Origin of the sequence: Hymenobacter segetis, assembly GCF_038448715.1 — a bacterium.
GTDB classification, from domain to species: domain Bacteria; phylum Bacteroidota; class Bacteroidia; order Cytophagales; family Hymenobacteraceae; genus Hymenobacter; species Hymenobacter segetis.
This window is the reverse complement of record NZ_JBCEVZ010000006.1, coordinates 1-111,759: the sequence shown is the minus strand read 5'-3', so window position 1 is coordinate 111,759 and position 111,759 is coordinate 1. Positions and strand designations below refer to the sequence as shown.

104 protein-coding genes are annotated in these 111,759 nt (G+C 61.6%); 56 read left to right on the top strand and 48 right to left on the bottom strand.

What is annotated here, in order from left to right; genetic code table 11:
* Positions 1 to 85 precede the first annotated feature (85 nt).
* Entirely contained in the window at positions 86 to 1,231 is a 1,146-nt protein-coding gene (locus AAFH49_RS04500) for a sensor histidine kinase (protein ID WP_342296307.1), read from the top strand.
* Positions 1,232 to 1,343: 112 nt separating this feature from the next.
* Positions 1,344 to 2,129, top strand: coding sequence for a LytR/AlgR family response regulator transcription factor (locus AAFH49_RS04495; protein WP_342296306.1), 786 nt, complete (start codon positions 1,344 to 1,346; stop codon positions 2,127 to 2,129).
* Between the two features lie 170 nt (positions 2,130 to 2,299).
* On the opposite strand, the gene AAFH49_RS04490 is transcribed toward AAFH49_RS04495, so the two are convergent.
* From AAFH49_RS04490 to AAFH49_RS04475, 4 genes are all read right to left on the bottom strand, one after another.
* Entirely contained in the window at positions 2,300 to 3,103 is an 804-nt protein-coding gene (locus AAFH49_RS04490; RefSeq protein WP_342296305.1) for a LytR/AlgR family response regulator transcription factor, read from the bottom strand.
* A gap of 9 nt (positions 3,104 to 3,112) precedes the next feature.
* Complete coding sequence (locus tag AAFH49_RS04485; protein WP_342296304.1) at positions 3,113 to 4,153, bottom strand: sensor histidine kinase; 1,041 nt, start codon at positions 4,151 to 4,153, stop codon at positions 3,113 to 3,115.
* Between the two features lie 41 nt (positions 4,154 to 4,194).
* The gene (locus AAFH49_RS04480; protein WP_342296303.1) at positions 4,195 to 5,055 is read right to left on the bottom strand and encodes a hypothetical protein; all 861 of its coding nucleotides are present in this window, start codon (positions 5,053 to 5,055) and stop codon (positions 4,195 to 4,197) included.
* 145 nt (positions 5,056 to 5,200) lie between these two features.
* Positions 5,201 to 5,644 carry an ABA4-like family protein gene (locus AAFH49_RS04475; protein ID WP_342296302.1) on the bottom strand — a complete coding sequence of 148 codons (444 nt, stop codon included), beginning with the start codon at positions 5,642 to 5,644 and terminating at the stop codon, positions 5,201 to 5,203.
* A 154-nt stretch (positions 5,645 to 5,798) separates the two neighbouring features.
* Between AAFH49_RS04475 and AAFH49_RS04470 the strand changes: the two genes are divergently transcribed.
* Positions 5,799 to 6,494 (top strand): hypothetical protein, encoded by a 696-nt coding sequence (locus AAFH49_RS04470; protein ID WP_342296301.1) that lies wholly within the window; start codon positions 5,799 to 5,801, stop codon positions 6,492 to 6,494.
* 91 nt (positions 6,495 to 6,585) lie between these two features.
* Here AAFH49_RS04470 and AAFH49_RS04465 read toward each other — a convergent pair whose 3' ends face one another.
* The gene (locus AAFH49_RS04465) at positions 6,586 to 7,431 is read right to left on the bottom strand and encodes a DUF481 domain-containing protein (protein WP_342296300.1); all 846 of its coding nucleotides are present in this window, start codon (positions 7,429 to 7,431) and stop codon (positions 6,586 to 6,588) included.
* A 3-nt stretch (positions 7,432 to 7,434) separates the two neighbouring features.
* The gene (locus AAFH49_RS04460; RefSeq protein ID WP_342296299.1) at positions 7,435 to 8,538 is read right to left on the bottom strand and encodes an AMP-binding protein; all 1,104 of its coding nucleotides are present in this window, start codon (positions 8,536 to 8,538) and stop codon (positions 7,435 to 7,437) included.
* An 81-nt stretch (positions 8,539 to 8,619) separates the two neighbouring features.
* Here AAFH49_RS04460 and AAFH49_RS04455 point away from each other — a divergent pair, with 81 nt between their 5' ends.
* Entirely contained in the window at positions 8,620 to 8,811 is a 192-nt protein-coding gene (locus tag AAFH49_RS04455) for a hypothetical protein (RefSeq protein ID WP_342296298.1), read from the top strand.
* A gap of 30 nt (positions 8,812 to 8,841) precedes the next feature.
* Here the strand turns inward: AAFH49_RS04455 and AAFH49_RS04450 are convergent, their stop codons facing one another.
* From AAFH49_RS04450 to AAFH49_RS04430, 5 genes are all read right to left on the bottom strand, one after another.
* Positions 8,842 to 9,342: a DUF305 domain-containing protein gene (locus AAFH49_RS04450; protein WP_342296297.1), complete on the bottom strand. Its 501-nt coding sequence runs from the start codon at positions 9,340 to 9,342 to the stop codon at positions 8,842 to 8,844.
* Between the two features lie 192 nt (positions 9,343 to 9,534).
* Positions 9,535 to 10,359 carry a 1,4-dihydroxy-2-naphthoyl-CoA synthase gene (gene menB, locus AAFH49_RS04445; RefSeq protein WP_342296296.1) on the bottom strand — a complete coding sequence of 275 codons (825 nt, stop codon included), beginning with the start codon at positions 10,357 to 10,359 and terminating at the stop codon, positions 9,535 to 9,537.
* Between the two features lie 22 nt (positions 10,360 to 10,381).
* Entirely contained in the window at positions 10,382 to 12,088 is a 1,707-nt protein-coding gene (gene menD / locus AAFH49_RS04440) for a 2-succinyl-5-enolpyruvyl-6-hydroxy-3-cyclohexene-1-carboxylic-acid synthase (RefSeq protein ID WP_342296295.1), read from the bottom strand.
* A 17-nt stretch (positions 12,089 to 12,105) separates the two neighbouring features.
* Positions 12,106 to 13,341 carry a chorismate-binding protein gene (locus AAFH49_RS04435; RefSeq protein ID WP_342296294.1) on the bottom strand — a complete coding sequence of 412 codons (1,236 nt, stop codon included), beginning with the start codon at positions 13,339 to 13,341 and terminating at the stop codon, positions 12,106 to 12,108.
* Positions 13,342 to 13,776, bottom strand: a complete 435-nt coding sequence (locus tag AAFH49_RS04430) for a hotdog fold thioesterase (protein WP_342296293.1) — start codon at positions 13,774 to 13,776, stop codon at positions 13,342 to 13,344.
* A gap of 164 nt (positions 13,777 to 13,940) precedes the next feature.
* On the opposite strand from AAFH49_RS04430, the gene AAFH49_RS04425 reads away from it, so the two are divergent.
* The 5 genes from AAFH49_RS04425 to AAFH49_RS04405 all read left to right on the top strand — a co-directional run bounded on the left by AAFH49_RS04425 (position 13,941) and on the right by AAFH49_RS04405 (position 21,110).
* Complete coding sequence (locus AAFH49_RS04425; RefSeq protein ID WP_342296292.1) at positions 13,941 to 14,564, top strand: histidine phosphatase family protein; 624 nt, start codon at positions 13,941 to 13,943, stop codon at positions 14,562 to 14,564.
* 231 nt (positions 14,565 to 14,795) lie between these two features.
* Complete coding sequence (locus AAFH49_RS04420; RefSeq protein WP_342296291.1) at positions 14,796 to 16,514, top strand: pyruvate dehydrogenase complex dihydrolipoamide acetyltransferase; 1,719 nt, start codon at positions 14,796 to 14,798, stop codon at positions 16,512 to 16,514.
* 141 nt (positions 16,515 to 16,655) lie between these two features.
* Positions 16,656 to 19,253 carry a TonB-dependent receptor gene (locus AAFH49_RS04415; RefSeq protein WP_342296290.1) on the top strand — a complete coding sequence of 866 codons (2,598 nt, stop codon included), beginning with the start codon at positions 16,656 to 16,658 and terminating at the stop codon, positions 19,251 to 19,253.
* Between the two features lie 184 nt (positions 19,254 to 19,437).
* Positions 19,438 to 19,980 carry an ATP-dependent protease subunit HslV gene (gene hslV / locus AAFH49_RS04410; protein ID WP_342296289.1) on the top strand — a complete coding sequence of 181 codons (543 nt, stop codon included), beginning with the start codon at positions 19,438 to 19,440 and terminating at the stop codon, positions 19,978 to 19,980.
* A gap of 158 nt (positions 19,981 to 20,138) precedes the next feature.
* On the top strand, positions 20,139 to 21,110 hold the full coding sequence (locus AAFH49_RS04405; protein WP_342296288.1) for a deoxyhypusine synthase family protein: 972 nt from the start codon (positions 20,139 to 20,141) through the stop codon (positions 21,108 to 21,110).
* Between the two features lie 75 nt (positions 21,111 to 21,185).
* Here AAFH49_RS04405 and AAFH49_RS04400 read toward each other — a convergent pair whose 3' ends face one another.
* From AAFH49_RS04400 to AAFH49_RS04380, 5 genes are all read right to left on the bottom strand, one after another.
* Positions 21,186 to 22,550 carry a DUF937 domain-containing protein gene (locus AAFH49_RS04400; RefSeq protein ID WP_342296287.1) on the bottom strand — a complete coding sequence of 455 codons (1,365 nt, stop codon included), beginning with the start codon at positions 22,548 to 22,550 and terminating at the stop codon, positions 21,186 to 21,188.
* A 228-nt stretch (positions 22,551 to 22,778) separates the two neighbouring features.
* Positions 22,779 to 23,252: a hypothetical protein gene (locus AAFH49_RS04395; RefSeq protein WP_342296286.1), complete on the bottom strand. Its 474-nt coding sequence runs from the start codon at positions 23,250 to 23,252 to the stop codon at positions 22,779 to 22,781.
* A gap of 38 nt (positions 23,253 to 23,290) precedes the next feature.
* Entirely contained in the window at positions 23,291 to 24,598 is a 1,308-nt protein-coding gene (locus AAFH49_RS04390) for a cystathionine gamma-synthase family protein (RefSeq protein ID WP_342296285.1), read from the bottom strand.
* A gap of 272 nt (positions 24,599 to 24,870) precedes the next feature.
* The gene (locus tag AAFH49_RS04385; RefSeq protein WP_342296284.1) at positions 24,871 to 25,425 is read right to left on the bottom strand and encodes a hypothetical protein; all 555 of its coding nucleotides are present in this window, start codon (positions 25,423 to 25,425) and stop codon (positions 24,871 to 24,873) included.
* 465 nt (positions 25,426 to 25,890) lie between these two features.
* Entirely contained in the window at positions 25,891 to 26,454 is a 564-nt protein-coding gene (locus tag AAFH49_RS04380; RefSeq protein WP_342296283.1) for a hypothetical protein, read from the bottom strand.
* A 79-nt stretch (positions 26,455 to 26,533) separates the two neighbouring features.
* Here AAFH49_RS04380 and AAFH49_RS04375 point away from each other — a divergent pair, with 79 nt between their 5' ends.
* Both AAFH49_RS04375 and AAFH49_RS04370 read left to right on the top strand, forming a co-directional pair.
* Positions 26,534 to 26,947: a helix-turn-helix transcriptional regulator gene (locus AAFH49_RS04375; protein ID WP_342296282.1), complete on the top strand. Its 414-nt coding sequence runs from the start codon at positions 26,534 to 26,536 to the stop codon at positions 26,945 to 26,947.
* Positions 26,948 to 27,024: 77 nt separating this feature from the next.
* The gene (locus AAFH49_RS04370; RefSeq protein WP_342296281.1) at positions 27,025 to 27,786 is read left to right on the top strand and encodes an SDR family oxidoreductase; all 762 of its coding nucleotides are present in this window, start codon (positions 27,025 to 27,027) and stop codon (positions 27,784 to 27,786) included.
* Positions 27,787 to 27,982: 196 nt separating this feature from the next.
* Here the strand turns inward: AAFH49_RS04370 and AAFH49_RS04365 are convergent, their stop codons facing one another.
* From AAFH49_RS04365 to AAFH49_RS04345, 5 genes are all read right to left on the bottom strand, one after another.
* Positions 27,983 to 28,156, bottom strand: a complete 174-nt coding sequence (locus tag AAFH49_RS04365; RefSeq protein ID WP_342296279.1) for a hypothetical protein — start codon at positions 28,154 to 28,156, stop codon at positions 27,983 to 27,985.
* A gap of 75 nt (positions 28,157 to 28,231) precedes the next feature.
* The gene (locus tag AAFH49_RS04360) at positions 28,232 to 28,690 is read right to left on the bottom strand and encodes a hypothetical protein (RefSeq protein ID WP_342296278.1); all 459 of its coding nucleotides are present in this window, start codon (positions 28,688 to 28,690) and stop codon (positions 28,232 to 28,234) included.
* Positions 28,691 to 28,735: 45 nt separating this feature from the next.
* Positions 28,736 to 28,930: a hypothetical protein gene (locus AAFH49_RS04355; protein ID WP_342296276.1), complete on the bottom strand. Its 195-nt coding sequence runs from the start codon at positions 28,928 to 28,930 to the stop codon at positions 28,736 to 28,738.
* A 79-nt stretch (positions 28,931 to 29,009) separates the two neighbouring features.
* Positions 29,010 to 29,246: a hypothetical protein gene (locus AAFH49_RS04350; protein WP_342296275.1), complete on the bottom strand. Its 237-nt coding sequence runs from the start codon at positions 29,244 to 29,246 to the stop codon at positions 29,010 to 29,012.
* A gap of 195 nt (positions 29,247 to 29,441) precedes the next feature.
* Positions 29,442 to 30,359, bottom strand: coding sequence for a DUF58 domain-containing protein (locus AAFH49_RS04345; RefSeq protein ID WP_342296274.1), 918 nt, complete (start codon positions 30,357 to 30,359; stop codon positions 29,442 to 29,444).
* Between the two features lie 289 nt (positions 30,360 to 30,648).
* On the opposite strand from AAFH49_RS04345, the gene AAFH49_RS04340 reads away from it, so the two are divergent.
* The 3 genes from AAFH49_RS04340 to AAFH49_RS04330 all read left to right on the top strand — a co-directional run bounded on the left by AAFH49_RS04340 (position 30,649) and on the right by AAFH49_RS04330 (position 32,990).
* Positions 30,649 to 31,017 carry a DUF3276 family protein gene (locus AAFH49_RS04340; protein WP_342296273.1) on the top strand — a complete coding sequence of 123 codons (369 nt, stop codon included), beginning with the start codon at positions 30,649 to 30,651 and terminating at the stop codon, positions 31,015 to 31,017.
* A 182-nt stretch (positions 31,018 to 31,199) separates the two neighbouring features.
* On the top strand, positions 31,200 to 32,300 hold the full coding sequence (ychF, locus tag AAFH49_RS04335; protein ID WP_342296272.1) for a redox-regulated ATPase YchF: 1,101 nt from the start codon (positions 31,200 to 31,202) through the stop codon (positions 32,298 to 32,300).
* Positions 32,301 to 32,369: 69 nt separating this feature from the next.
* The gene (locus tag AAFH49_RS04330) at positions 32,370 to 32,990 is read left to right on the top strand and encodes an HNH endonuclease (RefSeq protein ID WP_342296271.1); all 621 of its coding nucleotides are present in this window, start codon (positions 32,370 to 32,372) and stop codon (positions 32,988 to 32,990) included.
* A 58-nt stretch (positions 32,991 to 33,048) separates the two neighbouring features.
* Here AAFH49_RS04330 and AAFH49_RS04325 read toward each other — a convergent pair whose 3' ends face one another.
* A complete protein-coding gene (locus AAFH49_RS04325) occupies positions 33,049 to 34,518 on the bottom strand; it encodes a M48 family metalloprotease (RefSeq protein ID WP_342296270.1) in 1,470 nt (489 codons plus the stop codon).
* A gap of 262 nt (positions 34,519 to 34,780) precedes the next feature.
* Between AAFH49_RS04325 and AAFH49_RS04320 the strand changes: the two genes are divergently transcribed.
* Entirely contained in the window at positions 34,781 to 35,638 is an 858-nt protein-coding gene (locus tag AAFH49_RS04320) for a hypothetical protein (RefSeq protein ID WP_342296268.1), read from the top strand.
* Between the two features lie 21 nt (positions 35,639 to 35,659).
* On the opposite strand, the gene AAFH49_RS04315 is transcribed toward AAFH49_RS04320, so the two are convergent.
* Positions 35,660 to 36,988, bottom strand: coding sequence for a type IX secretion system plug protein (locus AAFH49_RS04315; RefSeq protein ID WP_342296267.1), 1,329 nt, complete (start codon positions 36,986 to 36,988; stop codon positions 35,660 to 35,662).
* A gap of 279 nt (positions 36,989 to 37,267) precedes the next feature.
* On the opposite strand from AAFH49_RS04315, the gene AAFH49_RS04310 reads away from it, so the two are divergent.
* A complete protein-coding gene (locus tag AAFH49_RS04310) occupies positions 37,268 to 37,942 on the top strand; it encodes a carbonic anhydrase family protein (protein WP_342296324.1) in 675 nt (224 codons plus the stop codon).
* Between the two features lie 78 nt (positions 37,943 to 38,020).
* Here the strand turns inward: AAFH49_RS04310 and AAFH49_RS04305 are convergent, their stop codons facing one another.
* On the bottom strand, positions 38,021 to 39,931 hold the full coding sequence (locus tag AAFH49_RS04305) for an ABC-F family ATP-binding cassette domain-containing protein (RefSeq protein ID WP_342296266.1): 1,911 nt from the start codon (positions 39,929 to 39,931) through the stop codon (positions 38,021 to 38,023).
* 184 nt (positions 39,932 to 40,115) lie between these two features.
* Positions 40,116 to 42,818: an AsmA family protein gene (locus AAFH49_RS04300; RefSeq protein WP_342296265.1), complete on the bottom strand. Its 2,703-nt coding sequence runs from the start codon at positions 42,816 to 42,818 to the stop codon at positions 40,116 to 40,118.
* A 156-nt stretch (positions 42,819 to 42,974) separates the two neighbouring features.
* On the opposite strand from AAFH49_RS04300, the gene AAFH49_RS04295 reads away from it, so the two are divergent.
* Both AAFH49_RS04295 and AAFH49_RS04290 read left to right on the top strand, forming a co-directional pair.
* Positions 42,975 to 43,532 carry a DUF1572 family protein gene (locus tag AAFH49_RS04295; RefSeq protein ID WP_342296264.1) on the top strand — a complete coding sequence of 186 codons (558 nt, stop codon included), beginning with the start codon at positions 42,975 to 42,977 and terminating at the stop codon, positions 43,530 to 43,532.
* 47 nt (positions 43,533 to 43,579) lie between these two features.
* On the top strand, positions 43,580 to 44,203 hold the full coding sequence (locus AAFH49_RS04290) for a 2'-5' RNA ligase family protein (protein ID WP_342296263.1): 624 nt from the start codon (positions 43,580 to 43,582) through the stop codon (positions 44,201 to 44,203).
* A 147-nt stretch (positions 44,204 to 44,350) separates the two neighbouring features.
* On the opposite strand, the gene AAFH49_RS04285 is transcribed toward AAFH49_RS04290, so the two are convergent.
* The 4 genes from AAFH49_RS04285 to AAFH49_RS04270 form a co-directional block, all read right to left on the bottom strand.
* Positions 44,351 to 44,983, bottom strand: coding sequence for a DNA-3-methyladenine glycosylase family protein (locus AAFH49_RS04285; protein WP_342296262.1), 633 nt, complete (start codon positions 44,981 to 44,983; stop codon positions 44,351 to 44,353).
* Positions 44,984 to 45,676 carry a metallophosphoesterase family protein gene (locus AAFH49_RS04280; RefSeq protein ID WP_342296261.1) on the bottom strand — a complete coding sequence of 231 codons (693 nt, stop codon included), beginning with the start codon at positions 45,674 to 45,676 and terminating at the stop codon, positions 44,984 to 44,986.
* Between the two features lie 49 nt (positions 45,677 to 45,725).
* The gene (locus AAFH49_RS04275; protein ID WP_342296260.1) at positions 45,726 to 47,006 is read right to left on the bottom strand and encodes a cation:proton antiporter; all 1,281 of its coding nucleotides are present in this window, start codon (positions 47,004 to 47,006) and stop codon (positions 45,726 to 45,728) included.
* Positions 47,007 to 47,156: 150 nt separating this feature from the next.
* On the bottom strand, positions 47,157 to 48,200 hold the full coding sequence (locus AAFH49_RS04270) for a threonine aldolase family protein (RefSeq protein WP_342296259.1): 1,044 nt from the start codon (positions 48,198 to 48,200) through the stop codon (positions 47,157 to 47,159).
* 262 nt (positions 48,201 to 48,462) lie between these two features.
* On the opposite strand from AAFH49_RS04270, the gene AAFH49_RS04265 reads away from it, so the two are divergent.
* On the top strand, positions 48,463 to 48,768 hold the full coding sequence (locus tag AAFH49_RS04265) for a hypothetical protein (protein ID WP_342296258.1): 306 nt from the start codon (positions 48,463 to 48,465) through the stop codon (positions 48,766 to 48,768).
* Between the two features lie 344 nt (positions 48,769 to 49,112).
* Here the strand turns inward: AAFH49_RS04265 and AAFH49_RS04260 are convergent, their stop codons facing one another.
* The gene (locus tag AAFH49_RS04260; RefSeq protein WP_342296257.1) at positions 49,113 to 49,616 is read right to left on the bottom strand and encodes a metallophosphoesterase family protein; all 504 of its coding nucleotides are present in this window, start codon (positions 49,614 to 49,616) and stop codon (positions 49,113 to 49,115) included.
* Positions 49,617 to 49,755: 139 nt separating this feature from the next.
* Between AAFH49_RS04260 and AAFH49_RS04255 the strand changes: the two genes are divergently transcribed.
* Together AAFH49_RS04255 and AAFH49_RS04250 are read left to right on the top strand one after the other, a co-directional pair.
* Positions 49,756 to 50,463 carry an NUDIX hydrolase gene (locus tag AAFH49_RS04255; RefSeq protein ID WP_342296256.1) on the top strand — a complete coding sequence of 236 codons (708 nt, stop codon included), beginning with the start codon at positions 49,756 to 49,758 and terminating at the stop codon, positions 50,461 to 50,463.
* Positions 50,464 to 50,510: 47 nt separating this feature from the next.
* The gene (locus AAFH49_RS04250) at positions 50,511 to 50,969 is read left to right on the top strand and encodes a hypothetical protein (RefSeq protein WP_342296255.1); all 459 of its coding nucleotides are present in this window, start codon (positions 50,511 to 50,513) and stop codon (positions 50,967 to 50,969) included.
* 8 nt (positions 50,970 to 50,977) lie between these two features.
* On the opposite strand, the gene coaD is transcribed toward AAFH49_RS04250, so the two are convergent.
* From coaD to AAFH49_RS04230, 4 genes are all read right to left on the bottom strand, one after another.
* On the bottom strand, positions 50,978 to 51,445 hold the full coding sequence (gene coaD / locus AAFH49_RS04245) for a pantetheine-phosphate adenylyltransferase (protein ID WP_342296254.1): 468 nt from the start codon (positions 51,443 to 51,445) through the stop codon (positions 50,978 to 50,980).
* Between the two features lie 7 nt (positions 51,446 to 51,452).
* On the bottom strand, positions 51,453 to 52,328 hold the full coding sequence (locus AAFH49_RS04240; RefSeq protein WP_342296252.1) for a DUF3822 family protein: 876 nt from the start codon (positions 52,326 to 52,328) through the stop codon (positions 51,453 to 51,455).
* A 128-nt stretch (positions 52,329 to 52,456) separates the two neighbouring features.
* Positions 52,457 to 52,960, bottom strand: a complete 504-nt coding sequence (locus AAFH49_RS04235; protein WP_342296251.1) for an NUDIX domain-containing protein — start codon at positions 52,958 to 52,960, stop codon at positions 52,457 to 52,459.
* 126 nt (positions 52,961 to 53,086) lie between these two features.
* Positions 53,087 to 53,713, bottom strand: a complete 627-nt coding sequence (locus AAFH49_RS04230) for a DUF4126 domain-containing protein (RefSeq protein WP_342296249.1) — start codon at positions 53,711 to 53,713, stop codon at positions 53,087 to 53,089.
* A 70-nt stretch (positions 53,714 to 53,783) separates the two neighbouring features.
* Between AAFH49_RS04230 and AAFH49_RS04225 the strand changes: the two genes are divergently transcribed.
* The 5 genes from AAFH49_RS04225 (at position 53,784) to AAFH49_RS04205 (ending at position 57,511) form a co-directional block, all read left to right on the top strand.
* Positions 53,784 to 54,227: a PaaI family thioesterase gene (locus tag AAFH49_RS04225; protein WP_342296247.1), complete on the top strand. Its 444-nt coding sequence runs from the start codon at positions 53,784 to 53,786 to the stop codon at positions 54,225 to 54,227.
* 23 nt (positions 54,228 to 54,250) lie between these two features.
* Positions 54,251 to 54,634 (top strand): hypothetical protein, encoded by a 384-nt coding sequence (locus AAFH49_RS04220; protein ID WP_342296246.1) that lies wholly within the window; start codon positions 54,251 to 54,253, stop codon positions 54,632 to 54,634.
* On the top strand, positions 54,634 to 56,064 hold the full coding sequence (locus AAFH49_RS04215) for an ATP-dependent DNA helicase (protein ID WP_342296245.1): 1,431 nt from the start codon (positions 54,634 to 54,636) through the stop codon (positions 56,062 to 56,064). The genes AAFH49_RS04220 and AAFH49_RS04215 overlap by 1 nt, the downstream gene beginning before the upstream one ends.
* Positions 56,065 to 56,175: 111 nt before the next feature.
* Positions 56,176 to 56,838 (top strand): DUF4136 domain-containing protein, encoded by a 663-nt coding sequence (locus AAFH49_RS04210; protein WP_342296244.1) that lies wholly within the window; start codon positions 56,176 to 56,178, stop codon positions 56,836 to 56,838.
* 133 nt (positions 56,839 to 56,971) lie between these two features.
* Complete coding sequence (locus tag AAFH49_RS04205) at positions 56,972 to 57,511, top strand: DUF1573 domain-containing protein (RefSeq protein WP_342296242.1); 540 nt, start codon at positions 56,972 to 56,974, stop codon at positions 57,509 to 57,511.
* An 80-nt stretch (positions 57,512 to 57,591) separates the two neighbouring features.
* On the opposite strand, the gene AAFH49_RS04200 is transcribed toward AAFH49_RS04205, so the two are convergent.
* From AAFH49_RS04200 to AAFH49_RS04185, 4 genes are all read right to left on the bottom strand, one after another.
* Complete coding sequence (locus AAFH49_RS04200) at positions 57,592 to 57,969, bottom strand: DUF423 domain-containing protein (protein ID WP_342296240.1); 378 nt, start codon at positions 57,967 to 57,969, stop codon at positions 57,592 to 57,594.
* 59 nt (positions 57,970 to 58,028) lie between these two features.
* Positions 58,029 to 59,294, bottom strand: coding sequence for an aspartyl protease family protein (locus AAFH49_RS04195; RefSeq protein WP_342296238.1), 1,266 nt, complete (start codon positions 59,292 to 59,294; stop codon positions 58,029 to 58,031).
* 107 nt (positions 59,295 to 59,401) lie between these two features.
* Positions 59,402 to 60,472 carry an o-succinylbenzoate synthase gene (locus tag AAFH49_RS04190; protein ID WP_342296237.1) on the bottom strand — a complete coding sequence of 357 codons (1,071 nt, stop codon included), beginning with the start codon at positions 60,470 to 60,472 and terminating at the stop codon, positions 59,402 to 59,404.
* Between the two features lie 50 nt (positions 60,473 to 60,522).
* A complete protein-coding gene (locus AAFH49_RS04185; RefSeq protein ID WP_342296236.1) occupies positions 60,523 to 60,786 on the bottom strand; it encodes a KGG domain-containing protein in 264 nt (87 codons plus the stop codon).
* Between the two features lie 276 nt (positions 60,787 to 61,062).
* Between AAFH49_RS04185 and egtB the strand changes: the two genes are divergently transcribed.
* From egtB to AAFH49_RS04155, 6 genes are all read left to right on the top strand, one after another.
* On the top strand, positions 61,063 to 62,427 hold the full coding sequence (gene egtB / locus AAFH49_RS04180; RefSeq protein ID WP_342296234.1) for an ergothioneine biosynthesis protein EgtB: 1,365 nt from the start codon (positions 61,063 to 61,065) through the stop codon (positions 62,425 to 62,427).
* A 38-nt stretch (positions 62,428 to 62,465) separates the two neighbouring features.
* Positions 62,466 to 63,440, top strand: a complete 975-nt coding sequence (gene egtD / locus AAFH49_RS04175) for an L-histidine N(alpha)-methyltransferase (protein WP_342296232.1) — start codon at positions 62,466 to 62,468, stop codon at positions 63,438 to 63,440.
* Positions 63,441 to 63,604: 164 nt separating this feature from the next.
* Positions 63,605 to 64,708, top strand: coding sequence for a pyridoxal phosphate-dependent aminotransferase (locus AAFH49_RS04170; protein ID WP_342296231.1), 1,104 nt, complete (start codon positions 63,605 to 63,607; stop codon positions 64,706 to 64,708).
* A 152-nt stretch (positions 64,709 to 64,860) separates the two neighbouring features.
* On the top strand, positions 64,861 to 66,219 hold the full coding sequence (locus tag AAFH49_RS04165) for an MATE family efflux transporter (protein WP_342296230.1): 1,359 nt from the start codon (positions 64,861 to 64,863) through the stop codon (positions 66,217 to 66,219).
* Positions 66,220 to 66,304: 85 nt separating this feature from the next.
* Positions 66,305 to 66,889 (top strand): DUF922 domain-containing protein, encoded by a 585-nt coding sequence (locus AAFH49_RS04160; RefSeq protein ID WP_342296229.1) that lies wholly within the window; start codon positions 66,305 to 66,307, stop codon positions 66,887 to 66,889.
* Between the two features lie 156 nt (positions 66,890 to 67,045).
* Positions 67,046 to 67,396 carry a tRNA-binding protein gene (locus AAFH49_RS04155; RefSeq protein WP_342296227.1) on the top strand — a complete coding sequence of 117 codons (351 nt, stop codon included), beginning with the start codon at positions 67,046 to 67,048 and terminating at the stop codon, positions 67,394 to 67,396.
* Here AAFH49_RS04155 and AAFH49_RS04150 read toward each other — a convergent pair.
* Positions 67,393 to 67,812, bottom strand: coding sequence for a DUF4296 domain-containing protein (locus AAFH49_RS04150; protein WP_342296225.1), 420 nt, complete (start codon positions 67,810 to 67,812; stop codon positions 67,393 to 67,395). The two genes, AAFH49_RS04155 and AAFH49_RS04150, sit on opposite strands and share 4 nt — an antisense overlap.
* A 36-nt stretch (positions 67,813 to 67,848) precedes the next feature.
* Between AAFH49_RS04150 and AAFH49_RS04145 the strand changes: the two genes are divergently transcribed.
* The 11 genes from AAFH49_RS04145 to AAFH49_RS04095 all read left to right on the top strand — a co-directional run bounded on the left by AAFH49_RS04145 (position 67,849) and on the right by AAFH49_RS04095 (position 82,331).
* Complete coding sequence (locus AAFH49_RS04145; protein WP_342296224.1) at positions 67,849 to 68,751, top strand: DUF58 domain-containing protein; 903 nt, start codon at positions 67,849 to 67,851, stop codon at positions 68,749 to 68,751.
* Positions 68,744 to 69,676, top strand: a complete 933-nt coding sequence (locus AAFH49_RS04140; protein ID WP_342296223.1) for a hypothetical protein — start codon at positions 68,744 to 68,746, stop codon at positions 69,674 to 69,676. Before AAFH49_RS04145 ends, AAFH49_RS04140 begins: the two co-directional genes overlap by 8 nt.
* 79 nt (positions 69,677 to 69,755) lie before the next feature.
* Positions 69,756 to 70,778, top strand: coding sequence for a VWA domain-containing protein (locus tag AAFH49_RS04135; RefSeq protein WP_342296222.1), 1,023 nt, complete (start codon positions 69,756 to 69,758; stop codon positions 70,776 to 70,778).
* A gap of 160 nt (positions 70,779 to 70,938) precedes the next feature.
* On the top strand, positions 70,939 to 71,607 hold the full coding sequence (locus tag AAFH49_RS04130) for a YggS family pyridoxal phosphate-dependent enzyme (protein ID WP_342296221.1): 669 nt from the start codon (positions 70,939 to 70,941) through the stop codon (positions 71,605 to 71,607).
* A 132-nt stretch (positions 71,608 to 71,739) separates the two neighbouring features.
* Positions 71,740 to 72,927 (top strand): lysophospholipid acyltransferase family protein, encoded by a 1,188-nt coding sequence (locus AAFH49_RS04125; protein WP_342296220.1) that lies wholly within the window; start codon positions 71,740 to 71,742, stop codon positions 72,925 to 72,927.
* 62 nt (positions 72,928 to 72,989) lie between these two features.
* On the top strand, positions 72,990 to 73,964 hold the full coding sequence (locus AAFH49_RS04120) for an alpha/beta hydrolase (protein ID WP_342296219.1): 975 nt from the start codon (positions 72,990 to 72,992) through the stop codon (positions 73,962 to 73,964).
* 249 nt (positions 73,965 to 74,213) lie between these two features.
* Positions 74,214 to 74,840: a phasin family protein gene (locus AAFH49_RS04115; RefSeq protein WP_342296217.1), complete on the top strand. Its 627-nt coding sequence runs from the start codon at positions 74,214 to 74,216 to the stop codon at positions 74,838 to 74,840.
* A 148-nt stretch (positions 74,841 to 74,988) separates the two neighbouring features.
* On the top strand, positions 74,989 to 76,671 hold the full coding sequence (locus tag AAFH49_RS04110) for an ABC1 kinase family protein (RefSeq protein WP_342296216.1): 1,683 nt from the start codon (positions 74,989 to 74,991) through the stop codon (positions 76,669 to 76,671).
* A gap of 155 nt (positions 76,672 to 76,826) precedes the next feature.
* A complete protein-coding gene (locus AAFH49_RS04105) occupies positions 76,827 to 78,920 on the top strand; it encodes a hypothetical protein (protein ID WP_342296214.1) in 2,094 nt (697 codons plus the stop codon).
* Between the two features lie 90 nt (positions 78,921 to 79,010).
* Positions 79,011 to 81,401, top strand: a complete 2,391-nt coding sequence (locus AAFH49_RS04100; RefSeq protein WP_342296212.1) for a TonB-dependent receptor — start codon at positions 79,011 to 79,013, stop codon at positions 81,399 to 81,401.
* A 99-nt stretch (positions 81,402 to 81,500) separates the two neighbouring features.
* Entirely contained in the window at positions 81,501 to 82,331 is an 831-nt protein-coding gene (locus AAFH49_RS04095) for a DUF4249 domain-containing protein (protein ID WP_342296211.1), read from the top strand.
* Positions 82,332 to 82,478: 147 nt separating this feature from the next.
* Here AAFH49_RS04095 and AAFH49_RS04090 read toward each other — a convergent pair whose 3' ends face one another.
* Together AAFH49_RS04090 and hppD are read right to left on the bottom strand one after the other, a co-directional pair.
* Entirely contained in the window at positions 82,479 to 84,215 is a 1,737-nt protein-coding gene (locus AAFH49_RS04090; RefSeq protein ID WP_342296209.1) for a phospho-sugar mutase, read from the bottom strand.
* A 123-nt stretch (positions 84,216 to 84,338) separates the two neighbouring features.
* Positions 84,339 to 85,472: a 4-hydroxyphenylpyruvate dioxygenase gene (gene hppD / locus AAFH49_RS04085; protein ID WP_342296207.1), complete on the bottom strand. Its 1,134-nt coding sequence runs from the start codon at positions 85,470 to 85,472 to the stop codon at positions 84,339 to 84,341.
* A gap of 164 nt (positions 85,473 to 85,636) precedes the next feature.
* Here hppD and AAFH49_RS04080 point away from each other — a divergent pair, with 164 nt between their 5' ends.
* The 3 genes from AAFH49_RS04080 to AAFH49_RS04070 all read left to right on the top strand — a co-directional run bounded on the left by AAFH49_RS04080 (position 85,637) and on the right by AAFH49_RS04070 (position 87,451).
* Positions 85,637 to 86,023 (top strand): hypothetical protein, encoded by a 387-nt coding sequence (locus AAFH49_RS04080; protein ID WP_342296206.1) that lies wholly within the window; start codon positions 85,637 to 85,639, stop codon positions 86,021 to 86,023.
* Between the two features lie 150 nt (positions 86,024 to 86,173).
* A complete protein-coding gene (locus AAFH49_RS04075; protein ID WP_342296205.1) occupies positions 86,174 to 86,533 on the top strand; it encodes a DUF952 domain-containing protein in 360 nt (119 codons plus the stop codon).
* Between the two features lie 75 nt (positions 86,534 to 86,608).
* Positions 86,609 to 87,451 carry a hypothetical protein gene (locus AAFH49_RS04070; protein WP_342296204.1) on the top strand — a complete coding sequence of 281 codons (843 nt, stop codon included), beginning with the start codon at positions 86,609 to 86,611 and terminating at the stop codon, positions 87,449 to 87,451.
* Between the two features lie 280 nt (positions 87,452 to 87,731).
* Here AAFH49_RS04070 and AAFH49_RS04065 read toward each other — a convergent pair whose 3' ends face one another.
* Positions 87,732 to 89,651, bottom strand: a complete 1,920-nt coding sequence (locus AAFH49_RS04065; RefSeq protein WP_342296203.1) for an ABC-F family ATP-binding cassette domain-containing protein — start codon at positions 89,649 to 89,651, stop codon at positions 87,732 to 87,734.
* Positions 89,652 to 89,793: 142 nt separating this feature from the next.
* Here AAFH49_RS04065 and AAFH49_RS04060 point away from each other — a divergent pair, with 142 nt between their 5' ends.
* A complete protein-coding gene (locus AAFH49_RS04060) occupies positions 89,794 to 90,327 on the top strand; it encodes a hypothetical protein (protein ID WP_342296202.1) in 534 nt (177 codons plus the stop codon).
* A 149-nt stretch (positions 90,328 to 90,476) separates the two neighbouring features.
* Here the strand turns inward: AAFH49_RS04060 and AAFH49_RS04055 are convergent, their stop codons facing one another.
* Complete coding sequence (locus tag AAFH49_RS04055) at positions 90,477 to 91,025, bottom strand: cupin domain-containing protein (protein ID WP_342296201.1); 549 nt, start codon at positions 91,023 to 91,025, stop codon at positions 90,477 to 90,479.
* Positions 91,026 to 91,254: 229 nt separating this feature from the next.
* On the opposite strand from AAFH49_RS04055, the gene AAFH49_RS04050 reads away from it, so the two are divergent.
* Positions 91,255 to 91,569, top strand: coding sequence for a hypothetical protein (locus AAFH49_RS04050; protein ID WP_342296200.1), 315 nt, complete (start codon positions 91,255 to 91,257; stop codon positions 91,567 to 91,569).
* Between the two features lie 164 nt (positions 91,570 to 91,733).
* On the opposite strand, the gene AAFH49_RS04045 is transcribed toward AAFH49_RS04050, so the two are convergent.
* Positions 91,734 to 92,261 carry a hypothetical protein gene (locus AAFH49_RS04045; RefSeq protein WP_342296198.1) on the bottom strand — a complete coding sequence of 176 codons (528 nt, stop codon included), beginning with the start codon at positions 92,259 to 92,261 and terminating at the stop codon, positions 91,734 to 91,736.
* 467 nt (positions 92,262 to 92,728) lie between these two features.
* On the opposite strand from AAFH49_RS04045, the gene AAFH49_RS04040 reads away from it, so the two are divergent.
* On the top strand, positions 92,729 to 93,031 hold the full coding sequence (locus tag AAFH49_RS04040) for a hypothetical protein (protein ID WP_342296197.1): 303 nt from the start codon (positions 92,729 to 92,731) through the stop codon (positions 93,029 to 93,031).
* Positions 93,032 to 93,141: 110 nt separating this feature from the next.
* On the opposite strand, the gene AAFH49_RS04035 is transcribed toward AAFH49_RS04040, so the two are convergent.
* Positions 93,142 to 95,673 carry an ABC transporter permease gene (locus AAFH49_RS04035; RefSeq protein ID WP_342296196.1) on the bottom strand — a complete coding sequence of 844 codons (2,532 nt, stop codon included), beginning with the start codon at positions 95,671 to 95,673 and terminating at the stop codon, positions 93,142 to 93,144.
* A gap of 200 nt (positions 95,674 to 95,873) precedes the next feature.
* Entirely contained in the window at positions 95,874 to 96,551 is a 678-nt protein-coding gene (locus AAFH49_RS04030) for an ABC transporter ATP-binding protein (RefSeq protein WP_342296194.1), read from the bottom strand.
* A 291-nt stretch (positions 96,552 to 96,842) separates the two neighbouring features.
* Between AAFH49_RS04030 and AAFH49_RS04025 the strand changes: the two genes are divergently transcribed.
* The gene (locus tag AAFH49_RS04025; protein ID WP_342296193.1) at positions 96,843 to 97,538 is read left to right on the top strand and encodes an arylesterase; all 696 of its coding nucleotides are present in this window, start codon (positions 96,843 to 96,845) and stop codon (positions 97,536 to 97,538) included.
* On the opposite strand, the gene AAFH49_RS04020 is transcribed toward AAFH49_RS04025, so the two are convergent.
* Positions 97,535 to 97,762 (bottom strand): hypothetical protein, encoded by a 228-nt coding sequence (locus AAFH49_RS04020; RefSeq protein WP_342296192.1) that lies wholly within the window; start codon positions 97,760 to 97,762, stop codon positions 97,535 to 97,537. The genes AAFH49_RS04025 and AAFH49_RS04020 overlap by 4 nt on opposite strands.
* Before the next feature lie 126 nt (positions 97,763 to 97,888).
* Between AAFH49_RS04020 and murI the strand changes: the two genes are divergently transcribed.
* From murI to pelA, 6 genes are all read left to right on the top strand, one after another.
* The gene (murI, locus tag AAFH49_RS04015; RefSeq protein ID WP_342296191.1) at positions 97,889 to 98,737 is read left to right on the top strand and encodes a glutamate racemase; all 849 of its coding nucleotides are present in this window, start codon (positions 97,889 to 97,891) and stop codon (positions 98,735 to 98,737) included.
* Between the two features lie 204 nt (positions 98,738 to 98,941).
* A complete protein-coding gene (locus AAFH49_RS04010; protein ID WP_342296190.1) occupies positions 98,942 to 101,719 on the top strand; it encodes a beta strand repeat-containing protein in 2,778 nt (925 codons plus the stop codon).
* Between the two features lie 328 nt (positions 101,720 to 102,047).
* Complete coding sequence (locus tag AAFH49_RS04005; protein ID WP_342296188.1) at positions 102,048 to 105,335, top strand: SusC/RagA family TonB-linked outer membrane protein; 3,288 nt, start codon at positions 102,048 to 102,050, stop codon at positions 105,333 to 105,335.
* Positions 105,336 to 105,365: 30 nt separating this feature from the next.
* Positions 105,366 to 107,159: a RagB/SusD family nutrient uptake outer membrane protein gene (locus tag AAFH49_RS04000; protein ID WP_342296186.1), complete on the top strand. Its 1,794-nt coding sequence runs from the start codon at positions 105,366 to 105,368 to the stop codon at positions 107,157 to 107,159.
* A gap of 147 nt (positions 107,160 to 107,306) precedes the next feature.
* Positions 107,307 to 107,657 (top strand): cupin domain-containing protein, encoded by a 351-nt coding sequence (locus AAFH49_RS03995; protein ID WP_342296185.1) that lies wholly within the window; start codon positions 107,307 to 107,309, stop codon positions 107,655 to 107,657.
* Positions 107,658 to 107,687: 30 nt separating this feature from the next.
* The gene (gene pelA, locus AAFH49_RS03990; RefSeq protein WP_342296184.1) at positions 107,688 to 109,742 is read left to right on the top strand and encodes a pectate lyase; all 2,055 of its coding nucleotides are present in this window, start codon (positions 107,688 to 107,690) and stop codon (positions 109,740 to 109,742) included.
* Between the two features lie 87 nt (positions 109,743 to 109,829).
* Here the strand turns inward: pelA and AAFH49_RS03985 are convergent, their stop codons facing one another.
* On the bottom strand, positions 109,830 to 111,644 hold the full coding sequence (locus tag AAFH49_RS03985; RefSeq protein WP_342296183.1) for a hypothetical protein: 1,815 nt from the start codon (positions 111,642 to 111,644) through the stop codon (positions 109,830 to 109,832).
* Positions 111,645 to 111,759: the final 115 nt, after the last annotated feature.

The following is a 111,759-nucleotide window of genomic DNA, read 5'->3' as shown; positions in this document are numbered from 1 at the left end:
TGAATGGTGCGGACGACGGGCGGGGGCGAGCCCCGCCCCTACGTTGTTCAACTGGCTCCAATTATACCCCCAGCCCCTTACTTTGATGCAAACTCAACTGCCCTCTGCCGTGGCCCTGCCCCATTCCGCTTCCTGCGCTCCTGCTGCTGATTCCAACGCCCCGGCAGCCCAGCCCTGGGTCACCACCACCGAGCCCTCGCAGCTGCGGTCCATCTGGGAGCGGCGCTGGTGGATACTGCTGGGCACGGCCGGCTTCGCGTTTTCCAATGAACACCAGCCCTGGCTGCACCCCGTCAACTACGGCATCAGCTTCGCGATTTCGCTGCTGTATTTCGTGGGGCTGTGGCTGGCCAACGGCTACACCTCCGACTGGCTGAACCACGGCCTGGGCTGGACCGAGCGGCCCGTGCGCCGGCTGCTGCTCACGGTGGGCGCGTCGCTGCTGGCCTCGCTGTTCGTGATTCTGCTGATTGGCGAGGGCATTACTGTGCTGCTGTGGCACCAGTCGCCGCTGGCCATCTTCCAGCGCAACGTGGCCGGCCAGATGGTGGCCCCGCTGGTGATGACGGTGATTGTGTCGCTGTTCATGCACTCGCGCTCCTTCCTATTGGGCTGGCGTGAGGCCACGGTGCGCGTTGAGCGCCTCGAAAAGGAAACCGCCGTGGCCCGCCTGGATTCTCTGCGCCGGCAGGTGGACCCGCACTTCCTGTTCAATTCGCTGAACGCGCTGACCAGCCTGGTGGAAGAAAACGACCCCGCCCGGGCCGTGCGCTTCATCCGGCAGCTCTCGCAGGTGTACCGCTACGTACTCGACAGCGAAAGCCAGGAACTGGTGCCGCTGGCCGATGAAATTGCCTTCGCCGAAAGCTATTTGTACCTCCAGAAAACCCGCCTCGGCGACGCCCTGGCGGTGGAAATGGACCTGCCACCCGCTGCCGTGGCCCCGTACTACGTGCCGCCCCTGGCCCTGCAACTATTGCTCGAAAACGTGCTCAAGCACAACGCCGCCTACCAGGCCGACCCGTTGCGCCTGCGCGTGACCCTGGACCCCGTCGCCCACACCCTGACGGTGCGCAACACCCGCCGCCCACGCCGGCTGGCCCCGGGCGAGTCGTCGGGCCGGGGCCTGGCCAACCTGGCCGCCCGCTACGCTTTTCTCACCGATAAGCCTGTGGTGAGCGGCGAGGAGAATGGCGAGTTTGTGGTGACGCTGCCGTTGCTGGTAATTTGAATTATGAATTAAAAATTATGAATTATGAATGCGGCGAAATCGCATCCTAGTTTTGCGAGGGCATATTTGAGCTAATTCATAACTCATAATTTATAATTCATAATTCAAAAAAATGCCCCTCCGTGCCCTCATCGTCGAAGACGAACCCCTGGCTGCCCGCCGCCTGACCGATATGCTGGCCCGCCAGCCCGAGCCGCTCGAAATCCTCGGCACGGTCGAATCGGTGGCCCAGGCGGTGAGCCTGTTGCGGGAAGTGTCGCCTGATGTGCTGTTTCTCGACATCAACCTGGCCGATGGGCTGAGCTTCGAGATTTTTGAGCAGGTGGCGGTGCGCTGCCCGGTCATCTTCACCACCGCCTACGACCAGTATGCGCTGCAAGCCTTCAAGGTGAACAGCGTGGATTATCTGCTCAAGCCCATCGATGCCGATGAGCTGGCCGCCGCCCTCGCCAAGCTGCGCCAGCGCCTGCCCGCCGCGCCCGCGCCGGCCTTCGACCCCGCGCTGCTGGCCCAGCTCATGCAGCAAATGCAACAGACCGCCCCGCCCGCCACCAGCTACAAAACCCAGTTTGTGGTGCGCGTGGGCGAGCACCTGAAAGTGGTGCCGCTCGACCAGATTGCCTACTTCTTCAGCCTCGAAAAAGCCACCTTCCTGCAAACCACCGAAGGCCGCAAATTCGTGGTCGACTACACGATGGACCAGCTCGAAACGCTGCTCGACCCGCGCCGCTTCTTCCGCCTCAACCGCGCCTACCTGGCCCAGCAGTCGGCCATTCACGACATCATTTCCTACACCAACTCCCGCCTGCAAACCGTGCTCAAACCCACCGCGCCCGATGCCCAGGTGCTGGTGAGTAGGGAAAAGGTGAACGTGTTCAAGAGCTGGCTGGACAGGTAGGTTTCGCCTGTCATTGCGAGCGCAGCGAAGCAATCCGTCCTGTACAATGTGATAGGCCTTGAGATGTGAAAAGCCCCGGTACTGTACAGTATCGGGACTTTCTGGTAGAAGAAAAGAGCTGGGTTTGAGAGGACGGATTACTTCGCTGCGCTCGCAATGACAGACGAAACCTACCCTTCCAGCCAGGCTTTCAGGGCGGGGGCTTTCTCGCGGCTCACCAAGATTTCCTCGGTCGGGGCGGGGTGTAATTCGACCAAAAGCTTGCCGCCGAAATGCGGGTGCAGGCGGCGCACGGCCAGCAATTGGGCAATAATCTGGCGGTTGAGGCGGAAGAACCGGGCGGGGTCGAGCAGGCCTTCGAGCTGCTCCAAGGTGTAGTCGAGCACGAAGCGGCGGCCGTCGGTGGCCACCAGCGTCACGGTTTCGTTGCGGCTCAGAAACCAGGCCGCGTCGGCCACCGGCAGAGGCAGCAGCTGCTCGCCCTGCCGCACCAGAAACCGCGTTTTGTAGGGCCGTAGGGCATCGAGCATTCGCTCGATGGAGTTAAGCGTTAGGAGTGAAGAATTAAGCATTGGTGAATCTGAGTCAACTCTTAACTCTTCACTCCTAACTCTTAACTCAGACCATTGCCGCCGCTTGGCCAGGGCGGCTTGCAGCTCGGCCAGCTTCACGGGTTTCAGCAAATATGCCACGCTGTGGGCCTGGAATGCGCGGATGGCGTACGCATCAAAGGCGGTGGTGAAGATGACCGGGCTGGGCACCACGGCCTGCTCCCAGATTTCGAGGCTCAGGCCATCGGCCAGCTGAATGTCGCTCAAGATGAGGTCGGGGGCGGGGTGGACGGCCAGCCAGGCCAGGGCCCCGGCCACGGTGTCGAGCACGGCCAGCACCTGCGCGTCGGGGGCGGCTTGCAGCAGCAGGCGCTGCAGGCGCTCGGCGGCGGGGTACTCGTCTTCGAGGAGGAGAACGGTCATGGGTGCGAATTAGCGCTGGGCCAGCAGCAGCGGCAGCTTTACTACAAATTTGCCATCGGTGGCACTGGTTTCCACGGTTTGCGCCGCGCCCAGCAGCGCGTAGCGGCGGCGCACGTTGGTCAGGCCGGTGCCCGTGCCGGGCGCGAAACCGGCCGTGCGAGGCCGCAGGGTATTTTCGACCACCAGGGCATCCGGCGCATCGGCGGTCACGGCTAGGCGAAGGTGCAGCGGGTGCTCGCGGGAGGCCACGTTGTGCTTCAGCGCATTCTCCACCAGTAGCTGCACGCTGAGCGGGGCCACGTGCCGGGCCAGCGCGGCGGGCACAATGCTGATTTCGACCCGCAGATTATCCCGAAAGCGGGCTTTGTGCAGCGCCAGATAGGTTTCGATGAAGGCCAGCTCCTCGGCCAGGGGCACGGTGGCGCGGCCCTGGGCCAGCAGCACGTAGCGATAAACGTCGGCCAGCTGCTCCACAAAGTCCTGGGCCGGGGCGTTGCCGGGCTCGATGAGGGCCGAGAGCGTGTTGAGGTTATTGAACAGAAAATGCGGGTCGAGCTGGCTTTGCAGGGCTTCGAGCTGGGCCTGGTTCTGGGCGCGGCCCAGCTCCTCGGCGCGGCTCAGGCTGGTTTTCCACTGCTCAAAGAAATACATGGTTTCGTAGAGCGTGAGCACGGCCACGGTGGGCACCAGGCTGAACCGGACCTGCACCAGCAACGCCGGGAGCGTGAAGGGGAAGTCGGCGGGTAGCAGCGCGCGCAGCGGCAGCGCCAGCAGCACTGAAGTGGCGGCCGTCACCAACACCGCCAAGCCGGCCAGCAGCCAGAGGCGGCGCGGCGTCTGCTCGGGGCGGGGGAAGCGGGCCAGCAGCGCCCGCCACAGCTGCCGGTTGGCCAGCCAGTAGCCCGTGGTGAAATACAGCGAAATCACCCAATGCGTCAGCACCAGCGGCCAGCGCCCATCCGCCCCGATGGGCAGGCCGACGACGGCGATAACGAAGCTCAGCAGCGGAATGCCTCCCAGCAGAAACCGACGGTCATTGAGGGCAGTCATGGGGCGGCGGGCTTGATGAGCAGTCAAAAGTAGTGCGCCGCCTACTGCCCGGCCCAGAGCGGCCGGCCCGCCATGGCCAGCGCAAACAGCCCGGCCACCGCGCCGGCATACAGCGCCGCCCCGGCCCATGTGAGGCCCGTGGCCTGTTGCGGAGCCCAGCGGCTCAGGGCCCAGCCCAGCAGGGGCAGGGCTTGCAGGGCGTGCATGCCCAGGAAGTGCGCAATGCGCAGGTCGCCGGCGCGGGTGCTCCAGCCCAGGCCGGGCAGGCCGGGGCCGCCGTCGGGCGCGCCCACGGTGTGCTGCTGGTTATGAATCATGAAGCCGCCCAGCACGCTGCCCACCACAAACACCATCAGTCCCAGGCGCACGCCCCACACGTAGCCGTCCGGCCCGAATGGCTGGTAGCGCCAGGCTAGGTACAGGGCCCACACCGTCATCAGGGTATTAACCAGAATAAACAAGCCCATTAGCCCGAACAGGATGCCATTGAGCGCCGAGGACGTGTTGTAGTGCGAGGTGGTGCCGCGCGCCGCCTGCGTGAAAATCACGGCCTGCTCCACGGCCATGCTCACGGCCACGCCCCAGCTCAGCAGCTGCACGCTGCGCTGGGCGGCGGCCGGTAAGTCGGCCAGCAGCCAGCCCAGCGTCCAGGCAAAGGCGGCGATGGAGAGGGCGAATTTCAGCGGCTTCAGCCACACCAGCGCCCCGGTCACATGGCGCTGGTCGAAGGGCAGCAGCGCCAGGGCCAGCACGGCCAGCGCCACGTTCAGCCAGCCGGTGTAGGAGAGCACGGGGTTCACGCGGTGCAGCAGGCGCAGGGCCTCGCCCACGGTGCCGGCAGCCGGCGCAAGGGCGCTGAGCGGCGAAAAGTCAGCGGATGAAAGCAGGGTGGTGGTTTTCATGGGCGTAGAGGTTTTAAGGAATCTAATGCGTCTGTCATCCTGAGTGCAGCGAAGGACCTTCTCCCCGCTGAACGGTTTGCAGTAATCCAGCTGTTGCGGGCGTGATAAGGTCCTTCGCGCTGCTCAGGATGACAGACGCGCGGTACTAAATGGCAACTCCAGCCGGCTCCGGATACCGGCTGCGCACCCCGAAATACAGCAGCAGCCCCACCGGCCCGAACATAAACGTGAGCCCCAGGCAGGGCACCAGCAGCCCGTGCGGCACGCCGCGCCGCTGGGCATCGCGCAGCTCCCAGGCCCCGGTCCACATATCGAAGCAGAGGTAATGCACCCAGCCGGCCAGCAGCGCCCACCGGTCGCGGAACAGCGCCGCAACCTCATCGAGCGAGCCAAAACCGCCCTCGCCGCCGTGCGGCCCCAGGTAGTGCGTGGCAATGAGCACGGCGTAGGTGGCGGCCAGCAGCAGCGGCAGCGCCCCGCTCAGCACCACGGCGCGGGTGCCGCGCCAGCGCGGAGCCAGCACCAGCAAGGCCCAGCCCAGCAGGGCCACGGGGTTGGCGAGAGAAAACAGGGAATCGGGGGTGAGCATGGGAGCCGGGCGAAGAAGTTGGTCAAAACTAAGGTCCAACCCTAGGCCCGCGCCAGCCGTTTCGGGGCGAAGCGGCCAAACAACCGGGCGAAGTGGCGGTTGTGGCCGGGTGAAATCCCCGACCTTTGCCGCTGGTCGGTTCTTTGGGTTTGATATGCGTTGGTTGTTACTTCTTGTGTGGTTGAGTGTGGGCCTGCTGCCGGTGGGCGCGTGGGCGCAGGCCGTGGGGCCGGCCCGGCCCGACTCGGTGGTACGCCGGCCCAACATCGTGCGCCTGCCGCACAACCGCTTCGTGGTGCAGTACGACTCGCGCTACTCCATCCTCAACCACCACCTCACCACCATCAACGGCCTCAAGCTGGGCATCGAATTCAAAAGCCGCTTCCGCACCGGCGCGGCCATCTACTTCCTGAGCACCGGCGTGCCCTCGCGCCAGGCCAAGCCCGAAAATGCTGCCGAAGACGCCGACGCCGAAATCCGCTTCCGCTACCTGGCCGCCTACGCCGGCTACGTGCTGCTCGAAAACCGCCGCTGGGAGCTCAGCGCCAACATGCAGCTGGGCCTGGGCTCAGCCTACGTGCTCTACAAAACCGACGACAACGTTTCCGATAAAACCCCGCGCGAGTTCATGGGCATCGTGGAGCCCACGCTGGCTGCTCAGTACCGCGTGTTTCGCTGGGGTGGCGCGGGCACGGGCCTGGGCTGGCGGCAGCCGGTGTTCGTGCCCGGGGCCATCCAGAAAGAGCTGAACGGCCCGGTATTTTACCTGCGCGCCAACCTGTTTCTGGGCGAGCTATTCAAGGTGATGAAGGACAAGGAGCCGCTCTTCACCCAAACCAACATGCGCTAGGCGAGTCGTTGTCATTCCGACGCAGGAGGAATCGGAGGGAAGTTTCCTGGCTGATTTTACCCAGATTCCTCCTGCGTCGGAATGACAAAATTTACTTGCCCGTGCTATACGCGAAGCCCACCGAGAGCGTGCCATTCGCCCGGCTGCGCGCCTGCACCACCACGCTTTCGTAGGAAAACGAGTAGGCCAGATTCAGCGCCAGGTGCTGGTAGAGTTTGAAGGCCAGCACGGTGGCACTGTTCAGGCGGTAGTCGCCGCCCGGGTCGCGCAGGCTGGGCTGATAAAAGAACAGCTCCGACGCACTGAATACGCCCCAGTTCAGGCGCAGCTTGAGGCGGGTGGAATTGCGCACCACGTGCCGCGAAAAATCGGGCTCGGCGTTGTAGTCGGTGCGCTCGTTGAGCAGGAAGGTGCTCAGCGCCACCTCGCTGTTGGTGCTGTCGGTGTAGAGCTGGTAGCCCACGCCGCCGCCCGCCACCACGCGCCGCGTGATGGCGCGCAGGTTGCTGCTTTCGAACTCACCCAGCGCGTAAAATTTCCACTTCCGAATGCGATAGTCCGGCGTGCTGAGCAGCAGCAACTCCCGCTCCCGTAGCGCCCCATCCTGCCGGCCGTAGCTGTAGCTAAAAGCCGCCGGAAACTGCCAGTGCCCCGTGGTGAAGCCGCCCGTATGGCTGGTGCTGAAATACACCCGCTCCACCGTGCCCGTAGTGTAAAGTCCGGTGAGGGCCGCCGTGTAGCGCACGCCCGTTCCGTCCACATTATAGGTCTCGAACTCCGCCGAAGGCAGCCCGGCTGGCGGCGGCGTAAGGCTGCCCGCGCCGTTCACCACCGCCGAATCGGGCGCGGCCGTGCCGGTCGAGTCCGGCTCCTGAGCCCGCGCGGCCAGGCTGGCCAGTAGTCCAATTAGCAGGCTGAGTAAAAAGCAGAATTTCATGCGTTACAGCGTGCGCAACGTGGCCGCTCGGTTGAGCTTGCCCGTGGCCGTCATCTGGAATTCGGGCAGGTAGGTGAATTGCCGGGGCTGCTCATAGCGTCCTAGGCGGGCCGCCAGCAGGGTTTTGAGGTCATTTTCCTGCGTTTCCGTCAGCGGTTTTCCTTCAATAAAGGCCGTCACCACCTGGCCCAGCCGCTCATCGGGCTGCCCCGCCACAAAGCAGCGGCGCGACTGCCCGATTTCGGCCAAAGCCACATCCAGCACCAGTTCCACTTTTTCGGCCGGCACCTTCACGCCGCCCGAGTTTATCACAAAATCAGCCCGGCCCAGCCACTCAAACGTGTGCGCGTCGGCGCTCAATTGCACCACGTCGTTGGTGACGATGAGCTGGTCATCGGTCACGTCGCCGCGCAGCGTGAGGCAGCCGCGCTCATCCTGTCCCGCCGCAATGCCCGGCAGCACCCGGAACGTAGGCCCGGCCTGCGGGCCATTAAGCCGCCGCAAGGCCACGTGCGAGCAGGTTTCGGTCATGCCATACGTCAGCCACGCGGCGGCTTTCAGCGGCTGGAGTTCCTGCGTAAGCGCCGCATCGGCCGGCGCGCCACCTATCAGAAACGACTTCATTTTATCGAGCCGCGCAGCATGGCCAGCCGCCAGCACGGCTTTCAATTGCAAGGGCACGAAGGCCGAAAAATCAAATTTCGCATCCCCGGCCACGTAGGCAAACGGGTCGGCATGCGGCTCCACGATGGTGAGGTGCATGTTCCGTTCCAGTCCGCGCACCAGCATCATCATCCCGCCGATGTACTCGCAGTTGAGGCAAACCAAGGCGCGGTCGCCCGGCCCAAGGTCGAAGAAATCGGCCGTGCGGCGGGCCGAGGCTTCCAGCTGCCGCCGCCGCAGCACGATGGGCGACGGCGGCCCCGTGCTGCCCGAAGTGGTGAGGGTAAATTCCTGCGTCCCGTTCAGCCACTGCCGTACAAAGTCCAGCACCTTAGCCTCGTAGCCGTTCACGGGCGCATCAAGCTGAGCGGGATATTCACGGATGGCGGCGTAAGCGTATTCGCGGCCGTTGAGCAGGAGGGAAGTGGGCAGGTTGGCAGTCATGGCGCGAAAGTACGCCCGCCCGCCGGGTTGACTTTCCAGCGAAAATTCCGTATTATTACTGTATACTACTTCCTCAGCGCCATGCAATCCCACCCGCAACCCGCCGCTGCTGTGGCTCCCGTCGTCGGCAGCCCGCCCACCAAAATCCGCCGCTTCGAGCTGTCCGAAGTCAAGGCCCGCGCCAAAGCCATTAAAAAGGCCCGCAAACAGGAAGACCGGCGGTTCTTTTTCAGCTGGTGCGCCTGCCTGCACGCGATTGGGTTTAGCTATTAGCCCCGCCTATTGAGTGAGCTGCGCCGGGCGCTAGGGCTGCGCTTCCAGTCGTTTTATCATCGCCTTCATCTCGCCGATTTCGCGCTTTTGGGCAGTAATAATGCCATCGGCGAGCTTCCGTACTTCGGGGTCTTTAATGGTGGCCCGCTCGCTGGTGAGAATGGCAATGGAGTGGTGCGGAATCATGGCCTTCATCCAGGTAGTATCGTCCACGAAGGTTTGGGCACGCACCATCACCAGCGCGCCCACAAATAGTGTGAGGCTGGCCCCCATGATGATGCCGTTGGTAGTTTTGTTGGGGTACATCATGGGCATCATCAGCAGCATCACCACGGCCATGGCCGTCACCATCAGCACGGTCATGTAGAAGCGGGTGAGGCTGAAATAAACGTGGTCGAGCTCATATGTGTTGAGGTACATTACCACATACATCACCACAAACGACACAGCCAGCGTGAGCAGAAATTTGGGGTAGTGGCCGCCCTGCATCGGGGCATTGGGCATGGCCTGATTCGGCGAATCTGAATTCATAAATAGGGGGCGTTTATTCGAAAAAATCCGGGCTGCCAGCGTGGCCGCCTACTCCGAATAAACGCAAGCCCAAACGCGAGGTTGAGGCCCGAAGCAAGAATGCCCCGCGCCTCCGGAAGTGGAAGCGCGGGGCATTATCAAAATTCAAGGCTTAGAATCCTGCTACAAAAGCCGGATGCTAAGCCGCCAGCCTTACGGAAATTTTGGGAATTTCGAGAAGTCCGGCTGGCGCTTCTCCATGTAGGCGTTGCGGCCTTCCTTGGCCTCGTCGCTCAGGTAATAGAGCAGCGTAGCGTTGCCGGCCAACTCCTGAATGCCGGCCTGCCCATCCAGTTCGGCGTTGAAGCTCGACTTAAGCATCCGCAGCGAGAGCGGGCTTTTCTGGAGAATCTTGTGGCACCAGGCCACGGTAGTTTCTTCCAGCTTATCGAGCGGTACTACTTTGTTCACCAGGCCCATATCGAGAGCTTCCTGGGCGTCGTACTGGTCGCAGAGAAACCAGATTTCGCGGGCCTTCTTCTGGCCCACCACGCGGGCGAGGTAGGACGCGCCAAAGCCGCCATCGAACGAACCCACATTCGGGCCGGTCTGGCCGAAACGGGCGTTGTCGGCCGCAATGCTCAAATCACAAACGACGTGCAGCACGTGGCCGCCGCCGATGGCCCAGCCTGCCACCATGGCAATAACCGGCTTGGGGATGGAGCGAATGATTTTCTGCAGTTCCAGCACGTTGAGGCGGGGCACGGTGTCCTCGCCCACGTAGCCGCCGTGGCCGCGCACGCTCTGGTCGCCGCCCGAGCAGAAGGCCCGGCCGCCCTCACCGGTGAGGATGATAACGCCGATATCGGTGCGGTCCTGGCAGATGCGCATGGCCTCAATCATCTCCTGCACCGTGAGCGGCGTGAAGGCGTTGTGCACCTGCGGCCGGTTGATGCTGATTTTGGCGATGCCGCCAAACTGCGTGAAGAGAATTTCTTTGAACTCCTTAATCGGGGTCCAGACAATGGGTTCGGTCATAGGGAAGATGGGAAAAAGAACGTTAGGCGAATGCGGCTTTCACCGCACTACGGTATTCCTCAAAAAACGCCGCGTTGGTCTTCGAGTCCGTGAAGACTTCCAGAATGGCCGCGCCGGTTTCGGCTGCAAAGAAAACCGGTAGCGCGGCTTCAAGTTCTGCAAATGACGAAACCGGGAAGTAGCGCAGGTTAAAATCCTTGGCCGTGTTCTCGGCCGTGAGCAGTTGGCGCGTCTCAAAAAACTCGTCCAGTTCCGGCTGCTGGCGCGGCCCGTCAATGATGCGGAAGATGCCGCCACCGTGGTTGTTGAACAGCACCACCCGCAGGTTGGACAGCGGGTAATTGTGCCAGAAGGCGTTACGGTCATAGAAAAACGCCACGTCGCCAGTCATCAAAACCACCGGCCGCTCCGGCTGGGCCAGCGCCGCGCCCACGGCGGTGCTGGTGCAACCGTCGATGCCGCTGGTGCCGCGGTTGGCGAAAACTTCAATTTGCCGGCCTTGCGGGGCACCGAGAATATTGGCGTAGCGCACGGCCATGCTGTTGGCTAAGTGCAGCGCGGTAGTTTCTGGAATCGCGGCTATGGACTGCCGGAAGGCTGAAAACTCATTGAATGCAGGTGCTTCAGTTGCAAAAAAATGCGACAGAAAATTAGCCGCAGCGTCATCGACCTCCTGCCAGAGGGCAGTTTCGATGGGCTGGTTCTTGGCCGCTCCTTCCGATAGTTGCTGAAAGAAAACTGCTGGCGACACCCGCACCACCCGCGTGAGTGAGCGGAAAGTATCGGCCGCTTCGCCAGCATCTTGTATGTGCCAGTGCTGCGCCGGGGCTGCATCGCGCAAAAACAGTTTCAGGCTTTTCGAAATCAGCGACTGACCGAAGGTGATAAGTAAATCCGGTTTCAGCGCCGCCTTGTGGTCCTTGCTCAGGCCCGCCAGAAAAATATCCTGCCGCTGCACGTCTGCAACTTCGCCCACATTGGCAATGATATCGCCTACCACCGGCACCTGTCGTGCCGTCACAAATTCGTAAAGTGCCGAGAGTAACCCGGGGTTACCGGGCTGCTGACCGGTTACCACCACTACGTGGCCCGCCTCCCGCAGCAACTGGCGCAACTCCAGAATTTCAGCCGGCGAAAGCGTCGCGTTGGAAGCGTGCTCCCGGATAATTTTCACATCCTTATCATACCCAATTTCCTCGCCGGGCTTCGGATAAAACGGCTCCCGCAACGGCACGTTCACCTGCACCGGCCCGGCGGGCGCGGCTTGGGCCAGATTGATGGCCTCGTTCACGATGCGCGCCGAATGCCACTTGGCATCAGCGTGCGAAGTATCAACCGGAAACTCAAACTCGCCCTTGGCGTGCGCACCGTACAAATTGCGCTGCCGGATGGTCTGCCCATCGAGCTGGTCAATCCATTCCGGCGGGCGGTCGGCGGTGAAAATCACCAGCGGAATGTGCTGAAAAAAGGCCTCCGCCACGGCAGGAGCATAGTTGAGCCCTGCGGTTCCTGACGTGCACACCAGCGCCACTGCCCTACGTTGCGCCTGCGCAATGCCCAGGCCAATGAAGGCAGCGGCCCGCTCATCGGGCACCACGCGCACGTTCAAATCGGGGTGGCGCGCAAACGCCAGCGTAAGTGGGGCCGAGCGCGAGCCCGGCGACAAAACGACATCGGTAATGCCGTGTTGGGCGCAGATTTCGGCGATGTTATAAACAGCTTGCATCATTCTTAATCAATCAAATATCACTGAAGCGCCGCGCCCACGGTTTGCAATTTCATTTCGGTTTCCTGCCACTCGCGGGCCGGGTCTGAGTCGACGGTGAGGCCGGTACCGGCATAGAGAATGGCTTCGGTGGGGCGCAGTTGGAGGCAGCGCAGATTCACAAACAAGCGGGCGATGCCGGGCGCAGCCACGTTCACCGGCCCAAGGAAGCCGCTATAGTAGGCACGGTCGTAGCCCTCGTGGCGGCGCAGGAAATCGAGCGCTGCCGTTTTAGGCATGCCGCCCACGGCGGAGGTGGGGTGCAGCAACCGCAGCATATCGGTGCCCAGTGAGGCGGCGTTGGGCACGTTTTGCAGGTCCACTTCAAAGTCGGTACGCAGGTGCAGCAGCTGCCCGGCGGCCACGGTGCGCGGGCCGGTTTCGTGGTATTCACGCAGGCGCAGCTGCTTGAAACAGCTCACGATATAGCGGGCCACCAGCGCCTGCTCTTCAATCTCCTTCTGTCGCCAGATGGCATCCTGCGGGCGCGTGTCCGGCAGCAGCGGCTGCGTGCCGGCCAGCGCCATGGTATGAAAATGCCCGTCGGCCGTAACCTCGGCCAGCACCTCGGGCGAGGCTCCCAGCCAAGTGCCCAGGCCTGGCACACTCACCAGCGACACAAAGGCGCGCGGGTATTTTTCACTCAGTTCCGCGAATGCTGCCAGCGGGTCGAACCCCGGCGGCAGTGGGCGGCGGGCGGCACGGGAACTCACCACCTTCACCACTTCTTTGGCCTCGATGGCGGCCACGCCGCGCCGCACCAGGGCGGTGTATTCGGCCTCGGTGGCGGCGGGCGGGGCGGGCTGGATGCCATAGTGCCAGGCCAACTCGGGCGGCGTGGGCAGGCCCAGCCATGCGGTGAGGCCCGGCACCAGCTCGCGGGCGGCCGGGGCCACGGTCACGGCTTCGGGCTCGGCCAGGTCGTAGCCCACGTCGGCGGGTAAGAATAATGCCGGATTGTGGTCCGAATCGCGGAACGGGAAGAATGCGAAACCGGCCGGGGCCTGGGCATCCAGCGCGGGCGGCAGGCCAGTGAAGGCGGCTTCGAGGGAGCGGGCTACCAGCAGGCGCGGGTGCGCGGCCGCAGGCTCACGCCAGAGGGCCAGCGGACGGTTGGTGCGCAGCGCGCCGGCCACAAGGTGGCGAAGCCGGGTTGGGGCATCCATGCCCGCCGCCACCGCCGGCCAGGGTAGGTATCGAAGTTGACCAGCCTGCATTTAAACCGCCTTCGGGTTAGCCGCCGGCAAATCAATCACCGCCATGGTAATGCGGCTAATGCAGACCAGTACTCCGGTTTCTTCGTGCGAAATACGGATTTCCCACACCTGCGTGCTGCGGCCGATGTGTACCGGCGTGGCGCGGCCCAGCACCCAGCCATCGCGCACGCCTTTGAGGTGGTTGGCGTTGATTTCGAGGCCCACGCAGGCCTGCTTGGTGCGGTCCACGCGCATGGCGGCCGCTATGCTGCCCAGGGTTTCGGCAAACGCCACTGATGCCCCGCCGTGCAACAGGCCCATAGGCTGGTGGGTGCGGCCATCCACGGGCATCCGCCCTTCGATGTAATCATCAGTCACGGCGGTGATTTCCATGCCGAGGGCATCGGCCAGGGTGGGGCGGGAGGCCGTCCAGCGCTTTACTTCTTCCAGATTCATGCAGTGGTGATAAACGGTTAGCGGTTAGGGGTGAATGGGATGGTTTTACTCAAGTGTATCCTTCGTAAATAACTAATCATTCATCGCTAACCGTTAACCACTAAAAGTCAAACTCCGTACTTTGATTAATTGTTGACCGATTATAACGCAAAACTACCGCGAAAGTGAGGCCCCGGACCATCTTCCTTCTGCGCCACGGCCAGACCGATTTCAACGTGCGCGGCATCGTGCAGGGCAGCGGCGTGGATTCCAGCCTGAACGATACCGGCCGCCGCCAGGCGGCCCAGTTCTTCGCGGCCTACGGTCACGTGCCCTTCGATAAAGTATATACCTCAGCCCTGCGCCGCACCCAGGAGTCGGTGCAACAGTTCCTCGACCTTGGTCTGCCCCACGAAGCCCACGCTGGCCTCAACGAAATAAGCTGGGGCGTGCGCGAGGGCACCCGCATCACCATGGAAGAGGATGCCGAATACCGCCAAGTGCTGGCCGGCTGGGTAGCCGGCGACACCCACGCCCGCCTCACGGGCGGCGAAAGCCCAGAGGAAGTGGCCGCCCGCCAGCGCCCGTTCATCGAGCTGCTAAAGGCGCGGGAGGACGAAGAAACTGTCCTCGTCTGCATGCACGGCCGGGCCATGCGCGTCATGCTCTGTCAGCTGCTCAACTACCCGCTCAGCTGCATGGAAGGCTTCGAACACAGCAATTTATGCCTGTACAAGCTGGAGTACACCGGCTCGGTGTTCACTATTAAGAATTTCCTGGACGTGACGCACTTGCAGGCAGTAGGCTGATTTGGCTGCATATGCATAGACTGTCATGCAGAGCGTGGCGAAGCACCTTTACCGCAATAAGTAATTCTATTACAATAGGTTATTTGTGCTGTAAAGATGCTTCGCTACGCTCTGCATGACGTTCTTTATTCGTTCGATGAGCAAGTCCTTACATTCTCCCTATAATAACATTGCCCCCGCCAACTTTTCCGGCTAATTTTGGCTTTCTCAACTCTAGCGCTTCTATATCCGATGGCCGAAATCATAAAAATGCCCAAAATGAGCGACACGATGACCGAAGGGACCATCGCGGCTTGGCTCAAAAAAGTGGGTGATAAAGTTAAATCCGGGGACATCCTGGCCGAAGTCGAAACCGACAAAGCCACCATGGAGCTCGAAAACTACGAAGACGGCACTCTGCTCTACATCGGGCCGAAAGAGAAGGATTCTGTGCCGGTTGATGGCATTCTTGCCATTGTGGGCAAGGAAGGCGAAGACATTTCGGGCCTGCTGAACGGCCAGAGCGGCGGTGCCGCTCCGGCGGTTGCCCCCGCCCCGGCTCCCGCCGCCGAAGCTCCCAAAGCACCTGAAGCTGCTCCGGCTGCTGCGCCCGCTCCGGCTCCCGCGCCAGTTGCTGCTGCCCCCGCTGCTCCGGCCGCACCCGCCAATGGCAAGAAGGCCACGGTGGTTCGCATGCCCAAAATGAGCGACACGATGACCGAAGGCACCATTGCCGCCTGGTTGAAAAACGTGGGCGACAAAGTGAAATCGGGTGATGTGCTGGCCGAAGTCGAAACCGACAAAGCCACCATGGAGCTCGAAAACTACGAAGACGGCACCCTGCTCTACACCGGCCCCAAAGCCGGCGAAGCCGTTGCGGTTGATGGTATTCTGGCCATCATCGGTGAAGAAGGTGCTGACATTCAGGCGCTGCTCGGCGGTGGCTCGGCTCCGGCCGCTGCTCCCGCTGCCGCCCCGGCAGCTCCCGCCGCAGAAGCTGCTCCGGCCGCTGCTGCACCGGCTCAACCTGCCGCTGCTCCCGCCAACAACGGCCGCATCTTGGCCTCGCCGCTGGCCAAGAGCATTGCCAAGGAAAAAGGCATCAACCTCTCGCAGGTAGTAGGTAGCGGCGACAACGGCCGCATCGTGCAGCGCGACGTGGAGAATTTCCAGCCCTCCGGTGCTGCTGCCGCTCCCGCGCCGCAAGCTGCTCCGGCTGCTGCGCCCGCCCCGGCCGCCGCGCCACAGGCAGCTGCTCCGGCTCCCGCTGCCAGCGCTCCGGCCTCGACCGATACCTACACCGATACGCCCGTGTCGCAGATGCGCAAGGTGATTGCCAAGCGCCTCTCCGAGAGCCTGTTCACGGCCCCGCATTTCTATCTCACGATGGAAATCAACATGGACAAGGCCATGGAAGCCCGCGTGAAGCTCAACGAGCTGTCGCCGGTGAAACTGAGCTTCAATGACCTGGTGCTGAAGTCGGCGGCCATTGCCCTGCGCTCGCATCCGGCCGTGAATTCCTCGTGGCTCGGCGACCGCATCCGTCAGAACAAGGTCATCAACATCGGCGTGGCCGTGGCCGTGGACGAAGGCCTGCTGGTGCCGGTTATCCGCAACGCTGACCAGAAAGGCTTGGCTACCATCGCCAACGAGGTGAAAGAGTTGGCCGGCAAAGCCAAATCCAAGAAGCTGCAGCCCGCCGAGTGGGAGGGCAGCACCTTCACCATCTCGAACCTGGGCATGTTCGGCATCGATGAGTTCACCGCCATCATCAACCCGCCAGATGCCTGCATCCTGGCCGTGGGCGGCATCAAGCAAACCGCCATCGTGAAAGATGGCGCGCTCGCCATCGGCAACATCATGAAAGTGACGCTGAGCTGCGACCACCGCGTGGTGGACGGCGCTACCGGCGCGGCCTTCCTGCAAACGCTGAAAAGCCTGCTGGAAGACCCCATGCGTTTGATGATTTGATTGCCATTATAACGGCTTCGTAACGCATTATAAAAAAACCAGCCTGACCAGCTGGTTTTTTTATGCCAGTTGGAGTTAGCTTGCAAAAATTAAAATACATTGATGTAACGATTTAGCTTAACCATTTCACCAGCTTGCCCTATGAGAAACAGTCTACTAGTAACATCTATTTGCTTGGTGAGTGGCGTGGCCTGGGGCCAGAGCACTACCCTCACCGGCCAGGTGCAGGATGCGGCGGGGCAACCCGTAATCGGGGCCACGGTGGTGGAGAAGGGCACCAACAATGGCACATCTACCGGGCCGGATGGCCGGTTTTCGTTGCGTGCCCGCACAGCGCAGCCCCGCCTCGTCATTAGCTCGCTGGGCTACAGCACGCAGGAAGTAGGCACCGAAGGCGGGGCCGTGACCGTGAAGCTGGCCGAAAGCAGCACCAGCCTCGATGCGGTGCAGGTGGTGGGCTCGCGCAGCCAGAACCGCTCGGTGACTGATTCGCCTTCGCCGGTCGACATCATTGATGTGCGGGAGGTGACGGCCAAAACCGGGCAGCTCGACGTGAACCAGCTGCTGCAATTCGTGGCACCCTCATTCAACTCGAACCGCCAGACCGGGGCCGATGGAGCCGACCATGTGGACCCCGCCTCGCTGCGCGGCCTGGGCCCCGACCAAACCCTGGTGCTCGTGAACGGCAAGCGCTGGCATCAGTCGGCCCTCGTGAACCTGTTTGGCAGCCGGGGCCGGGGCAATACCGGTACCGATTTGAATACGATTCCGGCCGCCAGCATCGAGCGGATTGAGATTCTGCGCGACGGGGCCTCGGCCCAGTACGGCTCCGATGCCATTGCGGGCGTCATCAACATCGTGCTCAAAACCAGTGTGAATGAGCTGACGGCCAACGTGAACTACGGCGCTTACGATGCCAAGTACCGCTTCGACGACAAGAAATTCGACGGCGGCAACTTCAACGCCAACCTCAACTACGGGGTGGGCGTGGGCAAGGGCGGCTTCGTGAATGCGACCGTCGATTTCAACCAGCGCCAGCACACCCAGCGCGCCAACGTGCCCGCCCCGGACGGCATCCAGCGCCGCGAATACGGCGACCCCAAGGCCAGTAATGCTTCGGCCTACCTCAATAGCAAGCTGCCCATCAACGAGAATATTTACGCCTATGTGTTTGGCGGTGTGAACATTCGGAAGGGCGATGCCTACGCTTACACGCGCTTCCCGACCGTGACGGACGACAACGGGAACCCGATTCCCAACCCGCGCAGCAACCCCACGCTCTACCCCAACGGCTTCGACCCCATCATTACCAGCGACCTCACCGACGCGCACGGCGCGGTGGGCGTGCGCGGCACTTTTGGCGGGTTCGATGTAGACTTGAGCAACGGTTTCGGCTCGAACCGCTTCCACTACGGCGTGGATAACACGCTGAACGCCACGCTGGGCGCGGCCTCGCCCACGTCGTTCGACGCGGGCGGGTTTCAGCTGCAGCAAAACGTGGTGAACCTCAACCTGAGCCGCAACTACAAAACCGTGCTCCAGGGCCTGAACGTGGCCATCGGCAGCGAGTACCGCCGCGAGTGGTACCAGATTTTTGCCGGCGAGGAAGGCTCGTACCGCAAGTATCCCGGCCCATTGAGCGACCGGGCGGCCGGCTCACAGGGTTTCCCGGGTTTCCAACCGCGTAATGAGGTGAAGGCCAGCCGCGACAACATCGGGGTGTATGCCGATGCCGAGCTGGACGTGACCAAAGCCTTTTTGCTGGCGGGCGCGGTGCGTTTTGAGAACTACTCGGACTTCGGCAGCAGCGTGACCGGCAAGCTGGCCACCCGCCTGAAGCTGAGCGAAACATTCTCGCTGCGCGGGACCGTGAGCACCGGTTTCCGGGCCCCGTCGCTGGCCCAAATTAACTTCAATACCGTGTTTACCAACGTGGTGGGCGGGAAGCCGGTCGATATTCTGCTGGACCGCAATAACGGGCCGGTATCTAAAGCACTGGGCATTCCGGCGCTCACGCAGGAGCGGTCGCAGTCGGCCAGCGTGGGTTTCACGGGCCGCGCCGGCTCGGTGCTTAGCTTCACCGTCGATGGCTACTACATCCACATCAAGGACCGGATTGTGCTCACCGGCACGTTTGCCGACGATGACCCCGAAATCGGGACCATTTTGCAGGGGCTGAACGTGGGCCAGGCCCAGTTTTTCGCCAATGCGGTTTCGACCGATACCTGGGGACTCGATGCCGTGCTTGCTAATACCCTGGGGGTGGGAGCGGGCCGCCTCACCACCACGCTGGCCGCCAACCTCAACCGCCTGCTCATTGTGGGCAAGGCCAAGACCACGCCGCTGCTCACGGGCAAGGAAGAAATCTTCTTTGGCGAGCGGGAGCGGGCCTTTGTGAAAGCCTCCGCGCCGCCCTACAAGGTCAACCTGACGTTCGATTACAGCCTCGGCCGTTTTGGGGCGCTGGTGCGGCTGGTGCAGTTCGGCCACGTCTTGCTCTATGATTACAACGGCGACCCCAACAAGTACCGCGACCGCCTGACCACCGACGTGGCCCTGTCATATGCCCTCACCAACCAGCTGCGCCTGTCGGTGGGCTCGTCCAACATCTTCAACGTGTACCCCAGCTTCTTCAATCCCCAGGCCACCGAAAACGGCGGGGCCTGGGACGCCGTGCAAATGGGCAGCAACGGCCGGTTTTATTTCGCCAAGCTGCAGTTTCGGGTGAGCAAGCAGTAGGGACCCGGTAGGAAATAAGTGAAAAGTAACGTCATGCTGAACGCAGTCGAAGCATTTCTACCGCAGCAGTAATCCAACCGAAAGGATTTACTTGCGCGGTAGAGATGCTTCGACTTGGCTCCGCATGACGTTCTTTTTGTTTCAGCGGTGCGGCTGGGAATAGCCGTTGTATTTTTGCGGCCTTATGCAAGCAAAAATCCGCTCTACTACCGTCCTCGGCATTCGCCACAACGGCGAAATCGCCGTGGGGGCCGACGGCCAGGCCACCATGGACAAGCACGTAGCCAAAAACAACGTGCGTAAAATCCGCAAGCTCCAGGATGGCAAAGTTGTGACCGGTTTCGCCGGCTCCACGGCCGATGCCTTCATGCTGCTCGACCGTTTCGATGAGAAGCTGACCAGCTACGGCGGCAACCTCAAGCGCGCCGCCATTGAACTGGCCAAGGACTGGCGCAAAGACCAGTACCTGCGCAAGCTGGAAGCCATGATGGTGGTGGCCGATAAAGACGAGTTGCTAATCCTTAGCGGCACCGGCGACGTATTGGAGCCCGACTCCGACGTGGCCGCCATTGGCTCCGGCGCGATGTATGCGCAGGCTGCCGCGCTGGCCCTCAAGAAGCACGCGCCGCATTTAACGGCCCGCCAGATGGTGGAAGAAGGCCTGCACATCGCAGCCGATATCTGCATTTACACCAATCATAACTTGATGATTGAGTCGCCTTCGTAGCGCCTGTCATCGTTTGTAAAAGAACGGTCATGCTGAGCGCAGCCGAAGCATCTCTACCGCTTCGTTGCAACTACTTTGATAGTTACACGGTAGAGATGCTTCGGCTACGCTCAGCATGACCGTTCGAATAGCACAGCAATAAACATTCCCCCAACCCAATGCAAATCACCAACTTCCTCAAGCATCATTATCGCCACTTCAACGCTGCTGCGCTTATCGACGCGGCCGATGGCTACAACAAGCACCTCGCCGAGGGCGGCAAAATGATGATTACCCTGGCCGGGGCCATGAGCACCGCCGAAATGGGCATCCAGCTGGCCGAGCTGATTCGGCAGGACAAGGTGCAGATTATCAGCTGCACCGGCGCTAACCTGGAGGAGGATATCTTCAACCTGGTGGCTCACGATTTCTACGAGCGCGTGCCCAACTACCGCGACCTCACGCCCGCCGATGAGCAGGCCCTGCTGGAGCGCCACATGAACCGCGTGACCGATACCTGCATCCCCGAGGAAGAGGCCATGCGCCGCCTGGAGCACGTGGTATTGAAGTTCTGGGAGAAGGCCGACAGCGAAGGCAAAGCCTATTTCCCCCACGAGTTTTTCTACCAGATTCTGCTGAGCGGCGAGCTGGAGCAGTACTACCAGATTGACCCCAAAGACTCCTGGATGCTGGCGGCGGCCGAGAAAAACCTACCCATCATCTGCCCCGGTTGGGAAGATTCTACGCTCGGCAACATCTTCGCCGGCCACGTGATTTCGGGCGATATCAAGAACGTGCACACCATGCGCACGGGCATTCAGTACATGATTTACCTGGCCGAGTGGTACACCGCGCAGGCTACGGAAGAGAGCAAAGTGGGCTTCTTCCAGATTGGCGGCGGCATTGCCGGCGACTTCCCCATCTGCGTGGTGCCCATGCTGCACCAGGATTTGGGCCGCACCAGCGTGCCGCTGTGGGGCTATTTCTGCCAGATTTCGGACTCCACCACCAGCTACGGTAGCTATTCGGGCGCGGTGCCGAACGAGAAAATTACCTGGGGCAAGCTGGGCGAGAAAACGCCGAAGTTCATCATCGAAAGCGACGCTACCATCGTGGCTCCGCTGATTTTTGCCATCGTGCTGGGGCAATAATCGTTGCCTTGAATTGAAGCAAAAAAGCCCGCCGCTGAATTCAGCGGCGGGCTTTTTATTGTGTCCTGACCAACGCTATTTCTTCGTCACGCGCACGTCGACGCGGCGGTTTTGGGCGCGGCCTTCGGGGGTGTCGTTGCTGGCGATGGGGTGGGCGTCGCCGTAGCCTTCGGCGGTGATGCGGGCCCCGTCGATGCCATTGCTGACGACGGCTTGCCGCGCAATTTTGGCGCGGTCGTCGCTGAGGGCCATATTCATAACAGCTTTTCCTTTGTTATCGGTGTAGCCGCCGAATTTCAGGGTGGCCGTCGGGAAGGCTTTGAGGATGGCGGCCACGTTCTTCAGCTGGGCCTGCGACTCGGCGGTGAGGGTCGACTTGCCGGTGTTGAAGTACACGCGGTCGAGGCTCATCCAACCCTGGGTTTTGTCGGCGCTCACGGTCTGGGTTTTGTCGTTGAGGAAGTTGAACAGCCGCGACTCGAACGAGTTGCTGCCCACGTTCAGCACCGTGCCGTCGGGCAGCTTCACTTCGGTGTTGGCCCCGGTATCGTAGATGTAATTGCCGCTGGCGGCATCGTAGCGGCCGGTTGGGGCGGCAGCGGGGGCGGGAGCCGGCGGGACGGTCGTTATCGTGGTATCCGTGATGGTGGTGGTAGTGGCGGTGGGCTCGGTGGTTTCCGGGGTTTTGTTGCAGCTGCGCATGAAGTAGAACAATCCAGCCAGCACGGCCAGGGCGAGCAGCAGCAGCGGTAACCGACTGGGCGAGGTGGCGCGCGGTTCCACGTTGCGGAAGGCGGTGCGGCCGGCCTCGCCGGTGCGGTTGGCCGCCGCCGAAACCGTGTTGCCGATGCCGGCCGCCGCCCCGCCCAGGCCCAGGCCGGAAAGCATGGTGCCCAGGCCGCCCGGCAGGCCACTCAGCGCCCCCATGATGCTGCTGCGCTGGCTGCTGAGGTAGCTGCCGAAGCCGTTGGCATCCAGCTTATTTTCGGCGGCGTGCTTGCCCAGCAGGCCCAGCGCCACGGGCACGGCCATGCCCAGCAGGCTGCCGGTGGTGGACTCGCGCACGCCGGCTTGCTGGCTCACGCCTTCCACGGCCGCCGTGTAGTGCGTACCGAGCACGGAGCGCAGCAGCTCGGCCCCTTTGTTCAGCAGGCCGCCATCGGTGGCCGGCGCGGTGGTGTGCACGTTGCTGGTGCCGCCCAGCAGGCTGCCCAGGTTATTCAGAATGCCGTTGGTGTGCGCCTGACTGGCCAGGCCAAACAGCTCGGCGGTGCCACCGGGCTGCTGCGAGCGCGCAAAAAGCCCCCCCAACGCCAGCGGCACAATGCTGCGCAGGGCCGTGCCAATGCTGTTTTCGCTCTCCCCCAATGCCGTACTCGCCTGGCGTACGGTAGCGCCCCCGAAGTAATTCTGAACTAGTTCAAGCAGGTTCTGGCTCATGTCGATGGGTTGAAAAGTGAAAAGATGGGTCTGGGGGCGGTTGTGCTTTCCCCGCTTTCTTGAATTAAATATAGTTGTTTTTGTATAAATATAGGCAATGTGCTATGTTGGCATTTGATGGCTGCCGGGAAAATCGGTATTCGTCTATGAAGACTTGGCTACGCGAGCACCAAAAAGCAAAAGAGCCTGCCGCTGATGAAGCGACAGGCTCTTTTGTTACTGTGAATTTTATTTCCTTTCTAGTTCTGCAATTCTTTTCAGAACAGCAGTTCTATTCTTCGATGACAGCATCCATTTAGGAAGTCTGCTTTGTAAACTGGCGTTGTTCCACCCGTGTACTGTTTGGGTCCTTTCCCGCAGTTTTGCTTCTACATATTGCTTCAGCCAATTAAGGTGGTTCATGTTGTAGGCATAAAGTGTTTCATCCTTGCACGGAACCTGATACCACAGAGGGTAGCGAAAAAAGCAATCTACAGGCGGACCAAACAGAATCCCGTCATACTGTTCATAATTAAAATGAGCAGTTACAAAGGCATTAGGGTTGCCATCCCAGATTTTATAAAATGAGCAATTGGGGCATGAAAATTTAGCTTCCCAAACTTCCTTATAATGTGTCTTGACTACCCCTTTCGAGCCACATTTAGGGCACACAACTAGGATTTCATCCATGAAGTCACCTAAAGAACGATACTCGAAATACATAGTCAGAATTTAGGATGGTGAATTCAGCTGTGAAAAAGCTACGCCAGCTCCAATTCCCGCGTCTTCACCATGCCCACGGCCTCAAACGCCTGGCTCAAATCCAGCATCAAGTCCTGCGGGTCTTCGACGCCGATGCTCAGGCGAATCATTTGGGCAGTGATGCCCATTTCGGCCTGCTCGGGCACCGAGATATCGGAGTGGGTCATGGTGGCGGGGTGCTCGGCGAGGCTTTCGGTGCCGCCGAGGCTCACGGCCAGTTTGATTAGGCGCAGGGCATTCAGGAAGCGGAAGGCTTCGGGCTCGCCGCCTTTGATGTCGAAGGAAATCATGGAGCCGGGCGAGAGGCAGTGGCGGCGGTAGATATCCTGCTGAACGGGGTTGTGCTCCAGGTGCGTGAGGTAGTAGGTGTTCGCCACCAGCGGGTGGGCGCGGAGCCAGTCGGCGATGATTTGGGCGGAGTGGGCGGCGCGCTCCATGCGCAGCTTGAGGGTTTCGAGGGAGCGCATGAGCATCCAGCCGGTGTTGGGGTCGCACATGGTGCCCATGAAGGTGCGCATGGCTTTTATCTCCTTCATGAGGGGCTTGCTGGCCAGGGCCGCGCCCGCGATGAGGTCGGAATGCCCGCCCAGGAACTTGGTGGCGGAGTAGAGCACCACATCGGCTCCGTGCTTGAGGGGGTGCTGGAAAACGGGCCCGAGGAAGGTATTATCGACCACGAGGCGCACGGGCTTGTCGGCCGTGGAATACTTGCGGGCCAGGGCCCCGCAGGCTTCCAGGTCGATGAGGTGGTTGGTGGGGTTGGCGGGGGTTTCCACGAAAATCATGGCCAGGCTGCCGGGCGCAAGGGCGGCGGCCAGGGCTTCCATTTCGGCCGGCGTGGCGTGGGGGCGGAAGCCCACGGCCGTGATGCCGAACTTGCGCAGCACGTTTTTCAGGAAGAAATCGGAGCCGCCATATACCGGCTCGGAGTGCAGCACCACGTCGCCGGGCTGGAGCAGGGCCAGCAGCGTGGTGCTGATGGCGGCCATGCCGCTGGCGAAGCTGGCGGCGTCCTCGGCCCCGTCCCAAAGGCAAAGGCGGTGCTCCAGAATCTCCAGGCTGGGGTTGTTGAGGCGGGAGTAGATGAGGCCCATTTCCTCGTCGGGGCCTTGCTGGCGCAGGCCGTAGGCCAGCTCGAAGAAGGCCTTGCCCTCCTCGGCGCTGTTGAAGACGAAGGTGGAGGTTTGGAAAATGGGCGGCTTGATGGCGCCCTCGCTCCAGGCGGGGGTGTAGCCGTAGCTCATCATGAGGCTTTCGGGGCGCAGCTTTTGGCCGCCGATGCGGGCTTGGTCGTGCAGGGTGGGCATGAAGTGGGGGTTGGGTGGGAGTGAGGAAATAAAGTGGGGCGAAGGTAGGATTTTGTTTTGAGGAAGGGCACAAAAAAGCCCCGCCGCTGGGGAGCGGCGGGGCGTAGGATGTATTGATGGTGCGGGCCTGCGGCCCGTGCCCACTAGTAGCGGGCCTCCGGCCCGCGACGTGAGGACGACACCGTGGTGAATCGTTTAACGATTGCAGGCCAGAGGCCTGCTACTAGTCGGCACGCGCCGCAGGCCCGCGCCATCCGACGCTACTATTCGCGCTATTTTTTCAGCGCCGTCGGCGTGAAAATCTTCGGGTCATACAGCGCCTTCACGTCGTCGGGGGTGTCGATGTGCAGCGTGATTTGGTCGAGCAAATTCAGCTTGAGCTGGCGGGCGGCGGCTTTGCGCAGCTTTTTTTCCTCCTTGCTGTCGCCCTGCACTTCGCCTTTGCTCTCGCCCTGGGTGCCGCGGGCAACGGCGTAGTTTTTCTTGAATTTGAAGGCGCGGTCGGCCAGCTCGGCCCCGAGGTCATCCTTATAGGTGGCGGTGAGGGTAGCCACGCGGTCGAGCAGGGTAGGCAGGTCTTTGAGCGTGACGCTGCTGTACTCCGAGCGACCGTGGGGCAGGAATTCGGCCAGGGCCTGGGGGTTGGATTTCTGGCGGCCGAAGACGTATTGCACGTCCACGAGCAGCTCTGTTTTGGCAAACTCCTTGAAGTCGGCCCGCAGCTTTTCCACGGCGTCGGTATTACCGCCGCGCGTGCCCACGGTCACGTCCTGGTCGCCCAAGAGGGCGGCGTAGGCATCGTAGTGGGGTTTGAGGGCGGCAATCATGGCCGTGTAGCGGCCGTCTTGGTTCTGGCCGGGCCATCCGGGTGAGGGTGCCGTCCATGAGGTCGCGGAAGTCCTCGCGGGCCAGGTTTTTGGTAGCGAACGGGTTTTTGAGAAAAGGAAGGAACATGAGCAGGAATTGGATAAATGGTTGACCGGCAAGGTAGGGAAATAAGCCGGTCGGCCAATTATTCTGTTTAAAATCCTGCTTCCAAACGTTTGGAAGTTGAGTTTTGGGGCCAATGTTCCTTCCAAACGTTTGGGATGGAGGAATTGGGGCCAATGTTCCTTCCAAACGTTTGGGATGGAGGAATTGGAGCCAAATGTCCTTTCCAAACGTTTGGAAGTCGGGTTTTGAGGCAAAATGTGCCTTTCAAATGTTTGGGAGGGAGGAATTGGGGCTAATTGTGCCTTGCCAAACGTTTGGAAAGGGATAAATTCATAATTCAACCGCCATAAGTTTATTGCCTATAGGAGCATCGGATTCGTTGAACTGACACCAAACAGGGCATTGATTCGGGGTTGGACAGCCCAGATGCCAATTGGGAAAAACCAGATTATAAAAATCTCGCCGAGGTAATCCGCGAATACTACCGGACGTTGCAACTCGGTCGCTTTTAAAGATTTCGCGTTAAAATAAATGCAGTAAAAAATGCCGGCCATCGACAACAGGTGGAGCGGAATGATAACTGCGAGGGCCGATGCCGTCAGCCCATTCGTAGCCCCAAGCGGTGCGCCGAACATGTCTGCAATGATTAATGTAATGTAGGCAGAGGGGATGAACAAGGCTATTTTAAAGCGGGTTATGTTCATCGACACGGTAGGGGGAAGCTTTTGTTGTAAGCCAGTTGCTAACGCATAAAGCCAACTGAAGAAAACGCCTACAAATAATAAAAGCATCGCTGCGAATACCCGAAAGGAGAAATAGTCGCCCGATGCATGTGTACTAATCGTAACAAAGTCAGCAGTAAGAACAGGAATGAATAATAGCGTGAAAAGCTGCCAGTGTTTAATCTTTAATAAAAATTTCATTATTGAATGTGTGGTCAGAATAAGAATTCAGATGCTACCTCAGTCTCACGAATAGCCGCATAGCAAGTTTTTCAAAGATATGCCCCCTATCCCCAAAAAAATCCTGGCCCGCCAGCACGAAATCACCGCCGATTTCCGGCGCGAAGTCGACCAGCACATCGCTGACATCGTGGCCGGCCGGGCCACCGAAATGTGGGAAGTGCGCGACCTGGCCGCCCGGCTCTGCATCCACCCCACGCACCTGAGCAATACCCTCAAGCTCACCACCGGGCATTCGCCGTGCTTCTATTTCGAGGCCCGCATCATGGACGCGGCGCGCGCGCTGCTGCTCGACCCGCACCACCCCGTAGCCGCCGTGGCCGCCACCCTCACCTTCGACCCCTCCAATTTCACCAAGTTTTTCAAGCGCTTCCAGGGCTGCACCCCCAAGCAGTACCGCGAGCAGGCCTGGGCCGCCCAACGCGCCGAAATTGCGGAAGCTGTCACCATTTAAACGGAACTACTCACCATAAATCCGGGGGCCAGGGGCCGGACCTTTGCCTCATCATTCACCCCAACGAAATTGATTCGATGAGCACCTCCAAAATCGCCCTCGTCACCGGCGGCAGCCGTGGCTTGGGCAAAAACATGGCCCTGAGTCTCGCCAAAAAAGGCATCAGCGTCATCCTCACCTACCACAGCCAGCAGGCTGAAGCCGCCAGTGTAGTGGCCGAAATCCAGGCCCTGGGCCAGCAGGCCATGGCTTTGCAGCTCGATGCGTCCAATGTGGCCGGCTTCGATGCCTTCTTCGCCCAGGTCAAAACCGCGCTGCACGACACCTTCCAGGCCGAGCAGTTCGACTTCCTGATAAACAACGCCGGCACCGGCCTGCACGCCAGCTTCGCCGACACCACCGAGGCGCAGTTCGACGCCGTGATGAACATCCACCTCAAAGGCCCCTACTTCCTCACCCAAAAGGCCCTGCCACTGCTGGCCGACGGCGGGCGCATCATCAACATTTCCTCGGGGCTGGCCCGGTTTGCGCTGCCCGGCTCGTCGGCCTACGCCGCCATGAAAGGGGCCATCGAAGTCCTGACCCGCTACCAGGCCAAGGAGCTGGGCGCGCGCGGCATCGCGGCCAATGTAGTAGCCCCCGGTGCCATCGAAACCGATTTTGGCGGCGGCGTGGTGCGCGACAATGCCCAACTCAACGCCTTCGTGGCCTCCCAAACGGCCCTCGGCCGCACCGGCCAGCCGGAGGATATCGGCGGCGTGGTGGCCTTCCTCTGCACCGAAGAAGGCCGCTGGCTGAACGCCCAGCGGCTGGAGGCGTCGGGCGGGATGTTCGTGTAGGGGGCGAACCGGAACTGACTGAACGTCATGCAGAGCGCAGCGAAGCATCTTTACTGCTCAAGTAATCAGATTTACTACTGCGGTAAAGATGCTTCGCTGCGCTCTGCATGACGTTCAGTTAATCGTACAGCCACAAAAAAAGCCTTCCCGCTACGCAGCGGGAAGGCTTTTGACTTTCTGAATGACTTAAACCAGGCTATTTGCCGCCCGCCCGCCGCGTCCGGTACGAATCGACCTGCTGGCGCAGCACGGCCAATAAGGAGCCGTAGCGCTGGCGGGCTTCCTGGGTGCTTTCCAGTCGTTGGAGTCGGGAGTTAATCAACTCCGAGAAGTCTTCGACGGAATAAGGACGTTTCGGCGCGGAGGACACGAGCGGAACAACAAAAGGGTTTGGGCAATATAGCAGAGGCGCTACGTCATATACGTAGCGCCTCAAACATAAGACTTAAAACCGAAACAGCGGCCGGGCCGGGTTCCAGATGCCCCACGGAATCATGAGCAAAACCAGTACCAAGGCCACGCCGAAATAGAGCAGGGCCTTGCGGTGCTTTTGGGTGCTATCGCTGGTTTTCTTGACGGCGATGCGGCCCACCTGCGCCACCACGGCGGCCAGAATCATCACCACCGCGTGCTCCATGCCGAAGAAGCGAATGATGGGGTCCTTCATGGCCCCGGCCTGTTTCATGGCGTGCAGGCCCACGGCGCTAAGGTCGAAATACAGGCCCAGGCCGATGATAACCTGCAACCACATGAAGCCCGAAAAGGCGGCGCTCATGCCGTTGTCGGCGCTCAGGAAGGGGCGGCGGCCGGTGTAGCCCACGTAGGCGCGGTACACGGCAATGAGGCCGAAGATGAGCACGAACCAGCGGGACCAGGAGTGCAGAACGAGAAGGGTTTGGTACATAAAAAGGGGAAGAGGTGAGCAGAGAAAATCAGTTGCAAAAGTGGCCTAAGCAGGAGTCAGAGCCAACTTTTTCTTGTCGCGGTGCACCACGAACATAACCACGAACAGCGACACATACGGCAGCGCACACCCAATGCCAAACCACCGCCAGAACGAGCGGCCGTGGCTGTACGCCATAAACGCCGTCATAATCGGCATGAAAAACAATGGCGTCAGAATAACAATAAGGGCCTCAATCATCGAAAAAATAGCGCTAAACAGTGCCGTAAAGGTAGGGCTGCCAGCCGTGCGGTCAACCCGGGCGCGGGCAGCGGTGCGGCTAGAGCTGCGTTGGCCACTGGTGTGGCGGCCGCTGTTGCCGGGCGGCTTTTTCCTCCCGCCACTTATCACGCATGGCCATGAACAGCGCGATAAATACCGACACAAACGGCAGCAGCAGCCCCAAACCAAACCACCGCCAGAACGAGCGGCCGTAGTTATAAGCAATGTAGCCGGTGATGGGCGCGAAGACGAGCAGCGAAACCCCGAAAATGAGCAGCAGGCGAAGAAAGAACACGGAAATTGAGGGATGGAATGGAAATAATTATGCTATTGGAACGTCATGCTGAGCGAAGTCGAAGCATCTCGCGTGTGGTAGTAACTCAATCGTTGGCTACGTCGACCTTCGATTGAAAAGGGGTTAGTGATGGCACGCGAGATGCTTCGACTTCGCTCAGCATGACCGTGCTTTTTTCGTTCTAGTTGAGTAGTTCTACCGCACCTTGCCGCGCTTCACCAAGTAGGCATACAGCACTTTCTCGAACGGTTCGCGCACGTCCACAGGCACGAAATCGATGCGCAACTGGCCGCAGCGTTGGGCCAGCTCCTGCTCGTAGGCCGTCATGGCGGCCTGGTATTGCTCCTTCACCTGCGAGGGCTGGAGCTTGATTTCCAGGCCGGTTTCCACGTCTTCAAAGATGTAGGGCCGCTCGGCGAAGTCAAAATTGGCCTCCGTGGCGCGGTCGAGGACGTGGAACAGCAGCACTTCGTGGTGCTGGTGCTTGAGGTGCTGGAGGGCGGCCAGGGCGGCTTCCTGCTCCTCGGCCCCGCGCCCCAGCATATCGCTGAACAGGATGACGAGCGAGCGTTTCGGAATCTGCTGCGCGATGGCGTGGATGGTGCCGGCCACGTCGGTGCCCCGAACGGTTTTGGGCGCGGGTGGGCGCTCCAGTAATTTTTGTAGGGCCAGCAGCAGCGTGTGCCGGTGGGTGCTGGTGGAGCGCACCGGCGTTTGCAGCTCAATGGTATCGGCGAAGGTGACGAGGCCCACGGCATCGCGCTGGCGGGTGAGCAGCGTGGTGAGCGCAGCGGCGGCCAGAATGCTGAATTTCAGCTTGTCGAACCCCGGCGCGGGGTAGTACATGCTGGGGCTTACATCGAGCAGAATGTGGGCGCGCAGGTTGGTTTCCTCCTCGTAGCGCTTCACGAACAGCTTATCGGTGCGGGCAAAAACCTTCCAGTCGATGTGCCGCGTGCTCTCGCCGGGATTATACAGGCGGTGCTCCGAAAACTCGACCGAAAAGCCGTGGTAGGGCGACTGGTGCAGGCCGGTGATGAACCCATCCACCAGCTGGCGGGCCAGAAACTCAAGGTTCTCAAAGGAGCGGATGGCGGCGAGGTCGAGGGGCATGCAAGGGGCGGGAGAGGAGCTTTGGGGCAAAGGTTTGGGGCAGTTGAGAGCATAAAGAACGTCATGCAGAGCGCAGCGAAGCATCTTGCCCGCCACCAGCAATCCAATCGAATGAGTTACTTACTGCGGGCAAGATGCTTCGCTGCGCTCTGCATGACGTGCTGCTTGGTCGTTCCTGCCTTCAACATCAACGCTACCCCCGCCGTTTATCTTTACCGCAACTTTCGTAAGTTAGTCCTTTCAACCAACCGACCAATTCTATTTCCCACTCATACCCCACCCAATTCCAGTGGACGACCGTCACGACCAGGAAGAAATTTATTCCCAACGCATTAAAGCCGGCAAGCGCACGTACTTCTTCGACGTGAAAGCCACCCGCGGCCAGGATTACTACCTGACCATCACCGAGAGTAAGCGCCGCCAGAACGGCGACGACTCCGTCTCGTACGAAAAGCACAAAATCTTCCTCTACAAGGAAGATTTCCTCAAGTTCGTGGATGCCCTGCAGGATGCCGTGGACTACGTGCGCGAGGAGCTGCTGAGCCCCGAGGAAGTGGCCGAGCTCGACCGCCCCCGCGACTACGACGACCGCGACCAGCCCCGCCGCGAGGTGGAGCGCCCCGCCTTCGACCCCAACCGCAGCGACGACAGCTTCTAGGGCAGCGGCAAGCCACAAGCGGCAGCAAACAGCTAGGACTTGTGGCTTACCGCCGGCATGTTTTTCAACGGCGCGACTGGACTTTGGTCTGGTCGCGCCGTTTTGCGTGGCGACAGGCCGTACCTTTGCGGCCGAATTGCCCGCAATTCAACACTTAACATTCAACACTCAACCCTACTTAAATGGGCCTCCGCTGCGGTATCGTCGGCTTGCCGAACGTCGGTAAATCCACCCTTTTCAACGCGCTTTCGAACGCCAAGGCCGAATCGGCCAACTACCCGTTCTGCACCATCGAGCCCAACGTGGGCGTCATCACCGTGCCCGATGAGCGCCTCCAGATTCTGGAAGCCCTCGTGAACCCCAAGCGCGTGCTGCCCACCATTATCGAGTTTGTCGACATCGCCGGCCTCGTGAAAGGTGCCAGCAAGGGCGAAGGCCTGGGCAATAAATTCCTGGCCAACATCCGCGAGGTGGACGCCATCATCCACGTGGTGCGCTGCTTCGACGACCCCAATATCGTGCACGTAGCCGGCGGGGTTGACCCGGTTTTCGACAAAGACGTTATCGACACCGAACTGCAAATCAAAGATTTGGAGAGCATCGATAAGAAGCTGTTGAAATCGGAGCGCAGCGCCAAGGCCGGCGATGCCGTGGCCAAGAAGGAAGTGGTGTCGCTACAGAAATTCAAAGCTGCCCTTGAAGGCGGGGCCAATGCCCGTGCCGTTGATGCTTCGGCCGACGACCTCGAAGCCGTGGCCGATTTGCAGCTGCTCACCATCAAGCCCGTGATTTACGTGGCCAACGTGGACGAGGCCAGCATTGCCAGCAACGGCAACAACCACGTAACCGCCCTGCGCGAGCACGTGAAAGCCGAAGGAGCTCAGGTGGTGCTGGTGTCAGCCGCTATCGAAGCCCAGATTGCAGACATGGAAGACCCCGAGGAAAAAGAAATGTTCCTGGGCGAATACGGCCTCACCGAGTCGGGCCTGAACAAGCTAATCCGCGCCAGCTACGAGCTGCTGAACCTGATTACCTACTTCACCGCCGGCGTGCAGGAAGTACGCGCCTGGACCATCCATCGCGGCGACAAAGCCCCGGCTGCGGCCGGTGTTATTCACTCCGATTTCGAGAAAGGCTTCATCCGCGCCGAGGTTATCAAGCTGCCGGATTATCAGGAATACAAGACCGAAGTAAAAATCAAGGAAGCTGGCAAAATGGCCGTGGAAGGCAAGGAATACGTGGTACAGGATGGCGACATCATGCACTTCCGGTTTAATGTTTAACTGATATCCCCTTTATTTAGGGCTTTAATCACCCCAACCGATTTCGGTTGGGGTTATTTTTTTTCGAAAATGGCAAAAATTACTATAAACAGGAATGTTGCTGGCTTGAGGTATCCTACTCTTGCAAGCATAAAAGGGCGGTCGAGTACAATCCGAGCCGAATTTATTAAATCGGTTATCCCCGAAATAATACCCAATCCAATGGAGATTGAAGAAGCATTAGCAGTGCTTCAGCAAAATAAGGGAAGTTTATGTTGTTCTTATTGTGGAGACACTCCCACTGAATGGGACCACTTCTTTTCGGCTGTTTCTAATAAAATGGCCACAGGCTATATTACGGAAGTATACAACTTGGTTCCCGCCTGTGGAAAGTGTAACCAATCAAAAGGAGCAGCTTATTGGAAAAACTGGATTCGCGGCAAAGCAACACTCTCGCCCACATCTAGATTGAGTAATGGTAAATTAAACATTACAAAAGAGCAGCTTGAAGTCAAAATTGGCATTCTCAAAGACTTCGAAGAATGGGGTAAAGCCAGAATTACTAAACTTAATTTTGATAGTGTTTCTGGGCATGAATTTGCCGAATACTTTAAATCTTGTGAGGATTTAATTGACAAGCTCGCCGCCTATGAAGAAACGGCAATCGCGCTGAAAATTAAAGTAGAAGGAACATTACAAAAACGGACTTAAGGAAAAGGCCAACTCATAATTATGAGTTGGCCTTTTCCTTAAGTCCGTTTTTGTAATTCTAGCGACCTACCACCTTATAAAGCATGCCCTTGGGCAACTTATCGGTAGTTTTCATGCCATTCACGATGGCCAGCTCCTCGTAGCGCTTCGACGGAACCCCGGCGGCAGCCAGGGCCGAAGCCAGCGTTTGATTGCCGGTGGCGGTGCGGATGTGAATGTGCTCGGGCTGGCGGTTCAGCTTGTTGGCATCGGTGAGGCGGGCGTAGCCTTGGGCGGCCTGCTGAAACTGCGGCGCGTAGGTGCTGAACGAAGCCGGGGCGGCCAGGCCCACGAAGGCGTAGATGCTTTTGCCGTCCTGAATGAGCTGGGCCAGCACGTGGGCGGGCGTGCTGCTTTGGTCGCTGGCCTGCTGGTCGCCTTCAAACACGAGGGCCGGGAAGCCGTTGATGGTGGTTTTGCTGGCATTGGCCGAGGCCAAGCCGATGGATTTGGCGAGGCTCTGGCCGGCTTCATCCAGCGAGCTGCCGCTGGCTCCGAGGAAAACTAAGAGGGCTTTGCCATTGGGCTCGGCCATCTGGAATTTGTCGGGGGCGTTCTGCGATTTCCAGCCCGAGGGGATGGGGAAGCGGAATTTCAGGTCGGGGTGGTAGAACACGCCGCTTTCCACGAAGCCCTGGCGCGGGTCTTCGCCGAAGGTCAGGCCCTCGATGGAGCGTAGGTAGGCGTCGCGGTTCACGGCCAGGGTGCGGTTGCCCACGCTTTGCTTGGCCTGGGCGGCCAGCTGCTTCACGCGGGTGTAGCGGTCGGCCGAGTTGGGGTGGGTGCTCAGGAAGGTGGGAATGCTGCTGCCGCTCTGGGCCTCGGTGCGCTCCAGGGTCTGGAAGAAATCGGCCATGTGGCTGGCATCGTAGCCGATTTTGGTGGAGTATTTCACGCCCAGGCCGTCGGCCTCGTTCTCGTCGTCGCGGCCGTATTTCAGCATGCCCAGGCCTACCACCTGCTGCGCCACGCCGCCCACCGACTGCATCACGCGCGGGGCCAGCACCGAGCCCAGTATCATGCCGATGCCGGCGATGGTGCTGCGCGTCTGCTGCTTCTTGCCGTGCTGGGCGGTGATGTGGCCGAGCTCGTGCCCGAGCACGCCGGAAAACTGGGCCTCGTCATTGAAATACGCCATGATACCGCGCGTGAAGTACACGTGGCCGTCGGGCGTGGCGAAGGCGTTGATAATAGGCGAGTCGACGATGGTGAAGCCGTAGTCGCCGGGACGGTCGGAGATGGCCGTCATGGCCTTGCCCCGCGCCGAGATGAGGCTTTGCAGCTTGGCATTATCATAGAGGCCAAACTGGGCGATAACGGCCGGGTCGGGCTTGGCACCTTGCAGCGGGCGGGCAGCGGGAATGGTTCTGACGGGGGAAGTCGCCGGGCGGCGGGCCGCCCAATCAGTCATGCTGGAAGAGCTGGCCAGCGGCATCAGCAGCGCAAGTAGCGCGCCGGTGCGCAGGGAGGGAAGAAGCGAAAGATTCATGGGAATAAATAAAGCGGAATTACCGGTGAAGGTCAGCGAATGGGCTTGCAACGTCGGCAGGGCAAATGCGGTTACGCCGCGCTACGGTTAGGCCTGATACTGACGGCGGCTGGCCTTGCGTTGGAGCCGTCCGGGGCAAGCCCCGCTAGGGTTATGCCATTTTCCTGCCAGTTTGCGGCCAAACCAGTCACATTCACCCAAAACACACGCAATGCTCAAGAACATTGCGCCTGCTTTTGCCCGCTTGTTTTCAATTTTTTCGATGACCATCTCCCGTTTGTGGCCCGTGTGGCTGCCCGCAGCTTTTTTATTTCTGGCGTGCAGCCGCCAGCCCACGGCCAGCAGCGCCAGCCGGTTTGTGCCCGCGCCGCCGGTGGTGGATGGGCTGGCCACGGAGTGGACCGACTCGCTGCACTACGACCCCACCAGCAAGCTGCAATATCAGGTGCTGAATGACGGCCGCGCGGTGTATCTGCGCATCAAAGCCGCCGACCCTACTACCCAGGCTAAAATCGTGCGGCTGGGCCTCACGGTCTGGCTCGATACCACGGGGCGCAACCAGCACCAGTTCGGGGTGCATTTCCCGCTGGGCCAGATGGGCGGACGCGGCCCGGCTGAAGGCCGCGACCAGCAACCCGATAATGGGGCCGATGCCTCCACCGACCGCCAGATGGCCCGGCGCGAGCGCATGACTCGCATGATTGCCAACATGCGCGAGATGGAGCTGATTAATTACAAAGGCAGCAAGGAGCCCACCCTCACCGACAACCAGTCGCAGCTCGGCGTGAAGGCCGCCTTGGCCGTGGATGCGCAGGAAGACCTGATTTACGAGCTGGCCGTGCCGCTACGCTTGCTCTACCACAAGCTGCCCGCATTGGCTACCGGCCAAAAAGCCGTAGTAGGCGTCACGCTGGCCGGCGGCAAGCTCACCATGCCCGGCCAGGGTGGCGGGGGCGGAGGTATGCAGGGCGGCATGGGTGGCGGCATGCGCGGCGGCGGTGGAATGCGCGGTGGTGGCGGCTATGGCGGGGGCGGCATGCGTGGTGGCGGCGGCTACGGTGGCGGGGCACAAATGACCCCGCTGACGCTGAAAACCAGCGTGCAGCTCAGCGCGAAGTAGCCGAAGCCGGGCACGCCTGGGCTACTGCCGGCTGTTCATATCCACGGCTTTGTAGCCGATGAGCAGGTCGGCGCGGGTGCCGGGCGGGCGGTAGTACACCAGCAGGTCATACTGGTTTTCGGTTTCGTAGTGCGTGCCTTCGAAGTAGGCTTCGTTTGGGGCCTTGCCGGTAGCGCCGGCCACGGCAAAATCGTAGTTGTAGTAGCCTTGCTTGAGCAGGGCGTGGCCGGTGTAGAGCTGCTGCGCCTCGTCGTATTTCAGCTTGAACTCGTCCTTCAACTGCCAGTCGGTGAGCGCGCCGAACACGTAGACCGGGCCGGGCGCGGGCTGCGGGGCCTTTAGTTGGAACTGAACGTCGGCGTAGTCGGCATTGGTGGCGCCGCTGCCGTATTCGCGGCTCTCGAACACGCGCTGGCCGTTGGAATCCACGTATTGGTTGTAGGCCGTCTGACTGCGCGATACTTCGGGCTGGAGCTGCACCGTGGTCACGGGCGTGGCACGCGGGTCCACATGCAGCACGCCAATACCCACCGACTGGATGGAGCGGGTATCGAAATACCGGTACTCGCTGAGGCCGGGGAAGGCGTTTTCGAAGTTGAAATACTGGTACTCGAGCCGGCGCTCGGCATCGCGCACGAAGGTGGGGTGTAGGTTGTACTTAGCGTTGTCCCAGCGGAAGTTCTGGCGCAGCACCACCTTCACCTCCACGGCGGGGTTCACCAAATCTACGGTGCCGTAGCCCACGCTGAAATCGAGCTGCTGCATGGTGAACCGCTCCTGCCCGCCAATGACGATGCCCGGGGCCAGGCCCACATTCACCTGGTTCTCATACACCAGCAGCCGGCGCGATACCACCGGCACGCCGCCCTGGCTCTGCACCACCAGCAGGTAGTTGCCGCTCAGTTTCACCTGCGGAGCCCGCAGCCGGTAGTGATAATACGGCACCTTAGTGCCCGTGCCCACCCGGTAATCGGTGATGAGAAACTCGTTGATTTCGCTCAGAAACTGCATGTCCGTCAGCACCGAGGGCTGCCAGTCGGCATCACAATGGATGAGCTTGGCGGTGTAGCGCTGGCTTTGCTCGCCCAGCACGTCGAACTCCAATAGGATGCTCGGGCTCTGGCCCAGCGGCACCACCGGCGGCTGAAATACCTCGTTGGGCTGGCCGGTGTTCACGTAGCATTGCACGCTGCGCACATCGGGCGCGTAGGTGTAGTCCTGGTAGCGCAGGGTGCGGTCGGCGTAGTATTCGGGGGGCTTCTGGGTGCCGGGGGCGGTGCTGGTGATGGGGGTGCCCAGTGGCACGCAGGCGGTGGCGAGGAGGAGGGAAGCGAGGGGAAGGATGCGCATGGGCCGAAAGGTACGGCTCAGCTGATTTGCTCCGCAAGGCTCTGCGCCATTCACGGCGGCAGAGGACTATGAGTGAGCTTATGACCCTGATGGCCCGACGCAGAATCTGTTCGACCAACCATTATCTCGACCGGTAAACCTGATTTGGGCAACTTTTGTAACGGCTTCGCTGCTTTATTTTACATTGCCAACGAAGCGGCCGCAATGCCTGGAGCAGCTCAGTCGGTCGTTCTGACGAGCTGCTTTATCGTTCTTCCATCCAAAAAAATAACTACCAAAATGAGGGTGCACACGCAAGAAACCCAAGCCAGCTTAACGCCAACGACTGCGCTTCAGATTTTAAGAGAAGGCAATAGCCGATTCGTCAATAACCTCAAGGCCAACCGCGACTTGCTGGAGCAGGCCGGATACACGGCCGATGGGCAATTTCCGTTTGCCGTTATCTTAAGCTGCATCGATAGCCGGACTTCGGCCGAACTGATTTTTGACCAGGGACTGGGAGATATTTTCAGCGTGCGAATAGCCGGAAACATCATCAACGAAGATATTTTGGGCAGCATGGAGTTCGCCTGCAAGGTGGCTGGCTCAAAAATAATTGTGGTGCTGGGCCACACGAAATGCGGCGCGGTAAAAGGTGCCTGCGACCACGTGGAAATGGGCAACCTAACGGCCTTGCTCAATAAAATTCAGCCGGCAGTATTTGATGAGAAAACCGAGTTGGAAAACAGAACATCCAACAATGCAGCTTTTGTAGAAAAAGTAGCTTTGATAAACGTGAAAAGAACAGTGCGGGGAATTATGGAGCGCAGCCCGATACTAAAAGAAATGATTGAGAAGGGAGAGGTCGGAATCGTTGGCGGTATGCACGACATTGCCACGGGCCGAGTGGCCTTCCTGCAGGACGAAGCAGGGACGCAACCCGATATTCACATCAGCCAGAGTTTGCCTGGTTAAAGCAATTGCCTGAAATAAAAAAGCCTCTCCGAAGCATGGTGCTTCAGGAGAGGCTTTTCGTTTAATTGCCCCTTAAAATTATACTTCCGCCAGCATTTCCCAACGGTCATTCAATTGCGCCAATTCCTTTTTCACCTGCTCAAATTTCATCGTCGCATCTTTCAATTGCGATGAATTCTCGTAAATTTTCGGGTCGGCGAGCTGCTTTTCGTAGCCGGCCAATTCTTTTTCCAGCGTGTCGATTTTAGCTTCTACTTCGGCCAGTTCTTTCAGCGCTTTTTTCTGGTCGGGCGAGGAAGTTTTGGCCGGGGAGGCGTCGGCTTTTTTCTCTTCCTTAGGCTGGGGCTTGGGGGCTGAGGGGCTGGGCAGGCCGGCTTTCTTGGCGGCCTTTTCGCGGTCCTCCATCCAGGTTTCGTACTCGTTGTAGGTGCCGGGGTATTCCTTCAGTTGGAAATCCTCGATGTACCAGATTTTGGTGGCCACGTTTTCCACGAAGAAACGGTCGTGGCTAATCACGATGAACGTGCCCTGGTACTGCTCCAGCGCCTGAATCAGGATGTTTACCGACACCATGTCCAGGTGGTTGGTCGGTTCGTCAAGCAGCAGGAAGTTGGCTTCCGAAATCAAGGTTTTGGCCAGGGCCACGCGGCTTTTCTCGCCCCCGCTTAGCACCTTGATTTTCTTGAAAACTTCCTCGCCCGTGAACAGGAACGAGCCCAGCACCGAGCGCAATTCCATGTCGTTGCGCTTAGAGCCGGCCTCGCTCATCTCCTGCAAAATCTCGTTTTCCAGCGTCAGCGACTCCAACTGGTGCTGGGCGTAGAACGACATAATTACGTTGTGGCCCAGCTGGTGCTTGCCGTTGGTGGGGGCTTCGGTGCCGGCCACGAGGCGCATGAGGGTCGATTTGCCCTTGCCGTTGGCCCCGATTAGCGCAATCTTGTCGCCCCGCTCGATGTGCACGTTCGTGTCGCGGAAAATCAGCTTCTGGTCGTACTTCTTGGTCACGTGCTCCATGCGGAGGATGTGGCGGCCGGGCTCCACCTTGAAGGTAAACTTCATGTTAATTTTGGCCGCATCTTGGGCCACGTCGTCGATGCGCTCCAGCTTGTCCAGCGCTTTCACACGGCTTTGGGCCTGCTTGGCCTTGCTGGCCTTGGCCTTGAAGCGCTCAATGAACCGCTCGGCCTGTCGAATCTGGGCCTGCTGATTCTCAAAAGCGCCTTTCTGGATAAGGTTGCGCTCTACTTTCTCTTCGAGGTAGTAGCTGTAGTTGCCGGCGTAGGGTACCAGCTTGCCGCCGATAACCTCCACCGTGGTATTGGTAGTCCGGTCGAGGAAAGCCCGGTCGTGACTCACGATGATAACCGCGCCTTCGTAGTCGGCCAGGTAGTTCTCAATCCACTTGATGGAGGGCAAGTCCAGGTGGTTGGTAGGTTCGTCAAGCAGCAGGAGGGAGGGCTGCTGAAGCAGGATTTTGGCCAGCATCACGCGCATGCGCCAGCCGCCCGAGAAGCTTTTCAGCGGCTTGGTCAGCTCTTCGGTTGTGAAGCCCAGGCCTTCGAGGATTTCCTCGGCGCGGGCCTGCATGGTGTAGCCGCCCAGCGCTTCAAACCGCTCCTGCATGGTGGCCAGCTTGTCAATCAAATCATCCGAATAATCGGTTTCGAACAACACCAGAATGTCGTCGATTTTCTTCTGCAATTCCAGCGCTTCCTCGAAGGCCTGCATGGCTACGTGCAGGATGCTCTCGTGCGTGTCGTAGCTCAGCAAATCCTGGTTGAGGAAGCCCAGGCTCACTTCCTTGCTCATCGAAATCGAGCCGCCGTCGGCCTTGTACTCGCCCACCAGCAGGCGCAACAGAGTCGATTTGCCGGTGCCGTTTAGGCCAATGAGGCCGATTTTATCCTTGGGCTTGATGTGCAGGCTGGCGTTGTCGTACAGCGCACGGGAACCGAAGTGGAAGTCGAGGTCGGAGATTGAAATCATGGGGTCGCGGGGTATTCAAGCGCAAAGGTACGGCCGATGGATGGCCTGCCGGCTAAAAAACCGTGCTGCCGGATGATGTAACCGTCGCAGGGGGGCGGAAAGTGCGATACCCATAGTGGTTTCGGGGTCATTGGATGTAGGGACGGGGGCAGGCCCTACTGGGTACGACCCCGTACCTACATCCCTACTTCGGCAGCGGGGCCTGGTCTTGGGCTTCGCTCAACTTCTGGGCGATTTTCTGGGGCACGCCCGCGTTATTGAACAACCCGCTAATCACGCCCTGCCGCCAGAGCGCGAACACCGAAAAGCGCGGCTCGCGGGTGCTTTTCATTTCGCCGGTCACTAGCTCGCCGCGCTTGCGCGGGTTCTGGTCGCGAATCACGATGACGTTGACGGCTTTCGAAATGACGCGCTTGATGAGGGTTTTCTTGACTTCCTCGTGCTTGTAGCCCAGCAGCTCCATCTGTAAGCCGGTGTATTCGGCCCACATGGTACCGGTGGAACCCTGGCGGTCCACCCGCATATCGAAGCGAATGCGCTGAGCCTGGCCGCTCTTGAATTCGACCAGCTTGGTGGGCACGGTCATGGAATTGAGCATGTTAAACGGGCCGGGTCCGAACGTGCCCCAGATGCGGTGGCGGCCCTTGGGGTCGAGCAAATAAATAGATACCTGCGCATCAAGCCGGCACTGGTTCTGGAGGTAGGTGGTGGCCTTGCCGGTGAGGGGCGTGGCGGCGGTTTGGTGCCGGCGGTCGTTGCTCAGATTGAGGAACGTGCCGTTGAAGCGGGTGATGCGCATGGTGCCAGTGAGGGGCGTGAGCGGGCTGCGATAGGTGGTATATAGGTTGCCGTTCACGAGGTCGAGGCGGGGCACGTCGACGATTACCTTGAGGTTGAGCATTTCCTCGGGAGAAATCTTGGACTTGTTCGGGTTGATGGGGCCGCGGCCATCGGAGGCGATGGTGGCGACGGGGCTTTGCACGGTGGCCCGCTTCATCCGAAAGTCGCCGTGGTTCACCAGCCCCACGAAATCGAGCCCGGCCAGCGCCAGCCGCTTCACCTTGATGGTGACGGCCGGGGCCTGGTAGCCCTTGTGCAGGTTCATGCCGATGGGAGAGAACCGGGGGCGCAGCAGCATATCGCTGAAATCCAACTGATGGGCGTCGGTGTCAAGGTGTACGTGCTGGCTGCTGGCCCGGTAAAAGGGCGGGTCGAAAGGCGCGGAGAGCCGGCCGGTGTTCAGCAGCCAGGCGCGGGCATAGGCAATGCGGCGCGGGTCAACATTAGCCGCCGAGTCGATGCGGATAGACTTACCCGTTGCGTTCAGGTCGCGCACGTGGGGCGCGTGCTTCCAGCGGCCAAAGTGCACGTTGGCGTGGTTCACGCGCACCACGGCCAGCTCGGAGCGGTGCAACTGCTTCGAGAGCAGCTTCCAGAAAGGCGGGGGCGGCTGCACGGGCGGCGTGAAGCGCAGGTTAGGCCGGTCCAGCACCAGGCTTTGGGCCTTGAAGTGTTTTTGTTGCAGCGCCTTGGCATCGAGCCCGGCCAGGGCCAGGCTGGGCAGCGTGAGGTCGACACGCACACCGCCGGGCTTGCCCTGCCCGGCCGCGGGCGGCCGAATCCGTACCGAACGCAGCGCGAATGTGCCTTTCGAGGTTGATAGATGCAGACTGCCCAGCGCCAGCGCATGCGCCGCCACGGTGGTTTGGCTGCGGCCCAGGGCCACTTCCCAGGCTTTGGCGAAGAAAATGCGCTGGGCATTGGGCGCATTCAGCGAATCGAAGTGAATGGCCGTGCCCGCCACTGCCAGGTCGTGAATGAGGGGGTTGGCCGCCGCGCCCTGCACCCGCACGTAGCCGCCCCGCACTGCCAAATGCGCCAAATCCAAGCTTTTGAGATAATCCGTGACCGATTTTGAATTCCCCGCCGAACCCGTAGTTGGCAAATTGGCCGTGAGCTGCGGCTGCTGAATCAGTAGCGAATCGGCCTGAAAGCGGTGCTGACGCTGCAAGGCCGCCGCCCGCAGTCCCGTGAGGCGCAGGCGCGGCAGCGTCAAATCGAGATGGGTTTGCCCGGCGCTCGCATTGCCCAGCGGTTGCACGCGTCCGGAATCAAGTTGAATTAGCTGGTCGGCGGTTGAAATAGTCAGCCCGGCTATGGCCAACTGGTGGCCAGCGGCCAACCCCTGTGCGTGTTGCAGCCGCAAATTCCAGCCACTGGCGTAGCCCAGGCGCTGCGAATCGGTCGCGCCGGCCGGGCTGATGAGCAGGTTTTGGGCGCTCAAATCGGCTCGGCGGAACTGGGCCGTGGGCTGGGTTTGCGCACCGCCGGGCTGGTAGCTGGCTTGAGTGTGTTGCAGGACGAAGTAGCCAATGTCCAAGCCTTTGAGCTTGAGAGGTAACTGTTCGTGTAGTGGTTTGCCAGCGTTTTTGGTGGGCTTTTGGGCTAAGGCCAGCACCTCAATCCGGGCCGAATCCAGCACCACGCTATCGATAGGTACCACACCCTTGCGCAGCAGAGCCAGCAGGCCGATGCCGGTAATATCAAGCTGGGCCACATCGAGCCGGATGCGGGGTAGCGTGTCGGCCACGGTGGGGGCGGGGCGCAGGCGCAGGCCGCTGAGCCGGATGGCGCGCTGCCACAGGCTGGTGTGCAGCGCGCCCACTTGCAGGCGGTACTGGCCGTGGGTTTGGGTGGTCACCTGTTGTTCCAGCTTGCGGCGCAGCCACGGGTCGAGCATGCGCTGAGCTATCAGGGTAAGCACTAGTAGAAGCACCGCCACGCCCAGCAGCCACCACAGCCAGCGACGGGGCCGGGGCGAAGGAACCTCCGGCGCACGGGGAGCGGCGGGCGGCGGGAGGGCGGCAGGTACTACTATTTCGGACACGGTATGGGGCGGAAAGTTGGTAACGCAAACGGCCCCGGTCAGGGTTGTGCTTTAGCGTGCTAAGTCGATGAAAAGGCGCAGTTTCCCGACCAGCGGGCTGGTTAAAAATGCCGGTCGGGTTGCCGTAGCTTCGGCCGGATTCACTACTTTTAGCCCATGCCTACCCCCTCCGCCGCCGACGCCCCGGGCGCGGCCCTGCTGGCGTCCTTCCGCCAGACGTTTCACCAGTATAAAACCCTGGCCGACCGTGCCCTGGCCCAGCTCAATAATGCCGAGTGGCTCAATCAACCCGCGCCGGGCAGCAACAGCGCCGCCGTCATCGTGCAGCACATGGCGGGCAACCTGCGCTCGCGCTTCACCGATTTCCTGACCACCGACGGCGAAAAGCCCACCCGCCAGCGCGACCAGGAATTCGAGGAGCCTCGCGACGCGGCCGGCATCCCGGCGCTGCGGCAGGAGTGGGAGGCCGCGTGGCAAGTCCTGTTCGATTTATTAGAGACGTTGCAACCCGCCGATTTGCTGCGCACCGTCACCATTCGGGGCGAGGCGCACACGGTGCTGGAGGCCGTGCAGCGCCAGGTGGCCCACTACGCCTACCATGTGGGGCAGGTGGTGCAGCTGGCCAAAATCATTCGGGGCGATGATTTTCAGTCGCTAAGCATCCCGCGCGGCCAGAGCCAGCAGTTCAATCAAGCCATGCAGGACCGCAAATAAGCCCGCCCGTGTATCTACTTGGCCGTACTCCCGTAAGCAGCATACCGATGACTCAGCCCGATTTTCTGGCCGGCTGCCCCGCCGAAAACCTTGATTGGCCCCCGCCCCATATGCTTGCCATCACCACCCTGCTCACGGCACCGCACGCCGCGCTCATCAACCGCATCATCAAGAAGCTGGAGAAAAAATTCGGCCTCGACGACGTGCAGGCCACCCCCGACCCGCACCTCACCTACCAGCTGGCCGGCGTGCACAAGCTCTCGGCCTTGAAGGAGGTGCTGGCCGACGTGGCCGCCACCACCGAGCCCTTTTCGGCCTTCACCACCGGCCTGGGCGTGTTTCCGGGCGAGCGGCCGGTCATCTACATCCCCGTGCTGCGCTCCGATGCCCTCAATGCCCTGCACCACCGCATCATCGAGGCCACCGCGCCGCTGTGCCTGCGCACCGACAAGTTCAGCGGCCCCGATTGCTGGCTGCCGCACATCTCCCTGGCCCTGCACGACACCACCGCCGACCTGCTCGGTCCGGTCCTGAGCTTCCTCAATGAAGAAACCTACAACCTGAAAATCGAGATAAACAACATCGCCATCCTGCGTCAGCAGGGCGAATTATTCCTGCAGGAAGAAACCTTCCAGCTGGGCGTCGAGCAAGCGGTGGTAAAGGAGCGGTAGGTTAATGAAGGATAATTAAGAACGGTCATGCCGAGCGCAGCGAAGCATCTTTACCGCCCAACGCAATCCAATTGATGGGATTCGTGGTGGCGGGCAAGATGCTTCGCTGCGCTCGGCATGACCGTTCTTTTTAATTATCGAATTTCCTTACGCCGTGGGCGGAATCTGGGTGCCGTTGTCGAGGCTCTGCCACAGGTATTTGCAGGCCAGGGAGCGGTAGGGCCGCCAAGGCTCGGCAATGAGAATCATGCGTTTTTGCAGGGCGCGGCCGGTTTCTTCCAGGCCGTAGTGCTTGCGCATGGCGTTCTGCACGCCCAGGTCGCCTTCGGCAAACACGTCGGGCTGGTCGAGGGCGAACATCTGGAGCATCTGGGCGGTCCAGCGGCCCACGCCTTTGATGGCGGTGAGGTGCTGGGTGAAGGCTTCTTCCGAGAGGCTGGTAAGGTGCTCGTAGTCGAGCAGGCCGCGTTCGTTGTACTCGGCAATGGCTTTGAGGTAGCCGGCTTTCTGGCGCGAGAGGCCGGCGGCTCGCAGCTCGTCCTCGCTCAGGGCCAGCACTTCGCGCGGCTCCGGGTAGCCCTCGGGCGGAAACAATGACTGAAAGCGCTTCCAGATTGCGGCGGCCGCTTTGGTCGAAATCTGCTGGCCCACGATGGCGCGCAGCAGGGCCAAGTACAGGTCTTCGTGGGGGCGCGGGGGAATGTCGCGGCCATTGGCGATGACCGTGCCCAGAATCGGGTCGGCGGCCGAAAGGTGTTCGATGGCGGCTTGGTTGAGCATTTAGCGGGGCGAAATATGGGTGAAGCGGGCCTTGTCCAACAAATCGTCGGGATTAACGGGCAGCGTAATAATGTCGAGCACGTCGCCGACGGGGGAGAGGCGCAGGCCCGTGAGGTTGCGCCCGAACACCGCGCCCGTGTCGATGTACATGGTGTGGGAATCGGGGTCGTGAATGGGTTCACCGTCCTCCATGGGGGTATGGCCCACCACTTGCAGCTGCGGAAGCCGCTGCAGCGGCCCGCGCCGCCACAGAATGCCGTCGGAGCTGTCGCGGTCCATGGCCACGGCCAGCGGAATGTCGGCCAGGCCGGCGTGGCTCACCAGCACGTGGTCGTTTTGCCACAGCAGGGGTCGTTGTTCCAGCCAGGGCAGGTGCTGGGCCAGCAGCTTGGGCTGCAGTTTATATTGCTCGGTGGTGCTGCGGCCGCCCCAGTTCAGCCAGCCTGGGTAGGGGCCCTGGGGGCTGAAATGGTGCAGCAGCGCGTCCTCGTGGTTGCCCATCAGGAAGGTGGTAGACTCGGGGTACTGCTCGTTCAGCTGGCGGGCCAGCTCCACGGTTTCGGGAATGCAGGCTCCCCGGTCCACCAAATCGCCGACCTGAATGAGGTGGTCGGTGGCAGGGTCCCAGCGTTTCAGCATCTTGCTGAAGGTGTGAAAGCAGCCGTGTACATCGCCGATGATGAATAGATTCATGGCCTTGAAAACAGTGAAAAGGGAGTGGAAAGGTCCTTCTAAATGCGTTTTAAGCGTGTTTTTCTACCTCATCGGTCTTCGGCTGCGCCACGCCCAGCCAGCGCACCAGCGGCCCGATGGTCAGGCCCTGGCCGATAATCGAAAACACCACCACCACGTAGGTGATGCCCACCAGCAGCTCGCGCGGCATGGTGGCGGGCAGGCTCAGGGCCAGCGCTACCGAGAGGCCTCCACGCAATCCCCCCCAAGTCAGCACGGTCAGGCTGTGGTCGGAAGCCCGGAACGTGGACCGGATGCGCAGTAGCCCCAGCGGCAGGGCCACCGCCGCCAGCCGTGCCACCAGCACCACCACTATGGCTGCCACCCCTGCCAGCACCGTGCGCCCGGGAATGTGCAGCACCAGCACTTCCAGCCCCATCAGCACAAACAGCAGCGCGTTCAGTACCTCATCAATCAGCTCCCAGAACTTGTCCACGTAGTCCTGCGACGCATCCGAAAGCATTCCCCCACTGCGGCTGAAATGGCCCACCAGCAGCCCGGCCATCACCATCGCCAGCGGCCCCGAAGTGTGCAGATACGTGGCCAGGGCCGTGCCGCCCGCCACCAGCGCCAGCGTGATGAGCACTTCCACCTGGTAGTTGTCGATTGTGCGCAGCAGCCAGCCCGTGCCCAGCCCCAGGGCCGTGCCCAGGGCCAGCCCGCCCACCGTTTCGCGCAGGAAAATGCCGAGGGCGTGGGGCAGTGTCACGTCGCCCGGCCCCAGCAGGGCCACTTCCAGCGTCACCACAAACAGCACCACGCCCACCCCGTCGTTGAACAGCGACTCGCCCACAATCTTCGTTTCCAATGATTTCGGGATGTTGGCTTTGGTCAGGATGCTGAGCACCGCCACGGGGTCAGTCGGCGAAATCAGCGCCCCAAACAGCAGGCAATAAATAAACGGCGTGGGCAGCCCAAACCACGGCAGCAGCAGGTACATGGCCCCGGCCACCAGGCCCGTGCTCAGCGGCGTGCCCACCAGCGCCAGCACGCTTACCGGCCAGCGCAGCCGCCCCAGCCGCCGGGTATCGACGTGAATAGCGCCCGCAAACAGCAGAAACCCCAGCATCACCTGCATCACGATGGTGCTGAAATCGAGCCGGTTCACCAGCTTCGCAAACTCCAGCACAGGCTTCACCTCAAACTGCGCCAGCCCCACCAGCCCCAGCGACGCCACCAGCCCCAGCACCATCAGCCCGATGGCAGTGGGCATTTTGAGAAAACGCAGATTGACGTAGGCAAAAGCTGCGGCGATGACGAGCAGAAGCGCAAGGGCGGTGTAGAGGTCCAAGGTAGTTGGGGAGGAATGAGAAAAATGCCGTCATGCTGAACGCAGCCGAAGCAACTCTACCGCAGCAGTAATTCAATACCGAATGCAACGAAGCAGTAGAGATGCTTCGGCTGCGCTCAGCATGACGGTATACGGGTGACGGTATCTGTCTTACGATATTCCCGCCAGCGCCGCCTCAATGCGCGCCACCATCGCATCGTCCACATCCAGATGCGTCACGAACCGAATCCACTGCGGCCCGAAGCTGCTGGCCCGAATGCCCTGCGCCTCCAGCGCAGCCAGGAATTCGGCGGCAGGCTGGGTGTCGTGCAGGCGGAAAATGACGAGGTTGGTTTCCGGGTTCAGCACCTCGGCCACGTAGGGCTGCAGGCGCAGGGTCGCGGCCAGCTGGGCGGCGCGGCGGTGGTCGTCGGCCAAGCGGTCAACGTGGTTTTCGAGCGCAAAAAGGCCGGCGGCGGCCAGGTAGCCGGCCTGCCGCCACCCGCCGCCCATCACCTTGCGGATGCGCTTGCACTTCTTAATAAAATCGGCCGAGCCCAGCAGCACCGAGCCTACCGGTGCGCCAAGTCCTTTGCTCAAACACACCGAAATCGAGTCGAACAACTGCCCATAATCCTCGCTGCGCTGCCCGGTGGCCACCAGCGCATTGAAAATGCGCGCCCCGTCCAAGTGCCGCGCCAAGCCATGCTTTTTCGCCACTTCGCTGATGGCGTTCAAATCCTCCAAAGCATAGCAGCTGCCGCCGCCCCGGTTGTGCGTGTTCTCCAAGCACACAAGGCGCGTGGTGGGGTAGTGCACGTTTTCAGGCCGGATGGCAGCCTCCACCTGCGCGGCCGTGAGGCGACCCCGCTCACCGGCCAGCAGCGCCACCGACGCGCCCGAGTGGAAGGCAATGCCGCCCACTTCCCACAAATAAACGTGGGCCGTCTGCTCGCAAATCACCTCGCTCAGCGGCTCGGTGTGCGCTTTTATGGCAATCTGGTTGGTCATCGTGCCTGAGGGGCAAAACAGGCCGGCCTCCAAGCCGAAACGGGCAGCGGCGGCTTCTTCGAGCCGGCGCACGGTGGGGTCTTCCTCATACACGTCGTCGCCCACGGGCGCGGCCCACATGGCGGCCAGCATGGCGGGGGTGGGGCGGGTCACGGTATCGGAGCGCAAATCGACCAGGGGAAGTGCAGGGTTTTCAGTTGGCATAACTTGAGATATAAGGAAGGAGCCGGAGGAAAATGATGTGGCAAAAGCCGCCCGGCAAGCTCCAGCGCCGCAAACCAGCGCTACGAAGCCCCTAGGCCGGGCCAGAGGGCCGGGGCAAAAGTAGCGCCCGAAACCCAGCGGCCGGCCCCCGTCCGAATATGCAGTAATTCAGCAAAATGCCTTCTGGGCTTGCACTTTCAAAATGAAAGCCCTACTTTTGCCCTCCGTTTCGTAAGCCCTAGACTCTAATCATTCCGGCACCATGACCGTTACCCGCCTCAAGCGCAAGCACCGCAAGAACATTGCCCGCGCCAACAACAAGCAGCACATCATCAAGGAGTTGCTCCGCACGCCCGTCCTGAAAAACGTGGACCTGGAAGAGCTGAAGTCGCGCTTCACCACCGACGCTGCCGCCGCTCCCGCTGCCAAAGCCCCCGCCAAGAAGGCCGCTAAAACCGCTGAAGTGGCTGACAACGCCGCCGCTTTCGACGCAGCTGATGCCGTGACCAAGCCGGTGAACGCCGATGGTCAGGAAGGTGAGCACCCCAAGCCTGAAATTGCTCTGTAAGTAATTTTCTGTTTGTCATTGTGCTAGGCCGAAGCAATTCGGCCGGTTTTGCTGGCAAGCCCAAAAATTCGACAAGCCCCGTTTCCTGTTTTGCAGGTCGCGGGGCTTGTTGGTTTTCTCATGGGCGGCGCGGGTATCGTCTGTCATTGCGAGTGGAGCGCAGCGGAACGCGGCAGTCCGTCCTCTCACGAGCGACTAACCCCGAGATGTGATAAAGCCATTTTTGAAACGAAAAGCCCCAATTCTACGCAGTGTCGGGGCTTTCTGGTAAAAGAAAGTGTCTGGTTTTTACAGGACGGATTGCCGCGTTCCGCTGCGCTCCACTCGCAATGACAAACGGGCCACTAGCCCGCGCGCTTACCCAGTTCCACGGCCTGCAAATCCACCACTTTGCCGGCCTCAATACCAAAGCGCAACAGCGTGCGAACCTGGTGAAAGCCATGCCGCCCGGCCGCGCCGGGGTTCAGGTGCAGCAGGTGGCGGCGCGGGTCGGGCATTACCCGCAAAATGTGCGAGTGCCCGGTGATGAACAGCCCCGGCCGCACTTGGTCGAGCAGGGGCCGTGCTGGCGGCGCGTAGTGCCCCGGGTAGCCGCCAATGTGGGTAATTAAGACCCGCAGTCCCTCAATTTCAAAGTCTTGAACCAGGGGTTGGGTGCGGCGCACGTCCGTGCCGTCGATATTGCCGTACACGCCCCGAAAGCGCGGCACTAAGGCCTGCAATTCGTCCACCACACGGGCATCGCCGAAATCGCCGGCGTGCCATATTTCGTCGCAATCGCGCAAATGATGCGCAATTCGCTCGTCGAAGTAGCCGTGGGTGTCGGAAAGCAGGCCAATACGTGTCATGCCGCAAAGATGGGGGCGGCCGGCAAATCAGCCCATTCCCGTATCTTGCAGCCGCTGCCACCGACCAGCCTCTTAATTTTTTTTCCTGACGTCGGCGGCCTGCTTTTGCCCGACGTCTTCCCTCAATTCGCTTCTTCCGATGAACATTTTCATCAACGACATTCCGCTGGTTATCAAGAAACTCAGCGAAAAAGTGTACAAGCACAAGTTTGACCTCATTCTCAGCCCCGACGATGATTTTACGTCGAAGGACTTGGTGGGCGACGTGCTGGTGCGCGACGCGGGCCCGCTGTTCATCGACCGTCTGCTGCGCCTGATGGAGGTGAAGAAGCTGAAAAAGCTGAAATCGCTGACCATGCTGGTCAAAAAGAAAAAATTCATCACCCTGCATTTCAAAGACCAGTTCAAAATCGCCAAAGCCGGCGGCGGACTTGTGGTGAAAGGCGACCAGGTGCTCATGATTTATCGTCTCGGCAAGTGGGACCTGCCCAAGGGCAAGCTCAAGAGCGACGAGGACCAGGCTGCGGGCGCCCTGCGCGAAGTGGAGGAGGAAACAAACATCAAGCTGGAGCTCGGCGAGGAATTGCCCAGCACTTGGCACAGCTACGCCTACAAAGGCAATAAAATGCTGAAAAAAACCAGCTGGTACCTCATGAAGTGCCTCGATGACAGCCTGATGAAGCCCCAGACCGAGGAGTATATCGAGGAAGTGCGCTGGATGTCGCCGCAGGAGGCGCTGGCCAAGTTGGAAGATTCCTACGCCTCCATTGCGCTGGTGGTGCGCCACTACCTGAGCGAAATGGCCGGCAAACCCAAGGCCACCAAAGAACCGGCGAGCGGGAAATAACCGTACATTGCCGGGTGATGCAACGGTTTCAGCTACTTATACTTGGTGTGCTTCTGGTTGGGGTGGGGGCCTGTTCGGGTGCCCACGAGCCCAACCATGACCGCGCCGCGCCCTCAGCAGCCGCGCCGGCCCTGAAACTGCCGCAGCTGAACGTGTCGGCCCTGCTGCCCCTGTCCATCGATGCGATAAGCCAGCAACTGGGGCCGCGCCTGCCGGTGCCGGATTCCTTCGTGGACCCCACGCGGGTGCCCTCCATCCATTCCGACGAGCGACCGGATTCGACTGTGCTATTCCAAAGCCGCGGCCTGACGATGGTGGTGGCCTACGATGCCCGCACGCGCCGGGTGAATGAGCTGCTGCTGATGGGCAGCAACGAAAACGAGCTGATGACCCGAAGCGGCCTGCAACTCAATTCGCCGGATTATTTGGTGCTGCCGTTCTTTCAGCGCCAGCGCCCCACGCAGCTCATGGGTTTGCGGGTGCTGGCACTGGCACTCAGCCAGTAGCCACCCCGCTATTGCGCCAGAGGCGGCAGCGCATAAGGCAGAAACGCATCGACATTGCCCCCAAAACGATGGATGTCGCGGATAATGGTGCTGCTGATGGCCCCGAGGGTGGGAGAGGTGAGTAGAAACACTGTTTCCAGACCGGTATTTATATGCTGATTGCCGTAGGCAATGGGCTTTTCGTATTCAAAATCAGGACTGTTACGTAGGCCGCGCAACAGGAAGCCGGCGCCTTTTTCGCGGGCAAATTCCGCCGTGAGACCTTTAAAAGTTTGCACCGAAACTCGGGGCTCATCCTCAAATAACCCGGCAATCAGGCCTTGCATCTGCTCCACGGGCAGGTAGCGCTGCTTGCTGCTGTTGGTGCCGATGGCAATGATGACGTGGTCGAACAGTGCCAGCCCGCGCTGCACAATGTCGAGATGGCCATTGGTGAACGGGTCGAAGGAACCGGGGAAAAGGGCGGTGCGGGGCATGGCGCTATCAGGCAAAATGCAGGCTGAACAGGTCGAAATAGCGGTATTCAAACACGTCGTTGAGCCGGTAGCTATACTGTACGTTGCCGGGCCGGGTGCCGAAATGCACGTTACGCACATACGTGCGCAGCAGGCTGAACACAGCCGAATCAGGCGTGAGTTCGCCCCACACGGTCACATCGTCCTGGTCGGGGTCGAGGGCCAGCTCCTGCATCACGAGGATGGTGTAGTACACCACGTCTTCGGCGGTGGTGCAGGGGAATACGTTGCAGTATTCGAGGTGCTGGCCCAGCACTACGAGCGTCAGCTCCTGCGGGCCGGGGTTTAGGTATAGCCGGCGCGGAGATGCCGCGCCGCGCTGATGCACTAAGCCTGCAAGTAGCGCGCTGGTGTGGTGCAGCAGGCGGCCGGTGGCCCCGTACGTGGCCGTCAGCCATTCGGCCAGGGTAGCATCGGCGGCAAATACGTTCACCAGCTCCAGACCGGGGTGGGTGGTGTGGCGCACCACTTCGGTAGGGGTGGGGGTGTGGTGCAGGCGCAGGGTCGCGGCCTCGTCGCCGGCCCGGAAGAGCGGGGCTGGCAGCAGCGTGAAAGCCCGGCCCGTGACGGCCAGCCGCACCGCGTTCCAGCCCCGCAGGCCCAGGAAATCATGTTGAGTGGCCAGAGCTGGCACGCCGCCGAGGGGCAGCTGGTAATCTTCGAGCACTACGAATTTGCGCCGTTCCACGTCGGCTACGGCCACCTGCAGGCGGGCCGGGCTGGCCAGCAGGTACAAGTTGTAGGCCCCCAGATTGGCGGGGTCAAAGGTCTCATCGCGCAGGCGCAACAGGGGCGGCAACGCCGACGGCGACACGGAAGAAGCTGAAGAAGTAGGAGCAGGCACGAATCGAAGCTAAGCAGGCCAATGGCCGGGGCTAAAGATAAGGCCGCACTTGGAGAAGCCGCGAAAACCGGCAAGAGCCGGACCCGCTGATTACCGCCTCAATTCCGCCTTAGTTGCCAAGGGAGTAATCAGACGAACCGAACTTGGGGCACGAACAGGTCGTCGGGGCTGAGCACCATGCGCAGCAATGGGTGCACCTGCGCCGGGGGAAATTGCATCAGCTGTCGGGGCGTAAACCACTGTAGCTCCGTGAGAAGCTGGTGGTCGGCGGCGTGCTCGGGGTCGTGGCCGAGCTTGGGTTGGGCATCCGCATCGGCTACCACTTCAAAAAACAGCTCCAGGGCCTGCAGCTTATTGGTGCTGAATTCGTGCAGGTGCAGAAAGCGCCCCACCCGCACCGTCAGCCCGGTTTCTTCCCGAAATTCCCGTACCAGGGCTTCCTTCAGGCTTTCGCCAAACTGCCAGCCTCCACCCGGTGGCGACCAGAACGGCGCGTCCTTCGGCAGCAGGCCGCGGTGGGCCGCCAGCAGCATGCCGCCATCGCGCACCAGCAGCCCGCCAACCCGCACCCTTACTTTACCTGAATATGCCTGAAGCAAGGTGTCGGGGGAAATATTCGGCGAATCGGGCATAGCTCGGTGAGAAGGGTGAAAGACCGTCGGGTTATCAGGCGGCAGCCTTGTACGGCAAACGCCTTCAAAACGACATTGTTTCGCCATCGATAGCTGCCCCAAGGCAAATATTTGCTAACAAGTAGCTTATGTGCGCGTCTGGCGTTGGTTCTGCTCCAGCCGGCTCAGCGTCGCTGCGCGGCGGCGCATTCGCCAGCGCCGCAGCCGGGTCAGGATGAACACCAAGAGCAGCACCACCAGTCCCGCCGCCACCAGCGGCAGCAGCAGCGTAATGGCCACGCCGCCCACGGCCAGCGTGTTTTCGGCGGTGGCCAGCACGGGGTTGGCCAGGCCGCCGGTGGTGGCCGTGGATGTGCCCCGCAGCAGCGCGGTGCCGGTTTGCACCAAGCCGGCCGTGCCGCCGCCCACCAATATGCCCAGCGTCCAGCGCAGTGTGGGGTCGAGGTGGGGGAGAGCCGAGGTCATCAGAATGGTGCCGGCCACGAAGGAAGCTGGCGTGGTCAGCGTATCCAGCAGGTGGTCGACCAGCGGGATGTAGTAGCCCGCTACTTCCACCACCGTGGCCGTGGCCAGCGTGAGCAGCGCCGCCCAGGTGCCCAGCCAGGCAAAGCCCGCCGCCGGGGCGAGGTAGCCGGTGTGGTAGGCAATACTGGCCGCCAGCAGCGGCACAAATACCCGAAACCCGCTGCACGCCGCCAGCCCCAGGCCCAGCGCGCCCGCCACCAGAAACTGCATTGCCGGGACCTGTTCCATGACCATTGCGAAAGCTGAATTGTGCCGCCGAAAGATACGGGCGCGGGGCCTACCCCAGTATCTTTGATGAATGTCTTCAGAAAACCACGCTCCCGTTTCCGCTACCACCACCGACCTCGAAACCCGCATCCGCCGCAAGCTGCTGGGGCAGGGCTTCATGCATCTCATTGGGGCCGATTTGACGGTTATCACCCCCGGCCGCGTCGAGGCCGAGCTTATCTTGGAAAATCAGCACCTCCAGCAGCGCGGCTTCGCGCACGGTGGCCTCATTGCTACCTTGGCCGATTTGGTGGCCGGCTTCGCGGCCGTGACGCTGGTGCCGGATACTTTCGGCGTGGTCACCTCCGATTTGAAAATCTCCTACCTGCACCCCGGCGTGGGCCGCCAGCTCCGCGCCATCGGCTGGGTGCTGAAACCCGGCCGCCGCCTGCACTTCTGCGAGGCCGAGGTGTGGTGCGATGACCTGATGATTGCCAAAGCCAGCGCCACGATGGCGGTGATTGAACCGGTTTAGATTTGGGCTTTGTACTAAAAACAATGATGGAAGACACCGCTGCCTTTCAGGCTGAGGTAGAAACTTGGCTACATGAGATTTTGACGAGTGAAAAACCACTTGGTGGAATTTCTGCTTATCGTTTTGGGCTTGGTGAAGTAGAAGAGGGCTACGTTCTCTACTTGGCTGGTTCGAAATTCTATGATGAAGAAGATGACGAATGGGCCGCTAATCCTCCAGAATTTCTTGCTGCGAAAGAACTTATCATTTCAGGGGATGAAGAACGGGAATGGTACTGGATACTTCTGGAGGTTATTTATGTGCTAGGTAGAGTATTAAGGAAAATGCCAGTGCAAACCTCTTTTTTAGGAGGCACTATTCCTGTTTATACTGGCTTTGAAAGTGGTGATTTGTACCGAATAAAATAATGCTCTCCCTCCGCACGCCCTCCGTCCGCGACTACTTCCCCTACGAACCCACCGACGACCAGGCCCTGCTCTTCACGCAGCTTGATGCGTTTTTGCGCGACCAGCTGCCCGGGCGTAAGGTGTTTGTGCTGCGCGGCTACGCGGGCACCGGCAAAACCACCGTGGTGAGCGCCCTGGTGCAATGGCTGCACAAAATGCAGCGCAAATACACCCTGATGGCCCCCACCGGCCGCGCCGCCAAGGTGATGGCCGGCTACGCGGGCGTGGCCGCCAGCACCATCCACAAAAAGATTTACCGCCAAACCAGCGGTTCGCCCTCCGAGCGGCTCAACTTCCAGCGCCAGCCCAACCGCGCCGAGCAGACGCTCTACATCGTGGACGAGGCCTCAATGATTTCGGACGAGAAAGCCTTCGGCGAGAACGGCTTGCTGGACGATTTGATGGGTTTCGTGTTTGAGAAAACCAGCAACAAGCTCCTCGTTATCGGCGATACGGCGCAGCTGCCGCCGGTGGGCCAGCTCCTGAGCCCGGCCCTCGACCCGGAGCTGCTGGCCCATCGCTTTCGGGCCGAAGTGGGCAGCGTGGAGTTGCGCCAGGTGATGCGCCAGGCCCAACAGTCGGGTATTCTGGTGAATGCTACGGAATTGCGCGAGGAGCTGCGCGAGGAAGCACCCAACATCCAGCTGCACACCAAGGGCTTCCGCGATATTTTCAAGATGGGTGGCGACAAGCTGGAGGACGGCCTGCGCTGGGCCTACCGCCAGTACGGCCACGAAAACACCACCATTATCTGCCGCTCCAATCGCAACGCTAATCAGTATAACCAGCTCATCCGGCGGGCATTGTTTGATGCGGAGGAGGAGATTGAGGGCGGCGACTACTTGATGGTGGTGCGCAACAACTACTACTGGCTGCCGAAGGAGTCAGAAATAGGCTTTCTGGCCAATGGCGACTTCCTGGAAATCAGGAAGGTGATTCGGCGCGAGGAGGTGTATGGCTTCCATTTTGCCCAAGCGCTGGTGCGGCTCGTGGATTATCCCGACGAGCCCGAAATCGAAGTCAAGCTGCTGCTCGATACGCTGCACACCGAGAGTCCGGCGCTGCCTTCGGACCGCAACAATGCTCTGTATATGGCCGTGAGCGAGGATTATGCCCACCTCAAAACCAAGGCCGAGCGTTACAAGGAAATGCGCAAAGACCCCTACCTCAATGCCCTGCAAATCAAGTTCGCCTACGCCCTAACGTGCCACAAGGCGCAGGGCGGGCAGTGGCAGGCCGTGTTCGTCGACCACGGCTTTCTGAAGCCCGACGAGCCGTTGGCGGGCGAGTTTGCGCGCTGGCTCTACACGGCCATCACGCGGGCGTCGGAGCGGCTGTTTCTGCTCAATTTTCAGCAAAAGCTGATAAGCGACCCGGTGGAGGAGGAGTAGCGACGGCTAGGGATAATTTCGTTCGGGAGGGGGATTTGCTGATGAAAATATCTACCTTGCGGTGTTTATTTTTTCCACTTTTTTCTACAAACCCCCTTTCATTCATTTCCCATGAAACACTTCTCCCTGGCAGTGCTGTTTGTGCTGCTTGCAACCCTGCTGGCTCCGGCCCAAACCCGCGAAATCTACACCAACCCCAAATTCCGGGAGCTGGCCAAAGAGCACAAAACCCTGGCGGTGCTGCCCTTCCACACCACGCTGCAGCTGCGGCCCGCCGAAGTGAAGAAAAACGGCGGTGCCGAAGGCGTGCGGGCGCTGGAAGAGCGGGAGGGCCGGGGCGTGCAAAGCGCCCTGCAATCGTACTTTCTCAAGCAGAAATCCGACAAAGACATGGACGTTGACGTGCAGGACATTGCCCGGACCAACGCGCTGCTGGCCAAAAACGGCGTAACGACCGATAAGCTGGCCGCCATGACCATGGAGGAGCTCGCCCAGATGCTGGGCGTCGACGGCGTGATTTCGGGCACTTTCGAAAGCAGCCAGCCCATGTCGGGCGGGGCCGCGGTGGCCATGATGATGGTGGGCGGCTTTTCGGGCCCTACCAATACGGGCAAGCTGGCCATCAGCATCAACGACGGCAAGAGCGGCGAGCTGCTCTGGAAGTACGACAAAAGCCTTTCGCGCGGGTTCGGTTCCGATACTAACTCCATTATTACCACCATCATGCGCAAGGCTTCGCGGCAATTTCCGTACTCCAAAGAATTTAAAGGGTAGCCAATTGGTTAAAAGGTACTTCACCAAGTCTTCAGGCGGGGCTGGCTAGTTTGGTCAGAAATTTGTGAGTGCGCCCGAAAGCACTAAATTTGTTCATCCCTCAGCTCATCACCGTTTCTTCTTTTTGAATTTTATGAAAAAAACCCTGCTTCTCGCCCTGAGCCTGACCGCTGCCGCCTACTCCGCCCAGGCCCAGGCTCCGGCTGCCAAAGCCGCCACTACGGCCGGCCCCGCCATCACGTTTGAAGAAGTGAAGTACGACTTCGGCTCCGTGGTGCAGGGCGGTACCGTCGACCACACGTTCAAGTTCAAGAACACGGGCACGGCTCCCCTCGTCATCTCCAACATTGGCGTGAGCTGCGGCTGCACCACCCCGGAGTGGACCAAAGCCCCGATTGCTCCCGGCAAAACCGGTACCATTGCTGCCCACTTCAACTCGGCCGGCAAAATGGGCATGCAAAACAAAGTGCTGACCATTGAATCGAACGCCACCGCCGGCAGCACCACCGTTTCGCTGGTTGGCGAAGTGAAAGAGGCCACCACGGCCGCTGCCAGCGCTGCTCCCGCCGCCACCGAAACGATTTCGACCATGGCTGCTCCCGCTGTTAAGGACAACGGCAAGAAGGTGAAAGAAAAAGTAGGCGACACCAAGCTGAAAGCCAAAGTGAAATAAGCTTTCGCCGGAACTGAAAACACCATAAAAAAGGCCGCCTGCGCAAGCAGACGGCCTTTTTTGCGTCCTGAATAAATTGCTTACAGTTCGCGCACGGCCAAAATAAGGCTCACCCAGCCGGCCAGAAAAAGCAGCCCGCCCAAGGGGGCCACCGCGCCCAGCTTGGTTACGCCCGTGAAGCACAGGGCATAGAGCGAGCCGCTGAACACCACGATGCCGCCCAGCCAGAGCGCGCCCGTGGTGCCCAGGCTGCGCAGCTCGGGGCGGGTGGCCCAGAGCACGCCCACGGCCAGGGCCGCCAGGGCGTGGTAAAACTGGTAGCGCACGGCGGTTTCGAAGGTGTCGGCGCGGCCGGCCTTTACCAGCATATCGTGTAGCGCATGGGCCCCGAAGGCCCCGATGGCCACGCCCAGACCGCCAAAAATCGCGGCCAGCTGAATCAAAAGTCGAGCTGTCATAATGAAGAATAAAGGAGAATGGAAGCGCGAAGGTAGCCCCCGGCCCGCACCCCGAGGCATCAGATTTGACGCTTGAGGCGCAGGGTGGTGGTGTGGAGGTTGCCATCGGGCCGGCGCAGCACGAGCAGGAGCACGCGGCCGTCTTCGGAGTGCAGCATCCGGTCGAGCTGCGTCAATGAAAAAGTGTTGGCAGGTAAGAAATTGACACTGAGTAACTCCTCATTGGCTTCGATGCCGGCGGTGGCGGCCGGCGAGTCGGGCATGACCTGGAGTATCAGAAACCGGCGGTAGTCCTCGCCGGTAGCCAGCAGGTCAATGCCGGACATATCGTGCTCAAACGGCTCCCGGAATTTGGCGTTGGGGCGGAGCAGCAGCCGGCGGTGGGGGTAATCGATGACGAGGGCAAACCGTTTCAGCAACTCGTAGCCGATGTTGCCATTACGCGGCACGTCGATGCGCCGGTGGACATCGCTGGCATCGGGGAAGGAGGTGAGGACCGAGTGCAGGGTGTAGCGGCCCAGGTGCAGGGTGGGCACCCGCCCCAAAAAGCCCTGCACCGTGCCCGAAAGACCGCGGCCCAGGTCGGTGGGCAGGCGGCGGGCGGGGCCCGTCATGCGCGGGTCCGAGTCCAGCTCCAGCGACAGGGCGTGGCTGGCCCCGGTATCGAGCACCAGCTTGAGCGGCATCGTGAGCGTATCGTTGAGCTGCACGGGCACGGTGAAATACGCCTTGTTGTTTTCCAGCGAGAGCGGCAGGCTCGACCAGCGCTTGCCGCGGGGGGCGCGGTAAGTGGCCGGGTCGGTGAGCACCAGCGTGGTCGTTTCCGAATGAATGGCGACCACGAAACTGCGGAACAGCTCGGAGCCCAGAATGCCGCTGATGGGCACGCCCACGTAGCCCGAGAGGTTGAGCACGTCCTCCGACATCACCAGCCAGCTCATGCGGGGAGCCACCACACCGGGCAGCTCCACGCGCACGCTGTCGGTTTGGTAGGCCAGCAGGCCGGTATCGGTGCCGCCCATGCCCACTACCCGAAAATAGTCCTTCCGATGCAGGCGCAGTGAGTCGGCCAGCTGTGGCGAGGTAATGATGGACATGCCTACGCCGGAATCGAGCAGGAAATTGAAGGGGCCCGCCCCGTTCAGGCGCATCTTCACCACCAATAGGTTGCGCTGCACCTGGAAATCCAGCGTGGCCTGATGGTGCTTGCCTTTGGCAAACACAAACGGGCCAGGCGGCAGCGCGGGCTGGGCACAAACGGGCGAATGCAGCCCCCGGCAAAGGGCCCAGGCAACCAGCAGAAACACTACGTGCGGGCTACGCATAATCGGGACAACTCAAGCAGGCCGGTAAATAAAGCGAAAAGACGCGCCATTATTTACATAGGGTGCCAACTGTCATCGAATCTGCGGCATTGCCCATTCGTTCGCGCCTACCCGGGAGCCTCCCAGGTGCCCTCGGGCGCGTAGCGCAGTGCCCCGTCGCTGATGAGCAGTGGGGCCGTTAAGTTGTTGTGATAGAGCTGGCCCGTGCCTAGGCCCTGGGCAAAGCCGTGCACGTCGTACTCGCCCGTGAGCTGGGCCACGGCATTCAACCCAACATTAGATTCCAGGGCCGAAGTAATCCACCAGCCGATGCCGCGCGCCTCGGCCAGCGCAATCCACTGGCGGGTGGCGGCGTGGCCGCCCAGCAGCGTGGGCTTGAGCACGATGTAGGCCGGCCGCACCGCATCGAGGAGGGCGGCTTGCCGGGCCGGGTCGGTCACGCCAATCAGCTCCTCATCGAGGGCAATGGGGATGGGGGAGGTGCGGCACAGCTCGGCCAGAGCCACCGGCTGGCCTGCCGCAATGGGCTGCTCGATGGAATGGATAGCAAACGCCGCCAGCTGCGCCAGCTTGCCCAGGGCTTCAGCCGGCGCAAACGCGCCATTAGCATCCACGCGCAGCGTTAGCTGCTCGGGCGGCGCTACGGCCCTGATTTCGGCCAACAGGGCCAGCTCGGTGGCAAAATCCAGCCCCCCGATTTTGAGTTTCAGGCAGGAGTAACCAGCCGCCAGCTTTTGCTGAATTTGCTCCCGCATAAAGGCCGCGTCGCCCATCCACACCAGGCCATTGATGGGCAGCGCCGCCTCGCCCCGGCTGAAAGCATTATCGTAAAGCTGATGCCGCCCACCCCGGCCCAGGTCGAGCGCAGCGGTTTCGAGGGCAAACGTGAGTGCCGGCAACCCCGGACCCACAAACGCCGGGGCATCGGCTGCCGAAAAAGCAGTCAATGCCCCGGCGTTGAAGCGTTGGCACAAATTAGCAATGGCCCGGGGAAAATCGGGGCCATAATCGGGACTGAGGCCCGCTAGTGGGGCAGCCTCCCCGATGCCCTCCACTATAGGCAAGGCATCATCGACCAGGTGGAGGTACCAGGCCACATGTTCGGCCAGGGCTCCGCGCGACGTGCGGGCCGAAAAATTGAAGCGCAGCGCGCGGTGTGAAAAGCGGAGATGAAGCATGGCGCAAAGATGCGTGCCATGCCTCATCGGTGGGCCGTGGCGGCGGTACTTTACTTTACCTGGACGCTTTTGCCGCGCCGGCTTACGAGGCCACCCTTTCGGCCGGCATCCCGGGCCTCATCGGCCGAGAAGCGGTGGCCGCGGCCACTGGCGTGCGATGCTTTGCCACCCTCGCTGGCAATGCGGCGCTGGGTTTCAGGGCTCATGGCGGCGAAGCCGCGACGGCTCTTGGTGCCCACGCGGTTAGCAGGGCGGGTATTGCTTTTCAGTGCGGGAGCAGCGGTTAGCTCGGCAGTTAGGGCGGCGGTTTTCATATGATTAAGTAAAGAAGGTTTGGTATGTTGCAATGGTAGTGTGGATAACCAACATTACCTACCATTCTTACTCTTAATTGTTGCTTTTATTGCTAAAACAACGCGTAAATACCGCTTTTTACCTAGGGGCTTCTACGTATTTCTACCTGTTTCTACGTGTTTAATCGGGCCAAAACCGTCCCCGCCAGCTCCGGGATTTTGCCCTCGTCCCACAACCTACGAACTGCTAATCCGGTTAGTGATGCAGGCCCGATTATTTTTCACGGCTCTTTTGCTATGACTCCCGCTCCCGTTTCACCCGCCGCCCCCCGTGTAGCCCCGGTCTGGCTGGCCCGCTACCGCGCTGTGCGCGCCCAAAGCCAGGCCCTGTGCGCGCCCCTGCTGCCCGAAGACACCGTGGTGCAGCCCATGCTCGACGTGAGCCCACCCAAGTGGCACCTGGCCCACACCACCTGGTTCTGGGAAACCTTCCTGCTGACGGAGTACGCGCCCGGCTACCAACTGTTTCACCCGGACTACGCGTACCTGTTCAATTCCTACTACAACTCGCTGGGCTCGCGGGTGAACCGGGCCGACCGGGGCACGCTCTCGCGCCCGGCCCTGGCCGATGTGCTGGCCTACCGCGCCCACGTCGACGCCGCGCTGACCCAGCTCCTCACCGAGCGGCGCGACCTGCCCCCGGTCTTCTTCGAGCTGCTGGAGCTGGGCCTCCAGCACGAGCAGCAGCACCAGGAGCTGTTGGCCACCGACATCAAATACATCCTCAGCACCAGCCCGCTGGCCCCGGCTTACATCGGTGAGGAGTTAGCTGAGGTAAGAGTTAGCAGTGAAGAGTTAAGGGTTGATTCGGCTGATGCTCTTGCCCCAACTCTTAACTCTTCACTGCTAACTTCTAACTCAAAAGCAGCATCCTGGCTGCCCGTGCCCGGCGGCGTGCACCGGATTGGCTTTCAGGAAAGCGGCTTTTGCTTTGATAACGAGCTGGCGGCGCACGACGTGCTGCTGGCCCCCTTCGAGCTGCAAAACCGCCTGGTGACCAATGCCGAATTTCAGGCGTTCATCGAGGCCGGCGGCTACCGCGATTTCCGCTACTGGATGGGCGAAGGTTGGGATTTGGCGCAGGCGCAGGGCTGGGAAGCGCCCCTCTACTGGATGCGGCACGCCGATGGCTGGCACCGCTTCACGCACCACGGCCTGCAGGCGGTGCGGCCCGACGCGCCGGTCACCCACATCAGCTTTTACGAGGCCGATGCCTATGCCAACTGGGCGGGCGCACGCCTGCCCACCGAGGCCGAATGGGAAACTGCCGCCCGCCACTTCGGGGCCACCACCAGCGCCGGTACCTGGCTCGAAAGCAACCTCTTCGACCCGCAGCCCCTGCCTGCCGATGCCGACCCCGCGCAGTGCCACCAGCTGCTGGGCGACTGCTGGGAGTGGACCTACTCAGCCTACCACGCCTACCCCGGCTACGCCCGCGCCGCCGGCGCGCTGGGCGAATACAACGGCAAGTTTATGGTGAACCAACTGGTGCTGCGCGGCGGCTCCTGCGCCACGCCCGAAAACCACATTCGCGTCAGCTACCGCAATTTTTTCCACGCCGACAAGCGCTGGCAGTTCACGGGCATTCGCCTGGCGCGCTAAGCGGGCTGCCGCCTTTCTTTGTTTCTTCAGCTTATCCTATGCCCATTTCTTCTATTCTGAGCCCCACCGCAACCGAGCTGGCGCGGCACGTGGCCGACGGCCTGCACCGCACGCCCAAAGCCTTGTCGTCGATGTATTTCTACGATGACGCGGGCAGCCGCCTGTTTCAGCAAATCATGGATTTGCCGGAGTATTACCCTACGCGTGCCGAGTTTGCTATTTTCCGGGAGCACGGCGCGGCCATCGCGGCGGCCCTGAGCCCGGCGGGCGGCGGCGACTTCGCGCTGGTGGAGCTGGGCGCTGGCGACGGGGCCAAAACCAAGCTGCTGCTGCGCGAGCTACTAGCCGCCGGCACCCCGTTCACCTACGCCCCGGTGGATATCTCGGCGGGTGCCATGACGGGGCTGGTGGCCGCGCTCAAGCAGGAGTTGCCGGCGCTGAATGTGGCCCCGGTGGTGGAGGACTATGCCACGGCCCTCACGCAGCTGCGCACCCGGCCGGGCAGCAAAGCGGTGCTGTTTCTGGGCTCGAACATCGGCAACTTCGGCCCGGCCGAGCGGCTGGATTTTCTGCGCCAGCTGGCCGCGCCCCTGGCCCCGGCCGACCGCCTGCTCATCGGCTTCGATTTGCAGAAAGACCCGCGCCGCATCCGGGCGGCCTACGATGATGCCCAGGGCGTGACGGCCGCCTTCAACCTCAACCTGCTCACCCGCCTCAACCGCGAGTTGGGGGCTGATTTCGACCTCGCCCACTGGCAGCACTACACCGATTACAACCCCCTGAACGGGGCCGTGCGCTCCTTCCTAGTAAGCACCCGCGCCCAGCAGGTGCGCGTGGAGGCGCTGGATGAAACCTTCGATTTTGCGGCCTGGGAGGTCATTCATACCGAAAACTCCTACAAATTCACCCTGCCCCAGATTGAAGCCCTGGCCGCCGAAGCCGGTCTGCGCGTGGTTGAATATTTCACCGATGCGGCCACCGATTTTGCTGATGTGGTGCTGGCGGCGCGGTAGGGTTGCCAGTACCTCGCAGAAAGAAATTAACCTGTTCAGGCCGTCATGCTGAGCGCAGTCGAAGCATCTCTACTGAGAGAGTAATCCAATCGAAGCAACGAAGCGGTAGAGATGCTTCGACTGCGCTCAGCATGACCGGCGGTAACTCCAACAGAAAAATCCCCATGCTCAGCCTCGCCTCCGGCTACGGAAATTTTGCAGTCCCCGAAGTGGCCCTTGCCGCCGCCGATGAAGCCCTGTGCCCCGTCCGGCAGCACGGCCAGCCGCTGCCCGTGAGCCCCGTGGCCGGCCTGCCCGAGCTGCGCGAAGCCCTAGCCTACCGCTACCGCCAGCGCGGTGCCACCAGCGTCACGGCCGAGCAGGTGGTGGTGACGGCCGGCACCAAAGCCGGTCTGTTTGCCCTGCTCAGCGAAATGCTGCGGCCCGGCGACGACGTGCTGCTGCCCACGCCCAACTGGTTCGGCTTCTACGACCTGGTGCGGCGGGCGGGCGGCGCGCTGCGCCCCCTGCCGCTCAGCGCGGCCGATAATTATGCCCTCACGCCCGAAACGCTGCGGGCAGCCCTCACGCAGGCCACGCGGCTGCTCATCATCAGCAACCCCAATAACCCTACCGGCCGCGTGTATTCGCGGGCTGAGTGGACGGCAATAGTGGCCGTGACGGCCGAATTTCCGGACCTCTGGGTGCTCAGCGACGAGATTTACGAAGGCATTAGTTTCGGGGCGGAGCCGGTGCCTACGTTGCTGGCGCTGCCCGGCCCGCACGAGCGGCACGTGGTGGTGAGCGGCTTTTCGAAGTCGCTGGCGCTGGCGGGCTGGGGCGTAGGCTGCCTGGTGGCCCCGCCCGCGCTGGCGCAGGCGGTATCGGCGCGAATATTCAGCACCGGCCTGGCGGTGCCGGTGCCGGCCCAAATGGCCGCGCTGGCCGCCACGCAGCACGCCGAAGCCATTGGCGCAGCGCTGTGTGCGCAATTGCAGCCCACCCGGCAGCTGCTGCTCGATGGGTTGGCGGCCCTGCCCGGCGCGCGCGCCGTGGCCGCCCCCGAAGGCACCTACTACGTTTTCGCCGATTTCACCCGTTTCCTCGCGCCCGGCTTGCCGGCGCTGGAGGCCTCGGCCACGCTGGTGCGACAGCTGGCCGCAGCCGGCGTGGAAGTGGTGGACGGAGCCACCTGCGGCGCGCCCGGCTTCCTGCGCCTGTCTTACGCCGTGGCGGAGGCCGATTTGCGGCGGGCGCTGGCCATTATCGGGAGCGTGGTGGGTGTGTAGAGACGCGACTCTTCGCGTCTTGGCGTTGAATGACTCCCAAACGGCGCATACGCCGAGACGCGAAGAGTCGCGTCTCCACATCGGCCCGCAACATCGATGCAACCCCTTGCGAGCGGCCCGCCCGTACCTTTGCCGGGCTTTTTCAGGGAATTATGTTTAGTAATATTCGTCCTCATTTGCGGCCCACGCTGCTGCTGGCGTATCCGGTGGTGCTGTCGCAGCTGGGGCACATCATGGTGAGTTTTGTCGATTCGGTGCTGGTGGGGCGCACGGGCACCGTGCCGCTGGCCGCCGTAAGCCTGGGCGTGAACAGCACCAACGTCATCATGATTCTGGGCATTGGCCTGAGCATGGGCAGCGTGCCGCTGGTGGCCGCCGCCGACGGCCGCCGCGACCTGCCCGACCTAGCCCGCCTCCTGGTGTCGTCGGTGTGGCTGAGTGTGCTGGCCGGGCTGGCGCTGGCCGGGCTGGGCCAGCTGGTGCCGCCGCTCATGCACTACCTCGGCCAGGCCCCGGCCGTGGAGGCGCTGGCTGCGCCCTGGGTGCGGGTCATCAGCTGGTCGTTTTTGCCGCTGATGATTTTTCAGGGCTTCCGCGAGTTTGCTGAGGGGCTGGGGCTTACGCGGCAGGCTATGTGGCTCTCGGTGCTGGCCAACGTGCTGAACGCCGCCCTGTGCTACGCGCTGGTGTTCGGCCATTGGGGCGCACCCCAAATGGGCCTGATGGGCTCGGCCTGGGCCACGCTCATTGCCCGCACCCTCATGGCCGGCCTCATGGCGGCGTATGTGCTGCTGGCCCAGCGCCTGCATCAGTACCGCGCCGCCGTGCATAGCTGGCTGCCCGACTGGGCCACGCTGGCCCGGCTGTTCGATATCGGCGCGCCCATCGGCGTGCAGATGGCCTTTGAAGTGGGCGCTTTTGCTACGGCGGCCATTATGATTGGCTGGCTGGGTGCGGTGCCGCTGGCGGCGCATCAGGTGGCCATCAACCTGGCTTCGATAACCTACATGGCGGCCAGCGGCATTGCGGCGGCGGCCACCATCCGGGTGGGCAAGCTAATGGGCGGCGGCGATATGCCAGCGGCCCGGCAGGCCGGTTTCGCGGCGTATGTGCTGGGGTTTGGGTTTATGGCCACGATGGGGGCGCTGTTTATTGCCCTGCGGCATCAGGCCCCGCTGCTGTATAGCCACGATGCGGCCGTGGTGGCGCAGGCCGGCACGCTGCTGCTCATCGCGGCCTTGTTTCAGGTTTCTGATGGCTTGCAGGTGATGGGGCTGGGCGCACTGCGCGGGCTGGAAGATGTAAAAGTGCCTTCCGTGGTGGCCTTGCTGGCGTATTGGGCCGTGGCGCTGCCGTTGGGCTATTTCCTGGGTTTTCGGCTGCACTATGGCGCGCCGGGCGTGTGGACGGGGCTGCTGCTGGGGCTCACAATAGTTGCGGGCGTGCTCATCGTGCGCTTCCGCCGCGAGACTGCGCCGGGTTACATCGCTGAGCCGGTAGCTGTACCGTAGTGCGAACTACAACCTGCGCGCTACGGTTCGCGCTATGGCCGCCGGCAATTCGCGCCGGCTGCGGGCATCTTCTTATTTTGCACCCATGCTTTCTGTTCTAACTACGCTCTTAACGGCCGCCGCGCTGCTGCAAGGCCCGGCTGTGAAACTCCAATCTGCGGCCGCCCCTACGGCCAAACCCGCGCCCGCAGCACCCATCCCGTGGTCGGCCACGCGGCGGCTCACAATAGCCGACTTCCAGGGCCATCCCGGGCCTTCGGACCGGCTGGCCTCGTCCACGGCCAGCGACCTCAAGTCCAATGCGGCCTGCCGCGACTTCGTGTTCAGCGCCACCGTGACGGCCACGTTCGACCCCAATACGTCGTGGTTTCAAAACCCCAAGCTGGCTTCCGAAGCCCTGTTGCGCCACGAGCAGTTACACTTCGACATCACTGAAGCCTATGCCCGCCTTATGCGCCAGAAGCTGGCGGCCTTCGCGGCGAAGGCCGATTGCAACAAGCTCCAGCCGGCTTTCAACAACGTGACCAAAGCCGTGTACGCGGCCTGGGACAACGAGCAGAACCGCTACGACCAGGAAACCGGCCACGGCCTGAACGCCGTGCGCCAGGCCGCCTGGGAAAAGCAAACGCAGCTGAAACTGGAGCAGCTGAAGATGTTTGCGGTGCAGTAGGGGCGGGGATGATGCAATTGTTGAAAAGAACGGTCATGCTGAGCGCAGCCGAAGCATCTCTACCGCGAGAGTAATCCAATCGATAGGATTTACTTGCGCGGTAGAGATGCTTCGACTGCGCTCAGCATGACGTTCTGGTTTATTTATTCCCAGCCCATGAATTTCCCAACTACCCCCATCACCTGGGCCGACTTTGAGCGTGTGGACCTGCGCGTGGGCACTATCCAAGAGGCGCGGACCTTCCCAGAGGCGCGGCGGCCGGCGTATCAGCTGCTCATTGATTTTGGGCCGGAAATCGGCCTCAAGAAGTCCAGCGCCCAAATCACGCACCACTACACGCCGGCGGAGCTGGTGGGCCGTCAGGTGCTGGCCGTGGTCAACTTCCCGCCCAAGCAGATTGGAAAATTCCGCTCCGAAGTGCTGGTAACCGGCTTTGCCGATGCCGACGGGCACATTGTGCTGGCCGCCGTGGCCGGTGCGGTGCCCAATGGGCAGCGGCTGGTTTAGTTGGTTTTGGGGGGCGGGCCCCACTGGTCGGCGGCGGGCTGGTTGGCTTTGGCGGGGTTGAGCCGGGCCTCCCGATGGGTCAGCGTGTCGATAACGCCGACGTAGATTTCGTTCAAATCCTTGTTGTGGATGCCGTAGTAGCGGTAGCTGCGCTGAAAAGCCGAGTCGGTGACTTCGTGCTTCCAATACAGGTTTTTCTGCTGGGCCAGGAACAGCGCCCGGCTCGAATCGGGCGAGAGGCGGCTGCTTTCCACCTGGGCTTCGAGCTGGTGCAGGTCGGCCAGCATCTGGGCCATTTTCTCCCGGGGTACCAGGTCGAGTGGCTTGGGGGCTTCTTCAGGGCGCTGGCAGGCGGGCAAGGCGAGCAGGAGGGGGGCCAGCACCAAGCCCAGGCAGCAGCGGCAGAATGATTTCACACCACAAAGTTAGTCCCGCGCCGTAGCTTCGCCGCCATGAACCCCTCCGTGCCCTCGGCCCTCACCGACCTGGTGCGCCGCCTGCGCCACCTCGAAATCCGCATTCGCAAGGCGGTGGAGGCCCAGCTACAGGGCGATTTTCACTCCGTATTCAAAGGCACGGGCCTCGAATTCGACGATGTGCGCCTCTACCAATACGGCGACGAGGTGCGCGCCATCGACTGGAACGTGAGCAGCAAGGGCCACGGCACCTTCGTGAAAACTTACAAGGAGGAAAAGGAGCAGCAGGTGCTGGTGCTGCTCGACGTGAGCGGCTCGCTGGACGTGGGCGACGGCCAGCGCCGCAAGCTGGACGTGGCCCGCGACATCGCGGGTCTGCTGGCCCTCTCGGCCGCGCGGCAGGGCTCGGCGCTGGGCTTGTTTGCGTTTTCAGACCAAAAGGAGCTGTATCTGCCGCCCGGCAAGGGGCCGCGGGCAGCGTATGCGCTCATTAGCCGGCTGTTTGGGCTGGTGCCGGTTTCGTCCCGCACGGGGGTGGGAGCGGGCATCCGGCAGGCGCTGGGGCTGCTCAAGCGCCGCAGCCTGGTGGTGCTGGTGTCCGATTTTATCGACGGCAACTACGAGCGCGAGCTCACCATGCTGGCCCAGCGCCACGACCTGATTGTGGTGCAGCTCCAGGCCCCGCGCGAGCGCACGTTTCCGGCCCTGGGCATCGTCCCCCTGCGCGACGCCGAAACCGGCCAGGTGCGCTGGGTGAATACCTCCAGCCCCGATTTCCGCAACCGCATGGAAGCCACCGCCGAGCGCCAGGAAGCTGAACTGGTGAACATCTGCCGCCGCCACCGCACCGGTTTCCTGGCCCTGAGCACGGAGGGCGATTTTGTGCCGCAGCTCGTGAATCTGTTTCGTCACCGTCGTCAATCGGGCCGCAATGGGTAAGCTAATAGGGCATTTTGAGGGATGGAAGCGTGTGATGCTCAGCCTGATTTTTAGCTTGCTGTCGGGCATTACTGCTTTGGGTCAGAACCCGCCACCCATCCCGCAGGGCCGCTTTCTGAAGCAAACTACCCTGGTGGGCGAGCCGCTCGACTACGAGCTGCGCTACGAGCACGCCCCCGATTTGGAGGTGGTTTTCCCCGATTCGCTGGCCAAATTTGCGCCGTTCGAGTACGCGGGCAAGACCTTTTACCCCACCCGCACCCGGAACGGCATCAGCCTCGACCGCGCCGTGTACCACCTGCGCACCTTCCGGCTCGATTCGGTGCAGACCTTGGCCCTGCCGGTGGCTGTGCTGCAAGGCCCCGATACGCTGAGCATCCTGCCGCTGCCCAGCCGGGTGCGCCTGCTGCGCACGGCCGCGCCGCTGCGCAGGGCCGCCCAATTGCCGGCCCTGCGCCAAAACCTGGTGCTGGTGCCCGTCGAGCCCATTTTTAACTATCCCTACTGGCTGGCCGGGGCGCTGGCCGTGCTGCTGCTGCTGGCGGGCGGCGCGGCGCTGTTTCGGCGGGGGCTGGTGCGGCGCTATTCGGCCTACAAGCGGCGCAAAAACCACGGTTATTTCCTGGCGCAGTTCGCGCGGCACGTCGAGCGGTTCGAGCTTTCGCGCTCGGCTACCAACGTGGAACGGGCCGTGGTGCTCTGGAAAAACTACCTCGCCGGCCTCGAAAACAGCGGCCTGAACTCCTTCACGACCCGCGAAATTGTGGCGTATTTCGAGAATGACTCCGACGTGCGAAAGGCGCTGAATGCGACCGATAAGGTGATTTACGGCAACGTGCAAACCGAGGAAGCGGCCGAGGTTGACCGCGCCTTCCAGCGCCTGCGGGGCTTTGCCGAGCGGCGCTACGCGTCGGTGACGGAGTAGCGCGGACTTTTAGTCCCCGAGTCCAACCATTCTGCAAATCCCGGGCGCGGACTAAAAGTCCGCGCTACTTTCGCCCCGCTTGAACGACTTTTTCAACCTCCTCCGCTACACCACGCTGGCCGGCTACCAGTGGCAGCAGCCGCGCCTGTTGCTGCTCATCGCGGCCGTGCCGCTGCTATTTGTCCTGCGCTGGGTGCTGGCCCGGCGGCGGGCGCAGGTGGCGGTGGCCTTCGCGCCCGGCCCCGTGCGGCGCGACTGGTCGGCGGTGCTGCGCTTCATGCCCGATGTGGTGCTGGGCCTCGCCCTCAGCTTCGCCATTGTGGCCCTGGCCCGCCCCCAGCGCACCGACGAGCGCGTGGAGCAGTTCGGCCGGGGCATCGACCTGGTGCTGGCCCTCGACGTGTCGGGCTCGATGGAAATCGAAGACCTGCGCCCCAACCGCCTCGAAGCCGCCAAGCGCATTGCCACTGATTTCCTGCAATCCCGCGCTGGTGACCGCCTCGCCCTGGTAGCCTTCGCCGGCGAAGCCTACTCGCTGGCCCCCCTCACCACCGACTACGACCTGCTGCGCGAAGACCTCGCCGGCCTGCGCGTGGGCATGATTAAGGAAGACGGCACTGCCATTGGCAGCGCCTTGGGCGTAGCCACCAATCGCCTGCGCGAGTCCACGGCCAAGTCGCGGGTCTGCATCCTGCTCTCCGATGGCGAGAACAACGCCGGCAGTCTCGACCCGCTGCTGGCCGCGCAGCTAGCCCACGCCTTCGGCATCCGCATCTACACCATCGGGCTGGGCAAGGATGGTTTCGTGCCCTACGGCCAGGATTCGCTCGGCCGCACCCGCTACGTAAACACCCGCCTCGACGAAACCACTATGCGCCAGCTCGCCGCCGCCGCCGATGGCCGCTTCTTCCGCGCCACCGATACGGGGGCATTGCGCGAAGTTTTCGCCCAAATCAACCGCCTCGAAAAGTCCGAAATCAAGCAGCTCCGCTTTCGCAATACCAAGGATTTCTACCGGCCGTACCTGTGGCTCAGCATCGGGCTCTGGCTGCTGTGGCTGGTCCTGAAAAGCACGTTTCTGAGCAACCCGCTGGAGGATTAGCGGGGTTATGGGTTATTGGTAATTGTGAAGGACGTCATGCTGAGCGCAGTCGAAGCATCTCTACCGCTCAAGTAATCAATACCATTTACAACGAAGCGGTAGAGATGCTTCGACTGCGCTCAGCATGACGTTCTATTCAAGCTCGTTCAAACAAACACCCATGTCCATCGCCGATAACATCCACCGCATCAACGCCGAGCTGGCCGGCACGGCCGCCCGCCTCTGCGTCGTCACCAAAACCCACCCCGTCGAGCTACTACAGGAGGCCTACGCCGCCGGAGCCCGCTGTTTCGGCGAGAACCGGCCCCAGGAGATGGCCGCCAAGCACCCCCAGCTGCCGCCCGATGTGGAGTGGCACCTCATCGGCCAACTCCAAACCAACAAAGTGAAGCTGCTGGCCCCCTTCGTGCACACCATCCAAAGCATCGACAGCCTGAAACTGCTGCGCGAAATCGACAAGCACGCCGCCGCGAACAACCGCGTCATCAACGGCCTGCTGCAATTCCACATCGCCCAGGAAGAAACCAAATCGGGCCTTTCGCTGGCCGAAGCCGAAGAAATCCTGACCTCGCCGGAGCTCCCGCAGCTCACCCACGTGCGCCTCACTGGCGTGATGGGCGTAGCCACCTTCACCCATGATGAGAACCAGCTGCGGCAGGAGTTCCAAACGCTGCATAGCTACTTCGACCACCTCAAAGCCACCTATTTCGCCGAATCCCCAGCCTTTGCCGACATCTCAATGGGCATGAGTGGCGACTATAAACTGGCCGTGGCCGAGGGCAGCACGCTGGTGCGGGTGGGCAGCGCCATTTTCGGCAGCAGGGGATAGGGCCTTTCGCGCACTGCGACCCTCTGCGTAAACCACTGCGCCCACTGCGGGAACAGACGCCAGAACAACCCACCAAGCGCGGCGCTGGAAATTCTTCTATCTTCCGTCCCTAGTCCGCCGCAAATTCCCACTATGCCCGCCACCACTGCGTCCTCGCCGCCCCCACCGGCCATTGTGGCCAACCAGCACATCTACGACGACTATTTCGAGGAGGAATTCACCCGCACGGTGGACGAAAACATCCTCCAGCTGCTCGACCGCGTGTGGTTTCGCTCCGAGCTGGTGGGCTTCGAGAATTTCCCGCAGCGTAACAACCCCGACCGGCCCCTGATTTTCGCCAGCAACCACTCCGGCATGGCCTTCCCCTGGGATGCCATCGTGGCGCTGTCGCACCTGTTCCGCTACCTGCCCCGGCACGAGAATATGAGCGACCTGCCGCGCCCGCTCTCGGCCCCGCTGCTCTCGCAAACGGCCCTGATGAACCCCTATCTGGTCAGAGACTTCTGGAAAAAATGCGGCTGCGTGGATGCCACGACGCTGAATTTCGAAACCATGATGTACTACCAGGACCACAACCTGATGCTCTACCCCGAGGGTGTGCCCGGCATCGGCAAAGGGTTCAACCGCAAGTACCAGCTCCAGCGCTTGGCCACCAGCATGGTGCGCCTGGCCCTGCAGCACGGCACCGACATCGTGCCCTTCTACACCATCAACGCCGAATACCTCAACCCCTACGCCTACAGCTGGGACGGCATTAACAACCTCACCAAGAAAATCGGTATCCCCTTCCTGCCCCTCACGCTGCTGCTTTTGCTGGTCCTGGTTCAGCCCTGGGCCTTTTACCTGGCTTTCCCGGCCAAGCTCGTCTTTGTGATGGGCACCCGCATCCGCCCCTCCGACCTCACCACCAAAACCGTGGATGAGCTGAGCCGCGAAGAATACCTGGCCCTCAGCGAGCAAATCCGCCAGCAGATGCAGGCCGAAATGGACGCCGCCGTGCTCGCCCACGGCCAAAAGCCCTACCGCTGGGCCGAGCTCTGGCAGCGCATCAAGGAAAACCGCCGGTTCTTCCCGTTTTTCCTGCCCTTCGCCTGGCCCGCCATGTTCACCGAGTTCGAGCGCCTCTACGTGAAGGAGGGCCGCCGCAATTTTCGCATGCAGCTCGACAAGCCCGGCGCGTGGCTGCGCATGCTCTGGCGCAACCCCATAACCCTGGCCTATTTCATCCCGTTGTTAGGCTGGATTCCGCTGGCAATCAAAGGCTACAAAGGCAATAAGCTGGGGCAAAAGCAGAAGGCTTACCGTAGCAGCCAGAAGTAGGGCGGGGCAAGCCCCGCACCCTACAACGCGCTCCCACACCCTCCCTCCCAAAATCCCACCCAATGCCCTCGTTTCAACACCTGCTGCTCAAGCAGTTTCTCACGGCGGCGGCCGCCCCGCTGGCCCGTCGCAAGCCCAGTGTAGGGGCCATGCGCCTGGCCATGGAGGCCGGCTCCCTCTTCCAATTCATGCCTTGGAAGGTGAATCTGGAAAGCTTCAAGCTCGATAACCGCCTCGAAGCCGAGTGGCTGCGGCCCCGCGCCGCCCACCCCACGCGGGTGCTGCTCTACCTGCACGGTGGCGGCTACGTGCTCGGCTCGCTCAACACGCACCGCAGCCTGGTGGGTAGCCTGGCCCAGCGCACGGGCCTCAACGTGCTCACCATCAACTACCGCAAAGCGCCCGACCACCCGTTCCCCGCCGCGCTCGATGATGCAAAGCGGGCCTACCGCTGGCTGCTGCGCCACGGCCACCAGCCCCACGACATTGTGGTAGGCGGCGACTCAGCTGGCGGCGGCCTCGCCCTTGCCTTACTGCTGGCCCTGCGCGATGCCGGCGAAGCCCTGCCCGCCGCCGGCATCGGCCTCTCGCCCTGGACCGACCTGAACCTGCCCATCACCGCCCTGCGCCGCGTGGCCCGCGAAGAAGGCCTCCTGCTCGAAGCCCTGCAAATGCGCACCTGGGGGCCGCTCTACGCCCACAAAACGCCCCTCACGCACCCGTTGCTCTCGCCCGCGCAAGCCGACTTACACGGCCTGCCGCCACTGCTCATCCAGATTTCCACCGCCGAAGTGCTGTATAATGACGTGGTGAAATTCACCCGCAAAGCCCGCGCCGCCGGCGTGCCTGTCACGCTGCAACCATTTGAAGGACTGGTGCATTGGTGGCACCTGTTCTGGCGCGTGGTGCCCGAAGCCCGGCAGGCGCTCGACCAGGTCGCGGCCTTCCTGACTGAGATATGGGCGCAGCCAATTGCCGCCCCCGTGCGCCTGCCGCAGGCCGAACGGCGCATGCCCGTGCGCCGTCGCGCCGCATAAGCTGTCGCTGAATGCGTTGCGGAGGATAGAGGCCGGTATCAAATATCCAGGAAATCGAAAAAATAAATTCTCTTTTTGATGATTTTAGGCCACTTTTGGAGAAATCCGGCGTACACGGCTCAACTATGTTAGCGAGTGTTCGTAGGTTTGCATCGAATTTAGTCGGCTTGCATACTACTTTGGTATGGCAATGGGCTTTAATACAGTAAGTTCCCTTTTTTTCTTTCACCCCAACCCGTTTCCTGCACCATGGAAGATTTGTTTAAAAAGTTCGTAAATGCTGGCGTCGGCTACATCGCCCAGGGCAGCAAGTCGGTTCAAAGCACCATCGATAAGTTGGTGAAGGACAATAAAATGACCCAGGCCGAGGGCAAGAAAATTGTGGACGAGCTGCTGAAAAGCGGCGAAACCAAGCGTGCCGAGCTCGAAAAGCAGTTCCAGGGCATTGTGGAGCGTGCGAAAAGCACCGTGGGCCTGAGCGATGCCAAGCCCGCCAAAGGCAAAGCCGCCGCCAAAAAGCCCGCCCCCAAAGCCGCCGCTAAGCCCGCCGCGAAAGCCGCCAGCGTAGTAAGCGCCGCCAAAACCACCGCCAACCAAGCCGCCAGCCGCGCCGCCGGTGCTGTGAAAAACGTGGCCGACCGCGTGAGCGCTGCTGCCAGCACCGCACAGAAATCCACTGCTGCTACGGCCGCCGCCGCTGCCAAACCGGCCGCTAAGCCCGCCGCCAAAGCCGCCGCCGCAACGGCTGCCAAACCTGCTGCAAAAGCCCCCGCCGCGAAAGCTGCCGCCAAACCGGCCGCCAAGCCCGCTGCTAAACCGGCCGCAAAGCCAGCGGCGAAGCCTGCTGCTTCGGCTGGCAGCGAAGGCAACGCGTAAGCGGCTTCCTGTTATCAAGGAAAAACCCCGTTTGCCTGGCGCAGACGGGGTTTTTTAGCGTAAAAAATTGACTCTAAAATGAGTCTGGCGGGCACGGTAGCCGGCCAAAATCTGCGAAATCAGATTAATCTGCGTAAATCTGCGGTTGATGTTTAAAAATACGATTTCCAACCTCTCCCGCATTCGGCAGGTGGCCGAGGTGTTGCTGCGTTATGGTTTCGAGGATGTGGTGACGACCACGCCGTTGCGCCGCCTCGTAAGCCAGGCGCGACGCCTGAGCTGGCAGCGGGCCGACCGGCAGGTGTTTGAAACCACGCGCTGGGAGCGGGTGCGTCTGATTATCGAGGAGTTAGGGCCGACGTTCATCAAGCTGGCCCAAGCCATGAGCAACCGGGCCGACCTGCTGCCCGAAGCCCTGATTGACGAGTTTGAGAAGCTGCAAAGCAACGTGCCGCCTTTCGAAACGGCCGTGGCCCGCCAGATTATCGAGGAGGAGCTGGGCCGGCCGATTTCGGAGGTTTTTAGCGAGTTCGATGATATCACGCTGGGCTCGGCCAGCATCGGGCAGGTGCACAGGGCGCGGCTGCTGACCGGCGAGGAAGTGGTGGTGAAAGTGCAGCGCCCCGGCGTGCGCGAAAAGGTGCGCTCTGACTTGGCTTTGCTGCACGAACTGGTGCGCCTCACGGCGGGATTTCTGCAGAAGCAGGGCCTCGCCAACCCGCAGGATATTGTGGATGCGTTTGAGCGCAGCATGAGTAAGGAGCTGGATTACACGGCCGAAGCCCGCTCGATGGAGCAGTTTCGCAAGCTCTACGAGGACTACACCACGTTTTACGTGCCCAAGCCCTACCGCGAGCTGAGCACGGCACGCATTCTGGTAATTGAGTTCGTGAGCGGCTGCAAGATTACCGACAAGGCGCAGTTGCAGGAGTGGGGCCTGAGCCCCGCCGAGGTGGCTGAAAACGGCATGGACATCTACCTGACCCAGATTTTTGAGTTCGGGATTTTCCACGCCGACCCGCACCCCGGCAACGTGCTGGTGCGCCCTGATGGCACCATCGTGCTCATCGATTTCGGTATGGTGGGCCGCCTCACTAAGCAGCAGAAATACGCCTTTGCGGGCGTGTTTATCGGTATGGCGCGACAGGATGCGCGCAGCATGGCGCTTAATTTCAGACGACTAGCCCTGACGGCCGAAATTCCGGACATGCGCGCTTTCGAGTCGGACCTGAGCCAGCTGATTGAGGATTTCGCCATGCTCGACGTGAAGGAGATGAGCATGAGCGACCTAGCCGACGCGCTGCAGGGCATCATCTATAACTACAAGTTGCAGGTGCCGGGCGCGGTGTTCCTCATCCTGCGGGCGCTGGTGATTCTGGAAGGAATTGGCAAAGTTTTGCACCCGAATTTCAATACGTTTGAGTTCGTGGCACCCTACGGAGCCAAAATTATCCGCGAACAGTATTCCCGCGAAAACCTGCTTACCGAGGCCGAATACACCGGCACGCAACTGCTGGCCCTGCTCCAAACCCTGCCCGCCGATGTGCGCCAGATTGTGCGCAAAATCAGCAAAGGCGAGCTGCGGCTGAAGTTTGAGCTGGTGGGCTACACAACCCTGCTGCGCAAGGCCGACCAGCTGGTGAGCCGCACCATTCTGGCCTTGCTGGGCGTGGGCGGGCTGCTGTTTTCAGGCCTGTCACTCATGGGCCGCTACTCGCCGGATATGCACTACCACCGCGGCGTGCCCGAAATAACGTGGTGGAGCTTGGGCGCAACGGGCTTCCTGCTCCTGATATTGCTGCTGCTGGGCACCCGGCGGCGCGAGAAATAAGCTCAGGCAGCGAATTTGGATTGAAGGTTTGGCACCGGGCCTTGCGCGGCCCGACCTTTGCGGCCGTGTGGTTGTATTTCGGCCCGCCTGCTGCAATGTCTGCTTCCTTCGTCGTCCGCGTTACGTTTGCTGTTTTTGGGATTTTATGGGGAGCGATGCCGCGTATTGCCGTCGCCCAGACGGCCCCGGCCGGCCCGCCGGTGTTGCGTGAAGCAAGCCTGCAAACTGATACCGCCACCTACCTGCTGAGCCGTAACACCGTGGCCGTGCAGGGCGGGCCGGCGTTGTATTTCTGGTACCGGCGCGACGATGAAACCGTGGAGCTGCGCCTCTACCCGGCCAATGCGAAGCCCCTGCGCCTGCGCCGCAACCCCGATTTTCAGCAGCTCGACTCCCTCACCAAAGAAGATGACGGCGGCTTCCGCACCCGCCTCAAGTTCCAGAATCTCACCAGTAGCCGCTTCCTGCGCCTCGTGGTGGAGCAGGCCGCCGACTCGGCCGGGCGTGCACCGCGCCGCGAAGTGGTGCCGCTGCTGCCGCTGGTGCATACCACGCTGGGACTACGGGTGGCTGATAACGAATTGTTTGTGGGTGAAGAAAAGGTGTTTGAGCTCACCAGCTCCAACGCCCGCAACGTGCACGCCACCGGCGAGTGGGTGCGCGGGGCCGAATTCGACTACCGCCTGGTGGCCGAGGCCAGCGGGACGCTGCGCCTGCACGTACTGCCCAACCAATTGGGCCTGCGCACGCTGGCCGTGAAGCTGCAAACGGAGCGCCCCATTCTACTGGCCGGCAACCGCATCAGCTACCAATTGCCGGTGCTGAAGCAGGAATTCAACGTGAAGGCCAGCCGCCTGCGCTTCCTCTCGCCCGATAAGCGCAGCGTGACCATGGACGATGTGAGCCGTCGCAAAGGCACTGAACTGATTCTGGACAATGGCCGCAGCTTTGAGTTGCGTCGTACTTATCGGGTTGAGGACCAGGAAGAACCTGGTGGAACGCTCATCGCCGAAATCTTCACCCGCCAGTTCCTCAGCAACGACCGGGTGCTGTGCTACCTGCGCCCCTACAACACCCACCGCCAGACCGAGGGCTACCTCTACATCAAGGAAAACGACGTAGCCCGCTACCTCACCAACCTCGATATCACGCCCCAAACCGTCATCCGCAACGTGCAGGTACTGCACCGCGGCGGCGAATGGACCTCCGGCCTGAGCGTGAGCCCCGGCGAAACCGTGGACGTACGCCTCGAAGGCGAGGGCCTGCAAAAAGCCCGCATCTCCTTCGAGGATTTGCCAGTCATTCCTTCTGACTCGTCGGTGCGCACCGATGCCCGGCTGGTATACCGCGTGCGGGTGCCGGTGAGCTACGACAAGCGCAAAAGCAACATCTACAACGCGGGCCAGGCAACTGGCTATACGTTGAATATCAAGGAATTTCAGCGGCCTCATCCGCTCGATTTTGTATCGGTGACGTATGGCGACGCGGCCCGGCCCATTACCCGTCTCAACGGCCCGGTGCTCTACGACGGCACTATCCGCGACGTGGTGTTTCAGTTCAACCCCAACGCCATCGACACACCCGACCTGCTCTTCGGCAAGCAGTACCTGAGCTTCGAAATCCGCACCCTCAACAGCAAAGGCGAACTCATCGAGCTGCGCAACGTGGAAAGCCTGCTGGTGTGCCCCGGCGACAATTCGCCCCGCGCCACTTTCTACCAGGACAAGCAGTGCCGCACCGACCCGCTCAGCCTCAACTCCCTGCTGGGCCGCAAAACCTACGACCTCGACGAGTGGAGTCGCATCGTGGTCACGGTGAAGCACGTATCCAGTCAGTACGGCGAAACCGGCTACACCCAAACCGTGGAACTGGTGCTCAAGCGCCACTATAAGTTCGACATCGACGTGAGCTTCCCAGCGGGCCTGCTCACGCGCAAAGAAAAGGAAAGCAGCTTCGGTGACCTGGGTGGTATTTCGCTGGCTACGCTGGCACAATTCAGCTTCTACAGCCCCAACAAAATCAACCGCCTGCGGCCGTACAAAATAGGGGCTGGCTTTGTGGCTCTCAACGCCTTCAACCTGGGCAGCAGCAGCGCCAACCGCGACCTTGGAGTCGTAATTCTCGGCTCGGTGTACCCCACCCGGCGCGAGGCCAAATTCACGTTTCCGCTCTACCTGGGCGGCGGCTACTTGCTGGGTACCAATCAGTGGTTTTTCATGCTCGGGCCAGGCATTGGGGTGCGGCTGTAGCGCGGGCCGGATGGCGGCAGTCGGCTGGCTTTTCGGGTCATTGGCAGAAAAAGCAGAAGGGTAGGTGAGGTTCGGCGGTAGTTTTGGGGCATGAAACCAACTCGTTCCGCCGCGCTATCCATTTTCTGCCTCACCAAAGCCTTCAGTGGTGGGCGATGGCTGGCGGCCGGCCTGCTGCTGGCCGGCACCCTGCCCCAAACGGCGCAGGCGCAGGGCCGCGTCACCATCAGCGGCACCATTAAAGATGCCAAAACGGGCGAGGACCTGACCGGCGCTTCCATTCGCATTGTGGAATTGCCGGGCACGGGCACGGCCGCCAATGCCTACGGTTTTTACACCCTCACGCTGCCGGCGGGCACTTACACGGTGGAGGCCAGCTTCGTGGGCTACGCCGCCCAGCCCCGCAAGGTGACGCTCGACAAAAGCCAGCGGCTTGATTTTAAGCTGGCCAGCGGCGGGCAGGAGCTGAACGAAGTGGTAGTGACCGGCCGCAGCAGCCAGGCCAACATCAGCAAAGCCCAATCCGGCGTGGAAACGCTGGACATGAAGCAGATTGCCAAGGTGCCGGTACTATTTGGCGAGAAAGACGTTATCAAAACCCTGACCCTGCTGCCGGGCATCAAAACGGCCGGCGAGGGCAGCAGCGGCTTCTCCGTACGCGGCGGCAACGTGGACCAGAACCTGATTTTGCTCGACGAAGCGCCGGTGTACAACGCCTCCCACTTGCTCGGTTTCTTCTCCACCTTCAACTCCGATGCCATCAAGGACCTCACCGTGTACAAGGGCGGCATGCCGGCCCAGTACGGTGGACGGCTGTCGTCGGTGGTCGATATCAAGATGAAGGACGGCAACAACCAGCAGCTGCACGGCAGCGGCGGCATCGGCCTCATCGCCTCGCGCCTGGCCCTGGAAGGCCCCCTGGTGAAGGACAAAGGCTCGTTCCTCGTCACCGGCCGCCGCACCTACGCCGACATCTTCCTCAAGCTCTCCAATAACGAAACCACCAAAAGCGCCCGCCTCTACTTCTACGATTTCAACGCCAAGGCCAACTACACGCTCGACGCCCGCAACCGCATCTACTTCTCGGGCTACCTGGGGCGCGACGTGCTTGGCATTAACACCTTCGAAAACAACTACGGCAACCAAACCGCCACCCTCCGCTTCAACCACCTGTTCACCGACCGGCTGTTCTCGAACACCTCGCTCATCTACAGCAAGTACGATTACCAGATAAAAATCCGGGCCAACGACTCCGACTTCAGCATTGACTCCAAAATCAAGGACTGGAACCTGAAGCAGGATTTCGAGTTCACGCCCAGTACCAAGCAGACGCTGCGCTTCGGCGTAAATGCCATTTACCACACCATCACGCCCGGCCACGTCACGGCCGCCGCCGATGCCGCCGTGAATTCCACCGCCGACAAAACCAACTATTCGCTGGAATCGGCGGCCTACGTATCGCACGAGTGGGCCGCCACGGACAAGCTGGATTTCACCACCGGCCTGCGGCTCTCGGCCTTCAGCCTGCTGGGCGCGGGCACGTATTCCAACTACAACCTGGCCGGCACGGTGCTCAGCAGCCAGAGCTATTCATCGGGCCAGGTCATCAAAACCTATGTGAATCTGGAGCCGCGCCTCGCAGTGAGCTACCAGCTTTCGGACAATACCGCCCTTAAAGCCGGCTACGCCCGCAACGTACAGAACCTGCACCTGCTCAGCAACTCGGCCGCGTCGTCGCCCACCGATTTGTACGTGCCCACCACCAACAACGTGAAGCCCGAGCTGGCCGACCAGCTCTCGGGCGGCTATTTCCGCAAGCTGGGAGCTAACCAGGGCTACTCATTCTCGGCCGAAGTCTACTACAAGTGGCTGCAAAACCAGATTGACTACCGCGACGGCACCCAGCTGCGCGGCAACCAGGACGTGGAAAGCACGCTGCTCTACGGCAAGGGCCGGGCCTACGGCGTCGAGTTTCTGCTGAAAAAGGAAACCGGCCGCCTCACCGGCTGGGTGGGCTACACGCTGAGCAAATCGGAGCGCCAGTTCACGGATATTAACAGCGGCAGCTGGTTCAACGCCCGGCAGGACCGGCCCAACGACCTCTCGGTAGTAGGCGTGTACCAGCTCTCGCCCATCTGGAGCCTGTCCAGCACCTTCGTGGCCAGCACCGGCAACGCCGTAACCTACCCCGTGGGCAAATACTTCGTGGCCGGCCAGGTGGTAAGCCTCTACGGTCAGCGCAACGCCGACCGCCTGCCCGGCTACCGCCGCCTCGACGTGGGCGCCACCCTCGAAAAACCGCAGAAGGAAGGCCACCGCTTCCACCACAGCTGGAATTTCTCCATATACAACGTGCTGGGCCGCGAAAATCCCTACAGCATCACCTTCCAAACCAACCCGGACGACCCCACGCGCACCCAAGCCCTGCAAACGGCGCTGTTCCGCATGGTACCATCGGCGACGTACAATTTCAACTTCTAGCACCATAGCGCGGACTCTGCGAGTCCGCGCCTAGGCGGGTCAGACCCGAACGGCCCCACAACGCGCGGACTCGCAGAGTCCACGCTACATCACCTCCTCATGAAAATCCGTTTCACTCTTCGCCTCCTCGTCGCTGCTGCCACCGTGCTGCTCGCCGCGTCCTGCCAGAAGGTCATCACCCTCGACCTCCAGTCCAGCGCCCCGCGCCTGAGCATTGAAGGTAACCTGGCCGATGACGGGCAGCCCTGCACCGTGCTGCTGGCGCGTAGCACGAGCTACACCGAAACCAATACCTTCCCGGCCGTGAGTGGGGCCGTTGTTACGCTGAGCGACAATGCGGGTGGGCTTGAAACCTTAGCCGAAACCAGCACACCCGGCCAGTACCGGGGCCGCACCATCCTGGGCCAGCCCGGCCGGCGCTACACCCTGCGCGTGGAAACCGATGGGCAGGCCTACGTGGCTGTTTCCACGCTGCCCTCGCCGGTGGTGCCGCTGTCAGGGCTGCGGGCACAGAAAGCTCCCATTGGTACCAATATTCAGGCATTGCCGGACTACCTCGACCCGGCGGGCACGCGCAATTATTACCTGTTCCAGCAGTACCGCAACGGCCGCCTGAACAAGAATATTTACCTGCAAAACGACGAATTCACCGACGGCAAGGCCAACGTGCGCGGCTTGGGCACGGGCGGTGGCGGCGGCAGCAACACTGATGCCGACAAGCTGGTGGCCGGCGATAGCCTGCGCGTGGAGATGCAAAACGTGGACGCTGACGTGTACGAATACTTCCGTACCCTCAACCTGACCTTGCAGGGCGGCGGCATGGCTACGGCCTCGCCGGCTAACCCAAAATCGAATTTTTCGGGTGATGTGCTGGGGTATTTTAGCGCGCACTCGGTGCGGCGACGCACCATATTAGTGCCGAAGCTGTAGGAGCTAAACAAAAAAGAACGTCATGCTGAGCGCAGTCGAAGCATCTCTACCGCAGCAGTAATCCAATCGAAAGAGGTTTACTATTGCGGTAGAGATGCTTCGACTGCGCTCAGCATGACGTTCTTTTTGTGCTCTTTTACCTGCGCCTTAGGTGAGCTTCATATCCGCAATTATCGCCTTGATTTTCTCGTGGCCCAGACGGTTGGCCATGTCATAATCCACGGCTGATTTCAGGGGCTGCTTCACGCTGAAATAGAACTTGATTTTGGGTTCGGTGCCGCTGGGGCGGGCCGAAATCTTGCTGCCGTCTTCGGTGAGGAACTGAAGCACGTTGGAGCTTTCCACGCCGGTATCAGTGCTGAGGCCGGTGGCAAGGTCGTGGATTTTGCCGGTTTTGTAGTCGCGGATTTCCACCACTTTCAGGCCGTCGATGTGGGCGGGTGGGTTGGCGCGCAGGCCGGCCATCATTTCCTGGATTTCCTCGGCTCCGCGCTGGCCTTTTTTGGTGAGCGAAATCAAATCCTCAATGTAGAGGCCGTAGTGGGCGTACATGGCCACCATTTCCTGGTAGAGGGTGCGGCCCTGGTCTTTGGCCACGGCGGCCATTTCGGCCACCAGCGCGCAGGCCGAGATGGCGTCCTTATCGCGCACAAAATCGCCGATGAGGAAGCCGTAGCTTTCCTCGCCGCCGCCGATGTATTTCTCCTGCCCTTCGAGGTCGCGGATGAGGCCGGCGATGTACTTGAAGCCGGTGAGCGTGCGGTAGCTCTTTACGTTGTATTCGCGGGCAATGTCGCCGAGGATTTCGCTGGTCACGATGGTATACACGATGAAATCCTGCGGCGTGCTCTGGCCGGCGCGGTGCCGGGCCGAAAGCAGGTAGTGGGTGAGCATGGCGGCCGTCTGGTTGCCGTTGAGCAGCACCCATTCGCCCTGGTCGTTTTTCACGCCCACGCCTACGCGGTCGGCGTCGGGGTCGGTGGCGAGTACGATGTCGGCGTTGGTGGCTTTGGCCTGGTCGAGGGCCAGCTGCATGGCGCTTTTCTCCTCAGGGTTGGGCGACTGCACGGTGGGGAAGTTGCCATCGGGCGTGGCCTGGGCCTGCACCACGTTCACGTTGGTGAAGCCGAACTCGCGCAGCAAACCCGGCACCAGCGTGATGCCCGAGCCGTGAATGGGCGTGTACACGATGTTCAAATCGTGCTGGCGCTGAATGGCGGCCGGGTCGATGCTGAGCTTTTTGGCAGCCGCGAAATATTTCGCGTCCATATCGGCTCCGATGCGGATGATTTTCGAGTTGTCGGCCGCAAATTTCACCTCGCTCGGGCTGGTGATTTTGTTGACTTCGATAATGATATTGGTGTCGTGCGGGGCCACTACCTGCGAGCCGTCGTTCCAGTACACCTTATAGCCGTTGTACTCCTTCGGATTGTGCGAAGCCGTTATCACACAGCCGCTTTGGCAGCCCAGCTCCCGGATGGCAAACGACAACTCCGGCGTGGGCCGCAGGGCTTCGAACAAATACACAGTAATGCCATTGGCCGAGAAAATACCAGCTGCTATTTCGGCAAATTCGGTGCTGTTGTTCCGGCTGTCGTGCGCGATGGCTACTTTGATTTCCTGATTGGGGAAGCTCTGCAAGAGGTAGTTGCACAGGCCCTGCGTGGCCATGCCCAGCGTGTAGCGGTTCATGCGGTTCGAGCCCGGCCCCATGATGCCACGCAGGCCGCCGGTGCCAAACTCCAGACTGCGGTAGAAGGCGTCGGTGAGGGCATCTTCCTGGCCGGCAGCCTGCATATCGCGGATGGCTTGCTGGGTTTGGGCATCGTATTCGGGCGTGAGCCAGGTGCTGATGGAGTGCTGGATTTCGGGGGAGAGCGGCATGGGAGGGAATTAAGGAGGTTTGGCGGTAAATGTAGAGACGCATATTTGCGTCTCATCGTTGGGCCACCTTGGGGCGACACGGACGACGAGACGCAAATATGCGTCTCTACTTCAGAAATAAAATTACAGATTGCCGCGCAGCGCCTGCTCGCGCTCGATGCTCTCAAACAGGGCCTTGAAATTGCCTTTGCCGAAGCTCTTGGCCCCTTTGCGCTGGATGATTTCGTAGAACACCGTGGGCCGGTCCTCCACGGGCTTGGTGAAAATCTGGAGCAGATAGCCTTCCTCGTCGCGGTCCACGAGCAGGTTTAGGGCTTTCAGCGACTCCAAATCCTCGTCAATCGCGCCGATGCGCTCCAGCAGGTCTTCGTAATAAGTGCCGGGCACGGTCAGGAACTCCACGCCGCGGCGGCGCAATTCGGTCACCGTGGCGCGGATGTCGTTGGTGGCGATGGCAATGTGCTGCACGCCGGGCGAGTGATAGTAGTCGAGATATTCCTCAATCTGCGACTTTTTCTTGCCCTCAGCGGGCTCGTTGATGGGGAATTTCACGTAGCCGTTGCCATTGGAAACCACCTTGCTCATCAGGGCCGAATACTCGGTCGAAATGTCCTCATCATCGAAGGTGAGGAGCAGCTTGAAGCCCATCACGTCCTCGTAAAATTTCACCCACTGGTTCATTTCGCCCCAGCCCACGTTGCCCACGCAGTGGTCGACGTGCAGCAGGCCCACCGGTGCGCCCTGCGGCACCAGGCTGCTCTTGGCCACGTAGCCGGGCATGAACGGGCCGGTGTAGTTGGTGCGCTCCACGAAGGTATGGATGCTCTCGCCGTAGGTGTAAATGCCGGAAAGCGTCACGCTGCCGTGCTCATCCTCAATGGTATAAGGCTCGAAAGCCGACTTGGCGCCGCGCTTGGTGGTTTCTTCCCACGACTTGCGGGCGTCGTCCACCCACAGGGCCATCACCTTCACGCCGTCGCCGTGCTTGGCCACGTGCTGGGTGATTTCGGAATCGGGTAGGAGGGAGGTGGTGAGCACCAGGCGGATTTTGCCCTGCTGGAGCACGTAGCTGGCGCGGTCGCGCAATCCCGTTTCGGGGCCGGCGTAGGCCACCAGCTCGTAGCCGAACGCGGCCTGGTAGTAGTAGGCCGACTGCTTGGCATTGCCGACGTAGAATTCGACGAAATCGGTGCCTTTGAGGGGGAGGAAATCCTGGGCGGGTTGGGCCAGCACTTCGGGCGAGGTCATGGTTTGCATGGGTGGGAAGGGGAAATTAGCGGGGTGAATGACAGGGTAAAAATACAGCTTCTGCCGGTTTGAAGCGACAATTGGCCGAAACCCGTCCAAACCCGGAGCCGGAACCGCGCGCGTTTGGCAATTCATTCCCATTTTTGTGCCCAATCATCTGCCTTAGCGCTCCCATGAACACCGAAGAACTGAACCGTGCCCTCGTGGCCCTGATTGAAAAAAAGGCCGAGCTGCACACCCTCAAGTACGACGACGCCCGCTACGACGAAGTGGAAGAGGCCCTGCACGACCTCGAAGACGACTTCAACGACGAGTACGGCGACTATCTGGAAACCGCGCTCGACAAAGTGCACACCGACCTGAAATCGGACACCGACGTGCTGCTGCCCACCGCCTACCTGCCCAGCAACCCCGGCTCCACGCCCACGCCCAAAGAAGGCGTCTGGGTTGATTCGGAGAAATACCCCGGCAAGGAAGCCCGCATCACGCTGATTCCTAATCCCGTGCGCATCATGCTCACCGTGGGCAAGCAGGTGCAGCAGGAGCTGTGGAAAGCGTAGCGCTGACGGTTTCTTAGCGAAAAGAAAAAGAACGTCATGCTGAGCGAAGTCGAAGCATCTCTACCGCGCAAGTAATTAGTTACTCTTGCAGTAGAGATGCTTCGACTCCGCTCAGCATGACGTTCTTTTATCCCCCCTGATTCTAAAAACATGCTCTACCGCATCGCTGAGCCCGCCGACTGGCACCACGCACAGCAAACCGGCTTTTTCGCCAGCGCCGACCTGTCCGCCGAGGGCTTCATCCATTCCTCGGAGCGGCACCAGATTATCGAAACGGCCCGCCGGTACTATGCCGGGCGGGCCGATTTGGTTTTGCTGGAATGGGACGAAGCCGCCTTGGCCGCCGCCGGCGTGCGCGTGGAGCGCGAATGGGTAGCGAGCCGGCAGCAGCATTTTGCCCACGTTTTTGGGCCGGTGCCGCTGGGCGCGGTGCCTCGTCATTGGCCATTCGGGTCTGAGGAAAACGGTGATTTTCAGCTGCCGTCGGAGTTGCTTATTTTAGGGGAATAATTCTCCGAAGCCATGCAACCCCGGCCCGGCCGGAGGCATCTTCCGACCAGAAGCTTTCACTAAATCGTCAGTTGTATGCTGCCTTTTTACGTTCGTTCGTTGCGCTGGCTGGCTTTGGCCGGGCTGGCTACGGCCTGCGCTCCCACCTATCAATTGGGGATGAAACCGACCCGCGCCACCGGCTTTTTTGTGGAAGGCCGCGAGCAGGCCCAGGCCGTAGCTGACAGCGTGGAAGTGCGCCTGAGCTTCGTGTGCTACGAGCCCACGCGGGTAGTGTTTGAGGCCGAATACCGCAACCCCACCCGCCGCGCGCTGGTGGTCGACCCGGCGGCGTTTCAGTACGAAGCCAGCCGCCTGCCCGCCCCGGCTCCCGACCCCAAAGCCAAGCGCCCCAAGCCATTGCCCGGCACTGAAGTAAGCGCCGCTATAGCCGCTGCCAGCATGGCCCTGCCGCTGCCCCCGCTGCCCCCCAACGCCGTGGCCGCCTTCGACCCCGAACCCGAAATAACCGCCCTGCACACCAAAGCCGAGAGCGAAGCCACCAAAGCCGCAAAGTTCGACTGGCTGGGGCTGGCCCTCGGGGCTGCTAGCCTGGCTACGGACGTGGCCAGCATCGGCAAGCACGAAACGCCGGCGCAGTTCCAGAGCCGCGCCGCCATTCACGACGCGGCCGTGACCTACAACGTCATCTCCACCGCCGCTAAAATTGAGCATGCCGTGGCTTCCGATGTGCTCCGGCAGCGCGCCGCCATGCTTCAGGACTACGCCCTGCGCAAGGTGACGCTGGAGCCCGGTCAGCAGGTGCGCGGCTACCTCTACTTCCCCCGTTACGACGCGGCCGATGGCTTGGTGGTGAAGGCTCCGGTAGGCGGCCGCACGGTGCCGCTGGAGTTTGCGCAGGTTCGCCGGCGGCAATAAAAATTAATTGCTAAATGCAACGCCATTTGCTGTATCTTTCGATTCCTTTCCACGCTTTACTCTTTTACCAGCATGCAAACTTCGCCTTCTTCGTGGCTCATTGAAAGTGCCCGACACCAGAAAAAATCTCAAAGAAGCGGCTTGATACTGAGCGGAATATTAGTAGCCGCCGCCATATTGGTCCAGATATTCGGTTAACAAAAAAGCCCCGGCAACCTGCCGGGGCTTTTTTGTTGCTCATGGTCGTTGGCTCATGAAATAGGCTGGGGTGAAGTGGTTTTTATCCCAGGTCGGCTAGTTCCAGCCACCGTTCTTCTTTCTCGCCCAGCTCTTTTTCAATGGCTGCTAGGCGCGCTCCCCAGGCGGCAAAATCCTGCGGCGAGCCACTGCCGCCGTTCAGCTTGGCGGTGATTTCCTGCTTCTCGGTTTCCAGCGTCGCCATGGCTTTTTCGAGTTGGTCGTACTCCTTTTTCTCGGCGAAGGTGGCGCGGCGCTTGGCGGGCGAGGGGGCTACGGCCGTACTCACGGCAGCTGGTGTGATGGCTGCTTTCGCAGCGGCGCGGGCAGCTTTGGCAGCTTTTTCTTCTTCGATGAGGGCGGCTTCGGCTTCGCGCTCTTCGAGGTATTCGCGGTAGTCGGTGTAATTGCCGGGGAAGTTGAGGACGGCCCCGCCGGGCTCGAGCACGAAGAGGTGCTCGGCGAGATGGTCGAGGAAGTACCGGTCGTGGCTCACGATGAGCAGGCAGCCGGTGAAGTGCAGCAGAAAATCTTCCAGGATGTTGAGCGTGGCCAGGTCCAGGTCGTTGGTCGGCTCGTCAAGAATGAGGAAGTTGGGGTTTTTGATGAGCACGCGCAGCAATTGCAGGCGCCGCTTTTCGCCGCCGCTCAGCTTGCTCACCAGCGTGTATTGCTGGGCGGGCGGGAACAGGAACAGGTTGAGAAACTGGCTGGCGGTGAGCACGTCGCCGTTGGCGAGCTCCACCACTTCGGCCACTTCCTTCACGATGTCGATGACGCGCTGCGAGGGGTCGAATTCCAGCTCGGTCTGGGTGTAGTAGCCGAACACGGTGTTGGTGCCCACGTCGATGGTGCCGGAATCGGGCTGGAGCTTGCCGGTGAGCATGTTGAGCAGCGTGGATTTGCCCGCGCCGTTGGGGCCGACGAGGCCAATCCGGTCCTTCTTCTTGAAGACGTAGCTGAAATCATCCAGCACCACGTTGTCGCCGAATTTCTTGTTCAGGCTGTCGGCTTCGATGATTTTGCCGCCCTGGCGGGTGGTTTTCACGCTCAGCTCAATCTGCTGCTTGTTGAGGTTGGTGCTGGCCTTTTCCTTGGTGACGTAGAAGGCGTCGATGCGGGCTTTTTGCTTGGTGCCGCGGGCCTGTGGCATCCGGCGCATCCAGTCGAGCTCCTTTTTGAATAGCTGGCGGGCCTTCTCCACTTCCACGGTTTCGCGCATCTCGCGGTCGGCCTTTTTCTCCACAAAATAGGCGTAGTTGCCCTGGTAGCGGTACATCTGGCCCTTGTCGAGCTCAACGATTTCATTGGCCACTTTGTCGAGAAAGTACCGGTCGTGGGTCACCATCAGCAGGGTGAGGCTGGGCGAGTTCAGGCGGTTTTCGAGCCACTCGATGGTGGCCAGGTCGAGGTGGTTGGTGGGCTCATCGAGGAGCAGCACGTCGGGCTCTTCGATGAGGACGCGGGCCAGGGCCACGCGCTTGCGCTGTCCGCCCGAAAGCTGGCTCACGTTGCGGGTGAGCAGCTCGCCGAGGATGCCCAGCTTGCCCAGAATCTGCTGTACCTGGGCTTCGTAGTCCCAGGCGTTGAGGGCGTCCATGCGTTCGAGCACGCGCTGGAGGTCGTCGGACTTGTGGTCCGGGTCGTTCACGACGTGCTCGTACTCCTGGATGGCCTTGAGCGTGTCGTTCTGGCTGGCGAAGATGGTTTCTTCCACGCTCAGGCTTTCGTCGAACACGGGATTCTGGCCCAGGTAGGTGACGCGGATGCCCTTGCGCACGCTCACCGAGCCGGTGTCGGGGTTTTCGAGGCCGGCCAGCACGCGCATGAGCGTGGTTTTGCCGGTGCCGTTGATGCCCACAAAGGCCACGCGCTGCCCTTGTTGCAGGCCGAAGTTGAGGTTTTGAAACAGCCAGCGGTCGGCGTAATTCTTCGAGATGTTCTCGGCGGATAACAGGTTCATAGGCCGCAAAGGTACGGCCGGGGCGGGCGGGGCCTTTAGGAAATAGTACACGAAACACAAAAGCTAGGCGTTAGCTTGTGTCTGTTTCAATCAATTCGTAAACGTCAGCATAGGCATGAGGTACTGGTCAGCAGCTGTGGCAATGTGCTCCTTATTATTCTCCGCATGTGTTCCGCAGGCGTTTGAGCAAGTCGATTTTCGCTCTCATCTTACGCAAGAGGAGCGCAAAAGCTTAGCAGGAGGTAAGACAGTTGATAAGGTTCATACTTCGTACTGGCGCTTTAAACCCCGCCAGATATACTGGCAAGGTCCTTTGCTAGCTAAGCAGGACAGTTCGGGGAAGTTTCAATTTACCCCTTATGGAACGTGGATAGGTTACTACAAGAGCGGAGCAGTAAGAGACACGACCGTGTACTCAGCAAAAGCGAAAGCATGGCGTGTTCGCTTTTATCAAGAAAATGGAAGCCTGTATGTGGTTACTAACACCGTACCGAAAACGGTTAACGGTCGTCCGTTTTCTGAATCACAAGACATCCAATTTAGAAATGGAAATAAGCTGGATACTGTCCTCATCCGACGGTGGGGATGTTTCCAGAACGACGGCAAAACAGTATTAGATGAGCAGATAGAGTTTGATGCTAGTGGCCGGCGAAAAGCGGTAATGAAAATCAAATAGCTGGCTTTATACAGATTAATTGAATCTCGACGGCTGAAATATTCTGCTGTATCTGTCGCCCCTGCCGCGGCGCCCGACACGCCCCGTCGCGGCGGGGGCGAAGAGCCGAGCGCACTGCTACGACGGAGCGTAGATGAGCACGCGTGGCGCTACTCCGTGGTTTTGCCATTGAACCGGGCTTCGTGCTGCTCGGCCTCCTGCTTGGTGGCCCGCACCACGCCGTCCTGGTGTTGCGGGGCTGCGTATATAGTGTAGAGCTTCAGGGTCTTGGTGGGGCTGGTGTTGATGACGTTGTGCACGGACCCGGCCGGCGCAATCACGGCATCGCCGGCCTGCACGGGGTACTCGTGGCCGTTGACGACGCACTTGCCGGTGCCCTCTTCGAAGCGAAAGAACTGGTCGGCGTTGGCGTGGGTTTCGCTGCCGATTTCCTCGCCGGGCTTCAGGCTCATAAGCACCAGCTGCAGGTGCTGGCCGGTGTAGCGCACGTGGCGGAAGTCGCGGTTGGCGCGGGTGTCCTGCTCGATGTTGCTTTTGAAGCCCTGCTTGCTGGGGGGAGCGGTGCGGAATACCGCATTGTGAACCGTGGTTGCGGGGGGAATGCCACTGGTTTCGGCGGTTTTGGGTTGGTCTGAATCAGCGATGCACGCCGATAAGAAAGCCAGCATCACTCCAGGGACTACGGCGGATGGTTTCATGGGGCCAGGCATTAGGGATGGAAATGCCCCCAAGATGCTTTTCGCCCGCGGGGTTGGGCATGCGCGGGGTCATGGAAACCACTGATTTTGCTTAGGCCACTGGGGCGGGTACCTGCGAATAGACTGTTTGGAAAGGGTACAGCAGGGCTGCCTGGTCCGATTTAGTTGAATTTTGTATATTTTATATAAATATTTACTATGTTTACTATTCACTATATCCTCAGCCATCATGAAATCATTCATTTTGCCATTCCGGACCTCAATTTCTTGGACAGCTGCGCCGGGTACCCTCAATCTGGATGAGCCCAATGCCGTGTTGCGGGCGCGGGCGCTGGCATTTTCGCTCGGCACATCGTCGCTGCACATCGACTGTTCGCGGCTGGCCTGCCAGCGGGCGCTGGGGGTGGGCTACGTGGTTTCGCAACTACTGCTGTTGCACCGAGCGGGGGCCAAAGTGTGGCTGCGCAATGTGAACGCCCCCCTGCGCCGCTGCCTCGACCTGCTGCGCCTCAATTCGCTGTTCCAAATTGAGGAAGCCCGATAACAGCCGCCCGGCCCGCGACCTTACCAGCTGGCAACGCCCGTAGCGTGGCAGTGGCAAGGGCCAAACGTGACGTAGCCCCTTGGTTTCAACCAACGCAAAAGGCCCGTTTACCAACCGGTAAACGGGCTTTTTGCGTTGGTTGAAACCAGGAATGAGCCAGGCCGCTATTGCAACGGCTTGGGCAACACGTACTGGTCTTTATCGAGCATGACGTAGCCGGTGCGCAGGTATAGGCCGCGATGCCGAACGGCCGTTCCCATGGCATTGGAATAAGCCACGGGAATGGATAGCCAGATAATAGTACCGTTCAGCCGGCGCTCGCTGAGCAGCGTTTGGTGGCCCATGGTGAGGCGGTAACGCTCCATGACGCGGCCATTGCGGCGGTAGCGGGTGATGTGGCGCCAGGCAACGTTATCGGGTACCCATTGCATCTGCCGCACGCCGGCGGTGGGCAGGGTGCCGCTGTTCTGGCGGGAAAAGCCGGTCACCACCACGCGCCGCCGGTAGCGGCCCCGGGCATTGGTATTGAAATTCAGGCTGGTTTGCTCGGCGCGCAGCCGTAGCTGCGCGGCCTGGTGCAGGAGGGTGTCGCGGGCGGCGGCAGCGCGGGCGGGGTCGGTGATGAGCTGGGCGTGGGCGGGCGCGGCCAAAAGCCCCAGGAGGGCCAAAAGGCCACCTAATCGGTAGAACATGTAAAATCAGCGGTTGTGGAACGCCCCAAAGCTACTGCGCCAGCTGGCATCCTGTCAACAAAATGTAGGGGCTGGAAATAGCGAATGACCATCGCCATTGCTGCTTGAAAATGGCCCTTTCGCAGGCGGAATATGCCAGCGAGACTGCCCCCTGTGCAGTGGGAAACCGGCCGGCATTTTTCAGTTGAAATAAGCCTGTCGGCGCAGCCCCGTATTTATACCCTACTCAAACCCCGTATTTATACCTGCCTTAAAAAACAGGTGGTTTTACTCGATTTCTGGTCCCTGCAGGGCGCTAGGTTTGCATCAGTTATTTACACCGATTAGGCGGCTATTTGCTGAAGCTTCCCATGGGCAGCAGGCCGAATTTTTGGGGAATAACGAGTGGAGCAGAAACCACTTTGCCAAACGGGGCGATGATTCCGAAAAGCCTTACGAGTAGGAAAAAGTAATTAATTAATAAACCCATGTCAACTGCAAACACCGCCGCCCCCGCGGCCGCATCGCACACGGATACCCTGCCCGGCGGCTGGACTCCTTACCACCCCCTAACCCCCGCCGACAAAAAGGTATGGGATGAAGCCATGCACGGCTTCGTAGGAGTAAAATATACGCCCCTGGCAGTTTCGACGCAGGTGGTAGCCGGCACCAACTACAAGTTTGAGTGCAACGCCACGATGCCGCCTTCCAATGCTATCTGGAAAGCCATTGTAGAGATTTACGCCCCGTTGAATGGCAAGCCGCACGTGGTGGGCATTCACCGGATGTAATTAAGTAGCACTATTGTTAGTAGGAGATAAAAAAGCCATCTGAAATTATCAGATGGCTTTTTTATGCGCGGCATAGTCCGGGCCAGCGGAGCCAGATGATTTAACAGAAATTACCCCTCGGCCCGCAGCACTTCCAGCGGCGAGCGGCGTAGCACGTCGCGGCTGTTGAGCAGCCCGATGCCCGCCGTGAGGGCCGTGACCAGCGCCGCCAGCCCCAGCAGCGGCAGCACCGCCGGTCCAAAACTGGCCTCGAACACCCATACCGCCAGCGCCCAGGCCGCCAGCACTGCCAGCGCGATACCGGCCAGCGCCGCCAGCAGCCCCAGCAGGCCGTACTCGACCAGCGTGATGCGCAGAATCTGGGCCCGGCTGGCCCCCAGTGTGCGCAGCAGCACGCTTTCGCGCACCCGCTGGTAACGGCTGATGACGACGGAGCTACTGAGCACCAACAAGCCGGTGAGAATGCTGAAGCCAGCCATGAAGCGAATCACGAAGGAGATTTTATCGACAATGTCGTTGAGCGTGGTCAGAATCAGGCCCAGGTCGATGGCCGACACGTTGGGGAATTGCTTTACCAGTTTTTGCTCCACGGCGGCCAGCGCGGCGGTGTTGGGCGTGTGCGTGAGTACCACCTGGAACTGCGGCGCGCCCTCCAGCACCCCGGCCGGGAAGATGACCAGGAAGCTGGGCTGCACCCGGCTGCGGTCAATCTCGCGCGTACCGCCGATGATGGTGCGCTGCGGCAGGCCCTGCACGTTGAAATCCAGCGTATCGCCAATACTGAGCTTGACGCGCTCCAGGTAGCCTTTCTCCACCGAGATGCGCGGGATTTTATCGGGGCCGATGGTGGGCAGGGTGCCGGCGGTGAGCTTTTCGGAGGAGTTGAGCGAGTCGCGGTAGGTTACGCGGTACTCGCGGGTGAGGGCCCAGGCCGGGATGCCCCGCACCGTGTCCTTTTTAATGATGGAAACGGACGTGCCGTTGATGGCCGTGAGGCGCATCGTCACGATGGGGACGCGCTGGAGCACGGGCAGCTTCTGGGCAGTGAGCAGGGCCTCTACGCCGGCGCGCTGCTCGGGCTGAATGTCGAACAGTACCAGGTTGGCGGCTGATTTTTGGCCGGCAATCTGCACGCGGCCCAGCAGCATGGCCTGGGTGAGGAAGAGCGTGGCCAGCAGGAACGTGCCGAGGCCGATGGACGTGACCAGCGTCAGTGTCTGATTTTGGGGGCGGTAGAGGTTGGCCAAACCCTGCCGCCACACGTAGCCCCAACCGGCGGGGAAGAAGCGCCGCACGGCCCCCATCAGCAGGCGGCCCAGGCCGGCCAGCGCCGCAAAGGCCGCCAGCAGCCCCGCCCCGAAGCCGAGGGTGAGCTTCCAGTCGCGCGTCTGGCCGTAGGCAAAGGCCAGAATGAACAGGCCGATAACGCCAATTACGATGCCCCGCACCGGGTCGGGCGCAGTGGTATCGTCCTCAAAAGCCGTGCGCAGCACCCGCAGCGGCGACACCCGCCGGATGCTCAGCAGCGGCAGCAGCGCGAAGAGCACCGCCATCAAAAGTCCCGTAAGCAAGCCCATCGCAATGGCGGGCCACGACACGCTCACGCTGATATCCACGGGCAGGAAATCGCCCAACACTCGAGGCAGCAGACCCTGCACGGCCGCGCCCAGGCCCGCCCCCAGCACCGCGCCGATGAAGCCGAGGCCGGCGGTTTGAATCAGATAAATCAGCAGCGCCTGCCGGCCGCTGGCTCCCAGGCAGCGCAATACCGCCACGGCAGCCAGCTTCTCGCGCACGTAGAGATTCACGGCGCTGGCCACGCCCACGCAGCCCAGCAGCAGCGCCACGAAGGCCACCAGGCTGAGGTAGCGGGTGAGGTCGGCGAAGGCGCGGCCGGTGCTTTGCTGGCGGCTGGCCACAGTATCGGTGTCGATGTCGGCCGCGTCGAGGCGGGCTTGCAGGGGCTTGATGGTGGCGGCCACATCAGTGCCCGGCGCAAACTGGTAGCTGCGGGTGTACTTCACGCGGCTGCCGCGCTGCACCAGGCCGGTGGCGGCCACTTCTTTCAGCGCTAGAAACACCGTAGGAGCCACCGCCGTGCTGATGCCGGACTGCCCCGGCGTCTTCATAACCCGCCCGATGATGGGCAGTACCACGTTGCCCACCTGCACCGAATCGCCGACTTTGGCCCCAAACTGCACCAGCAGCGCATCATCGACCAGCGCGCCGGGCGCAGCGGTCGTATCCGCGAAGCGCTGGGCGGCGGCTTTCGGCTCGGTATCCCAGTCGCCGTAGAAAAAGCCGCCGTCACGGGCCCGCACCTGGGCCAGCCGCGTGCCCCGGCCCGGCCGGAATTGCACCAGCGAGGCAAAGGAAACCTCCCGCGTGCGGGCCGTGCCGAGGTTATGAAGGGCCGGCTCCAGTTTGGGCTCGAAGGGTTGGTTGGCGCTCAGCACGAGGTCGGCCCCGAGCAGCTCCCGGGCCTGCGCGCTGATACTGCGGGCCAGGTTATCGCCAAAGGAATTGATGCCCACCAGCGCCGCGATGCCCAGGATAATGCTGGCCATAAATAGCAGCAGCCGGGCGCGGCTGCGGCGGCTGTCGCGCCACGCCATGCGGAAGAGCCAGGAGGTATTAGTCATTTTAGAAGGATGTTAGGCAGATAATAGCTCCCCTCCTTACCAAGGAGGGGATGTTTCAGCGAAGCTGAAACTGGGGTGGTTGTGGCGTTGAATTGTTATTTGAACGGAACAGGAGCAAGCTGTTCAACGCCACAACCACCCCAGTTGAGCCTTTGGCTCAACGTCCCTTCCTTGGTAAGGAGGGGAGTTTGATGTTCTGCTCAGGTCAGCATTTCCTCCACCACCTTGCCACCGCGCAGCCGCAGCGTGCGCTGCGTTTTGGCGGCCAGCTCCAGGTCGTGCGTCACCAGGACCAGGGTGGTGCCGGCTTCTCGGTTGAGCTCAAACAACAGGTTCACCACCCGCTCGCTGGTGTCGGGGTCGAGGTTGCCGGTGGGCTCATCGGCGAAGAGCACCGCCGGGCGGTTGGCGAAGGCGCGGGCCAAGCTCACGCGCTGCTGCTCGCCGCCCGAAAGCTGGGCCGGGTAGTGGCCGGCGCGGGCAGCCAGGCCCACGCGGTCGAGGAGTTCGAGGGCGGTTTTGGTGGCCCCGCGCTGGCCGCGCAACTCCAGCGGCACCAGCACGTTTTCGAGGGCCGTGAGGGTGGGCAGGAGCTGGAAATTCTGGAAGATGAAGCCCACGTGCTCGTTGCGCACGGCGGCGCGCTGGTCTTCGCTCAGGTTATCGAGCTGGATGCCATTGACCCACACGCTCCCTGATGTGGCGCGGTCAAGCCCGGCGCAGAGGCCCAGCAGGGTGGTTTTGCCCGAGCCCGAGGGGCCAACGATGGCAAAGGTGTCGCCGGCCGCGAGGTCGAAGCTCACAGCGTGGAGCACGGTGAGAGGCTGGCCGCCGCTGGGGTAGGTTTTGGTGAGGTTATCGACGCGGAGGATGGACATGTAGTTAGGGTAGGAGGGTATGGGGGAGGCAGCAGGAGGAGAAAAACGAAAAACGAACGTCATGCTGAGCGCAGCCGAAGCATCTCTACCGCGCAAGTAATTCTATCGATTGGATTGCGTTGCGCGATAGAGATGCTTCGGCTGCGCTCAGCATGACCGTGCTTCCATTGACGTTCTTTCAAATGCCAAAGCCCTCGGCACACAACCGCGCCGCTGCCCGTTCGTTACCAAAGACGTTGAAACCCCCGGCATGTTTTCCGACTTTACGGTTTCGTGCCCAAAATACTGCTCATGAAATTCCTCCATTTGCCCCTGGCCGCCCTGCTCGGGCTGGCCCTCACCGCCTGCAACGCCGGCCCCACGGCCGAAAAGCCAGCTGCTGCCGAAGCTCCGGCCGCTAATGCTCCCGCCGCTACGCCCGCCACTAAAAAGCGCCTGCTGTTCTTCGGCAACAGCCTCACGGCCGGCTACGGCGTGGAACCGGAACAGGCCTTTGCCGGCCTCATTGGCCAGAAAATCGACTCCCTCGGCCTGCCCTACGAAGTGATAAACGCCGGCCTGAGTGGCGAAACCACCGCCGGCGGCCGCAGCCGCGTGGGCTGGATTCTGAAGCAACCCGTGGACATATTTGTGCTGGAGCTGGGCGGCAACGACGGCCTGCGCGGCCTCCCGCTTTCGGCCACCCGCGAAAACCTGCAAGGCATCATCGACACGGTGCGGCGGCGCAGCCCCGGCGCGCAAATCGTGCTGGCCGGCATGCAGATTCCGCCCAACATGGGCCAGTCCTATGCGAAGGATTTTAAAGCCCTCTACCAGGAAATGGCCATCAAAAACCACCTCGTACTCATTCCCTTCCTGCTCGCCGGCGTGGGCGGCGACCGCGCCCTGAACCAAGCCGATGGCATTCATCCCACGCCGGCCGGGCACCGCATTGTGGCCCGCACGGTGTGGGCGGTGCTTCAGCCGCTGCTGGTACCGAAAAGCTAAATCACCCGCAGGCCATCCAGGTTCACTTCATCGCGCAGCAGCTCCAGGTGGCGGTAGGCGAGGGGGCGGCCGGCGTCGGTGCTGAGGTCGGGGAGGACGGCGCGGGCGGCATCGAGGGTGAGCTGGGTGAGCTTGCGCTCGCCGAGGTAAATGGCGACGGGGCGGCCCAGGCGGGCATCGTGCGCGGCCAGGGCGTGGTCAATTTCGTCCAGAATGGTGCTCATTAGAAAAAGAGTTGAGCTGAAAATTGGCGGAAATATAACAGGCAGTGGACAATAGCAGGTTATGCTTCGGCTGCGTGGACGCTAGATGAGCATGACGTTCCATACCAACCCGGCTACCTTTGCCTTATGACTATTGCTGCTCCCGCGCCGGCCGTTTCGGCGGCTTTGGCCGCCCGGCCCATTGGCATGTTCGACTCCGGTATTGGCGGCCTCACGGTGGCGCGGGCCGTGGCCCACCGTTTGCCCCACGAGCGCATCGTGTACTTCGGCGACACTGCGCACCTGCCCTACGGCGACAAAAGCACGGCTGCCATCCAAGCCTATTCCATCAAGATTTGCGACCTGCTGCTACGCCAGCACTGCAAGCTGATTGTCATTGCCTGCAACTCGGCCTCGGCCGCCGCCTACGAGCTGGTGCGCGAGTACGTGGGCAGCAAAGCCCAGGTGCTGAGCGTGATTGACCCCATTGTGGCGCACCTGGGCCAGGCCTATGCCGGCCGCCGCGTAGGCCTCATCGGCACGAAGCAGACGGTGAACTCCAACGTGTACAAGAAAAAGGTCGACGACCTCGATGCCGGCGTGGACCTGCAGTCGCTGGCCACCCCGCTGCTGGTGCCCATGATTGAGGAAGGCTTCTTCAAAAACTCCATTTCGGATGATATCATCGGGACGTATTTAGGCAATCCGGCCCTGGCTGGCATCGATGCCCTGGTGCTGGCCTGCACGCACTACCCGCTGATAAAGGAGCAGATTGCGCGCTTCTACGCCGGCCGCGTGGACGTGCTGGATGCGTCGGACGTGGTGGCGGCAGCGGCCGAAGCGTACCTCGCCGGCCACGGCCTGCTGGCTCCCGCGGCTGTCACGCCGCCCGCGCATCACTTCTACGTGTCGGATTTCACCCGCTCTTTTGAAGAGAGCACGCGGATATTCTTCGAGCAGGAAGTGCATCTGGAACATTACCCCCTTTGGGAATAAAAAACGGCTCCTCCAACTACAAAGCTCAAGGCCCAGGCTGCATCCAATGGCCCGGGCGGCCGGGTTTTGGGTAGGAGATAATTCCGTAACTTTCCAACCGCGCGCGCCGGTCTATCTTTGGGGTACATGAGCGCGGTTGCGATACTTAACGTTACTCACTTTTTTCACCTTCTCTTTTCCCTTTTTACCTTTTATTTTTTGTCTATGAAGCATTTCTTCACAACGCGCCTGCTTTCCTGCCTGGCGGTGCTGGCCCTCATGTGGCCCACCCTGGCAGCACAGGCCCAGAACATCACCCAGGCTGATTTCACCGGGGTTATTGTGCCCCAGTACCTGAGCAGCGGCAACAACTCTACCACCACCACCAACCCCGGCCCGCGCCTGGCCTTCGTGTTTCGCGGCACGCTAACTAACCTCACGCCCAGCACCATGTATCGCTACTACGTGCAGGCCGCCACCGCCACCGACTTCGGCACGACCGGCGCGGCGGGCGTTGTGCTGTCGCTCACGCCCGGTACCACCACCGCTACTTCCACTTACGTTACTTCCTCGACGGGCAGCCTGAGCACGGCGGGTAGCTATGCCACCTTCACCACCGATGCCGCTGGTAGCTACACCGGCTGGTTTGGCTTCGTGAACTCGACCAACGCCCGCTTCATTACGGCTGGCAACGTGTTGTTTCCGATGATTGTACTGGCTACGGATGCGGCCCCGGCGACCATTGTGGCCCGCCGCGCCCTGGACCAGGGGGCTACGGTACTCGCCTTCGGCGCTACCACCACCACCGGTACGCAGCTGGCCGGCTCGTCGTCGGCCACGCCCAAAAACCTGGTGTTCACCTACGACAACACCGCCGGCACCGGCCGCCCCGTGAGCGGTGCGCTGGTTGAGAATGTAGGCGTTGCCACCGGCACCATTGCCACCTACGGCGTTACCGATGGTTCCTACAACGCCGTGCTCCCCAACACGCTCGCCACCGGTGTGCGCCGCGTAGAGGAACGCAGCATCGTGAGCGGTGCCGTGCTGAACTGCAACAGCGATGCCGACGGCATCTGGCCTTCGGGTGCCAACACGGTGAACCCCACCGGCGGCGCTACGCCCGTGGTCCTCACCGCCACCGATACCCCTCTGAACGCGGGCTGCAACTCGGCTGCCACGGCCACCATCACCGGCACGCCGGCCAGCCTCACGGCGTTCAGCACGGTAGTGGGCACGCCCTCGGCCACCCAGACCATCACCGTAGGCGGCACGTCGCTCACGGCGGGCATCGTGGTAACGGCCCCGGCCGGCTACGAAGTTTCGCTGAGCGCCACCACCGGCTTTGCCGCTACCGTAACTGTGCCCCAGACCAGCGGCACCGCTGCTAATACGCCCGTTTACGTGCGCCTGACGGGTGCCGCTACCGGCACCTTCACCGGCAACGTGGCCCTGAACAGCACCGGCGCCACCTCCGTGAACGTGAACGTAACCGGCACCGTAACCGCCGTGGCTACGCCCGCGCCCACCATCACCAGCTTCACGCCCACCACCGGCGCGGCTGGTGCCACCGTCACCATCACCGGCACTAACCTGACCGGTGCTACCGCCGTCACGCTGAACGGCGTGGCCATCACCGGCTTCACCGTGGTGAACGCTACCACCATCACCTTCACCGTGCCCGCCAGCGCCACCACCGGTACCATCGCCGTGACCACGCCCGGCGGCACGGTTACCAGCACCGGCACCTTCACCGTAACGGCTTCGGCTCCCACCATCACCAGCTTCACGCCCACCACGGGCGCGGCCGGCACCACGGTAACCCTGACGGGTACCAACTTCACAGGTGCTACCATTGTAACGGTAGGCGGCATTAATGTCACCGGCTTCACGGTGGTGAATGCTACTACCATCACGTTCGTGCTGCCCGCTACGGCCGTTACCGGCCCCATCGTGGTGACCACGCCCGGCGGCACGGCCACCAGCACCACCAGCTTTACGGTGACGGTGGCTGCTACGCCCACCATCACGACCCTGAGCCCGGCCCGTGCCGTGGTAGGTGGCCCCGCTTTCGTACTCACCGTAGGGGGCACCAACCTGACGGCTACCACGCAGGTGAACTTCCGCGGCCAGAACTACACGGCGGCCACGGTTACCGGCACCACCACCATCACCGTCAACATTCCCGCCAGCGCCATTGCCACCCTTGGCCAGTTCACCGTGACGGTAACCAACGGCGGTACGGCTTCTAACACGCTGGACTTCGCGGTAGTAGCCGCTGCCACGACTGTTGCCTACGAAGATTTTGAGCAGGGCGTCCGCACCAGCTACACCGATGCCGCGCCCGTAGCCTTGCGCTCCGGCGCCTGGACGTTTACCCAGGCCCTGGTGGGCGACTTGTTCAACGACCGGGTGAACCAGGCCAAGTCGGCCCGTATTCGCGGCGGCGGCTCCATTGCCATGAACTTCGACAAGCCCAACGGCGCGGGCATCGTTACCATTTCGGCGGGCTTATACGGTGGTGACACGGGCATCACGTTCACGGCCGAAGTATCCACCGACGGCGGTGCTAACTATCAGCCTATTGCCGGCACGCCGACCACGCTCACCAGCACGCTGACCCCCTATGCCCTGACGGTGAACCGGAGCGGCAACGTGCGGCTGCGCTTTAACACGACCAATGCCACGGTGGGCCAGAACCCCCGCATCAACCTCGACGACCTGACCATCACCAACTTCATCGGCTCGGCCACGGCCGCCAGCCAGGCCCTGCCCGGCCTGTCGGTGTTCCCGAACCCGGCTACCGACCGCATCACCGTGGCCCTGCCTACGGCTGGCGCGGCTACCGTAGCCCTGCGCGACCTGACCGGCCGCGTGGTGCTGGCTCCGGCCACGCTGGGTGCTGATAAGCAGTTGGCGCTGCCGGCCACGCTGGCCCGCGGCATCTACCTGCTCGAAGTGAAGCAAGGCGACGTAACCGCCGTGCGTCGCATCGAGAAGAACTAAGCATTAGCGTAAGCTGACCAAAGCCGGTCAGTATTTGTGAAAAAGCCCCCGCCTACGCGGGGGCTTTTTTTGTGCCCTGTCAGTTGAACAGGGGGTTGGGGAATGATGAGGGTGGGAGGGAAGCCGGTTGGCATCGTTGCCGGGAACGATTGCGCAACTATAAAAGCGCGTTTGCTTGGCGTACGGCGAATAAAACCAGACTTTTAATGGGCTGATAAGAAATAAAATAGCTATTTGTAGATATTTTATTTCGCTGCATTCGTCTCGCGGCCGCAGCCCATCTCGCTCTCCTTCGCATTGCCAATTCTCACCCAAACCTTTTTTTCTGATGAAAAACCGCTACACTCTACTGTTCTGGCTGATATTAATCAGCAGCTTAGCGCATGGCCCGCGGGCCTGGGCACAGGCCACGCGCCGCCTCACGGGCACCGTGCGGGCATCGGATTCCAAGGAAGGCCTGCCCGGCGTGACGGTGCTGGTGAAAGGCACCAACAACGGGGCCTCGACCGGGGCCGATGGCAACTATGAGGTGAATGTGCCCGCCACGGGCGCGGTTACGCTCAGCTTCAGCTTTGTGGGCTACGCCAATAAGGAAGTGGCCGTGGGCAGCCAAAGCCAGATTGACGTGACGCTGGCCGTGGATGCCAAGCAGCTCGACGACGTGGTGGTGATTGGCTACCAGGCCGTGCAGCGACGCGACGTGACGGGCTCGGTATCGTCGGTGAGCGCGCAGCAGATTAAGGACGTGCCGGTGAACTCGGCCGCCGAGGCGCTGAGCGGCCGGCTGGCCGGTGTGCAGGTCACGAGCTCGGAGGGCACGCCCGGCAACCAGAGCGTGAACATCCGCATTCGCGGCGGCGGGTCGGTGACGCAGGACAACTCGCCATTATATGTGGTGGACGGCGTGCAGGTGGAAAACGCCCTGAACGTGATTTCGCCCCAGGATATTCAGTCCGTGGACGTGCTGAAGGATGCGGCCGCTACCGCCATTTACGGCGCGCGTGGAGCCAACGGCGTGGTCATCATTACCACCAAGGGCGGCAAGGAAGGCAAGCTGGTGGTGGCCTACAACGGCTTCGCGGGCGTGCGCCAGCTCTCGCGCAAGCTGGACGTGATGCAGCCCACCGACTTTGTGAACTACCAGTACGAGCGCGCCCTGAACATTGACCGCGCTGCCGGCAACACCACCACGTTTGGCGGCCTGAACACCTTCAAGTCGTTCTTCAAATCGAAAAACTACAACAGCGACACGCTGAACCAGAGCCGCAACTCGCCCTTCCTCGACTGGCAGGACCAGGTGTTCGGCCGCGATGCCTTCCAGCAGACGCACAACGTCTCGCTCTCGGGCGGCGGCAATAACTCGACCTACGCCCTGAGCCTGACCCGCAACAACGAAGACGGTATCCAGCTGGGCTCGGGCTTCATCCGCAACCTAGTGAACTTCCGCTTCGATAACAAGGCCACTGAGAAATTCCGCTTCGGCATCAACGTGCGCTTCAACGACCAGAAGGTGGAGGGCCTCGGCACGTCGTCGCAGCTCTCGACCACCACCACGCGCCTGCGCAACTCCATCGAGTACATCCCGCTGGCCATCAACCTGCCCGGCGGTTTCGACCCCAGTACGCTGGATGAAACCTTCGCCTCCAATACCACGCTGGTAAACCCCATCCTGGCCATCGGCAGCGACATCCGCCACGACAAGCAGCGCACCCTGAACCTGGCCGCCAACGCCACCTACAACTTCACTAAGGACCTGGCTTTCCGTTCCACGGTGGGCTTCGATTTCGGCAACTCAACGCTGGAAAACTTCTCGGGGCGTAACTCGCCGGCCATCCGCCAGCCCGGCGGCGGCTTCAATTTGCAGCCGTTCGTGTCCATTGCCACCGGCTCGGCGCTGTCCATCAACCAGTCGAACGTGCTGAGCTATGCTCACCAAATCGGTAAGCACTCCTTCGATGCCTTGGTTGGTCAGGAAATCTATCAGCAGAGCAGCCGGATTCTAACCGTGCAAACCAACTTCCTGCCGCTGGATATCACTGCCGAACAGGCCATTGCCAACATCAACCAGGGTGTGCTGCCGTCGGCTTCGTTCCAGCAGCCCACGCCCACCAGCGACAACCCCACGCTCCAGCATCTGCTGTCGGGCTTTGGGCGGTTCAACTACTCGTTTGACGATAAATACCTGGCCACGGTGACGTTCCGAGCCGATGGTTCATCGAAGTTTGCCCCCGGGCGGCGGGTGGGCTACTTCCCGGCTGCCTCGCTGGCCTGGCGCGTGTCGAAGGAGGATTTCATGAAGTCCTTGTCGAACACAATTTCGGATTTGAAGCTGCGCCTGAGCTACGGCCTAGCCGGCAATAACCGCATCAATGACTTCGGCTACAGCGAGTATTACCGCACCGGCCTGGGCCAATACTCGCTCAACCACGCCATTGCGCTGGGCACGGTGGTTACGGGCCTGCCCAACCCGTTTTTGAAGTGGGAAACCACAACTGCCCGCAACGTGGGTGTGGACCTGGCCCTGTTCAACAACCGGGTGCAATTCTCCGTCGATGCCTACTACAACTCGACCCACGACCTGCTCGTGAACGTGCCGATTTCGCCCACCCTGGGCTACCAGACGCAGTTCCAGAACGTGGGCTCTACCACCAACCGCGGCCTGGAATTCCAGCTGGCCGGCACCGTGCTCAAAACGCCGGACTTCACCTGGTCGGCCAGCGGCAACGCCTCCATGAACCGGGGTCGCATTGAGGAATTGGGGCCGATTACGGCCATTCCCGGCGTGTATTCGGGCTGGGCCAGCACTACCATTGCCAGCGACTTCCTGGCCCGCGTGGGCGACCCGGTGGGTATTTTCTACGGCTACCAGACCGACGGCTTTTACACCGCCGACGACTTCACGGGCTACAACGCCACCACCCGCACCTGGACGCTGAAGCCCGGCGTGGCCAACGACGTGGCCGTGCAGGGCCAGCCCCTGGCCCCCGGCATCATCAAGCTGAAAAACGTGGTGGACACGCCCGGCGCGGCCACCAACATCGTGGATGCCAACGACCGGGTGGCCATCGGCAACGCCAACCCCAAAGTGACGGGCGGCATCAACCAGCAGTTCACTTACAAAGGCTTCGATGCCAGCGTGTTTTTCAACTTTGTGTATGGCAACCAGGTGTTCAATGCCAACAAGGTGGAGTTCACCACGGCCGTGAACCCGTTCAGCAACCTGCTCACGATGATGAACGACCGGTACCGCACCATCGACAACAACGGCGTGCCGATTACCGACCTAGAAACCTCGCGCAACCTCAACCAGAACGCCAAAATCTGGCAGCCCACCCGCACGCTGTTCGTGCACAGCTGGGCCATTGAGGACGGCTCGTTCATCCGCCTCAACAACATCACCCTGGGCTACTCGCTGCCCAAAGCCCTGATTGCGAAGGCCAAGCTCACGCAGCTGCGCTTCTACGTGACCGGCAACAACCTCTACACCTGGACCAAATACAGCGGCTACGACCCCGAGGCCAACACCCGCCGCGCCTCGCCGCTCACGCCGGGCGTGGACTACGCCGGCTACCCGCGCAGCCGCGTGCTGCTGTTCGGCGTGAACCTGTCGCTGTAATCTTCCCAACCTGAAAATTCCCATCCTCCGATGAAACCGATATTTTTCCGTTCCACCCTGGCCGTGGCCGCCGCGCTGGCCGCCGCTGTGGCCCTGCCGGCCTGCAAAGACTACCTCGACGTGAAGCCCGATTCGCTCTATACCAACGAGCAGGCTTTCAGCAGCGTAGGCAGTGCCACCAGCGCCGTAATTGGGGCATATGATATGCTCTCGGGCGATACCGGCTACGGCACCCGCCTGAGCTGCTACTACCCGTATGACACCGACGAGATGCAGGGCGCGCCCGGCCCCTTCGACGGCCGTTCGCGCAGCATCTCGCGCTACACTGCCGAGCCCTCCAACCCCGAAGTCACCAACCCCTTCAACAACCTGTACCAGGGCGTGGAGCGGGCCAATATCTGCATCCAGAGCATCCCGAAGATGCCGCTCTACACCTCTGGCTCCTCGGCCGATACTGCTGCCCTGCACCGCCTGTATGGCGAAGTGCTGACGCTCCGGGCGCAGTATTATTTCGAGCTGATTCGGAACTGGGGCGACGTGCCCGCGCCCCTGGTGCCCACCTACACCACGGCCCTGGCCGGCGGCGAGCTCACTCAGCCCAACACCGACCGCCTCGCCACCTACGACCGTCTCATTGCCGACCTGCTGGTGGCTGAGAAGCTGGTGCCCTGGCGCTCGGCCGCCGGTACTACCAACGAGCGCATCACCAAGGGCGCGGTGAAGGCCCTGCGCGCCCGCCTGGCCCTGTTCCGGGGCGGCTACTCGCTGCACGGCACCCAGATGACGCGCCCCACCGACTACCTCGCCTCCTACGCCATTGCCCGGCAGGAGTGCCTGGATTTGATGAACCGGCGCAGCGAGCACACCCTCAACCCGAGCTACCGCGAGCTGTTCAAGAGCATCAATGAGCTGCGGCCGGAGTCGTCTTCCAACGAAATCATCTTCCAGGTGGCGATGGGCGGGTCCAGCATTTCGGGCGATAGCAAGCTGGGCTACTACAGCGGCCCGCTGCTGAGTTCCTCGCCCATTTACGGCAGCACCCAGGCCCAGATTCGGCCCCTGCCCACTTACTTCTACGCCTTCGACTCAACCGATGTGCGCCGCGATATCACCCTGACCACCTACAGCATCGACGGCACCAACAACCAGAAGGGCGTAACCCTGGCCGCCCTCACCGATGGCAAATTCCGCCGCGACTGGCGCGTGCCCACCCTCAACGGCACGGGCAACTACCTGGGCTACAACTGGCCCCTCATCCGCTTCGCCGACGTGCTGCTGATGTTTGCCGAAACCGATAACGAAATCAACAAAGGCCCGACCCCGGCGGCCGTGGCGGCCCTGCGCGAAGTGCGCCAGCGCGGTTTCGGGGGCAGCACCACGCTGGGCCAGATTCCGACCCCGGCTAACCAGGATGCCATGTTTGCGGCCATCGCCAACGAGCGGTTCCTGGAATTTGGCGGCGAGGGCATCCGCAAATACGACCTGCTACGCTGGAACCTGCTCGGTACCAAAATCACCGAAGCCCGCGCCAACCTTACGCTGCTCATGAACGGGCTGGCCCCTTACGCCTTCGTGCCCGCCAACATGTACTACCGCGTCACCGGCGGGCAGGTGGTGTGGGCACGCTCGTTCTACCGGCCTTCGCCGGCCACCACACCTACTGGCACCACTGCCGTAACCTGGCGCACGGCCGTGACGGCGGCTTCCATCGCCAACGTGGCCTCGGAATATGCGCCCGGCAAGGGCAAGGAGCTGCTGCCGTACCCGCAGGGCACGGTGGATACGAACAAAAATGCCGGCTTCAAGCAGAACGAGGGGTATTAACGAAGCAGGGTGCGGGGTCGTACCCGGTAGGGCTTGCCCCCGCACCCTACGCTCGGGAACGATTGCGCAATTAAAAAGCCCGCCACTCTTGGCGACACCCCAAACCGGTCGGACTTTTAAGGTCCGACCGGTTTTTTATTCACTGCCATGACCCCACAACCCGCTGCCCAACCCGCCTTCGTAACCGATGCCCAAGCCGCCTGGGAAACCACGGGCCCCGGCGTGCGCCGCAAGGTGCTGGCCCACGGCCCCGACCTCATGCTCACCCTCGTGGCTTTCGAAACCGATGGGGTGGGAGCCCGCCACCAGCACCCGCACGCCCAGCTCAGCTACGTGGAAAGTGGGGTGTTCGAGTACACCATCGAAACCGAAATCCACACCCTGCGCTCCGGCGACAGCTGCTACGTGCCGCCGCTGGCGTGGTACAGCGTGGTGTGCACCGAGGCCGGCGTGCTGGTGGATGCCTTCACGCCCCGTCGCGACGATTTCCTGAGCTAATCCCCGGTAGCGCAAATCCTTCTTCCTTCGATGAAAACGACTTTTCTGCGCCTGCTGGGCCTGGCCATGCTGCTGCTGTTGGGGCTGTGCCTGCTGCCGGCCCGCGCCCAAACCATCACCGTGGCCGCCGATGGCTCGGGCAGCTACCGCACCATTCAGGAGGCCATCAACAGCCTGCCCGAAACGGCGGCCCGGCCCCGCACCGTCTTCATCAAAAACGGTACCTACCGCGAGAAGGTCTTCATCGACGGCAAGAATAATTTGGTACTCAAAGGCCAGAGCGAAGCCGGGGTAATCCTGACCTACCCGCAGGCCCGCGACGAATGGAGCTGCGGCCCCGGCACCACCGCCGGCGACTGGGGCGTGGCCACACTCAACCTGCGCAACAGCCCCGACCTCACCCTCGAAAACCTGAGCGTCATCAACAGCTACGGCTTTGACGCCACGGGCGAAATCACCATAGCCTGCCCCAGCGCGCCCACCGGCAAGAAAACCGTGAGCAAAACCGGCCACCAGATGGCCCTGCGCGCCCTGCCCGGCGCTACTCGCCTCGTGGTGCGGCACTGCACGTTCCGGGCGCTGGGCGGCGATACGGTGAGCCCCTGGGACACGGAGGCCGGCGCGTACTATTTCAAAGACTGCACCATGGAGGGCGGCGTGGATTTCTACTGCCCGCGCGGCTGGGCCTATGCCGAAAACTGCCGCTTCATCTGCCACAGCAAGGAGGCCGCCATCTGGCACGACGGCTCCGGCAACCGTGACTCGAAAACCGTGCTGCGCAACTGCACTTTCAGCGGTGACGACGGCTTCAAGCTGGGCCGCTTTCACCGGGAGGCGCAGTTTTACCTGGTGGACTGCCGGTTTGCGGCGAATATGGCCGATGCCGACATCTACCACGCCGCCTCGGGGCCGGGGGCGAAGCTTTGGGGGCGGCGCGTGTACTACGCCGGCTGCCACCGCCAGGGCGGCGACTACGCCTGGTTTCAGGACAACCTGAGCACCGCCGAGGGCGCGCCGAAATCCAAAGACCTCACCGCCGCCTGGACCTTTGGCGGGCGCTGGAACCCGCTGACCGGGGCGGTGCGCGCCACCCCGCCCGTGCCCGCTGCCCAAATTGATACCACGGCCGAGAAGATGCTGCTCTACCAGCGCGCCGTGGGCGGCTGGCCCAAGGCGCTGGGCGAGGTGAAGGTGAACTACGCCGCCCGCCTCAGCGCGGGTGCCCGCGCCGGCCTGCTCGACAGCAAGAACCTGAACGATGCCACCATCGACAACGACGCCACGACCCGCGAAATCAACTACCTCGTCGCCGCCTTCCAGAAAACCAACAACCTGGCTTACCGCCGAGGGGCCGAAAATGGCATCCGTTACCTGCTCAAGATGCAGTATCCCAACGGCGGTTTCCCCCAGTTTTACCCCGACCTGAGCGGCTACCACCACGAAATTACCTTCAACGACGACGCCATGATTCGGGCCCTGACCGTGCTGCGCAGCGTGGCCCGCCAGCAGGGGGCCTTTGCCACCGTCGACCCCGATTTGGTAGCCCTCTCCAAAGCCGCCGTGGCCCGGGGCATTGAGTGCATCTTGCGCACCCAGTACATCAGCAACGGCCAGCCCACCGCCTGGTGCGCCCAATACGACGAAGTGAGCCTGCTGCCGGCCAAGGCCCGCGCCTTCGAGCTACCCTCGCTCAGCGGCGAAGAATCCGTCAGCATCGTACGCTTTCTGATGGACATCGAGCAGCCCACGGCCGCTGAGAAAGCGGCCATCGAAGGCGCAGTGCGCTGGTTTGAAAAAGTGAAGATGCCCAACCGGGTGCTGAAGGAAATTGCCGCGCCGAAAGAGCCCCGGGGCCGCGACCGCGTCATCGTGCCCGCGCCCGGCGCGGTGCTCTGGGCGCGCTTCTATGAGCTGGGTACTGACCGGCCCATCTTCGTGGGCCGCGACAGCCAGGTGCATTACCAGCTCACCGAAATCGAAAATGAGCGCCGCGCCGGCTACCTGTATGCCGGGGTCTGGCCCGCCGAATTATTGGCCAAAGACTACCCCGCCTGGCAAAAGCGCGTGGGCGGCGAAGCCAAGTAGAGCCGCGACCCTTCGCGTCTCGGCGTTGAACGGTAGTGTTTATGATACTCAAACCGTGTGAATGCCAAGACGCGAAGGGTCGCGGCTCTACAGCTTTTCCTCCAGCCACAGGTACCCGGCGGCCAGCAGAAACAGCCCAAAAAACCACCCCGCCGCCCACGGCTCCGTCACTGTATCTGGCGCGGCTTCGGTAGCTTTTGGAGCTTTGGTTTCGGCGGCCAGTTGCGTGGCGGCTTGCTGACGCTCCTTCAGTTCCGGCCCCAGCCAGGAGGTGGGCGGGTACACGTAGAAATGGTGGCTGATGCGGCCCGGCCCGCGCACCTGGTGCCAACCGGCTGCGTTGGGCCAGAACTGCGCCGTGCTCCACTCGGGCAGGCGGGTATCCTGGCGCAGGGCCAGGCACACGGCGGGGCCGCCGGCCAGTGCCGCCACGGTGGGCGAAGTGGTGGGGAAAGCTGATTCCAGATGCAGCGTGAGCGGCTGCGCCGGCCGGGGCCAGCGGCTGCCCGCATGCCAGCTGGCCTCGGCCGGGGCCGGTGGCACGGCGGCCGCCAGCAGCCGGTTCCAGAAAGAAGCATAGACAGCGGCGTGGCCCTGAAGCCCCCAGCGAAACGTTTCGGGTACCACCGACACCACCGCGAAGCCCAGCCCCACGCGCCGACTGGCGGCCAGCAATAGCTGGCGCGGCCCGGTAATGAGGGTTCGTAATTCCGAATTAGGCTGTAGCTGGGCGGGTAAATACGAGTGGGCTTCGCCGGGCGCATCGGGCCATGCGATGGGCAGCAGGGCCGCATTGGCGGGCCGGAGTTGCACCGTGAAATCGGCGCGGGCAGGCGCGGTGCGGGGCAGCGGCGCGGCCTCGGCCAGGGTGATGAGGCCGAGGCGGCCGGCCCGCATGGCCGCTTGCAGGGCCTGCGTTTCGGTAGCCGTAAGGGCAGCTACTGTGGCCGCATCCGCAATCAGGACTGAATAATGGGCCAGAAGCGCCGGTGTGAGGCGGTCGAGCGGCTGGGCCGGCTGGTTCACAAAATCGGTCTGAACTAGGCCCCGGCTCACGCTCGTGCGCAGGGCCACGGGGTAGTGCGCTTCGGCCAAGTAGTTTTTCAGAAACTTGAACTCGAAAGAAGGCGTGGCCGTGAGCAGCAGCACGGCGGGTAAGGTGGGCGTGGTGATTTCGACGGGCACCGGCTCACTCAGCAGCGGCCGGCCGGGGCGGCGCAACAGCAGTTCATAAGTAGTCAGCCCGGCCGTCTTGGGCTGGTAGCGCAGGCGAAATGACCCGCCGCCGGTGGGCAGCTTTATTGAATCGCGCCCGGTGCCGGCGGCCCGCAGCACCACCCAAGCGGCGGCCGGCTGACCGGCTGCCGCTACCGTGCCTTCCAGCCGCATTGTTTCGCCCAAAGACAATTTCGCCGACCAAAAAGCGGTGCCGATGCCCGCAAATGGTGTCCCTGGGTGCTGCTGAACGACCAATGCGCCCAGCAGCGGCAGGTCGGCCGCCGGCAGGCCGTGGCCCAGAATGTGCAGGCGGCGCAGGACCGGCCGTTGCTCGACCAAGGTGAGCAGACTAGCCAGCGGGCGCGATTTCGCGACTTTTTCCACGTCGCCGTACGCCCACACTGCCGTGCCCGCGCCCAGCCGCTGGCGCAGCTGCCGGAGCGTATCGGGCGAGTAGCCGGGGGTGAGGAGAATGGCCTCGGCGCGGGCGGCGGGCAGGTGGCGCAAGGGTGGGAGGGCCGTGGACCACAGCGCCGCCACGGCCGCCGCGCTGGCCAGCAGCCGGGCCGTGAGTTGCCGCCGGCGCGGCCGCCGCCAGGCTAGCACCAGCAGCCCCGCGCCCAGCAGCAGGCAAAACGCCAGCAGGCCGTAGTAAAGAACCGGATTCGGAGCTAAAAGTGGCAATGGACTAACGGCTTAATTCCTGAAAATAGCGCCGCGCCAGCCGGTCGGGGGCGGGCGGGGCGGCGGGCGCGGGGGCAGGCGCAGCCAGCAGGTCGGTGAGGGCGCGGGCTACGGG

What these genes read in the sequence shown, in the direction of transcription:
- AAFH49_RS04305 (WP_342296266.1), bottom strand. Translation starts at nt 39,931, where the DNA reads ATGATTTCAATCTCCGACCTCGACTTCCACTTCGGTTCCCGTGCGCTG.
- AAFH49_RS04115 (WP_342296217.1), top strand. Translation starts at nt 74,214, where the DNA reads ATGGAAGATTTGTTTAAAAAGTTCGTAAATGCTGGCGTCGGCTACATC.
- AAFH49_RS04380 (WP_342296283.1), bottom strand. Translation starts at nt 26,454, where the DNA reads ATGAAATTTTTATTAAAGATTAAACACTGGCAGCTTTTCACGCTATTA.
- AAFH49_RS04325 (WP_342296270.1), bottom strand. Translation starts at nt 34,518, where the DNA reads ATGAATCTTTCGCTTCTTCCCTCCCTGCGCACCGGCGCGCTACTTGCG.
- egtD (WP_342296232.1), top strand. Translation starts at nt 62,466, where the DNA reads ATGCCCATTTCTTCTATTCTGAGCCCCACCGCAACCGAGCTGGCGCGG.
- AAFH49_RS04375 (WP_342296282.1), top strand. Translation starts at nt 26,534, where the DNA reads ATGCCCCCTATCCCCAAAAAAATCCTGGCCCGCCAGCACGAAATCACC.
- AAFH49_RS04490 (WP_342296305.1), bottom strand. Translation starts at nt 3,103, where the DNA reads ATGACCGTTCTCCTCCTCGAAGACGAGTACCCCGCCGCCGAGCGCCTG.
- ychF (WP_342296272.1), top strand. Translation starts at nt 31,200, where the DNA reads ATGGGCCTCCGCTGCGGTATCGTCGGCTTGCCGAACGTCGGTAAATCC.
- AAFH49_RS04465 (WP_342296300.1), bottom strand. Translation starts at nt 7,431, where the DNA reads ATGAAATTCTGCTTTTTACTCAGCCTGCTAATTGGACTACTGGCCAGC.
- AAFH49_RS04270 (WP_342296259.1), bottom strand. Translation starts at nt 48,200, where the DNA reads ATGCCAACTGAAAACCCTGCACTTCCCCTGGTCGATTTGCGCTCCGAT.
- AAFH49_RS04405 (WP_342296288.1), top strand. Translation starts at nt 20,139, where the DNA reads ATGCAAATCACCAACTTCCTCAAGCATCATTATCGCCACTTCAACGCT.
- AAFH49_RS04110 (WP_342296216.1), top strand. Translation starts at nt 74,989, where the DNA reads ATGTTTAAAAATACGATTTCCAACCTCTCCCGCATTCGGCAGGTGGCC.
- menB (WP_342296296.1), bottom strand. Translation starts at nt 10,359, where the DNA reads ATGACCGAACCCATTGTCTGGACCCCGATTAAGGAGTTCAAAGAAATT.
- AAFH49_RS04145 (WP_342296224.1), top strand. Translation starts at nt 67,849, where the DNA reads ATGAACCCCTCCGTGCCCTCGGCCCTCACCGACCTGGTGCGCCGCCTG.
- AAFH49_RS04005 (WP_342296188.1), top strand. Translation starts at nt 102,048, where the DNA reads ATGAAAAACCGCTACACTCTACTGTTCTGGCTGATATTAATCAGCAGC.
- AAFH49_RS04170 (WP_342296231.1), top strand. Translation starts at nt 63,605, where the DNA reads ATGCTCAGCCTCGCCTCCGGCTACGGAAATTTTGCAGTCCCCGAAGTG.
- egtB (WP_342296234.1), top strand. Translation starts at nt 61,063, where the DNA reads ATGACTCCCGCTCCCGTTTCACCCGCCGCCCCCCGTGTAGCCCCGGTC.
- hppD (WP_342296207.1), bottom strand. Translation starts at nt 85,472, where the DNA reads ATGCAAACCATGACCTCGCCCGAAGTGCTGGCCCAACCCGCCCAGGAT.
- AAFH49_RS04255 (WP_342296256.1), top strand. Translation starts at nt 49,756, where the DNA reads ATGAACATTTTCATCAACGACATTCCGCTGGTTATCAAGAAACTCAGC.
- AAFH49_RS04195 (WP_342296238.1), bottom strand. Translation starts at nt 59,294, where the DNA reads ATGCGTAGCCCGCACGTAGTGTTTCTGCTGGTTGCCTGGGCCCTTTGC.
- AAFH49_RS04430 (WP_342296293.1), bottom strand. Translation starts at nt 13,776, where the DNA reads ATGAATCTGGAAGAAGTAAAGCGCTGGACGGCCTCCCGCCCCACCCTG.
- AAFH49_RS04390 (WP_342296285.1), bottom strand. Translation starts at nt 24,598, where the DNA reads ATGCCCACCCTGCACGACCAAGCCCGCATCGGCGGCCAAAAGCTGCGC.
- AAFH49_RS04040 (WP_342296197.1), top strand. Translation starts at nt 92,729, where the DNA reads ATGTCAACTGCAAACACCGCCGCCCCCGCGGCCGCATCGCACACGGAT.
- AAFH49_RS04450 (WP_342296297.1), bottom strand. Translation starts at nt 9,342, where the DNA reads ATGAATTCAGATTCGCCGAATCAGGCCATGCCCAATGCCCCGATGCAG.
- AAFH49_RS04395 (WP_342296286.1), bottom strand. Translation starts at nt 23,252, where the DNA reads ATGTATTTCGAGTATCGTTCTTTAGGTGACTTCATGGATGAAATCCTA.
- murI (WP_342296191.1), top strand. Translation starts at nt 97,889, where the DNA reads ATGACTATTGCTGCTCCCGCGCCGGCCGTTTCGGCGGCTTTGGCCGCC.
- AAFH49_RS04165 (WP_342296230.1), top strand. Translation starts at nt 64,861, where the DNA reads ATGTTTAGTAATATTCGTCCTCATTTGCGGCCCACGCTGCTGCTGGCG.
- AAFH49_RS03995 (WP_342296185.1), top strand. Translation starts at nt 107,307, where the DNA reads ATGACCCCACAACCCGCTGCCCAACCCGCCTTCGTAACCGATGCCCAA.
- AAFH49_RS04065 (WP_342296203.1), bottom strand. Translation starts at nt 89,651, where the DNA reads ATGAACCTGTTATCCGCCGAGAACATCTCGAAGAATTACGCCGACCGC.
- AAFH49_RS04345 (WP_342296274.1), bottom strand. Translation starts at nt 30,359, where the DNA reads ATGCCCCTCGACCTCGCCGCCATCCGCTCCTTTGAGAACCTTGAGTTT.
- AAFH49_RS04160 (WP_342296229.1), top strand. Translation starts at nt 66,305, where the DNA reads ATGCTTTCTGTTCTAACTACGCTCTTAACGGCCGCCGCGCTGCTGCAA.
- AAFH49_RS04315 (WP_342296267.1), bottom strand. Translation starts at nt 36,988, where the DNA reads ATGCGCATCCTTCCCCTCGCTTCCCTCCTCCTCGCCACCGCCTGCGTG.
- AAFH49_RS04470 (WP_342296301.1), top strand. Translation starts at nt 5,799, where the DNA reads ATGCGTTGGTTGTTACTTCTTGTGTGGTTGAGTGTGGGCCTGCTGCCG.
- AAFH49_RS04320 (WP_342296268.1), top strand. Translation starts at nt 34,781, where the DNA reads ATGACCATCTCCCGTTTGTGGCCCGTGTGGCTGCCCGCAGCTTTTTTA.
- AAFH49_RS04010 (WP_342296190.1), top strand. Translation starts at nt 98,942, where the DNA reads ATGAAGCATTTCTTCACAACGCGCCTGCTTTCCTGCCTGGCGGTGCTG.
- AAFH49_RS04200 (WP_342296240.1), bottom strand. Translation starts at nt 57,969, where the DNA reads ATGACAGCTCGACTTTTGATTCAGCTGGCCGCGATTTTTGGCGGTCTG.
- AAFH49_RS04100 (WP_342296212.1), top strand. Translation starts at nt 79,011, where the DNA reads ATGAAACCAACTCGTTCCGCCGCGCTATCCATTTTCTGCCTCACCAAA.
- AAFH49_RS04475 (WP_342296302.1), bottom strand. Translation starts at nt 5,644, where the DNA reads ATGCTCACCCCCGATTCCCTGTTTTCTCTCGCCAACCCCGTGGCCCTG.
- AAFH49_RS04330 (WP_342296271.1), top strand. Translation starts at nt 32,370, where the DNA reads ATGGCAAAAATTACTATAAACAGGAATGTTGCTGGCTTGAGGTATCCT.
- AAFH49_RS04205 (WP_342296242.1), top strand. Translation starts at nt 56,972, where the DNA reads ATGAAAAAAACCCTGCTTCTCGCCCTGAGCCTGACCGCTGCCGCCTAC.
- AAFH49_RS04220 (WP_342296246.1), top strand. Translation starts at nt 54,251, where the DNA reads ATGATGGAAGACACCGCTGCCTTTCAGGCTGAGGTAGAAACTTGGCTA.
- AAFH49_RS04310 (WP_342296324.1), top strand. Translation starts at nt 37,268, where the DNA reads ATGAGGGTGCACACGCAAGAAACCCAAGCCAGCTTAACGCCAACGACT.
- hslV (WP_342296289.1), top strand. Translation starts at nt 19,438, where the DNA reads ATGCAAGCAAAAATCCGCTCTACTACCGTCCTCGGCATTCGCCACAAC.
- AAFH49_RS04075 (WP_342296205.1), top strand. Translation starts at nt 86,174, where the DNA reads ATGCTCTACCGCATCGCTGAGCCCGCCGACTGGCACCACGCACAGCAA.
- AAFH49_RS04080 (WP_342296206.1), top strand. Translation starts at nt 85,637, where the DNA reads ATGAACACCGAAGAACTGAACCGTGCCCTCGTGGCCCTGATTGAAAAA.
- AAFH49_RS04185 (WP_342296236.1), bottom strand. Translation starts at nt 60,786, where the DNA reads ATGAAAACCGCCGCCCTAACTGCCGAGCTAACCGCTGCTCCCGCACTG.
- AAFH49_RS04265 (WP_342296258.1), top strand. Translation starts at nt 48,463, where the DNA reads ATGACCGTTACCCGCCTCAAGCGCAAGCACCGCAAGAACATTGCCCGC.
- AAFH49_RS04485 (WP_342296304.1), bottom strand. Translation starts at nt 4,153, where the DNA reads ATGACTGCCCTCAATGACCGTCGGTTTCTGCTGGGAGGCATTCCGCTG.
- AAFH49_RS04095 (WP_342296211.1), top strand. Translation starts at nt 81,501, where the DNA reads ATGAAAATCCGTTTCACTCTTCGCCTCCTCGTCGCTGCTGCCACCGTG.
- menD (WP_342296295.1), bottom strand. Translation starts at nt 12,088, where the DNA reads ATGATGCAAGCTGTTTATAACATCGCCGAAATCTGCGCCCAACACGGC.
- AAFH49_RS04000 (WP_342296186.1), top strand. Translation starts at nt 105,366, where the DNA reads ATGAAACCGATATTTTTCCGTTCCACCCTGGCCGTGGCCGCCGCGCTG.
- AAFH49_RS04260 (WP_342296257.1), bottom strand. Translation starts at nt 49,616, where the DNA reads ATGACACGTATTGGCCTGCTTTCCGACACCCACGGCTACTTCGACGAG.
- AAFH49_RS04230 (WP_342296249.1), bottom strand. Translation starts at nt 53,713, where the DNA reads ATGGAACAGGTCCCGGCAATGCAGTTTCTGGTGGCGGGCGCGCTGGGC.
- AAFH49_RS04125 (WP_342296220.1), top strand. Translation starts at nt 71,740, where the DNA reads ATGCCCGCCACCACTGCGTCCTCGCCGCCCCCACCGGCCATTGTGGCC.
- AAFH49_RS04290 (WP_342296263.1), top strand. Translation starts at nt 43,580, where the DNA reads ATGACTCAGCCCGATTTTCTGGCCGGCTGCCCCGCCGAAAACCTTGAT.
- AAFH49_RS04420 (WP_342296291.1), top strand. Translation starts at nt 14,796, where the DNA reads ATGGCCGAAATCATAAAAATGCCCAAAATGAGCGACACGATGACCGAA.
- AAFH49_RS04500 (WP_342296307.1), top strand. Translation starts at nt 86, where the DNA reads ATGCAAACTCAACTGCCCTCTGCCGTGGCCCTGCCCCATTCCGCTTCC.
- AAFH49_RS04060 (WP_342296202.1), top strand. Translation starts at nt 89,794, where the DNA reads ATGTGCTCCTTATTATTCTCCGCATGTGTTCCGCAGGCGTTTGAGCAA.
- AAFH49_RS04235 (WP_342296251.1), bottom strand. Translation starts at nt 52,960, where the DNA reads ATGCCCGATTCGCCGAATATTTCCCCCGACACCTTGCTTCAGGCATAT.
- AAFH49_RS04120 (WP_342296219.1), top strand. Translation starts at nt 72,990, where the DNA reads ATGCCCTCGTTTCAACACCTGCTGCTCAAGCAGTTTCTCACGGCGGCG.
- AAFH49_RS04360 (WP_342296278.1), bottom strand. Translation starts at nt 28,690, where the DNA reads ATGTACCAAACCCTTCTCGTTCTGCACTCCTGGTCCCGCTGGTTCGTG.
- AAFH49_RS04225 (WP_342296247.1), top strand. Translation starts at nt 53,784, where the DNA reads ATGTCTTCAGAAAACCACGCTCCCGTTTCCGCTACCACCACCGACCTC.
- AAFH49_RS04105 (WP_342296214.1), top strand. Translation starts at nt 76,827, where the DNA reads ATGCCGCGTATTGCCGTCGCCCAGACGGCCCCGGCCGGCCCGCCGGTG.
- AAFH49_RS04285 (WP_342296262.1), bottom strand. Translation starts at nt 44,983, where the DNA reads ATGCTCAACCAAGCCGCCATCGAACACCTTTCGGCCGCCGACCCGATT.
- AAFH49_RS04415 (WP_342296290.1), top strand. Translation starts at nt 16,656, where the DNA reads ATGAGAAACAGTCTACTAGTAACATCTATTTGCTTGGTGAGTGGCGTG.
- AAFH49_RS04140 (WP_342296223.1), top strand. Translation starts at nt 68,744, where the DNA reads ATGGGTAAGCTAATAGGGCATTTTGAGGGATGGAAGCGTGTGATGCTC.
- AAFH49_RS04495 (WP_342296306.1), top strand. Translation starts at nt 1,344, where the DNA reads ATGCCCCTCCGTGCCCTCATCGTCGAAGACGAACCCCTGGCTGCCCGC.
- AAFH49_RS04370 (WP_342296281.1), top strand. Translation starts at nt 27,025, where the DNA reads ATGAGCACCTCCAAAATCGCCCTCGTCACCGGCGGCAGCCGTGGCTTG.
- AAFH49_RS04130 (WP_342296221.1), top strand. Translation starts at nt 70,939, where the DNA reads ATGTCCATCGCCGATAACATCCACCGCATCAACGCCGAGCTGGCCGGC.
- AAFH49_RS04190 (WP_342296237.1), bottom strand. Translation starts at nt 60,472, where the DNA reads ATGCTTCATCTCCGCTTTTCACACCGCGCGCTGCGCTTCAATTTTTCG.
- coaD (WP_342296254.1), bottom strand. Translation starts at nt 51,445, where the DNA reads ATGCCCCGCACCGCCCTTTTCCCCGGTTCCTTCGACCCGTTCACCAAT.
- AAFH49_RS04035 (WP_342296196.1), bottom strand. Translation starts at nt 95,673, where the DNA reads ATGACTAATACCTCCTGGCTCTTCCGCATGGCGTGGCGCGACAGCCGC.
- AAFH49_RS04480 (WP_342296303.1), bottom strand. Translation starts at nt 5,055, where the DNA reads ATGAAAACCACCACCCTGCTTTCATCCGCTGACTTTTCGCCGCTCAGC.
- AAFH49_RS04070 (WP_342296204.1), top strand. Translation starts at nt 86,609, where the DNA reads ATGCTGCCTTTTTACGTTCGTTCGTTGCGCTGGCTGGCTTTGGCCGGG.
- AAFH49_RS04355 (WP_342296276.1), bottom strand. Translation starts at nt 28,930, where the DNA reads ATGATTGAGGCCCTTATTGTTATTCTGACGCCATTGTTTTTCATGCCG.
- AAFH49_RS04400 (WP_342296287.1), bottom strand. Translation starts at nt 22,550, where the DNA reads ATGAGCCAGAACCTGCTTGAACTAGTTCAGAATTACTTCGGGGGCGCT.
- AAFH49_RS04295 (WP_342296264.1), top strand. Translation starts at nt 42,975, where the DNA reads ATGCCTACCCCCTCCGCCGCCGACGCCCCGGGCGCGGCCCTGCTGGCG.
- AAFH49_RS04045 (WP_342296198.1), bottom strand. Translation starts at nt 92,261, where the DNA reads ATGTTCTACCGATTAGGTGGCCTTTTGGCCCTCCTGGGGCTTTTGGCC.
- AAFH49_RS04030 (WP_342296194.1), bottom strand. Translation starts at nt 96,551, where the DNA reads ATGTCCATCCTCCGCGTCGATAACCTCACCAAAACCTACCCCAGCGGC.
- AAFH49_RS04020 (WP_342296192.1), bottom strand. Translation starts at nt 97,762, where the DNA reads ATGAGCACCATTCTGGACGAAATTGACCACGCCCTGGCCGCGCACGAT.
- AAFH49_RS04280 (WP_342296261.1), bottom strand. Translation starts at nt 45,676, where the DNA reads ATGAATCTATTCATCATCGGCGATGTACACGGCTGCTTTCACACCTTC.
- AAFH49_RS04385 (WP_342296284.1), bottom strand. Translation starts at nt 25,425, where the DNA reads ATGATTGCCGCCCTCAAACCCCACTACGATGCCTACGCCGCCCTCTTG.
- AAFH49_RS04460 (WP_342296299.1), bottom strand. Translation starts at nt 8,538, where the DNA reads ATGACTGCCAACCTGCCCACTTCCCTCCTGCTCAACGGCCGCGAATAC.
- AAFH49_RS04455 (WP_342296298.1), top strand. Translation starts at nt 8,620, where the DNA reads ATGCAATCCCACCCGCAACCCGCCGCTGCTGTGGCTCCCGTCGTCGGC.
- AAFH49_RS04155 (WP_342296227.1), top strand. Translation starts at nt 67,046, where the DNA reads ATGAATTTCCCAACTACCCCCATCACCTGGGCCGACTTTGAGCGTGTG.
- AAFH49_RS04215 (WP_342296245.1), top strand. Translation starts at nt 54,634, where the DNA reads ATGCTCTCCCTCCGCACGCCCTCCGTCCGCGACTACTTCCCCTACGAA.
- AAFH49_RS04050 (WP_342296200.1), top strand. Translation starts at nt 91,255, where the DNA reads ATGAAATCATTCATTTTGCCATTCCGGACCTCAATTTCTTGGACAGCT.
- pelA (WP_342296184.1), top strand. Translation starts at nt 107,688, where the DNA reads ATGAAAACGACTTTTCTGCGCCTGCTGGGCCTGGCCATGCTGCTGCTG.
- AAFH49_RS04090 (WP_342296209.1), bottom strand. Translation starts at nt 84,215, where the DNA reads ATGCCGCTCTCCCCCGAAATCCAGCACTCCATCAGCACCTGGCTCACG.
- AAFH49_RS04210 (WP_342296244.1), top strand. Translation starts at nt 56,176, where the DNA reads ATGAAACACTTCTCCCTGGCAGTGCTGTTTGTGCTGCTTGCAACCCTG.
- AAFH49_RS04025 (WP_342296193.1), top strand. Translation starts at nt 96,843, where the DNA reads ATGAAATTCCTCCATTTGCCCCTGGCCGCCCTGCTCGGGCTGGCCCTC.
- AAFH49_RS04435 (WP_342296294.1), bottom strand. Translation starts at nt 13,341, where the DNA reads ATGCAGGCTGGTCAACTTCGATACCTACCCTGGCCGGCGGTGGCGGCG.
- AAFH49_RS04055 (WP_342296201.1), bottom strand. Translation starts at nt 91,025, where the DNA reads ATGAAACCATCCGCCGTAGTCCCTGGAGTGATGCTGGCTTTCTTATCG.